92 protein-coding genes, 1 pseudogene and 1 riboswitch (1 of these 94 cut by a window edge) are annotated in these 115,343 nt (G+C 53.5%); of the genes and pseudogenes, 20 read left to right on the top strand and 73 right to left on the bottom strand.

Annotated elements, in window-relative coordinates; genetic code table 11:
- From IRJ17_RS05435 to IRJ17_RS05385, 11 genes are all read right to left on the bottom strand, one after another.
- Window positions 1-670, bottom strand: the 5' portion of a protein-coding gene (locus tag IRJ17_RS05435; RefSeq protein WP_229049773.1) for a LysR family transcriptional regulator. 227 nt of this gene lie to the left of the window's left edge; only the first 670 of its 897 coding nucleotides appear in the window; it begins with the start codon at window positions 668-670; the stop codon falls past the left edge of the window.
- Window positions 671-863: 193 nt separating this feature from the next.
- On the bottom strand, window positions 864-1,430 hold the full coding sequence (locus IRJ17_RS05430) for a glycerol-3-phosphate responsive antiterminator (RefSeq protein ID WP_122962378.1): 567 nt from the start codon (window positions 1,428-1,430) through the stop codon (window positions 864-866).
- A gap of 18 nt (window positions 1,431-1,448) precedes the next feature.
- Window positions 1,449-2,261 (bottom strand): sugar phosphate isomerase/epimerase family protein, encoded by an 813-nt coding sequence (locus tag IRJ17_RS05425; protein WP_122962377.1) that lies wholly within the window; start codon window positions 2,259-2,261, stop codon window positions 1,449-1,451.
- Window positions 2,262-2,279: 18 nt separating this feature from the next.
- Window positions 2,280-3,083 carry a carbohydrate ABC transporter permease gene (locus IRJ17_RS05420; RefSeq protein ID WP_122962376.1) on the bottom strand — a complete coding sequence of 268 codons (804 nt, stop codon included), beginning with the start codon at window positions 3,081-3,083 and terminating at the stop codon, window positions 2,280-2,282.
- 12 nt (window positions 3,084-3,095) lie between these two features.
- Entirely contained in the window at window positions 3,096-3,983 is an 888-nt protein-coding gene (locus tag IRJ17_RS05415) for a carbohydrate ABC transporter permease (protein WP_122962375.1), read from the bottom strand.
- 27 nt (window positions 3,984-4,010) lie between these two features.
- Window positions 4,011-5,351 carry an ABC transporter substrate-binding protein gene (locus IRJ17_RS05410; protein WP_217022046.1) on the bottom strand — a complete coding sequence of 447 codons (1,341 nt, stop codon included), beginning with the start codon at window positions 5,349-5,351 and terminating at the stop codon, window positions 4,011-4,013.
- Window positions 5,339-6,496: an ABC transporter ATP-binding protein gene (locus IRJ17_RS05405; RefSeq protein WP_242773606.1), complete on the bottom strand. Its 1,158-nt coding sequence runs from the start codon at window positions 6,494-6,496 to the stop codon at window positions 5,339-5,341. The genes IRJ17_RS05410 and IRJ17_RS05405 overlap by 13 nt, the downstream gene beginning before the upstream one ends.
- A gap of 95 nt (window positions 6,497-6,591) precedes the next feature.
- Window positions 6,592-7,380 (bottom strand): HAD-IIA family hydrolase, encoded by a 789-nt coding sequence (locus tag IRJ17_RS05400; protein ID WP_173597268.1) that lies wholly within the window; start codon window positions 7,378-7,380, stop codon window positions 6,592-6,594.
- A gap of 235 nt (window positions 7,381-7,615) precedes the next feature.
- Complete coding sequence (locus IRJ17_RS05395) at window positions 7,616-10,708, bottom strand: efflux RND transporter permease subunit (protein WP_242773603.1); 3,093 nt, start codon at window positions 10,706-10,708, stop codon at window positions 7,616-7,618.
- On the bottom strand, window positions 10,705-11,934 hold the full coding sequence (locus IRJ17_RS05390; RefSeq protein WP_233454128.1) for an efflux RND transporter periplasmic adaptor subunit: 1,230 nt from the start codon (window positions 11,932-11,934) through the stop codon (window positions 10,705-10,707). Before IRJ17_RS05390 ends, IRJ17_RS05395 begins: the two co-directional genes overlap by 4 nt.
- A 209-nt stretch (window positions 11,935-12,143) precedes the next feature.
- Window positions 12,144-12,716 (bottom strand): TetR/AcrR family transcriptional regulator, encoded by a 573-nt coding sequence (locus IRJ17_RS05385; protein WP_122962370.1) that lies wholly within the window; start codon window positions 12,714-12,716, stop codon window positions 12,144-12,146.
- Between the two features lie 164 nt (window positions 12,717-12,880).
- Here IRJ17_RS05385 and IRJ17_RS05380 point away from each other — a divergent pair, with 164 nt between their 5' ends.
- The 8 genes from IRJ17_RS05380 to IRJ17_RS05345 all read left to right on the top strand — a co-directional run bounded on the left by IRJ17_RS05380 (window position 12,881) and on the right by IRJ17_RS05345 (window position 21,527).
- Window positions 12,881-13,597, top strand: coding sequence for a FadR/GntR family transcriptional regulator (locus IRJ17_RS05380; protein WP_173598972.1), 717 nt, complete (start codon window positions 12,881-12,883; stop codon window positions 13,595-13,597).
- Between the two features lie 211 nt (window positions 13,598-13,808).
- Window positions 13,809-14,696, top strand: a complete 888-nt coding sequence (gene efeO, locus IRJ17_RS05375; protein WP_122962368.1) for an iron uptake system protein EfeO — start codon at window positions 13,809-13,811, stop codon at window positions 14,694-14,696.
- 3 nt (window positions 14,697-14,699) lie between these two features.
- Entirely contained in the window at window positions 14,700-15,974 is a 1,275-nt protein-coding gene (gene efeB / locus IRJ17_RS05370; protein ID WP_173598971.1) for an iron uptake transporter deferrochelatase/peroxidase subunit, read from the top strand.
- A gap of 18 nt (window positions 15,975-15,992) precedes the next feature.
- Window positions 15,993-17,789 carry an FTR1 family iron permease gene (locus tag IRJ17_RS05365; protein WP_371736951.1) on the top strand — a complete coding sequence of 599 codons (1,797 nt, stop codon included), beginning with the start codon at window positions 15,993-15,995 and terminating at the stop codon, window positions 17,787-17,789.
- A gap of 255 nt (window positions 17,790-18,044) precedes the next feature.
- Window positions 18,045-18,971 (top strand): decaprenyl-phosphate phosphoribosyltransferase, encoded by a 927-nt coding sequence (locus IRJ17_RS05360; RefSeq protein ID WP_122962365.1) that lies wholly within the window; start codon window positions 18,045-18,047, stop codon window positions 18,969-18,971.
- Between the two features lie 27 nt (window positions 18,972-18,998).
- On the top strand, window positions 18,999-19,355 hold the full coding sequence (locus tag IRJ17_RS05355) for an SMR family transporter (RefSeq protein ID WP_122962364.1): 357 nt from the start codon (window positions 18,999-19,001) through the stop codon (window positions 19,353-19,355).
- A 24-nt stretch (window positions 19,356-19,379) separates the two neighbouring features.
- Entirely contained in the window at window positions 19,380-19,817 is a 438-nt protein-coding gene (locus IRJ17_RS05350; RefSeq protein WP_122962363.1) for a divergent PAP2 family protein, read from the top strand.
- Window positions 19,818-19,841: 24 nt separating this feature from the next.
- On the top strand, window positions 19,842-21,527 hold the full coding sequence (locus IRJ17_RS05345) for a hypothetical protein (protein ID WP_242773600.1): 1,686 nt from the start codon (window positions 19,842-19,844) through the stop codon (window positions 21,525-21,527).
- Window positions 21,528-21,637: 110 nt separating this feature from the next.
- Here the strand turns inward: IRJ17_RS05345 and IRJ17_RS05340 are convergent, their stop codons facing one another.
- The 5 genes from IRJ17_RS05340 to IRJ17_RS05320 all read right to left on the bottom strand — a co-directional run bounded on the left by IRJ17_RS05340 (window position 21,638) and on the right by IRJ17_RS05320 (window position 27,919).
- Window positions 21,638-22,183 carry a phosphoribosyltransferase family protein gene (locus IRJ17_RS05340; protein WP_122962361.1) on the bottom strand — a complete coding sequence of 182 codons (546 nt, stop codon included), beginning with the start codon at window positions 22,181-22,183 and terminating at the stop codon, window positions 21,638-21,640.
- Between the two features lie 25 nt (window positions 22,184-22,208).
- Window positions 22,209-23,270 (bottom strand): solute carrier family 23 protein, encoded by a 1,062-nt coding sequence (locus IRJ17_RS05335; RefSeq protein ID WP_122962360.1) that lies wholly within the window; start codon window positions 23,268-23,270, stop codon window positions 22,209-22,211.
- 254 nt (window positions 23,271-23,524) lie between these two features.
- A complete protein-coding gene (locus IRJ17_RS05330; RefSeq protein WP_122962359.1) occupies window positions 23,525-24,949 on the bottom strand; it encodes an aldehyde dehydrogenase family protein in 1,425 nt (474 codons plus the stop codon).
- An 18-nt stretch (window positions 24,950-24,967) separates the two neighbouring features.
- A complete protein-coding gene (gene gabT, locus IRJ17_RS05325) occupies window positions 24,968-26,317 on the bottom strand; it encodes a 4-aminobutyrate--2-oxoglutarate transaminase (RefSeq protein ID WP_122962358.1) in 1,350 nt (449 codons plus the stop codon).
- Between the two features lie 198 nt (window positions 26,318-26,515).
- On the bottom strand, window positions 26,516-27,919 hold the full coding sequence (locus tag IRJ17_RS05320) for a sigma-54 interaction domain-containing protein (RefSeq protein WP_122962357.1): 1,404 nt from the start codon (window positions 27,917-27,919) through the stop codon (window positions 26,516-26,518).
- A 195-nt stretch (window positions 27,920-28,114) separates the two neighbouring features.
- Between IRJ17_RS05320 and IRJ17_RS05315 the strand changes: the two genes are divergently transcribed.
- Window positions 28,115-29,653: a hypothetical protein gene (locus IRJ17_RS05315; protein WP_173597267.1), complete on the top strand. Its 1,539-nt coding sequence runs from the start codon at window positions 28,115-28,117 to the stop codon at window positions 29,651-29,653.
- Here the strand turns inward: IRJ17_RS05315 and IRJ17_RS05310 are convergent.
- On the bottom strand, window positions 29,650-30,264 hold the full coding sequence (locus IRJ17_RS05310; protein WP_122962355.1) for a class I SAM-dependent methyltransferase: 615 nt from the start codon (window positions 30,262-30,264) through the stop codon (window positions 29,650-29,652). The two genes, IRJ17_RS05315 and IRJ17_RS05310, sit on opposite strands and share 4 nt — an antisense overlap.
- Window positions 30,265-30,476: 212 nt before the next feature.
- Between IRJ17_RS05310 and IRJ17_RS05305 the strand changes: the two genes are divergently transcribed.
- Window positions 30,477-30,851, top strand: a complete 375-nt coding sequence (locus tag IRJ17_RS05305; protein ID WP_122962354.1) for a BlaI/MecI/CopY family transcriptional regulator — start codon at window positions 30,477-30,479, stop codon at window positions 30,849-30,851.
- A gap of 4 nt (window positions 30,852-30,855) precedes the next feature.
- Complete coding sequence (locus IRJ17_RS05300; protein WP_217022037.1) at window positions 30,856-32,268, top strand: M56 family metallopeptidase; 1,413 nt, start codon at window positions 30,856-30,858, stop codon at window positions 32,266-32,268.
- A gap of 1,636 nt (window positions 32,269-33,904) precedes the next feature.
- Here the strand turns inward: IRJ17_RS05300 and IRJ17_RS05295 are convergent.
- Together IRJ17_RS05295 and IRJ17_RS05290 are read right to left on the bottom strand one after the other, a co-directional pair.
- The gene (locus IRJ17_RS05295; protein ID WP_122962352.1) at window positions 33,905-34,693 is read right to left on the bottom strand and encodes an arylamine N-acetyltransferase family protein; all 789 of its coding nucleotides are present in this window, start codon (window positions 34,691-34,693) and stop codon (window positions 33,905-33,907) included.
- Between the two features lie 23 nt (window positions 34,694-34,716).
- Window positions 34,717-36,471: a sigma-54 interaction domain-containing protein gene (locus IRJ17_RS05290; protein ID WP_173598962.1), complete on the bottom strand. Its 1,755-nt coding sequence runs from the start codon at window positions 36,469-36,471 to the stop codon at window positions 34,717-34,719.
- A 282-nt stretch (window positions 36,472-36,753) separates the two neighbouring features.
- Between IRJ17_RS05290 and IRJ17_RS05285 the strand changes: the two genes are divergently transcribed.
- The 3 genes from IRJ17_RS05285 (at window position 36,754) to gcvPB (ending at window position 40,600) form a co-directional block, all read left to right on the top strand.
- On the top strand, window positions 36,754-37,536 hold the full coding sequence (locus IRJ17_RS05285; protein ID WP_173597265.1) for an SDR family NAD(P)-dependent oxidoreductase: 783 nt from the start codon (window positions 36,754-36,756) through the stop codon (window positions 37,534-37,536).
- Window positions 37,537-37,601: 65 nt separating this feature from the next.
- Window positions 37,602-38,987 carry an aminomethyl-transferring glycine dehydrogenase subunit GcvPA gene (gene gcvPA / locus IRJ17_RS05280; RefSeq protein WP_242773594.1) on the top strand — a complete coding sequence of 462 codons (1,386 nt, stop codon included), beginning with the start codon at window positions 37,602-37,604 and terminating at the stop codon, window positions 38,985-38,987.
- Window positions 38,988-39,010: 23 nt separating this feature from the next.
- Entirely contained in the window at window positions 39,011-40,600 is a 1,590-nt protein-coding gene (gcvPB, locus tag IRJ17_RS05275) for an aminomethyl-transferring glycine dehydrogenase subunit GcvPB (protein ID WP_242773590.1), read from the top strand.
- A 144-nt stretch (window positions 40,601-40,744) separates the two neighbouring features.
- Here the strand turns inward: gcvPB and IRJ17_RS05270 are convergent, their stop codons facing one another.
- The 20 genes from IRJ17_RS05270 to IRJ17_RS05175 all read right to left on the bottom strand — a co-directional run bounded on the left by IRJ17_RS05270 (window position 40,745) and on the right by IRJ17_RS05175 (window position 69,537).
- Window positions 40,745-41,260, bottom strand: coding sequence for a hypothetical protein (locus IRJ17_RS05270; RefSeq protein WP_173598958.1), 516 nt, complete (start codon window positions 41,258-41,260; stop codon window positions 40,745-40,747).
- A gap of 48 nt (window positions 41,261-41,308) precedes the next feature.
- Window positions 41,309-42,913, bottom strand: a complete 1,605-nt coding sequence (locus IRJ17_RS05265) for a bifunctional metallophosphatase/5'-nucleotidase (protein ID WP_242773587.1) — start codon at window positions 42,911-42,913, stop codon at window positions 41,309-41,311.
- Window positions 42,914-43,245: 332 nt separating this feature from the next.
- Window positions 43,246-44,505 carry a glycoside hydrolase family 18 protein gene (locus IRJ17_RS05260; protein WP_242773584.1) on the bottom strand — a complete coding sequence of 420 codons (1,260 nt, stop codon included), beginning with the start codon at window positions 44,503-44,505 and terminating at the stop codon, window positions 43,246-43,248.
- 157 nt (window positions 44,506-44,662) lie between these two features.
- Entirely contained in the window at window positions 44,663-45,733 is a 1,071-nt protein-coding gene (locus IRJ17_RS05255) for an enoyl-CoA hydratase/isomerase family protein (RefSeq protein WP_122962344.1), read from the bottom strand.
- A gap of 14 nt (window positions 45,734-45,747) precedes the next feature.
- Entirely contained in the window at window positions 45,748-46,536 is a 789-nt protein-coding gene (locus IRJ17_RS05250) for an enoyl-CoA hydratase-related protein (protein WP_173597259.1), read from the bottom strand.
- A gap of 30 nt (window positions 46,537-46,566) precedes the next feature.
- Window positions 46,567-48,258, bottom strand: a complete 1,692-nt coding sequence (locus IRJ17_RS05245; protein WP_173597258.1) for an acyl-CoA dehydrogenase family protein — start codon at window positions 48,256-48,258, stop codon at window positions 46,567-46,569.
- A gap of 129 nt (window positions 48,259-48,387) precedes the next feature.
- A complete protein-coding gene (gene prpB / locus IRJ17_RS05240; protein WP_423751962.1) occupies window positions 48,388-49,272 on the bottom strand; it encodes a methylisocitrate lyase in 885 nt (294 codons plus the stop codon).
- Between the two features lie 37 nt (window positions 49,273-49,309).
- A complete protein-coding gene (locus IRJ17_RS05235) occupies window positions 49,310-50,740 on the bottom strand; it encodes a bifunctional 2-methylcitrate dehydratase/aconitate hydratase (protein ID WP_423751961.1) in 1,431 nt (476 codons plus the stop codon).
- Window positions 50,741-50,779: 39 nt separating this feature from the next.
- A complete protein-coding gene (mmgD, locus tag IRJ17_RS05230; protein ID WP_242773575.1) occupies window positions 50,780-51,889 on the bottom strand; it encodes a citrate synthase in 1,110 nt (369 codons plus the stop codon).
- Window positions 51,879-52,124 (bottom strand): hypothetical protein, encoded by a 246-nt coding sequence (locus tag IRJ17_RS05225; RefSeq protein WP_122962338.1) that lies wholly within the window; start codon window positions 52,122-52,124, stop codon window positions 51,879-51,881. Before IRJ17_RS05225 ends, mmgD begins: the two co-directional genes overlap by 11 nt.
- A 153-nt stretch (window positions 52,125-52,277) precedes the next feature.
- Window positions 52,278-52,476, bottom strand: a riboswitch (cobalamin riboswitch).
- A gap of 124 nt (window positions 52,477-52,600) precedes the next feature.
- Window positions 52,601-55,276 carry a YhgE/Pip domain-containing protein gene (locus tag IRJ17_RS05220; protein WP_242773572.1) on the bottom strand — a complete coding sequence of 892 codons (2,676 nt, stop codon included), beginning with the start codon at window positions 55,274-55,276 and terminating at the stop codon, window positions 52,601-52,603.
- 242 nt (window positions 55,277-55,518) lie between these two features.
- Window positions 55,519-56,433 (bottom strand): FecCD family ABC transporter permease, encoded by a 915-nt coding sequence (locus IRJ17_RS05215; RefSeq protein ID WP_242775220.1) that lies wholly within the window; start codon window positions 56,431-56,433, stop codon window positions 55,519-55,521.
- Window positions 56,434-56,531: 98 nt separating this feature from the next.
- Window positions 56,532-57,536 carry a FecCD family ABC transporter permease gene (locus tag IRJ17_RS05210; RefSeq protein ID WP_242775218.1) on the bottom strand — a complete coding sequence of 335 codons (1,005 nt, stop codon included), beginning with the start codon at window positions 57,534-57,536 and terminating at the stop codon, window positions 56,532-56,534.
- Between the two features lie 157 nt (window positions 57,537-57,693).
- On the bottom strand, window positions 57,694-58,662 hold the full coding sequence (locus IRJ17_RS05205) for an ABC transporter substrate-binding protein (RefSeq protein ID WP_242773569.1): 969 nt from the start codon (window positions 58,660-58,662) through the stop codon (window positions 57,694-57,696).
- Between the two features lie 235 nt (window positions 58,663-58,897).
- Window positions 58,898-59,323 carry a hypothetical protein gene (locus tag IRJ17_RS05200; protein ID WP_122962334.1) on the bottom strand — a complete coding sequence of 142 codons (426 nt, stop codon included), beginning with the start codon at window positions 59,321-59,323 and terminating at the stop codon, window positions 58,898-58,900.
- A 198-nt stretch (window positions 59,324-59,521) separates the two neighbouring features.
- Window positions 59,522-60,676, bottom strand: a complete 1,155-nt coding sequence (locus tag IRJ17_RS05195) for an NHL domain-containing protein (RefSeq protein WP_173597250.1) — start codon at window positions 60,674-60,676, stop codon at window positions 59,522-59,524.
- A gap of 39 nt (window positions 60,677-60,715) precedes the next feature.
- Window positions 60,716-63,775, bottom strand: coding sequence for an Ig-like domain-containing protein (locus tag IRJ17_RS05190; protein WP_242773566.1), 3,060 nt, complete (start codon window positions 63,773-63,775; stop codon window positions 60,716-60,718).
- A gap of 27 nt (window positions 63,776-63,802) precedes the next feature.
- Window positions 63,803-65,581 (bottom strand): CHASE2 domain-containing protein, encoded by a 1,779-nt coding sequence (locus IRJ17_RS05185; RefSeq protein WP_217022020.1) that lies wholly within the window; start codon window positions 65,579-65,581, stop codon window positions 63,803-63,805.
- Between the two features lie 41 nt (window positions 65,582-65,622).
- Entirely contained in the window at window positions 65,623-65,985 is a 363-nt protein-coding gene (locus IRJ17_RS05180) for a DUF3307 domain-containing protein (RefSeq protein ID WP_173598946.1), read from the bottom strand.
- 57 nt (window positions 65,986-66,042) lie between these two features.
- Window positions 66,043-69,537, bottom strand: coding sequence for a cyclic nucleotide-binding domain-containing protein (locus IRJ17_RS05175; RefSeq protein WP_242773564.1), 3,495 nt, complete (start codon window positions 69,535-69,537; stop codon window positions 66,043-66,045).
- A 241-nt stretch (window positions 69,538-69,778) separates the two neighbouring features.
- Between IRJ17_RS05175 and IRJ17_RS05170 the strand changes: the two genes are divergently transcribed.
- Genes IRJ17_RS05170 through IRJ17_RS28110 form a run of 4 tightly spaced genes read left to right on the top strand, consistent with a single transcriptional unit; the run spans window position 69,779 to window position 73,212 of the window.
- Window positions 69,779-70,309: a hypothetical protein gene (locus IRJ17_RS05170; RefSeq protein ID WP_122962403.1), complete on the top strand. Its 531-nt coding sequence runs from the start codon at window positions 69,779-69,781 to the stop codon at window positions 70,307-70,309.
- A gap of 14 nt (window positions 70,310-70,323) precedes the next feature.
- Window positions 70,324-72,483 (top strand): ABC transporter transmembrane domain-containing protein, encoded by a 2,160-nt coding sequence (locus IRJ17_RS05165; protein ID WP_122962328.1) that lies wholly within the window; start codon window positions 70,324-70,326, stop codon window positions 72,481-72,483.
- A 15-nt stretch (window positions 72,484-72,498) separates the two neighbouring features.
- A complete protein-coding gene (locus IRJ17_RS05160; RefSeq protein ID WP_122962327.1) occupies window positions 72,499-73,035 on the top strand; it encodes a GNAT family N-acetyltransferase in 537 nt (178 codons plus the stop codon).
- A 51-nt stretch (window positions 73,036-73,086) separates the two neighbouring features.
- The gene (locus tag IRJ17_RS28110; RefSeq protein ID WP_278189506.1) at window positions 73,087-73,212 is read left to right on the top strand and encodes a hypothetical protein; all 126 of its coding nucleotides are present in this window, start codon (window positions 73,087-73,089) and stop codon (window positions 73,210-73,212) included.
- A gap of 95 nt (window positions 73,213-73,307) precedes the next feature.
- Here the strand turns inward: IRJ17_RS28110 and IRJ17_RS05155 are convergent, their stop codons facing one another.
- The 16 genes from IRJ17_RS05155 to IRJ17_RS05080 all read right to left on the bottom strand — a co-directional run bounded on the left by IRJ17_RS05155 (window position 73,308) and on the right by IRJ17_RS05080 (window position 91,914).
- The gene (locus IRJ17_RS05155) at window positions 73,308-74,126 is read right to left on the bottom strand and encodes a metallophosphoesterase family protein (RefSeq protein WP_217022017.1); all 819 of its coding nucleotides are present in this window, start codon (window positions 74,124-74,126) and stop codon (window positions 73,308-73,310) included.
- Between the two features lie 25 nt (window positions 74,127-74,151).
- Entirely contained in the window at window positions 74,152-74,703 is a 552-nt protein-coding gene (locus tag IRJ17_RS05150; protein ID WP_122962325.1) for a riboflavin biosynthesis intermediates N-glycosidase, read from the bottom strand.
- A 29-nt stretch (window positions 74,704-74,732) separates the two neighbouring features.
- Window positions 74,733-75,476, bottom strand: coding sequence for a YwqG family protein (locus IRJ17_RS05145; RefSeq protein WP_122962324.1), 744 nt, complete (start codon window positions 75,474-75,476; stop codon window positions 74,733-74,735).
- Between the two features lie 144 nt (window positions 75,477-75,620).
- Window positions 75,621-75,959 carry a zinc ribbon domain-containing protein YjdM gene (locus IRJ17_RS05140; protein WP_122962323.1) on the bottom strand — a complete coding sequence of 113 codons (339 nt, stop codon included), beginning with the start codon at window positions 75,957-75,959 and terminating at the stop codon, window positions 75,621-75,623.
- An 87-nt stretch (window positions 75,960-76,046) separates the two neighbouring features.
- Complete coding sequence (gene lpdA, locus IRJ17_RS05135) at window positions 76,047-77,426, bottom strand: dihydrolipoyl dehydrogenase (protein WP_122962322.1); 1,380 nt, start codon at window positions 77,424-77,426, stop codon at window positions 76,047-76,049.
- A gap of 11 nt (window positions 77,427-77,437) precedes the next feature.
- Entirely contained in the window at window positions 77,438-78,724 is a 1,287-nt protein-coding gene (locus tag IRJ17_RS05130; RefSeq protein WP_242773562.1) for a dihydrolipoamide acetyltransferase family protein, read from the bottom strand.
- A gap of 91 nt (window positions 78,725-78,815) precedes the next feature.
- Window positions 78,816-79,853 carry an alpha-ketoacid dehydrogenase subunit beta gene (locus IRJ17_RS05125; RefSeq protein WP_122962320.1) on the bottom strand — a complete coding sequence of 346 codons (1,038 nt, stop codon included), beginning with the start codon at window positions 79,851-79,853 and terminating at the stop codon, window positions 78,816-78,818.
- An 18-nt stretch (window positions 79,854-79,871) separates the two neighbouring features.
- Complete coding sequence (locus tag IRJ17_RS05120; protein WP_122962319.1) at window positions 79,872-80,864, bottom strand: thiamine pyrophosphate-dependent dehydrogenase E1 component subunit alpha; 993 nt, start codon at window positions 80,862-80,864, stop codon at window positions 79,872-79,874.
- Window positions 80,865-81,221: 357 nt separating this feature from the next.
- Window positions 81,222-82,058 (bottom strand): lipoate--protein ligase family protein, encoded by an 837-nt coding sequence (locus IRJ17_RS05115; protein WP_173597240.1) that lies wholly within the window; start codon window positions 82,056-82,058, stop codon window positions 81,222-81,224.
- A 27-nt stretch (window positions 82,059-82,085) separates the two neighbouring features.
- Window positions 82,086-83,954: a sigma-54-dependent Fis family transcriptional regulator gene (locus tag IRJ17_RS05110; RefSeq protein ID WP_242773559.1), complete on the bottom strand. Its 1,869-nt coding sequence runs from the start codon at window positions 83,952-83,954 to the stop codon at window positions 82,086-82,088.
- A 151-nt stretch (window positions 83,955-84,105) separates the two neighbouring features.
- Window positions 84,106-87,339 carry a glycerophosphodiester phosphodiesterase family protein gene (locus IRJ17_RS05105; protein ID WP_242773556.1) on the bottom strand — a complete coding sequence of 1,078 codons (3,234 nt, stop codon included), beginning with the start codon at window positions 87,337-87,339 and terminating at the stop codon, window positions 84,106-84,108.
- 48 nt (window positions 87,340-87,387) lie between these two features.
- A complete protein-coding gene (locus tag IRJ17_RS05100) occupies window positions 87,388-88,188 on the bottom strand; it encodes a sugar phosphate isomerase/epimerase family protein (protein ID WP_173598943.1) in 801 nt (266 codons plus the stop codon).
- A 10-nt stretch (window positions 88,189-88,198) separates the two neighbouring features.
- Complete coding sequence (locus IRJ17_RS05095) at window positions 88,199-89,251, bottom strand: ABC transporter ATP-binding protein (RefSeq protein ID WP_242773553.1); 1,053 nt, start codon at window positions 89,249-89,251, stop codon at window positions 88,199-88,201.
- Window positions 89,252-90,043 carry an ABC transporter permease gene (locus tag IRJ17_RS05090; RefSeq protein WP_122962313.1) on the bottom strand — a complete coding sequence of 264 codons (792 nt, stop codon included), beginning with the start codon at window positions 90,041-90,043 and terminating at the stop codon, window positions 89,252-89,254. It lies immediately after the preceding gene.
- A complete protein-coding gene (locus IRJ17_RS05085; RefSeq protein ID WP_242773550.1) occupies window positions 90,043-90,858 on the bottom strand; it encodes an ABC transporter permease in 816 nt (271 codons plus the stop codon). The genes IRJ17_RS05090 and IRJ17_RS05085 overlap by 1 nt, the downstream gene beginning before the upstream one ends.
- A gap of 12 nt (window positions 90,859-90,870) precedes the next feature.
- On the bottom strand, window positions 90,871-91,914 hold the full coding sequence (locus tag IRJ17_RS05080) for an extracellular solute-binding protein (RefSeq protein WP_173598942.1): 1,044 nt from the start codon (window positions 91,912-91,914) through the stop codon (window positions 90,871-90,873).
- A 292-nt stretch (window positions 91,915-92,206) separates the two neighbouring features.
- Here IRJ17_RS05080 and IRJ17_RS05075 point away from each other — a divergent pair, with 292 nt between their 5' ends.
- Complete coding sequence (locus IRJ17_RS05075; RefSeq protein WP_242773546.1) at window positions 92,207-93,529, top strand: hypothetical protein; 1,323 nt, start codon at window positions 92,207-92,209, stop codon at window positions 93,527-93,529.
- Window positions 93,530-93,608: 79 nt separating this feature from the next.
- Window positions 93,609-94,121 carry a hypothetical protein gene (locus IRJ17_RS05070; RefSeq protein WP_122962309.1) on the top strand — a complete coding sequence of 171 codons (513 nt, stop codon included), beginning with the start codon at window positions 93,609-93,611 and terminating at the stop codon, window positions 94,119-94,121.
- 63 nt (window positions 94,122-94,184) lie between these two features.
- Here the strand turns inward: IRJ17_RS05070 and IRJ17_RS05065 are convergent, their stop codons facing one another.
- The 18 genes and pseudogenes from IRJ17_RS05065 to IRJ17_RS04980 all read right to left on the bottom strand — a co-directional run bounded on the left by IRJ17_RS05065 (window position 94,185) and on the right by IRJ17_RS04980 (window position 115,232).
- A complete protein-coding gene (locus tag IRJ17_RS05065) occupies window positions 94,185-95,882 on the bottom strand; it encodes an amylo-alpha-1,6-glucosidase (RefSeq protein WP_242773543.1) in 1,698 nt (565 codons plus the stop codon).
- On the bottom strand, window positions 95,872-96,543 hold the full coding sequence (locus tag IRJ17_RS05060) for a YesL family protein (protein ID WP_242773541.1): 672 nt from the start codon (window positions 96,541-96,543) through the stop codon (window positions 95,872-95,874). The genes IRJ17_RS05065 and IRJ17_RS05060 overlap by 11 nt, the downstream gene beginning before the upstream one ends.
- Window positions 96,544-96,556: 13 nt before the next feature.
- Window positions 96,557-97,369 carry a carbohydrate ABC transporter permease gene (locus IRJ17_RS05055; protein WP_083955838.1) on the bottom strand — a complete coding sequence of 271 codons (813 nt, stop codon included), beginning with the start codon at window positions 97,367-97,369 and terminating at the stop codon, window positions 96,557-96,559.
- Window positions 97,366-98,286 carry a carbohydrate ABC transporter permease gene (locus IRJ17_RS05050; RefSeq protein WP_173597297.1) on the bottom strand — a complete coding sequence of 307 codons (921 nt, stop codon included), beginning with the start codon at window positions 98,284-98,286 and terminating at the stop codon, window positions 97,366-97,368. Before IRJ17_RS05050 ends, IRJ17_RS05055 begins: the two co-directional genes overlap by 4 nt.
- Window positions 98,287-98,343: 57 nt before the next feature.
- Window positions 98,344-99,645, bottom strand: coding sequence for an ABC transporter substrate-binding protein (locus tag IRJ17_RS05045; protein ID WP_173597235.1), 1,302 nt, complete (start codon window positions 99,643-99,645; stop codon window positions 98,344-98,346).
- Between the two features lie 119 nt (window positions 99,646-99,764).
- Complete coding sequence (locus IRJ17_RS05040; RefSeq protein ID WP_122962304.1) at window positions 99,765-100,955, bottom strand: response regulator; 1,191 nt, start codon at window positions 100,953-100,955, stop codon at window positions 99,765-99,767.
- Window positions 100,927-102,660, bottom strand: a complete 1,734-nt coding sequence (locus tag IRJ17_RS05035) for a cache domain-containing sensor histidine kinase (protein WP_173597233.1) — start codon at window positions 102,658-102,660, stop codon at window positions 100,927-100,929. The genes IRJ17_RS05040 and IRJ17_RS05035 overlap by 29 nt, the downstream gene beginning before the upstream one ends.
- 91 nt (window positions 102,661-102,751) lie before the next feature.
- On the bottom strand, window positions 102,752-105,856 hold the full coding sequence (gene ebgA / locus IRJ17_RS05030; RefSeq protein ID WP_242773529.1) for a beta-galactosidase subunit alpha: 3,105 nt from the start codon (window positions 105,854-105,856) through the stop codon (window positions 102,752-102,754).
- A gap of 14 nt (window positions 105,857-105,870) precedes the next feature.
- Entirely contained in the window at window positions 105,871-106,881 is a 1,011-nt protein-coding gene (locus IRJ17_RS05025; protein ID WP_217022002.1) for an ROK family protein, read from the bottom strand.
- An 18-nt stretch (window positions 106,882-106,899) separates the two neighbouring features.
- Window positions 106,900-107,844 carry a 1-phosphofructokinase family hexose kinase gene (locus tag IRJ17_RS05020; RefSeq protein WP_242773527.1) on the bottom strand — a complete coding sequence of 315 codons (945 nt, stop codon included), beginning with the start codon at window positions 107,842-107,844 and terminating at the stop codon, window positions 106,900-106,902.
- A 2-nt stretch (window positions 107,845-107,846) separates the two neighbouring features.
- Window positions 107,847-108,938, bottom strand: coding sequence for a bifunctional phosphoglucose/phosphomannose isomerase (locus IRJ17_RS05015; RefSeq protein ID WP_242773524.1), 1,092 nt, complete (start codon window positions 108,936-108,938; stop codon window positions 107,847-107,849).
- 43 nt (window positions 108,939-108,981) lie between these two features.
- Window positions 108,982-109,845: a class II fructose-bisphosphate aldolase gene (locus IRJ17_RS05010; RefSeq protein WP_242773521.1), complete on the bottom strand. Its 864-nt coding sequence runs from the start codon at window positions 109,843-109,845 to the stop codon at window positions 108,982-108,984.
- Window positions 109,846-109,873: 28 nt separating this feature from the next.
- Entirely contained in the window at window positions 109,874-110,653 is a 780-nt protein-coding gene (locus IRJ17_RS05005) for a DeoR/GlpR family DNA-binding transcription regulator (RefSeq protein WP_173597228.1), read from the bottom strand.
- Window positions 110,654-110,870: 217 nt separating this feature from the next.
- Window positions 110,871-111,716, bottom strand: a complete 846-nt coding sequence (locus IRJ17_RS05000) for a DUF2785 domain-containing protein (protein ID WP_242775216.1) — start codon at window positions 111,714-111,716, stop codon at window positions 110,871-110,873.
- A 93-nt stretch (window positions 111,717-111,809) separates the two neighbouring features.
- Window positions 111,810-112,433: pseudogene (locus IRJ17_RS04995) on the bottom strand (alpha/beta fold hydrolase); the annotation flags it as partial.
- A gap of 125 nt (window positions 112,434-112,558) precedes the next feature.
- Window positions 112,559-113,482: a helix-turn-helix transcriptional regulator gene (locus IRJ17_RS04990; RefSeq protein WP_242773518.1), complete on the bottom strand. Its 924-nt coding sequence runs from the start codon at window positions 113,480-113,482 to the stop codon at window positions 112,559-112,561.
- Between the two features lie 4 nt (window positions 113,483-113,486).
- The gene (locus IRJ17_RS04985) at window positions 113,487-114,014 is read right to left on the bottom strand and encodes a hypothetical protein (RefSeq protein ID WP_122962295.1); all 528 of its coding nucleotides are present in this window, start codon (window positions 114,012-114,014) and stop codon (window positions 113,487-113,489) included.
- Window positions 114,015-114,182: 168 nt separating this feature from the next.
- Window positions 114,183-115,232, bottom strand: coding sequence for an LLM class flavin-dependent oxidoreductase (locus tag IRJ17_RS04980; protein WP_122962294.1), 1,050 nt, complete (start codon window positions 115,230-115,232; stop codon window positions 114,183-114,185).
- Window positions 115,233-115,343: the final 111 nt, after the last annotated feature.

Below are 115,343 nucleotides of genomic sequence, written 5' to 3'. Positions count from 1 at the left end.
TCATCTGCAAAAAGCGCGTCTTCACCTGGCGACTATTCAAATGATTGATGACATATTGCTGCAAATACTCGCTTTTGGGCAGCAAGATCGATTCATTGTGCAAGTCGCGTGCGTACAGCAGCCTTCTTTTGGCCAGAGGGTGATCCACAGGCAGCACAAGCAACAGCTCTTCCTCGAACAAAACAGAAGTCTCGAAATTTTTGCGTATATAGTCATCTTCGGGGTAGATTGGCATCAAGGCGTAGTGCGTCCTGCCCTCCTGAAAGCAGCGAATGAGATCGCTGTAGCAATACGTATTGATCTCCAGCGGCTTCTGCGGCAAAATCGTATGCAGTTCATTGAGAACATCGGAGAAAAAGTAGCCCGCAATATAATTGCTGACGTAGACAGACAATACCCGCTCCTGCTCGCTCACCCGCTTCAACTCCACCGCAGCCTCTTCGACCAGATGGGAAATCCGCTTGGCATAGCTGAGCAAAATTTCCCCCTGTTGCGTCAACTGCACCTGTTTCCCCGAACGCTGAACAAGCGGCGATTCGAACAGCTCTTCCAACTGCTGAATATGGTGACTGATCGTTGGTTGAGAGCAAAACAGCCGCTTCGCCGACTCGGTAAAAGAACCGCATTCGGCAAGCACGATGAAAGTTTCCATTTTTTCCAGTGTATTCATAGGCAGCACCCCGCGAATGACGCACAGTAACCATAACTGGTCATTTGTTGAAAATGATAATTGTTATCAATTAAAAGTTTACTTGATCTGCTGAAAAGTGTCCATGCTCAAATGTGCATATCGTGCATGACCATGCAAAAGCGGCTGCCGTCCCGTCCGCATAAGACGAAACAACAGCCGCTTTCTTCTACCGTCAGCCTGTCAGATGATTCCACATCTCCGGCCTGCTCAACGAAACCGCGTCCGCACCGCTCGCCAACGCTTCTTCCACCTGCTGCAAATTCCAGATCAGCCCGCCGAGAATAATCGGCTGCGACAAATGATCTTTTATGTACGAGATGATCGACGGCGCGATGCCCGGCATGATTTCGATCGCATCCGGCTGGTTTTCCTGCACGTTTTTGATCGTAGTCGTCAGCGAAGTCGTGTCGATCAGGAAGACGCGCTGGATCGTCAGCATCCCTTCTTTTTTGGCTGCGCGAATCATCGGCCCTTTTGTGGTGACAATTCCGGTCGGCTTGATGTAAGAAGACAGGAACCGAAATGACTCTTTGTCGTTGGACAAGCCGTTCATCAGATCAGTATGCAAAAAAATCGGTTTTTCCGACTGGCTGATGGCTTCTGCTTCCTCCATCAAGCGAGTCAGCTTTCCGTACATGAGCAAAATGGCGCAAGCTGCGGAATCGAGCGCCTCTCCCAAACGGTCTTGTTCAGTCGCAGCGATAATCCGATTCGTTTTCAACATCGTACCCAGATCCATAGTCAGCGCCTCCTGTTCTCATCGTTGCGATCCAATTCGCTCTACGCTCACTCCGGCACTTGGCAACTGCCGCGTCTCGATTACCCAGCTCCCGGCAAACCCGTTTCGGGCAAGCAAAGGCCATATCTCCGCAAAAGGAATCGTTCCTTCGCCCACCGCCAAGTGCTCGTCTGCCTCGCCCCGGTTGTCGCTAATATGCAGCGCAGACAAGTACGGCAGCGCTTGCTCCAACGCTTCGAGCGCATACCCGTGGCGAATCAGATGGGCGTGTCCCACATCATAAGTAAGACCAAGCTGCCTGGAGTCCACTGCCTTGCACACCTCAAGCAAATCGCCAACATCCCAGCCGAACAGCTTTGAATAAGGCGGCACATTTTCCAAAGTCAGCACGGTGCTTCCATGACTCACCTCGGGCAGCAGCAACTGTACCGCCCGGGTGACATTTTCCCCGCCTCTCGCCCGTTCTGTGTGATCGAGCCGATCCGCGATTTCTCCCGCGTGCATCACCACATGCGTACTGTGCAAAAAGCTCGCGATCTCCAGACACCGCTTCATCGTATCAAGCGTTTGCTCCCGGACTGCACCCGCTTCCGCCGCCAGGTTGCAGCCGGAAATCGGCGCGTGAATCGACCAGCTAATGCCATACTCGACGCCTTTTTGTTGCAGCTGTGTCAGTCGCTCTTTCGACCAGCCCAACAGCTCGGCGTGACCGTCCTCGCACATGATTTCGATTGCTGTCCAGCCATCGGCAATCAGCCTGTCGATCGCTTCTGACAGCGGCAGCTCGAACAAGGCATAGCTGGATACGGCAAAACCGCTTTTGTCCCTCATCTCTCGTTCCCCTTTTGCCTACTTCACCCCGGAATGGATGAAGCTGTTGATAAATTGCCGTTGAAACAGCAAGAACGCAAGCACCAGCGGAAAAATGACCATCACCGTAGCCGCGCTGACCTCTGCCCACTGCGCTCCTGTCTCAAACGACTGCGCAAAAATAGCCAGCCCTACCGTGAGCGGCCGATTCTCCACCGAGTTCGTAATAATCAGCGGCCACATGAAATTGTTCCAATGGTAGCTGACTGACACCAGACCGAACGCGATGTATGTCGGCTTCGCCAAAGGAACGTACACCCGCCATAAAATTTGCAGCCAGGAGCAGCCCTCCATGCGGGCAGCTTCCTCCAGCTCGTGGGGGATCGTCTTGAACGTTTGCCGCAAAAGAAACACGCCAAAGGCGGAAGCAAAGTACGGCAGCATGATCCCGATCTTCGTGTCGAGCAAGGACAGGTCGCGAAGCACGTTGTAGTTCGGGAAAATCAAAATGTCGGCAGGCACCATCAGCTGCACGAGAAACAAGACAAACAGCACGTCCCTGCCCCAGAAACGCAGCTTGGCAAAAGCGTACGCAGCCAGCGTAGTCGTAACGATCTGTGCAACCAATACTCCTGTGACAATCAAGAAAGTATTGAAGTAATACTGGGCGAAAGGAGCTGCGTCCCACACCTTCGCGAAGTTTGCCAGCGTAAAGTCTGCGCTGAACGTCCATGATGTCGCCAGTTCCCTGGGCCGAACGGATGTCCAGACCACCCAAAGCAGAGGGAACAGCCAGACTACAGCCAATCCGTACATGCCAGCGCTTGTCAATTTCCGGACCATCTGCCATCCCCCTTAGTTGTAGTGAATTTTTTTATCCAGACCAAAAAACTGCACAGCAGCCACTGCCAGAAGCAGCACGACCATCACAATCGTCAAAGCGGATGCCATTCCTTGATCCCAGAAAGAAAATGCCGTTTCGTAAATGTAGTACAGCAAGAGATTGCTGGCGTTGTCCGGGCCGCCCTTCGTCATGATGACCAAGTGATCCACGAGCTTGAACGAATTGGTAAAAGCGATAATGCTGACAAACATGGTCGTCGGCATGAGCAGCGGGAACGTCACCCGCCGAAAAACCGTCCAGGCCGACGCGCCCTCCATGGCAGCAGATTCGTACAGCTCCTGCGAAATATTTTGCAGGCCAGCCAGGTAAAAGATCATGAAGTAGCCCGCTTCCTTCCAGATGACCATGAAAATCATCGCCCACATCACGTTCGATTGATCCCCGAGCCAGTTCATATCTCCTTTTCCAAACCAGTCCATCACATGGCTAAGCGCTCCGTACTCCGGCGTGTAAATGAACAGCCAGATGTTGGCGACGGCAATCATCGGGACAACCGTCGGGTAAAAGTAGGCGGTACGGATAAAGCCTTTGCCCCGCAACGCTTTGTTGGCAAACAGCGCCATCCCGAGCGCCAACGCCACGCTTGTCGGAACGGTTCCTAACGCGAACCAGAGGTTGTTGGTCAGCACCTTCCAAAACACGTCATCTTCCAGCATTTGTTTGTAATTGTCTATCCCGTTAAAAAACGGCTCTGGGGAACCCAGATCCGCTTGATGAAAACTGAGAATAACCGTTTGCCAAACAGGATAGAAAGTAAACAGCAGCAGGAAGATGAGGGAGGGAAGGAGCAGCAGCCAGGCGTACACGTTCACTTTCCATTTTGCTCGTAGTTCCCCCATCGTCGCTCCTCCATTTGCCTCGTTCGATTATTTGTTGAAAGACGCCAGCACTTTGTCTGCCTCTTCCTGTGCTTTTTTCAGCGCTGCGGCAGCGTCTGCCTTTCCGGTAAGAACAGCTTGCAGGTTGTCGTTCAGCGCTTTTGTCACTTTGCCGTTGTTGTGCGTGGAAAACTCGGCATGGCCGTACTCCAACTGATCGCGCGCTACTGCTGCCGCTGGAAAATCTTTGACGTACTGCTTCATGATCTCTTCTTCGTAAGCAGACTTGCGCGTCGCGACATAGCCCGTATCGATGCTCCACTGTGCCGCGCGCTTAGGCTCGGTCATGAACCGGATGAATTTCCACGCCGCTTCTTGCTTCTTCGCATCCGTGCCTTTGAACATGTAGAAGTTGCCGCCGCCAGTCGGGCTGGCGTAGTTCTTTTTCGCAGGCAAAAACGCTACGCCGAAGTCAAACTTCGCATTGTTTTTCACGTTGGTCAGGTTTCCGGTCGTGTGGAACATCATCGCCGTCTTGCCTTCGAGGAAATCGGATGGCACCGTCGCCCATTCAATCACGCCTTCTGGCATCGCCTTATGCTTTTTCGCCAGGTCGACCCAATATTGCAGCGCCTCAACATTTTCAGGCGTATCGAAAAATACTTTTTTGCCGTCTTCTGTCATCAAGTTTTTGCCGTTTTGCAGGGCCAAAGCCTGGTACATCCAGTACGTAAAGCCGGAAGAAGGAATTTCAATGCCCCAACGCCCGTCTTTTGTCAGCTTGGCGGCATACTCAGCCATCTCATCCCACGTCGTAGGCGGTTTTTCCGGGTCGAGGCCGACTTCCTTGAACGCTGCCTTGTTGTAGTAAAGCACGATCGTGCTGCGCTGGAACGGGATGCTGTACGTTTTGCCGTCTACCTGGGAGTTGGCCAGGAAGCCCGGGAAGAAATCTTTGACGTATTCGTTGCCGCCGTCTTTGGCAATAAACTCGTCCAGCGGCAAAATCGCATTCATGTCCATCATCGTGTGCAGCTCGGTGGAAAGCATGACCGCTACGTCAGGCGGCGTTTTTCCTTGCACGGCAGCCTGGATTTTCGTGGTCGTGTCCTGATAGCTGCCTGTATAGACGGGCTTGACTGTAATGCCCGGATTTTCCTTGTTGAACTCTTCCGCCATCCCGTCGACGATTTTGGTCAGGGGGCCGCCGACAGCTACCGGATAGAAGAAAGACAGCTCTGTATTGCCCGCAGGCTTCGTTTCAGATGTGCCCGGCTGTGCTGGTTGCCCTGGTTGGCTGCTGCCTGTGGTGGAAGTCCCGCTGGAGCATCCTGTAAGTAGAGCCAGACTCATCGCGACTGAAAACAGACTTTTGACTACTGTACGCATCGCAGTATCTCTCCTTTTTCTCTTCCGGCCGTGATGGCCAAATTTTTTCCGGATTGCGAATCAAACAGACTGACATGCTCCAGGGCAAAGCCTACGCGAACAAGATCTCCCCGGCGGCATGGCCACTGCCCGTTCCATTTTGCCTTCCACAGCTTGTCTCCCAGCTTAAATTCCACGATTGTCTCGGAACCGAGAATTTCCACGCCTTGCACACTGACGAGCAACGAGCGGCTCTCATCCGCGACCGCGCCCGGTTCCAGCGGCTGCAAAGCTTCGGGACGCAAGCCGAGGACAACAGGAGTGCCGTCCTTGATGCCTGCCTGTGGGCCAAAACCAAGCGCAAGCGGCAAAAAACGTCTGCTCGGATCATCGCTCAGCTCCACGCCTGATTGCGCGCCATTGCTTCGCCACACCGCCTGCGTCGTATTCATCGGCGGCGCGCCCGTAAATTCAGCGACAAACAAGTTTGCAGGGTGGTTGTAGACGTCAAGCGGTTTGCCCACTTGCTGCACCTCGCCATCGCGCAGCACCATCATGCGATCGCCCATCGTCATCGCTTCTACCTGATCGTGGGTGACGTATATCATCGTAATTCCCAGCTCCTGCTGCAACTGGCGAATCTCTGTCCGCATGTGCCCGCGCAGCTTGGCATCGAGATTGGACAGCGGCTCGTCCATCAGACAGATCGGATGCTGGCTGACGATCGCCCGCCCGAGCGCGACCCTTTGCCGTTGTCCGCCCGACAGCTCTTTTGGCTTTCGGTTCAAAAGCGCTGCAATGCCCAGCATCTCGGCTGCGTGCTCCAACCGCTTGACCTGATCCTGTTTGCTCACTTTTCGCACCTGCAAGCCGAACAAAATGTTATCTTTGACCGTCAAATGCGGATACAAGGCGTAATTTTGAAACACCATGGAAATATTCCGGCCACTCGGCGGAACCTCGTTTACCCGTTTGCCTCCGATCAACAGCTCTCCGGCGCTGATCTCTTCCAGCCCGGCAATCATTCTCAACGTCGTCGACTTGCCGCATCCCGAAGGCCCGACCAGTACGAAAAACTCCCCGGGCGCAATGATCGCGCTCACTTCGTTGACAACCTGTTGCCGCTCGTACATTTTGGAAATGCGTCGCAATTCCACTTCCGCCACGACCATCCCTCCTAAAACCTATGGCGTTTGCCCTTCATCATCCGATGATACCAACCGCGTGATAAGCAAATATTTGGAAACTGTAAAGCTTTGATCTACATTTGCCCGCCGTCCATCGTCGGCAAGACCAGATCGGGCTGAATTTTGGCGTGACCGAGTTCCGCGCTTGTCGTCACTCCGGTCAGCACCAGCGCTGTCTTCATCCCGCTGTTGATCCCGAGCAAAATGTCCGTCTCCAGACGATCGCCGACCATCAAACAGCGCTCAGGCAGGACATCCAGCTGCAAAAAGACTTGGTCAGCGTAAAAGCGGGACGGTTTCCCCGTCATCGCCCACGTGCTCGCACCGCCTGCCGTTTCAATCGCTCGCGCCAGCGCCCCTGTATCGGGGATCGCTCCGCCAGGCACCGGACATACCGAATCGGGATTTGCCACGATCAGCTTGGCCCCGTTTCGCACCGCATCGGCTGCCCGCTGCAACTTTTCGTACGTAAAAGCCCGGTCCATTCCCACCAGCACATGTGTGGCGCTCATCGCATCGGCTGTCTGCGGAATGTGAAACTCGGCCATCTCCTGCTCAAGCGCAGGCTCGCCGACCACCAGCACGCACGCTTGTTCATGGTCTGCCAGCTGCTTGAAATACAGGCCCGCCACGTAAGCTGCCGTCATGATCTCATGGCGTTCTACGGCAAGCCCCAGCTTTTCCAGCCGCTGCCGACAGCCCTCTCGCGTCTGCACCGTCGTGTTGGTCAAAAACATGATCTTCTTCCCTTTTTGCCGCAAAGTGGCGAGGATTTCTTCCACGCCAGGCAACAGTTGATCTCCAATGAAGATCGTCCCGTCCAAATCAAAAAAATACGCGTCATAAAAAGCTGTATCTAGCAAAGCCTCTTGCCGCTCCTTTCCTTGGGAAACACAAAAAGCCCTCATACGGGCAACAGCATGCATGAACAAACCGATCCAATCGGCCTGTATTGCCTAAGCTGTTGCTGTATGAGGGCTTTCTCCACGTCTCGGCCCAACTACAGACGTTATTCTATTGATACTGTAACGAGTATAACAAGCGAGTGTTAAGGAATTGTTGAGCTTCGTTTGCGATTGTGTGAAAATCAGAGACCAGTCACATGTCCAGCTTTTCCATTCTTTTGCGATTGCGTGCTTCTTGCTTCTTCTTTCTCCTCAGTTCCATCGCGGTATAAAACGCCGGGACGACCACGAGCGTGAGTACCGTGGAAAAGAACAGGCCCGAAATGATCGTCACAGCCAACGGCTTGAACAGCACATCGCCGGAAATCGCCAGCGGAAGCAGACCTGCAATCGCTGTCATCGACGTCAGCAAGATCGGCCTGAATCTCGCCTCTCCCGCTTCAATCACCGCCTTTTGCAAGGCCAGCCCCCTGTTGCGAGCCTGCTCGATGAACTCGACCAGCACAATCCCGTTGCGAACGACAATGCCGGACAAAGACACAATCCCCATCATGGACATGAAGCCCAGCGGAGTCCGCGTGACAAACAAACCGATGAGACTGCCGGAAATCGCCAGGTAGACGGTGCTCATGACAAGAACGGGAATCCGCAGCGAGTAGAACTGCATGGCGATCAAAATGACAATCAAAAAGATGACGATCACCGACAGCTTGCCCATATCGAGGAAGACTTCGACTTGCGCTGATGTCTCTCCGTCATACTCCAAAAAATAGCCGTCAGGCAAAGCCATTTTGGCGAGTTCAGGCTTGATTTCCTTCATCACCTCTGTAGCTGTCCGTCCCTTTACCTCGCCTGTAATCGTCACCGTCCGGTCGAGGTTGCGATGCGGGATGTTTTGCACGCTAAAAGACGGTTGAACGCTCACCAGTGAAGCGAGCGGGACTTGCTCGCCTTTTGCATTGGCGACAAACAGCCGCTGGAAAGCATTGACGCCCGCTTCCCCATCCTGCTTCACATATAAAGTAATGTCCGTCAGTTGCTTGCCGTCGTCAAACTCGCTTACTTTGATGCCTTCGCTCACCAGCCGCAGCGTCCGCGACAGTTCTGCCGCCGTGACGCGATTTTGCTCCATCATCGCTTGATTGGTTTCAAAAGCGATGGCGTAGCTGTCCACTCCCAAATCGTCCTGCACCTCGGTTATGCCATTCACCTTGGCGACTTGCTCCTGTATTTGCAAAGACAACTGACGCAGTGTCGTAATGTTCTCGCCGTACACCCGGATGACCACCGGCTTGCCCACAGGCGGGCCTGTTTGCAAATCGCGCGGGACGATCACAGCTTCCGGAAACTTTTGGCGAATCTCAGCCAGCGTCTCGTTTTGCAGCTTTTGCAAAGACGTTGCCTGTTTGTCCAGGCGCACAATCAACTGCCCGACATTTGCGCCGCTGCCCGCCCCCGTAGTGCTGCCAAAAATCTTCGGTGCGCTTCCTCCGGCAAAGGAACTGACCATCCAAACCCCGTCCGTAGCGGAAAAGTCCTGCGACACCTGCTTGACGACCCGATCGGTTTCTGCCAGGCTGCTTCCGTTTGGCAACTTGACATTGACCAGAAAGACGTCGCGATCAGACACCGGAAACAGCTGAATCGGCGTCAACGGGATCAAAAGATAAGCCATTGTACTGATCAAAACGGCAGCAACGCCTGTCGCCAGCGGCCTTTTCAACAAGCGCGGCAAGACCGTTCTGGCGTACCAGTTGGACAGATGAAGCAATTGTTTGCCCAACAGCCCCGCAGGTTTTCTCATGTCCAGCTTCTTGCGTCTGCGCTCTTCACTCCATCTGCGAAAAATCGGAACGATCGTCAGTGACATGACCATGGAAGCCAGCATCGAGACAATGATCACGACCGGAATCGGGCGGACAAAAGCACCCGATCCGCCGCTGAGAAACAGCAACGGACCGAACGAAGCAACCGTTGCCAAGGTAGCCGTCAAAATGGAGACCGCTACTTCCTTCGCCCCCATCACTGCCGCCCGCTGCGGCTGCTCGCCATGCTTGATGAGTCGTCGTTCGATATTGTCGTTCACGACCACCGCATCATCGACGAGAATCCCCAAAACGATAATCAGGCCGACAATCGTAATCTGGTTCAAGGTCACTTCAAAAAACGGCAAAAAAATCATTCCGGTCGCAAGCGAAATCGGGATCGCCAGGGCGACCATTAATGAAGTCGTAAAATTCAAGCCGAGCGTACAAACAAGGAGAACGGCGACGACCGCAATCAACAGCTCGCGCCACAAGTCTGAGAAAATCTCGTCAATCCGCTCATTTTGCGTGTAGAGAGACTCTGCTTGCGCCCCGGCAGGCAAGGTGCTGCGCAGCATGTCTACCTTTGCATCGATTTGCTGTTGCAATCGGGTGATGTTTGCTTTTGACTCGGTCATCAAACTGATCGAGACGGCTGGCTTGTTGTTGTGATAGGCGAGATAGGCAGGGGCTTTGGCTGTAAATTGCACATTGGCCACCTGTCCGAGATAGATCGCGCTCCCGGTTTTTCCGTAGCCGACCACTACCTGCTCCAGTTGCTTGATGTCTTTCCATTCCGTCATTCTCAGCTCGTACGTCCGCTGATCGATTTGATAGCTGCCGAGCGGAGCCGTCTCGTTTGCCGCTTTGATCGCAGCTTGCACTTGTGCCCAGGTCAAATGCATGAATGCAAGCTTTTGCGGGTCGAGTCTAATCTGGATTTCCTGCTCCGGCAGCCCCTCGATCGTCACGCTGGAGATGCCCGGAATTTTGCTCAGTTGCTTTTCCCACATGGTCAGCGGCTCTCGCAACTCATCGAGCCGGGAAGCCGTGTCCACCGTAATCATGAACGTCTGGGCGAACATTCTCCCCATGTCGTCGTTCACGACAGGCTGTCTCGCCTCTGCCGGCAAAAAGGCTTCTGCGTCCTTGACCTTTTTGCGCAGCTCCTCCCACGTTTCTTTTTGGTCTACTCCGTTGTTCACCTCGACCGTAATGATGGAAAGGCCGGGCTGCGATTGCGAGGTGATAGCCTTTAGCCCCTGCATTTCCTTGATTTTGGCTTCGATTTCCTTCGTCACCGTCTGCTCGATTCGCTCTGCCGAAGCGCCTGGCAGCGCCGTCGTGACAGATGCGCGATTAACAGCAATCTCCGGAATTTCCTGATGCGGCAGTTGAAAAAAGCTCAACACCCCGACCAGAACTACCATGATGAAAAACAGCAGCGTAATTTTTTGCTTGCGGATCAAAAAGTCAATCATGGCCGCTCACCCGTCGAGACTTCCAGCGTATCGCCCGCGAACAATTGCTCCGCCCCTTTGGTAACCACCTGCTCGCCAATGGTGAGACCGGATGTGATTTGCAGCTGGTTGTCAACGATCATGCCAAGTGTCACGGGAACTTTTGCCGCTTTGTTATCCCGGACAACAAAAACGTACGGCTGCGTTTCTCCCCTGCTTTGCACCGCTTGTACAGGGACAAAAATGCCCTTTGGTCCTTGATGCTCGTGAACGACCGTAGCGACTTGCCCTGCAAGCCAAGCGTGGTCGGGATTCTCTACCCGCACCTCGACAGGGACAGTCCCGCTCCCTTGACTGGCTGCGGGCGACACGCGCTGCACGATTCCGCTTCGTTTCTGATCGTACAAAGTAACGGTAACCTCGTCTCCCTTTTTCCAGAAGCCGATGTCACGATCCGGAACGGCGAGCTGGATCAGCAGCGCATCTACATTCCCGATCCGGTATACGGGTGTGCTCGTAGATGTCAGTTGGCCGACCGAAGCCAGCTTTTCCAGCACGACACCGGAGATGGGCGCGGTCAAATCTGCTTTTGTCTGCGTCAAAGCGGCCCGCTGCTGGCCGACTACCGCCTGCCGATACACGCCAGCGGTTTGTTGTTTCTGCTCCTGGCGCGGCCCCTCTGCAACCAGGGCATACGTCTCTTTGGCATTTTCCCAATCTTTTTCGGCCAATGCCGCCTTGTTCTGAACGTTTTCCCAATCGTTTGTCGACAAAGCGCCCTGGCGGAACAACACTTCCGACCGCTGCAAATCCGCTTTTGCCTTATCCATGAGCGCCTTGGCCTTGTCCAGATTGTTTTGCGCTTGCAGCACTTCCTCTGCGCGAGCGCCGTTCGTCACTTGCGCCAATTGCGCCTTGGCCTGCTGAACCGATGCCGCCGCGCTTGCAGCCTGTAACGATAAATCGCGTCCATCCAGACTGGCAAGGACACTCCCCGTCTCCACATAGTCGCCTGCTTCTGCCAGCAGCGTGACGATGCGGCCATTTATTTCAAACGACACCTGCGTCTCTTCCACTGGCGTTAAAATGCCGGACCACTTCGCCACCTGCCCAAAAGCCTCTTCCTTCACTTGGGTAACTGCCACTCGTTTGACAGTGGTCTGCTCCACTGCTGCCTTATCAGAGACAGCTGGACTGCATGCAGCAAGCAAAAGAGCACTGGAAAGCACGATCACGCGTTGCTTCATCTGATTCAAAATCGATCCCTTCCTTCGCCCATGAACTTTACTTGTGTAAAGCTCATCATAGAAACCTCCAGATGTATGCCGAATGTTCAGAATCATTCTTTTCGTAGACGCTCTAATCTTATTGCAGTTGTTCACGTCATTGCACTACGTCTGACAGAAGTGTCGAAAAAAGGACAAAAAATAAAGGCCGCGAATGCCCAGGCGCTACCCTACATTTTGACGCCGTATCCATCCAGCATCACCTGAAAAATCAGGTTGTGCCACTCCTCCTCCGCGACCTTGCGACTTTGGGGAATTTGTATCGATTGAAACAGCAAGCCCGCGATCAGCTCGCTAGGAATTTCGCGGCGAATCGTGCCTTCTTCCTTGCAAGCTTCAATGACGTCTGTCAAAAGTTTGTTCAATATATAGTGCTGTTGTCTGAGCGTCGTCATCGCCTTTTCCACATTCGGCGATGCAGCCCCGTTCACGAAAGGAGCAAACAACAAAATCTGGTGAATGTCTGCGTATTTCATGAACGAATCGTACATGTTCCGCAGCTTCGCAAGCGGCCGCGCGATCTCATCCATGTCTTTGTACTCGGCCATAATCGTATCCATGAGATGCACCATTAAAGAAGCAATCAATTCATCCTTGTTGGAAAAATACTCGTAGATCGTGCTGCGGCTCACATTCAACTGGTCGGACACAAGCTTGAAGTGAAAGCCCGCGTACCCTTTTTCCACCAAAATTTTGCCCGATACCTCATATAGTTCATCGATGTGCAGTTTTTGTCTCGCCATCCGTTACGCTCCCCTCGTTCTTCCTGCGATGAACCGTTTGAAGTCACCCTTGTTGATGAACAGTTTACACAAGCTTCTTCATAACCTCAACCCTCCTCTCTTCTCGCATTTTCTCTTGTGTTACAATGAATTTGGAAAAAAACGGATTGTACAGGAGTGTTGAAATGGATCTCTCCAGGCTCGCGAAAAAAAACCATTATGAACACATTACGGAGCAATTGAAAACGCTCATTCTCAGCGGCAAACTGCAAGCCGGGAGCAAGCTCCCCTCCACCAAGGAGCTGTCGGAGCAATTCGGTGTCGGGCGTTCTACCACCCGCGAAGCGCTTAGTGCCCTCAAGGCAATGGGGCTGATCGAGATTCGCCAGGGCGGCCACTGCACAGTGAAAAGCACCTGCTCTCCTGTCCAAAGCTTGCTGCCTGATCTGCAAGGCTTGCGCAACAATCGCCAGACCATTCTTGAATTGATCGAAGCGCGAAAATCGCTGGAGGTCGCCAACGCTGCCATCGCTGCAAGCAAACGGGACGAACATGACCTGCACGCCCTGGAAGAAATTTTGAGCGAGATGGAGCAGCATATCGGAAACGAGGACATAGGCGAGCGCACCGATCTGCTCTTTCACCTGGCGCTCGCCAAAGCGACGCACAACTCCATACTCGTGCATCTGTTTGAATCGATCTCCAAGCAGATGGAGATTGGCATTCGCGAGACGAGAAGAGTCGAGATTTACTCCAACCGCTCTGTCTCCGAACAGTTTTTTCTCGAACACAAAGCGATCTACGAGGCCGTGAAGCGACAAGACCCGGAAGCGTCCCAAGCCAGAATGACTGAACACCTGCTCCACGTAGAACAAATTCTTCTGAAATATTTGGCTAATTGAGAGAACGAAAAAGCAGCTGTCGAGCGATTCGGCGGCTGTTCGTCTTTTTTCTGCTCTCTTTTTTCGCCAGGCGAAATAAACCACTGACCAAGCTGTAAAAAAATATTGCAAAGATACAATGAAAGGTTTACATTACTTTCTGGGATGATAATGATTTTTATTATCAACGAATAAGTACACACTTATATGATAAATAAGGGGATGTTTTCACATGATGAAAAAATGGGGTTATCCGTTGTCCGCAGTTGTACTCGGCTCGTCTCTCATGCTATCTGCTTGCGGAAGCGCTGAGACGCCAAAAGAAGAGAAAAAACCTGAGGCAACTCAACCTGCTGCACCTGCTGCTACTGAAACGCCAGCAGCTACTACCGCTGTTGATCTGAAAGCTCCGATCGACGACTACCGCAAATGGGTCATCGAACAGACAGACCAACTGGTAAAAGCAACCGAAAGCTTTACCGCAGCTGTTAAAGCTGGCGATATGGAGAAAGCGAAAAAAGAATACGCTCCAGCTCGCGCCTACTTCGAGCGCATCGAGCCAATCGCTGAATCTTTGGGTGATTTCGACCCTTGGATCGATGCTCGCGAAGGCGATGTTCCAGATAACGAGTGGCGCGGTTATCACAAACTGGAAAAAGCTCTGTGGGAAACCAAATCGGTTGCTGATTCGGGCGCTGTAGCAGACCAGCTGCTGCAAGACGTCAAACAACTCCGCGTCAAAGTCGAAAGCGTGGAGATCGATGTAAAAATGCTCGTAACAGGCGCTGTAGAACTGCTGAATGAAGTATCTACCAGCAAGGTGACAGGCGAGGAAGAGCGTTACTCCCACACTGACCTGTACGATTTCGCAGCAAACGTAGAAGGCGCAAACGAGATTTTCAAAGTGCTGAAACCTGCTGTTGATGCCAAAGACGCGGCTCTGTCCAAAGAGATCGAAACCCGTTTTGCTGAGCTGGACGCGGCCCTCGCTCCTTACCGCAAAGATGGCGGATATGTGCTGTACACAGAATTGAAGCCAGACGAAGTGAAAAAACTGAGCCAAGCTCTGGATGCATTGGCTGAGCCACTGTCCAAAATGGGCACCATCATTGGAGGCTAACTGATGAACAACAAGCATCCCGAAAACGACCAGACAAAATTTACTCGTCGTGAAGCGCTGAAGCTCGCTGGCGTAGGAGGACTCGGGCTGATTCTGGGCGCGACTGGCATGAAATCGTTCATGCCGTCAACTCCTTCCAGCGAGAAAGCAGCTGCGACCCCTGTTCTTTCCGACGGCATTATCCCTTTTTACGGGAAGCATCAGGCCGGGATCATTACACCTATGCAGGATTTTATCTGCATGGGTGCTTTTGATTTAACGACGACATCATTGGACGACGTCCGCAAGCTGTTCCAAAGCTGGACGGCCGCCGCAGCCCGTTTGGCGGCTGGCAAGACGGTAGATGAGGAGAGCGGCAGCCCGCACCTCCCGCCTGTCGATACAGGAGAGAGCGTCGGGCTCAACCCGATGCGGCTGACGATTACTTTTGGACTGGGCGCTTCCTTTTTCGACGAACGATTCGGTCTGTCTGCCAAGCGGCCCGCCGCCCTGGTCGATCTGCCCCGCTTCAACAGTGACGAAATTCGCAAGGAATGGTCAGATGGAGACATCGTGGTCCAGGTTTGCGCCAACGACCCGCAAGTTGCTTTCCACGGGCTGCGCAACCTGGCTCGAATCGCGCGCGGAAAAGCTGTGCTGCACTGGGTTCAGGAAGGCTTCCAGCGCACGGGAGCAGCCGATCCAAGCGGCTCTACCCCTCGCAATCTGATGGGCTTTAAAGACGGAAGCAACAACCCGAAAGTCGACGACCCGGCCGCTGCCGATGAAATCGTCTGGGCGCAACCGTCGGACAATCCGGCCTGGATGGCTGGCGGCAGCTACATGGTCATGCGCAGAATCCGCATGCGAATCGAAGTATGGGACCGCTCAGCCCTGGACGATCAGGAAAACACGTTTGGCCGACATCGCGATTCTGGCGCACCGCTCGGAAAAGCAAACGAGTTCGACGATCTGGAGCTGAATCGCAAAGACGCCAAGGGCAACCTGGTCATTCCGGCTGATTCTCACGTAGCCTTGGCGCATATGGAAGGCAAAGTCAAAATTCTGCGCCGCGGCTATTCGTATTCCAGCGGACTCGATGTCCGCACCGGGCAGCTTGACGCCGGACTGCTGTTCATCTGCTTCAACCGCGACCCGCGCAAGCAATTCATCCCGATGCAACAAAAACTCGCGTCAGTCGACTTGCTGAACGAATACATCACCCATGTCGGCAGTGGGCTTTATGCATGTCTTCCGGGTGTAAGCGAAGGCGGCTACATCGGAGACACACTGTTCTAACCAACTAGCATGGATGGAGTGAATACTTTGAAACGCTATCTTTTTTCCGTTTTCCTCTGCCTCCTGCTGCTCATCTCCGGGCTGTCGACTGTCATCGCCGCTCCGCTCGCACCTGATCAGCTCAAACAGCTGATCGCGCTCTCCAGCGATGCGCTGATCAGCAGCGGAGACAAGAACTGGGACGAGGTTACCAAAGCCGTAACCAGCCTGAAAGCCGTCTGGGACGCGAACACCGACGATACGTCAGCAGAGGCTCAGGCTTTGTCGGCAGCGGTTGAGCAAGCCCAGCAGGCACTCGGCGAAATACAGTCGAATCCCGAAGCAGCCACGGCTGCCATCTCCAATCTGGCAAAAGCAGCCGACCGCTACGTGACCAGCAAGGAATCAGCTGGTCAGCCGAAGGAAAAAGCGCACAAGCAAATCGCCAACTTGCTGCCTTTTCTGGAGAAAAGTCTGACTGCTATCTCGGAAAACAACTGGCCCCAGGCCAAGCAATCGTACAACAGCTTCGTAACAGGCTGGTACAAGGCGGAGAGTCTGGTTCGCTCAGAAAACGCCTCCGTCTATGGTGATATGGAAGTAAAAATTAGCGGCGCCCGCATCGCCTTGAATACCGAGCCGCCGAATGCACAAAAAAGTACGGAAAAACTGCAAACGTTGAAGCAAGCCGTCGAAGACTACGTAGCAGGAAAATCAGTGGCGCCTGGCTCCAGTGCCGTCGCATCCGGGGAACAGCCAACGATCTCCTCGCTTTTGCAGCTGATCAGTTCGGTAGAAACGGACATCGCCAGCCAAAAGGCCGACGACGCCGCAGGAAAAATGGACACGTTTATTGCCTCGTGGCCTTTGGTAGAAGGCGTGGTCATGACCAAGTCGCCAGCCACCTACAGCAGCATCGAAGCAAAGATGGTTTCCGTGCCGACCTTGATCTTGTCCAACCCGCCGCAATGGGAAAAAGCAGCGGCTCTGCTGGGCGAAATGAAAGTCGAGCTTGAGCCGTTTGCTACCGCCGCCTCCTATACAGCGTGGGACGCAGGACTGATTTTGTTCCGCGAAGGCTTGGAAGCGATCCTGATCATCATGTCGCTGCTTGCGTTCCTGCAAAAGTCAGGGAATGCGGACAAGCGCAAATGGGTCTGGTCAGGGGCGGCGCTTGGTATCGTTGCCTCCGCGCTGCTCGCGATTGTGCTCAGCATCGTCTTTTCCAATCTCACTACAGGAAGCTCGCGGGAAACGATCGAAGGCATTACAGGACTGATTGCTGTCGTGTTCATGGTGACAATCGGCGCCTGGCTGCATAAAAAGTCCAACCTGCAAGCCTGGAACGAGTTTGTGCAGAAATCAATCGGTTCCTCTCTGGCAAAAGGCGCTTTGTGGTCGCTTGCCTTCACGGCCTTCCTCGCAGTTGTTCGCGAAGGCGCGGAAACGATCATTTTTTACATGGGGATGGCAGCATCGATTTCCATGACAGACCTTTTGCTCGGGATCGGTGGCGCGCTGCTTTTGCTCGCCATCATCAGCTTCGCTTTCATCAGGCTCAGCTCGCGGATTCCCGTCCGTCCGTTCTTTTTGGTTGCCAGCCTGCTGCTCTATTACATGGCCTTCAAGTTCATCGGGGTCAGCGTACACGCCCTGCAAGTCACGGGCAGCCTGCCGGCGCACAGCTCGGAGCTGTTGCTCCATTTGCCTGATCTGGGCATCTACGCGAACTGGGAAACGACGATTCCGCAGCTTGTCATTCTCGCCATCATTTTGGTGAACCTGTCGCTGTATTCGTGGAAAAAGCCAGCGAAAGGCGTTCCGCGGACAAATTAAGCACACCAGCATAAAACGCAGCTCACTGGCATGACACCCATGCCGGAAGCTGCGTTTTTCATAGGGACATACAACCTTCAAATGATGCATTCTCTCATTTCCCTCTGCCAAAATCTCACAAATGCTGTAAAAAGGTATAGACAACCCGCCCATTTTACGACAAAATTAAACGTTATCTTGCAACAGATGTAACTTTCGTTTTACATGATTCGTCATTAGTAGGATGGTAAGATTCCTTATGGATTGGAGAGAAATATGGGGGCAACATCAAACTCTGTAAAAGTCGACGTCAAAACGACTTCGCGCGTCCGCCAAAATATGGTCTATCTGTTAATTCGGCAGCTTCGTCCACACCAATGGACCAAAAATTTGCTCGTGTTTGCGGCACTGCTCTTTTCTTTGCACAAAGTCAGCACAGATGTCATCGGCAAATCGCTGTTTGCCTTCCTGCTGTTCTGCTTCGTGTCAGGCTGTGTCTACATCTTGAACGATTTCGTAGACATTAAAAACGACCGGAACCACCCGGAGAAGCAATTCCGTCCGATGGCTTCCGGCGCGCTGCCGCCTGCGCTCGCCTTGTCGTTCGGGGTATTTTTGCTGGCAGGCTCGCTGTTTTCGGCCTTTTATTTTGACCGACTGTTCGGCGTCGTGCTCACGGTGTATTTTGTGCTCAACGTCGCCTATTCGCTCAAGCTGAAGCATGTCGTCATCCTCGACGTGATGATTATCTCGTCCGGATTTGTCTTGCGGGCCATCGGGGGCAGTCTGATGATCAACACGCCGTTTACGCCATGGTTCTTGCTCTGTACCATGCTGCTTGCCCTGTTTCTTGCGATCAGTAAGCGACGCCATGAGCTGCTTTTGCTGCAAGCCCACAAAGGCACGCATCGCAAGGTACTGGACAGCTATTCGTCCGAATTGTTGAATCAACTGAATACGATTGTCACGACAGCCACGATTATCAGCTACAGCTTGTTCACCTTTACCTCCGGGCGAACCGTTCATTTGATGTGGACGATTCCGTTGGTGATCTTCGGCATTTTCCGCTACCTGTACCTGATTACGATTACGGACAAAGGCGGCAGCCCTGAAAAAGTTCTGCTCCAGGACAAGCCGATTCTCATCACGGTACTGCTCTACGTCATCGCCGTAGCCGGCATTATTTACACCTTTGAATTTTAATTGCACAGACAGGTTGTGGATCAAACTATGCCATCCATCGTTCTTATCCTCATCTCGGTCATTCTCAGCGCAAGTGGTCAGATTGCCATGAAAATGGGGGCGTCCTCCCTCTCTGGCAACAATGACGCGCTGGTGTTGAAGTTCCTGCACTATTTTACGAACCTGCCGATCATGGTCGGTTTGGCGCTTTACGGGCTTTCCGCGTTTATCTGGATTGCCGCGCTGGAAAAAGTTCAGCTTTCTTACGCTTATCCGATGGCGGCCCTCGGGTACGTCCTGGTAGCCGGACTTTCTTTTCTGATCTTTCAAGAGCCGTTGTCGCTCACCCGTATCGTAGGGCTGGCAATCATCGTCGTAGGCGTCGTTGTCATCTCCCAGTCATAATCATCACGAAAGAGGAGCGTAGTCATGTTATATGCGCTGGCGCCGTTTATCGGCTGGCTTGTGTCTGGAATAACCAAATTTTTGATTAATTACCTCCGATTTGGGCAAGAAGCAAAAAACATGGTGGGGAACGGCGGGTTTCCCAGCACGCATACAACGGTCATGGTCACCACCGTATTTTTGATCGGCTTGCAGGAGGGCTTCACTCATCCGGCATTCGGGCTCGGGGTCGCCGTAACGTTTATCGTGATCATCGACGCCACCGGACTGCGCAGAGCCGTAGGCAAGCATGCCGCCGCTCTCAATGCGCTGGCAAAAGAACACCCGGACAAGCAGCTTTTGTCCAAGCCGTTGCGCGAGAGCATGGGTCATACCAAATGGGAAATTGCCGGGGGGCTGGTGCTGGGGATCATTCTCGCCACCGTCCTGCACCTTTTGGCTGCAAACCTCCCTGTTCTGTAGATTCAAAAACAGGAGATTACATTCATGAATAACCGTACCGCTACTTACTCGTTTGTAATCGGGGCGACCTTGCTGTTTTTTATCGCCTCGATCGTACTCGTTACGTCGATTTTCTTTTTGCTGGGCATCCCGGTTACTGCGGTCAGCTTCTGGCTGTCTGTTCTGGCCGCTCTTGTTTGCCTGCTGGCCATGACGGCCACGTTTGTTCCTTTGCGCCGCCCGGCCTGGCTGGTCGCCTTGCTCGCAGGGTTGGCCATCGTCATCGGGGGCGGCTGGTACATTAGCGCCAATACGTTCGATCTGTCTTTTGATGGACAAACGTATCACCAGGAAGCCATCATCTTGCTTACGAATGGCTGGAATCCGGTCCACGATGCCCCGATTCTCAAGCCGCCAGGCAAGCCGATCGAAGAAATGGACAACAAGGAAATCTTGTCTGCCTTCCACCTGTGGATCAACCATTACGCCAAAGGGCCCTGGATGCTGGATTCGGTCATGTACAAGGTGACTAACCAGATTGAAGTCGGGAAAATTTTCAACCTGCTGCTCATGGCTGCGTCCTTCTTCCTCAGCTTGGCAGCGCTGCGGACGGCTTTTCCTGCGAAAAAGGGGCTGGCGGTCGTTCTGGCGATTTTGGCTGCCTGCAATCCGGTCGTCGTGTCGCAAGCGACGTCCTTTTACATTGACGGACAGCTTGGCTCGCTCGTGCTGATCATTTGCGCGCTCGGGTATTTGCTGCTCAAACGCTACCACACCTGGACCATGCTCGCTCTCTGCTCTGCCCTGATGTTGCTTGCGCAGATCAAGTTCACAGCGTTGGTGTATGCCGTACTGCTTGGCGGCGCTTTGCTGGTGCTGTTCTTTTTCTGCGATCGCCAAAAACGCTGGAAAACCGTTCTGGCGTGGCTCGCCGCGAGTCTGGTCATTACCGTCGTCGTTGTCGGCTACAATCCATACGTCACCAATACGCTTGCCAAGGGACATCCTTTCTACCCGCTGGCGGGCAAGGGCGCGGTGGATATTATGACTTCGAACAGCCCGCACGACTTTAAAGACATCAACTCGCTGAGCAAGCTTGGCATTTCCTTGTTCGCCCAATCGGAAAATATCGCTACGCCAAAAGAAACGACGCTGAAATGGCCCTTTACCTTCTCTGAGCAGGAACTGAAGGTGTTTTTGGCTCCGGACGTGCGAGTGGCGGGCTTTGGGCCATGGTTTGGCGGCGCGGTGCTGCTTGCCTTCCTGATCGTGCTTGCTTTGCTTTTCGGTCGCGAGCGCAGGAAAGCCTTGCCGCTCCTCGTCGCAAGCATCATCTTGCTCATCACTGTCCTGATCAACCCGGAAAGCTGGTGGGCGCGGTACGTTCCGCAGCTTTGGCTCATCCCGCTTCTCGTCACGCTGGCAGGCTGGGACGCACAAGCTGCGCTCACCCGCTACGGCAGCCGCATCCTGCTCGCTGTCATGCTGGTCAACATGCTGCTCGTTGGCAGCGCCCACATGCTGGGACAAAGGTCCATTAACGCAATGGCCGAGCAACAGCTTCAGGAAATCAAGGCGAGCAACAAGACCATGATCGTCGACTTCCGCCACTTCAACGCCAATCGCATCCGTCTGCAAGAGGCGGGTATCCCGTATATCGAGCAAAAGGTCGCCGAAGGGCAAGAAGTAAAAGGAATCATCAGCTCGCGGGCGATTTACTACTTGCAGTAGTTGCGCGTGACTCATGCGAATGCAGCCTTCAACCTTGCCTTATATCCACAAGCAAAAAACCTTCTCAGCAATCGTTGAGAAGGTTTTTTTATGTTGCGCTGAACTTACTTCTATTCGTGGAAAAACAGCGGAAGCTCTTGCAAAAAGATGATGTCCGAGCGCTTGGCTGCGTCTCCCTCCGCCAAAATAGCCGCTCTCGCTGCGACATGGCCCCCTGCCTTGACTACGAGATCTTCAATCGCTTGCAGCGACTTGCCTGTGCTGATGACATCGTCGATAATCGCGACGCGTTTGCCGGAAATTTCTCTGGCATCCGCGCCATCCAGGCAAAGAATTTGCTTTTTCTGCGTAGTAATCGATTCGACTTCATTGATCAGCGGAGCATCCATATACGGCTTCGTGCTTTTCCGGGCAACGTAATACTTTTTCATCTTCAATACACGGGATACTTCAAAAATCAAAGGAATGCCTTTTGCTTCCGCCGTAATCAATACATCGACTTCCGGGAGCTTCTCGGCAAGCAGTGGTGCCGCTGCCGTCACCAGCTCTGTATCGCCCAGGATGACGAAGCTCGCGATGCTAAGGTTGTCCGCTATCGGCATAATCGGCAGCTCGCGCGTTACGCCTGCCACTTCCAGCGTGTATGTTTTATCCACAAAAAATCCCTCCTGATTTGCGTCCCTACATGCCAAATGCATGGATCAATGCTCGCATCAGCAAGCCTGCCAGCATCCCGAAAAACGGGTCAGAAATCGCCGTCACAACCATCGTTGTTCCGCCAATCAAACCGGACGAAGCTTCTCCCCCTGTCAGAGCGGCAGTCGCATTCCCCGGCACCGTCACGATGGCCCCGAGCACGAACAGGAACCCGGCAATCGATTCACTCGGGATGTAGCGGCCGATTTTCGGCAAAAGACCTGCAAACAGAATCGCCGCCATCAGCACCATCATCAAAACACCGGACGCAACCGGGTTGGGCGCCCCGGCCGTAGCGGAAATGATCGCCTCTACCGGCGCTCCGCCGAACAGTGCCGACACCATATCGGCCACGCTGGAGATTACGCTGAGCGTGTCAATGTTCACATCGGATTTGGCGATTTCACCGTTAATTTGTCCAAAAGCGATGTTCGCCCCGATATTGAGGCAAACCATCGCCATCGCTCCGCGCAAAATGCCAGGGGAAAACGTCAGCTTTTGCAGAACAAGACGGTCGTTCGCAATCGGCTTGATCGAGCTTCCCTGTTTAAGCAGGATGGCGACCAGACTGGAGATGAGCACCGAGATCGTCACGGTGTAGACGAGATCCTTTGTGATGAAATACGTCAGCAACCCGCTCCCCATCGAAGTGACACCAACAGGCATGTTGTTGCGAGCCATTTCCCACGACACCCGCGCCAGCATGATGCCGACACCTGCCATCATGCCATTGGTAATGACCGGGCCAATAAAATCGACGATCTTTTCCAGAAAACCAAACAGACCGATGATGGTCATAATAATTCCGCCAACAAAAATCATGGACAGTCGTTCTCTCATGCTTTTTCCGATCGTTCCCGCCAAGGCAATCGTTTCCGCCTGATAGGATACGACCGCGACAGAGCCTGTCAGAGCGTTGCCCGTTGCGCCTACCAGAAAGGCCAGAGCCGTCGGCACGGAGGCAAAGCCAAGAGACAATGCCAACAGCCCTTGCGGCAAGCCGTTCAATACGACACTGAGGGCCGCTACTATGTCTTTCCATTCCATGTTGTCCTTCTCCTCACTTCGCTGCTGTATACAAATGACCGCTTTTTCACATGAGTTAAGGTAACATAAAAGGCGATCTTTTTCAAACGAAAACTAATTAATGTTCGTTTTTAATCGGTAATTCGTTGCTTTTATAGTTATTTCCCATATTAACATCCGTTATAAATCGAACATTAAACCGATCGCAAGACGTGCTATCACGCAAAAAAAGACGAGCGCATAACGGCTCGTCTTTGCTTCTCGCTCAAAACTTTTTACAGCTTGATGGCAATCAACTTCAACTCTGTCATCTCTTCAACCGCGTATTTGATTCCTTCGCGGCCAAATCCGCTGTCTTTGACACCACCGTACGGCATGTTGTCCACGCGGAAGGTCGGGATGTCATTGATCATCACGCCGCCCACTTCCAGCTCTTCGGCTGCGCGCATCGCTGCATGAATGTCGCTCGTGTAAATGCCCGCCTGCAACCCGAAACGGGAGTCATTCACGGCTTCAATCGCCTCGCCTATTGCTTCAAACGGCGTGACTACGACGATTGGGCCGAATACTTCCTGGCAAGAGACAGAGGAGTGGGCGCTTACGTTCGTCAGGATCGTCGGAGCGAAAAGCCGCTCGTTCACTGCTTTGCCGCCTGTCACGACCTGCGCTCCCGCCTGAACCGCTTCTTGTACCCATGCTCCCATCCGCTCGTGGTCTTTTGCCGAAATGACGGAGGACATGTCTGTCGCCTCCTGCAACGGATCGCCCAGGACGAGCTTCTCTGTCGCAGTCTTGAATTTATCGAGAAACTCCTCGTACTTGCTCTGGTGAATATAGACGCGTTGCAGCGAAATGCACACCTGCCCGCTAAAGGAAAATGCGCCCACCACGCAACGATCAACCAGCGCCTGCGTAATCTCAACCGTCTGGTCAATAATGACGGCAGAGTTCGAACCAAGCTCAAGCGTCACGCGCTTCAGACCTGCTTTGTTTTTCATCGCGATTCCGACCGCAGGACTGCCTGTAAACGTAATCGCGGCAATGCGGCTGTCGCTGACAAGCTTCTCGCCTACGACCGCGCCTTTTCCTGGCAGGATATTCAGCGCCCCTTCCGGCAATCCGGCTTCCGCAAAAATGTCGGCGAGAACCAAGGAGCTGAGCGGGGTCTGGCTCGCAGGCTTCAATACGACCGTATTCCCTGCCGCAATCGCCGGGCCGACTTTGTGCGCCACCAGGTTGAACGGGAAGTTGAACGGTGTAATCGCCCCGACTACGCCAATCGGCTTGCGAACGGTAAAAGCAAGTCGGCCTTCGCCGCCAGGAGCCGCATCAAGCGGAACGGTTTCCCCGTGAATGCGCTTCGCTTCCTCGGCCGCGAATTTGTACGTCTGAATCGTGCGGGCGATCTCTACCCGTCCTGTGCGCAGCGGCTTGGCAGCTTCCTGGGCGAGAATCACTGCCAGCTCCTCCTTGCGCGCTTCCATGATCGCCACCGCTTTTTCCAAAATCAGTGCGCGCTGGCTGGCTGGCAGCTTTGCCATCGTTTTTGCCGCCGCAGCCGCTGCGCGGATCGCCTCATCGACGTCAGCCTCGTCAGCCTGTGCGATCTCCGCCAAAAGCTCACCGGAATAAGGAGAGTAGAGTGGCGCGTACTCGTTTGCTTCTTTCCATTGTCCGTTAATATACAGATGCTTTTTCATGCGTACCTCCCTGGTGAATTAGTGGGTCACGTACTGGCTTTTCAACACATCGGTCATAATGTCGAGCGCTTCTTGCAATTGCTCATCGGTAATCACGAGCGGAGACAGGAAACGCAGCACATTGCTGTGTACCCCTGCGGAAAGCACGATGACACCGGATTCGTAGCAACCTTTGGTCAGCCCGGCTACCAGTTCTTTTGCAGGCTGTTTGGTTTGTGGATCAATAAATTCTACCGCACACATGGCACCCAATCCGCGAATATCTGCAATGACAGGGAACTCTTTTTGCAGGGCTTCAAAATGCGACTTGATCGCCTTGCCGATCTCTCTGGCGCGTCCGGACAAGTCTTCGCGCTCCATTTTCTCAATTACAGCAAGTGCCGCTACGCAACCGAGCGGGCTGCCGCCATACGTGCCGCCAATTTCACCCGGATTCGGCGCATCCATGATTTCTGCGCGGCCTGTGACAGCGGAGATGGGCAAACCGGCTGCAAGCGATTTGGACATGGTAATGATATCAGGCTCGATTCCGAAATGAGTGGAAGCGAACATCGCCCCGGTCCGGCCAAAGCCTGTTTGGATTTCGTCGGAAATGAACAAGATATTGTGCTTTTTGCAAATTTGGAATACGCCTTGCACGAACGATACTGGCGGCACGATGAATCCGCCTTCGCCCTGGATCGGCTCCATGATGACGGCCGCTACTTCTTCCGGCGCGACTTCTGTCAGCAGGAAGTCTTCGAATTGGCGGACGCAAAATTGTGCGTACTCGTCTTCTGTCATGGACTCCGGTTTGTTCAGCGGGTACGGGAACTGAGCCTTGTAGGTAGCTGGCGCGAACGGCCCCATCTGGAATTTGTACGGCTTTACTTTGGACGTGAGCGACATGCCGAGCAAAGTACGTCCGTGGAATCCACGGCTAAAAGATATGATGCCAGGGCGTCCTGTGTATTTGCGCGCGATCTTCACCGCGTTTTCTACGGCTTCTGCGCCGCTGTTTGCAAACATCGTTTTCTTTTCAAAGCTGCCCGGCGTAATTTCAGCCAGTTTTTCTGCCAGCGCCACATACGGTTCGTACATGCCGACGTGGAAGCAAGGATGAATGTATTTGTCCATTTGCGCTTTTACCGCCTCGACCACTTCTTGCGGGCAGTGACCAGCGTTGAGCGTTCCGATCGCTCCTGCCAGATCGATGTACGTGTTGCCGTCGACGTCTGTCACGAGCGCCCCGGATGCCGTCTCTACAAAAACCGGCGTGTTGTTGCCGATGCCTTTTGGCACGAACTGTTTTCTTTTTTCAATCAAAGCGGTCCCCTTCGGACCTGGAACACCAGCAGCTACATTGGCGAATTTGCGTTGTTTGGACATATCGTAATCTCTCCTTGTATGAGAATGATAACAGCTTAGGTGATGCTTTCGACTCCGATATGTAGCAATACCTGTGCCAAACGAGAAAGCCTGCTGTGGTGCGCGTTTTTTGCATAGCAGAAATCTCCGTTAATTCAAAAATGAATCGAAACCTGTAAATAGTTCGATTCATTTTTGAATTAAAAATTCATTTTTGAATTAACGGGGACGGATGTGGTATTTTTGCAGCTTGCGCACGACAGATGGCTGGCTGATTCCCAAAAACTCGGCCATCTCCGCTGTAGTCCGGCAACGCTCTGCCGCATGGCGCAGCCACTTTTCCTCGACTTGCTCCATCGCGTCCCGCAGCGACATTTTGGCGGCCGCAACACTCGGCTCCATTGCCGTCTGCTCCTCCCCTGCCGCCTTGATTTCCGCAGGCAAGTGCTGCGACGTAATTACTTCTTCATCTGCCGTTACCACCAGCCGCTCCAGCACGTTTTCCAGCTCCCGCACATTCCCCGGCCAATCGTAGTGCATCAAAGCGTGAGTAGCTGCGGCGTCCAGCTTTTTGTTCATCCCGTATCGCTCGTTCAGCGAGCGCACGACCAGCTTGAGGAGCGCGGCGATATCTTCCGGGCGATTTCGCAAAGCAGGAACGTGGATTGGCACGACGTTCAGCCGGAAATACAAGTCCTGGCGAAACTTGCCCTCCTTCACCATCTTCTCCAGATCGCGATTGGTAGCAGCGATCAGGCGAAAATCGACATCGCGATACTGCATGCTGCCCACGCGCTGCAACCGTTTCTCCTGGATCACCTTCAACAGCTTGGCCTGCAACGTCAGCGGCAGCTCCCCCAGCTCGTCCAACAACAGCGTGCCTTGGTTCGCCAGCTCGATAATTCCTTGTTTGCCTTGCTTGCCAGCGCCTGTAAAAGCTCCCGCTTCATAGCCGAAAAGCTCCGACTCCAACAGCCCTTCCGGAATCGAGCCGCAGTTGATCTCCACGAATTGCCCGGCGGATCGGCGGCTATGGCGGTGAATCTGGCTGGCAATGACGTTTTTTCCGACCCCGGACTCGCCGAGGATCAACACCGTAGAATCGACCATGGCGACCTTTTTGATGAGACGGTCAATGTCGCGCATCGGCTGGCTGACTGCGACGAAGCCTTCCTGATTTTTTTCGCGCAGCTCCTCAATCTCTGTTTCGAACTGCTTCAATTGCTCGGTCAGGCTCTCGTAGCGCCGTTTCAGCTCCATGATTTCTGTCAGGTCATGCGAATAGCTGATCACCGAATGCATGCTGCCGTCCTCGTTCCAGAGGGGATAGGCTGTGACCATCAGCTTTCTGCCGCCGGGAATTTCCTGCATCATCGTCTGCGGTGTTTTTGTGTCCATCACCTTGCGCGTCACAGACGGGGAAAATACTTTTTCCTTTTCCAGCTCGATCACATTTTTCCCCAGCAGTTGTTCTTTTCCGATTCCGTACATGTCATAGGAGGAATCACCGACCAGTTGAATGTAGCCCTCGGGGTCCGTAATCAGCAGGTGATCGCGGGACGTTTCTACGATTCCTTCCAGAACGCGGCTCATCCACTGCTGTCGGCTCTCATCTTTCTTCATTCGCCCGCCTCCTCTTGCGCCAGCCAAACTGGTGCCGCTTTCGTTCCCTCCATTATAGAAAATGCAGCTTGCCACGACAACGACAGCTGCCCATACAGGCACTTTCGTCGCATAGCCAAAATCTTGGCAATATGTAAAAATACGCTAAGAAGCGCCAAATGGGTTAAGACTCCCAAAACGGAAAGGATGATTCGTTTGATCCCCGCAGTTGGAGATATTTACTGCGTTTTCGTAGAAAAGCTGCAAAAATATACAGCGTGCCAGGTGACTTCGTTCAAGGAGTCCGAGTCCGGCAAATCCTCCAAGCTGATCAGCCTGCTCGAACTGGACTGGCTGAGCGACACGCTCCCTGACGACGCTGAGTTATTGACGATGAAGCCGCTATCCTGCGACTTTTATTTTTGGAACAACAACTTGCAGCACAGCTATGTCGAGGCTGCCGTACCGAAAGACTACATCAAGGCAGGGAATATCCCGCCGCTTCTTCCGGGAGAAACAAACAGCTACGGCACCTGGAATGTCGGCGGCAGCATCTACCGTCAATGGCAGTGGGAGCAAATTCCCGCAGAGAAGCGCCAACTGTTCAAGCAAGCCGCAAAGGATGACGCGCTCATCACCTTGGGAACCAGGAGCCTTCGCCGCTCCACCAATGTCGTTTGGGAAGACATGCTGGCCGAGCTTGATGATGTTTCCGAGCTGGAAAAACTCCCGTGCCTCACCAAAATCCATGCAGCAGAAGCATCAGCTTCCTTGCTGGCTTTTGTCAAAAACAATCCGTTTATAATTGAGCTTCACCTGGGCAAAACGCTGATGTCGTCCATCGACCTCAGCGGCAGCCAGATTCGCAAGTTGTTTATACAAAATGCCCAAGGACTGGAGAAGCTGACGCTCAACAAAGGGCTGACCAATTTGACGATAGGCAGCGACATCTCACCCGACTTGCACATAGAGGCGGACGAGGACGGCTATTGGTTGAGTGCTGGATTTACCTCATCTCCTCCAGACTTTCACGGATTGCCCCGTTTGTCAGGACTTCACCTGCATCAGGTGACGGAGCTGGACTTGCTGCCTATCGTCCAACGCTTTCCGGAATTGCAAGAAATGCGTCTGTGGGGGAAACCGGGAACGATCAGCAACCTCGACAGCATCAGTCAGTTGAGCAAGCTTGCTTCCTTTTCGACGTACGACATATTCGGCTTTTCAGCAGACCAGTTTCCGCCGCCGCAACAATTGCCAAGGCTCTCGACACTGTGGATGACCAGCTTGCCAGCAGATGCCGCCAAAAGCATCAAGACTGCCTACAAACAGGAGAGCAAACGCGGCCTGAATCTGTCCATCACGAAGCCGCGCAATCCGGAGTGGCTCGCAAACAACTTGACCAACCCGTTCCGCGATTGGGACGGCAGGGAGAATATTACGGCGGCACAAGCCAAAAAAGCGGCTGATCAGTACAAAAAGACAGCGACTGCCCTCACCGCCCTGCAAAAACAGGACAGCGAGCTTCCGAAAGCGGCCGACCTCGAAGCTGCCTTGCTTGAGCTGGTTGCAGCGTACACTTTGGCCTTTAACAAAATGGATCGGCGCACAGGCTTTATCGAAACAGTCGAGCGGGAAGAAATTTATGTCGTGCTGCACGACCTGCTGGATTCGACCAAGCAAAGCCTTGCCGCACAAGGACTCGCCATCGACCTCGCGCCTCTGTTCGAGCGTTTTGACCAATTGCGCGACTTTTAGAGCGCGGGCTTTTGTATGCACCACGTACTCATGCAGCGCTGCCCGGCTACATTTACCGTTTTGATCGGCTCCACAAAAATGCCCTGCAAGTCGGCTGTCGCTTGGAGCATCCGCTCTTCGTTTACGAGAAAACGCGTACTGCCATCCGGGAGCAAATACCGCTCATCGCCCAAATGCTGCACGGCATGCTCAATCCCGATCGAGGAAGCCAGACGCATGAAAAGTACGCCGCCTGGCGCAAGCACCCGCCACAGCTCTTGCAGCATCTGCCGGAAATGCTGATCATTTTCCGCAAAATGCAGGACAGCGTTGCTGATGACAAACTGGAACTGCTCGTCGGCAAAGCTCATGTTGTCAACCGCTTCTACGCGCGCACGATCTGCTGCCCAATCGCTCGCCGCCAGCTCCGTTGCGAGCTTGTGCACGCTTTCTACTGCCTTGGCGGACTGATCCACGGCGTAAACCTTATAGCCATTGCGCAAAAAGTAAACGAGGTTGCGCCCTGAGCCGCAGCCTGCGTCGAGAATGCGCATCTGCTTTTGTATCCGCCCTTTTAGCAACTGATCAAACAAATAAATGTCTATATTGCCAAACTGCTCGATTACTTCCATGCCCGATCCCTCCTGCGTTTTTGTATGCTACTTTACGATAAAAGACGGCTGCCATGCTTCGCCTCAACAGATCACAGGGACTGTTGAGGCTTTTTCGTTTGTCGGATTTAAAAGATTTCATATGCAACAGAGAGAGTTGACAACATAAGATTACAAGTGTAATCTATAACTGTCGATCGACTACAATTGTAATCCAAGGAGGACTGTCGTTAATGGATGATCATCCGCGAATTTCCGATGCCGAATGGGAGATTATGAAGGTCCTCTGGGCCAAATCCCCGGCTGCGGCATCTGATGTGATTGCTGCCTTGCGCGACAACAAGACCTGGAAGGAAAAGACCATCAAGACATTGCTCAGCCGCCTTTTGCAAAAGGGCGTCATTTCGTTTGAACAAATCAATCGCGTCTATTATTACTCGCCTGTGCTCGGCGAAGAAGAATGCAAGCGAACCGAGCGGCAGTCTTTTTTGCAGCGCGTCTACGGGGGAGCGCTAAAGCCGATGCTCGTCCACTTTTTGCAGGAAGAGAAACTCTCAGCCAAGGAAATAGAAGAGTTGAAAAATATTTTGGCGGAGAAGGAGAAATAGCTCTGTGGAATGGCTAGTCTCGCTCCTGCACGCGACATTTTCCTGGATTTCGCTCAACTCCCTGCAAGCAAGCTTTCTGGTGCTGGTGATTTTGCTGTTCAAGCTGATTTTGGGCGGATATTTGCCTGCCCGCTTTCACTATGGCGTCTGGTTTCTGCTGATCATCAAGCTGGCCGTCCCTTTGTCTCTCGCAAGTCCGCTCAGTCTCTTTAATTGGCTGCCAGCTGCCTTTTCCACACCCGTGCCATATCCGTCCTCCCGAGCTGGAACCGCTGCTTTGCAAGTCGATGTTCCTCTTCAGCCGCCGCATTTTGTCGCGCATCCAGATACATATACATACATGCCGGAAGAGGCACGTTTCTTTTGGTTCGACCCGCTCTCTTTTTTGTGGCTGCTCGGGGTCATTGTTTTTGCTGTTGCGACAGCCTGGTCCGCCCGCAGCTTTTCGGCACGCAAATTGGACATTCAGCCAGTGCAAGACGTTGCGATTTTACAACTGTATGCGAGTTGCAAAAAGCAGCTAGGTATCGCCGCTTCTATTCCGTTGTCGATCAGCAGCGCCGTGACAAGTCCTGCCTTGCTGGGGATTTGGCGGCCGCGGATTCTTTTGCCCGCGCTGTTTTTGGAAAAGCTCGATGCAGACGAATTGCGCCATATTTTCTTGCACGAGCTTTGTCACTACAAACGGCATGACATCGCTGTGAACGGCCTGGCACACGCGCTGCTGATTCTAAACTGGTTCAATCCGCTGATGTGGTACGCCGTTTTCCGCATGAGGCAAGATCAGGAGGTTGCTTGCGACGCCATGACCCTTGCTTGTTTGCGCGAATCGGAAGTGACAGCGTACGGCTACACCATGGTCAAAGCGCTGGAATTGTATGCGAACCCACAACAAAGCGCCCTGACCGCCGGATTTGCCAGTTCAAAAAAATACATCAAAAGGAGAATCCACATGATCCGTCGATTTCAAAGGACCACGTATGCATGGGCCGCTTTCAGCATAAGCGCCATTATCGCTTTGGGCGCATTCACTTTGACAGGCGCCCAGGAAACATGGGGCAAAGAGCCGCTGTTCCACCTGCCTGTCGCGGGTGAGGTTGTAAGTGGCGGCGAGCAGTACGCCATTTCCATCATGAATAAAGAGGGCACCCCTGTCAAAGCGTCTGCCGCCGGAACCGTAATCAAAGCCGCTTATGATGCAAAATCTGGGAATCACGTTGTCGTTGCGCATGAAGACGGCTACCAAACCGTTTACGCGCATCTGGAAAAACTGGAGGTCGAGCAAGGCGCGCTCGTCGCCCAAGACCAGCTTATCGGGTTGCTGGGAAGCACGGGCCGCAGCACGGGGCCGCATCTTCTTTTCCAGATGACCAAAGATGGAGCGCCTGTTGATCCGTTGAAATATTTGCCGCAATAAGCTGCTCACTGATAGAATATACGATGGAAGGCTCCGCCACTGTGTTGTGTGCGAAGCCTTTTTTCTTTTTTGGGCGGCGTTTTGCAGTTTGCTTCTTCGGTACTTTAGGCGTGACGTGGAAAGAGGCTGGCGGTGGTCGGCGCGAGTTTTAATAAAACGCCAAATGCGAATACATAACAGAAAAGCTGGTCTGGGTAACACTTTGCAGTTTGCGTCATCGGTACTTTAGGCGTGGCGTGGAAAGAGACGAATCGCTGTAGCTTCTTGGGATACCCCCTGGGGGCTGGACTGCACGGCTCCGGGGAAAAAGCGAAACCGCGTCAAAAGTAGAGGACTCAAAGAAGCAGACGCACGTTGACGCTTAAAACCGTGTTTCGCTTTTTCCTCGGAACCTCGGTCGGTATCCTAAAGAGCTTTCGCGGATTTCGTCTCTTTCCTCGTCAGGGGCTGGTTGTGGTCGGCGCGGGTTTCAAGGAAAAATGCCAATGCCAAAAAGCTTGCTCGGGCTGACGCTTTGTAGTTTGCTTCATCGGTACTTTAGACGTGGCGAGGAAAGAGACGAATCGCTGTAGCTTCTTGGGATACCCCCTGTGGGTCTAGACTGCACGGCTCCGGGGAAAAAGCGAAACCGCGTCAAAAGTAGAGGACTCAAAGAAGCAGACGCACGTTGACGCTTAAAACCGTGTTTCGCTTTTTCCTCGGAACCTCGGTCGGTATCCTAAAGAGCTTTCGCGGATTTCGTCTCTTTCCTCGTCAGGGGCTGGTTGTGGTCGGCGCGGGTTTCAAGGAAAAATGCCAATGCCAAAAAGCTTGCTCGGGCTGACGCTTTGTAGTTTGCTTCATCGGTACTTTAGGCGTGGCGTGGAAAGAGACGAATCGCTGTAGCTTCTTGGGATACCCTCTGTGGGTCTAGACTGCACGGCTCCGGGGAAAAAGCGAAACCGCGTCAAAAGCAGCGGACTCAGGGAAGCGGACGCACGTTGACGCTTAAAATCGTGTTTCGCTTTTTCCTCGGAACCTCGGTCGGTATCCCAAAGAGCTTTCGCGGATTTCGTCTCTTTCCTCGTCCGGGGCTGGTTGTGGTCGGCGCGGGTTTCAAAGAAAAATACCAATGCCAAAAAGCTTGTTTGAGCTGACGCTTTGTAGTCTGCGTCATCGGTACTTTAGCGGTGGTGATCGGGGTTTCAAAAAAGCCCAGAAACAGGAGTAAGAGTCTTCTTGAAGACGGTCGCTTCATGCAACCCGTTCATGAAAAAACTTGTTCAATTTCTGCTCTGGATTTTCCCCCCTGATCAACCATCCAAAAGCGATGTCCGACTAAAGTTAAACGTTGGCCGAGGAAACAGGAGAAACAAGCGAAAGGGCTTTGGGACTCCTACCGAGACGGAGGTGAAAAAGGAAAACACGCCTTTAAGCGGCAACGTGCGTCCGCTTCTTCGATCTCGCTGCTTTTGACGCGGTTTTCCTTTTTCGCAGGAGACGGCCAGTCCACGCTTCCCCGCGAGAGGCCCAAGTCCCTACAGCGGTTTCTCCTGTTTCCTCCCTCCACTACAGCTCCGCTCAACACCCGCACTAAAAATTTCCACCCCAGATCAATCTTTCAAAAAACCACGATCCGCCCAAAGCCTAACAGTCATCAATCCCAATCCCGCCAGCCAAAATACCGCCTGGCCAACGCTTTAAATCTAGCTTCGTCAATGCTCTCCTTCGTCACACGCCCATCGACCCACTCGGTAAACGTGGCATTCGTCAAAGTGATGTTTCCCGTAGGCGTCAACTGCGTCAGCAATGGGCTTTTGTTGAAAGGAGACTCGGCGTGATCAGCGATAATCGTCTGAATCTCATCGCATTCGAATAGCCCGGCAATCGGCCTTTCGGGGTCGAAAGCATACCCGATTCTCCACTCCGTATCCTTGTGCTTCAACTTCATCTCCAGCACATGGCTCCCATACTCGCTGTCCGTTCTGCCTACACGAAACTCTCCATTAGCAGAAGTCACCGTCTCGCCGCTCAGCGGAACAGGCTTCAGCGGCAAGTTCCCGCCAAACCCCGTATCCACTAAATACTGCCGCCCTTGATGACGGAGCACAATCGTCAGATGCGTGCGGCCAATCGTTAAAAAGGCTCGTTCCGCAGGCTTATACACGACCCCTCTGGTCAAAACGGCATCAAAGCCGTTTTCCAGCAAAAAGAAATACAAAAGCGAGTTAAGCTCGTAGCACAGCCCGCCTTCCCGCTCCACCAATATTTTGCTCATCACATTTTCTTTGGTGATCGCTTTCGTTTGTTGCTCGATGACGCGCATATTTTCAAAAGGGATAGCCAGCGCTGCTTTTTCCAGAACCAAGTCCAGCTTTTCAAAAGGAATCGTCTCAGTTTCTGGAATGCCAATTCGTTGCCGAAACAAAGTATCGAACTCACCCATTTTGTCGCCCTCCTATATGCCAGCTATATGCCCAGCAGTTTCAGCTTGCGGTACAGCGTGCGGATTCCGATTCCCAGCTCTTCCGCTACTTTCTGCTTTCCTTTCAGATCGGTTCCGTGCTTTTGCAAAGCAGCGCGGATCGCGTCCGCTTGCACATCAGCGACGCGCGCCTTGATCGCAGTCGTCGCAGCAGAGTAGCCAGTGACCAACCGACTGCGCAGCCGGGGCGGCAAGCTGCCTGGCGTGATGACGGAATCGCTCTCCATGTTCATCGCATATTCGATCGCGTTTTCCAGCTCTCTGACATTTCCCGGCCAGTCATACGCCTTGAGCACAGCCAACGTATCGGGGGAAAAGCCGAAAAAGCTGCGCCCCGTTTTCGTCACGCATTTTTGCAAAAAGGCATTCGCCAGCGGCTCGATATCCTCCCGCCTTTCAGCAAGCGGCGGAACGTGGAGCGGAATGACGTTCAGCCGATAGTAAAGATCGGCGCGAAATGCCTTGTTCGCCACCAGCTCCTCCAAATTCTGATTCGTGGCCGCGATGACGCGAACGTTGATCGGAAATGCTCTCGTTCCACCGACACGCTCCACCACCATTTCCTGCAATACGCGCAGCAGCTTCGCTTGCAAAGACAGCGGCATATCGCCAATCTCGTCGAGAAACAGCGTCCCGCCATCTGCCAACTCGAATCGTCCCGGCTTGCCGCCTTTTTTGGCCCCTGTAAAAGCTCCGTCCTCATAGCCAAACAGTTCGCTTTCAAACAAGCTCTCGGGAATGCTCGCACAGTTGATCGCTACAAACGGATAAAACGCCCTGTTGCCGGAATCATGGATCGCTTTTGCTAGATGCCCTTTTCCCGTTCCTGTTTCACCCGTGATCAGCACCGTAGAGCTGCTGTCCTTGATCTTCCTTGCGATGTCCTTGACCTCGCGAATCGCCTCGCTGCTGCCAACCAGATGATCCAAGCCCTCATCTCTCAGAGACAGTGAACGTCGCTGCCCCGCTTGCGGCAGCGCAGTCGCAGGAGACTCCCGCGGGACACGCAAAACCCCGCCGATCAGTTGATTGTCGACAACGATTGGCGTCGCCTCCGCCGAAGCATCGAGCTTGTCGACAAGACAGTTGGCGACTGGCAAATAGTGCGCCGCCATGCCTGACAAGGACGGTAGAAACATCCGCGAGATGTCGGCGGGAAGCAGCTCGTTTTGAGCCAAAAGCGTACGGGCGCTGGTGTTAGTATGGATGATATTGCCGCTGCGGTCAAAAGTCAGGTACGCGTCGTTCAGCGTATCAAGCGCCCCTTCCAGCAAAAGCTTTTCTTCATCGGCAGAGCTGGTTTGGGTAGCCGAATGAGTCTGGACGATCGTCGTAATCAACTCGCTTATTTCCAGCAAAATTTGCTGGTATTTCTCTGTATGCTTGGACAGGCGATGCTGCCCTTCTTTTGTAAAAGACGTGAGGGAAACAATCCCAATCGCCTGATCCGCAATCTTGATCGACGAGAGCAGCTCGACCTTTGCCGGACAACTGTCAAGAAAACGGCAGCCCTCGCACATTTCCATAAAACCCGGTTTGTCTACGAGAAACTGGCCTTTTGACAAGATGAACTGCAGCGAAGGAATATGCACATGGTTGCCCTTCTGTTTCAGATAGCGCTCTGTGCTGACCACCAGCAAACCACGTTCGTTGATGACGGCTGCATCGACGTTTAAAATGTCCGAAATGCCAGTGATCACTTTTTCGATAGCCGGCTTGTAGCGTTCCAGCGAAAGCATGCGCATCCCCCTTTGTTTCCTCTTCCTTTTAGTTTATTAAAAATTCAGATACCTTACAATCAAATTGCCTTTTGCCGTGTCAAAAATGGCAAATCGTTTGTCAATCGTGGCAAACAATACGTGTCTGCGCTTCTGGCGAAGAACGGCATAATCGCCATTTCTGGCATCAGACTGGCAGCGGAACTCGGAAAATCGTTGCCAAAAAAATATTGGCACAGAGCTTGCAACATGTAAGATCACAAAAGCAAAAGAAATGAAACAGCCAGGGAGGATCGATCAACCTTGCCAAACGTTAACGATATTTTTCAACTGGATGGAAAAATTGCCTTGGTCACAGGCGGCGCTTCCGGCATCGGCCTTGCCACTGCAAAGCGTCTCGCTCAATTCGGCGTCAAGGTCATGCTGCTCGACATCAATCAGGAGCTTGGAGAAAAAGCCGCAGGCGAGATTAACGAGTCTGGCGGGTTCGCCCAGTTTTTTATGTGCAACGTCGTTTCCCAAGCTGATTGTCAGCGAGTGGCCGAGTCGGTGGAGCAAGCTTTTGGCCGCATCGATATTTTGTTCAACAACGCTGGCGTCATCCGGCGCAAAACGGTCGTCGAGCTGGCGGAAGACGAGTGGGATCTCGTCATCGATGTATCGCTCAAAGGGGCGTACAACCTGTCCAAGTTCGTCATTCCAATCATGGCGAAAAACGGCGGCGGCAGCATTATCAACACAGGCTCCGGCTGGGGCATCAAAGGCGGCGACAAGGCAGCAGCCTACTGCGCAGCCAAAGCAGGCATCGTCAACCTGACAAGGGCGATGGCAATCGATCACGGCCCGGAGAACATTCGCGTCAACTGCGTTTCGCCTGGCGATACGGACACGCCACTGCTGCGGGAAGAAGCTCGCCAGCTGAATAAGGAAGAAGGGGCTTTCCTCGTCTCCTCCGCGCAGGGCCGACCTTTGGAGCGTCTTGGCACGCCAAAAGATATCGCCAACGCCGTCCTGTTTTTTGCCAGTGACCTCTCGACTTGGGTGACAGGCTCCGTGCTGGTCGTAGATGGCGGCGGGCTGGCCTAGAAGCGGCTTTCCGTTCTTACATTCTTACATGACAGAAAAGTATGAAAAAATGGAGGGACACATACATGAGCGCCAAACCTTTTGCACATCCGTACATCCCGAACTCAGCGCCCGCTGTCAAAGAGCAGATGCTGAAGGAAATCGGGCTAGGCAGCATTGAGGAGATTTTTGCTGACATTCCGCAGGAGCTGCGCCTGAAAGAAAAAATGAACATTCCCCCTGCTTTGACCGAATACGAGCTGGAGCGACACGTCAACCAGCTCATGAACAAAAACATTACGACGAAAGAATACATCAGCTTTCTCGGGGCTGGCTGCTGGCCTCACTTCATTCCGGCTGTGTGCGACGAAATCAACTCGCGCGCCGAGTTTCTGACCGCTTATGCAGGTGAGCCATACGAGGACAAAGGACGCTTTCAAGCCCTGTTTGAATACCAGAGCCTGGTTGCCGAGCTGGTCGACATGGATGTCGTCAACGTCCCGACCTTTGACTGGGCGCAGGCTGCTTCTACTGCGCTGCGCATGGCGGCGCGCATTACGAAGCGCACCGAGCTGTTGCTCCCGAAAAACATCCATCCCGACAAGCTGCTGATCATCCGAAACTACACCTCCCCTGATCTGACGCTTACACTGGTGGACTTCACGGAAGATACCGGAGCTATCGATCTGGCAGACTTGCAGGCGAAGCTTGGCCCTAACACTGCCGCTGTCTATTTTGAAAATCCGTCCTTCCTCGGCTCGCTGGAAACGAACGGGCAATTGATTGCAGACCTCGCCCACGCTGCCGGGGCATTGTGTGTCGTCGGTGTCGATCCAAGCTCGCTCGGTGTCATGGAAGCGCCCGCCAACTACGGAGCGGATATCGTGTGCGGCGATTTGCAACCACTCGGTGTCCACATGCATTACGGCGGCGGTCAATCCGGGTTTATCGCGACGCACGACGATCCAACCTTCGTCATGGAATACCCTTCCCGCCTGTTTGGCATCGCGCCGACAGAAGTCGAAGGCGAGTATGGCTTCGGCGATGTGGCGTACGACCGCACCTCTTTTGCCAAACGGGAAAAAGGCAAAGAGTCTGTCGGTACGCAAACCGCCCTGTGGGGAATTACCGCAGGCGTGTATTTGGCGACCATGGGGCCGGACGGCATGGAAGAGCTTGGACAGGGCATCATGCAACGCTCCCAGTACGCCGCGAAGCAGCTCGCCTCCTTGCCTGGCGTCGAGCTGAAGTTTTCTGGTCCGTTTTTCAAAGAATTTGTCATCGACTTTTCGCAAACAGGCAAAACGGTCAAGGAGATCAACGCGGCTCTGCTCTCTCGCGGCATTTTCGGCGGCGTCGACCTGACCGCGCACGATCCGCAGCTTGAGCAATGCGCCCTTTTCTGCGTGACAGAAGTCCATTCCAAGGAAGAGATCGACGCGCTCGTTACTGCGCTTGCAAGCATCGTGTAAACAGGAAAAGGAGGAGATCAACGATGAAAACATCCGAAGGAACGATCGGGAAAATGAAGCGGATTCCCCGCGATCACAAAGTCAGACGCTTCCACCAGGCCAAGTGGGATGAGCCTGTCATTTTTGAACTGAGCCAGCCCGGCGAGCGAGGAGTCGAGGTTCCCCGCGTCGAGCAGGAGATTGTCGCATCTGTCGGAGACGGTGTGTCTCAGCTTCCAGACAGTCTGCGCCGCAAAAAGCGCCCCAATCTCCCGCAAATCAGCCAGTTCCGTGTGATTCGCCACTATTCCCGCCTGTCGCAGGAGGTGCTCGGCGCGGACTTTAACGTCGAGATCGGCCAAGGCACATGCACGATGAAATACTCGCCGAAAATCAACGAGCGCTTCGCCCGCTCGCCCAAAATGGCGGAGCTGCACCCGCTGCAAGACGAGTCCACCGTTCAGGGCATGCTGGAAATCACCTACAAGCTCGACCTGTTTTTGCGCGAAGTATCCGGCATGGACAAATTCTCCTTCCAGCCGGGCAGCGGCACGCAGGCACTACTTACGCAAGCCTCTATCGTCCGCAAATACCACGAATCCCGCGGCGAAGGCGAGCTGCGCAACGAGTTTTTGACAACGCACTTTTCGCACCCTTCGCAAGCCGCAACCGCCGCAGTCAAAGGCTTGAAAATCATTTACGTGCCTGCCGACGAAAACGGCTACCCTGATCTGGAGGCGCTGAAAGGGCTTGTGTCGGAACGGACGGCTGCTTTTGCCGTAGCCAATCCGGAAGACACTGGCATCTACAACTCCCGCATCAAGGAATTTACCGACGTGGTTCACGCCGCAGGAGGGCTTTGCTGCTACGACCAGGCAAACGCCAACGGTTTGCTCGGCATTACCCGCGCCTTGGAAGCTGGCTTCGACATGTGCTTCTTCAACCTGCACAAAACCTTTTCCATCCCCCATGCCTGCGGCGGCCCTGCGACTGGAGCCATCGGCGTGACGGAAAAGCTGGAGGAGTTCCTGCCGGGTCCGCTCGTCGACTTCGACGGAGAGCGTTATTACTACAAGCGAGAATTGAAAAACAGCATCGGCAAAGTCCGCAGCTTCTACGGCGTGCCGCCGGCTGTCCTGCGCGCCTACGCCTGGATTCGGGCGCTCGGAGCGGAAGGGCTGGAAGAAGCAGCGAAAATCGCCTGCCTCAACAACAATTACTTGTACCACAAAATTTTGCAGATTCGCGGCGCCAGTGCCCCGTATATCAAGGGCCGCCGCCTGGAACAGGTTCGCTACAGCTGGCAGAAGCTCACCGAAGACACGGGCGTCACGACTTACGATGTCCAGCGGCGCATGGCTGACTTCGCCCACCATTACTGGACCAGCCATCACCCTTATATCGTGCCGGAGCCGTTCACGCTGGAACCGACCGAGTCGTATTCCAAAGCCGAGCTGGACGAATACATCGCAGCCTTGACCCACATCTCCCAGGAAGCATACGAAAATCCGGAAATCGTCCAAACCGCCCCCCACAACAGCACAGGCCACCGCGTCATCGAATCGGTGCTGGACGATCCCGAACAGTGGGCCATTACATGGAGAGCCTATTTGAAAAAAACGGATAAGGAATAGGGCGTTCTGCGCCCTGATTTCTTCATGGTGTTCCAGCAGGACTCTTAGCTCGTATTGTTTTGTTAGACAAAACAACCAGTGTGATTCCACGAAAGGAATCACACTGGTTGTTTCTTACCCAAGGTTTTTTCTGTATGTATCCTTTTATCTTTTTTCATACTCACATATAACGGATAGTTGCTTTGTATGAAACGATTCAGCAATTCCGTATTGAATAAGGCAAGAAAAATACTCTCTACATAATGCAAACAACTTATCTATCCATTCTTTCTCTGGCAATTCAGCCTGTACAATCGTATTTCCGTCTTTTACAGCTGTTAACAACAGTTTGTTTTCACCCGTTTGTCTCAGACCGATTGTAATTACGCCAAGACCGTAAATGTCTTCGCTAATTGTTTTTTTGGCACTCAAGTAGTAATCCTCAACCACGGCAATCAATTGCGTTAGCAGCCTGACATCACAAAAACGGAAATCAGATACTGACTTACCTTGATACGTGATCAAAAGTGCCTCTAAAAAATTGCTATCGCTTGGATCTATGGCTCTCTGAATTCCACTTTTGTTCTGAATAGAGAAAAAGGAAGTGTTTGCTTCTCTTTCGATAAAGCGAAAATCGATGTCATCTGAAGGTACAGCAATATGTAACCTCATATCAACCATACGAATGGGAACTCCTTATCTCGTTACGTTTTTTCCTTATACTCCGCTTTACCCGCCGCTCCCCTGCCCGCCAATCGCAACCACGCTCCAGTTCGCATTGACAGTCGCCTTGACCACTTTTCGCTCCAGCAAGTACGTCGCCAGCAGTTCCGCGATCTCGATCGCCAACTCGCGAACGACTGGCTTGTGCTGGAACATCGTGTAGTTGCCGCCCCCACCCGCACGGTAATGATTCATGACGACCTCGTACTCGGCAGCCATCTCAAGCGGCTTGTGCTCTTGCGTCAAAAATTCGATTCGCTGTCCCAGCGGCTTTGCGACATTGATCCGGTATTCGATGCCTTCCCACATGTCATAGTTGTAGTGCTGCGGCTTTGGTACGAGAAAGCGCGGGCTGACGACGATTTCTCCCGTCTCGTTCAGATCAAAGTAGCCTGCCGTCTGCTCCAATGCATCCTTGATATCCTGTCCGGTCACACGCAATACTTTTAGCGTATTCGGATAAATATAGTTGCTGACGATATCGCGCATGGTCACGTTTTCCGCAAATCCGGCTGCGGCATTGTCAAACAGCGCCGTACTCGAAATCGCCGCCCCTGACATCTCGATCTGCACCCGATTGATAAACTCGATGAACGGATGCTCCTGCAATCTCGCCGCCAGCGGATCAGTTATGCGCATATTGCCTTCAATTCGACCGATTGGCTGATCCAGCCATTGCTGCGTCTCTGCCTCGTAATCCGCTGCCAGCTCCAGCAGGGACGTATCTGGCTGCACGCCCTCTGCCGACAGCAGACTGACCTGTTTTTGCGTAATCTCCCATCGCGACTCCTTTGCCCGCAAATTCAGGACGACTTTTCCCGCCATCCGTCCTTCGTGCCCCGGCTGCACGATCGCGACACCGTGAACAGTGGAAGCGAGCATCCGATGCTGATGTCCCGTCAGCAAAACATCGATGCCCTCGACAGATGCGCACAGCTCGTATCCTTGATTCTCCGTAGTGAGCGGTTCGGTCGGTTCCCCTGTCTCGGCATCCCGTTCCAACCCGCCGTGATAGGCGACCACAACAACGTCGACCGCTTCTTCTTCGCGCAAAAAGCGCACCCAGTAGCGGGCCGTTTCGACCGGATCGCGAAACTGAATGCCAGCAATATGCGCCGGATTTTCCCAATGCGGGATATAAGAAGTAGTCAGTCCGATTATGCCTACTGCAAGTCCGTTTGCGAAGCGCTTGACTGTGTACGCTCGGCCAAAAAAGGGCTTTCCGTCCGCATCGGTCAAATTCGCGCACAGCCAGGGGAAGCGGCTTTCGCTCATCGCCTTTTGCAAAAACGGCAACCCGTAATTAAACTCATGGTTTCCCGGTATAGCGGCATCATAGCCCAATTCGTTCAGGCAGAGAATCATCGGGTTCGGCTGCTCGTGGCTGATGCGGGCATGGTGATAGGCAAGCGGCGTACCTTGGATCAGGTCGCCACAGTCGATGACAAGCAACTGATCCGCCCGCTGTTTCTCTTCCCTGATTCGGGTTGCCAGTTTGGCCAATCCCAGCTCTTTTGGCTCATGATTGGCATAAGAATGCGGGAAAATGCTCCCGTGCAAATCACTCGTTTGCAAAATCGTCAAGGTGCATTCCTGATCAGGTGCAAGCATGTTGGTTCACTCCGTTCTCTCTCGCGCTTCTTCCCCTATCATAGCGGATTCGCCTGCTGAAAAACCGCTTTTCACAAGAGCTTTACGGTAATTTGACAATCGTCCCAACCATGTTTGATCTGATCAAATTTGTTCATCCATGCCCTGCTCTTCAACCTTTTTGTCGCTCCGGTCAGGCGGGCGGCGAAAGCTTCTTTGCAGTCGCTGCTCAATGATTCGCGGCTGCTCCGTCTTCAACAAGTGGACGATGTAAAACAAGGTGCCTATAATAACGCAAAATCCAGAAAACAGCCGCCCTGTTCACAGACGACTGTTGTCTCATACTCGCTTGGCTAGATCACTTTTTTCACCGTGAAAAAGAACGGAATCAACACTTTCGATTGCGGGAACTCGAAGCCGAGCTGCCACGCGCCTACACCGCGCAGACGGTACTCGTAAACCAGCCTGTATTTTTCAGCGCGGCCGCGCACGTTTTCGAACCAGACAATGTGCTTCCTCCCATTTTCATCCCAGTACGTAAAATGCGGCTGCTGGTACTCGGCAGAAAACTGGATCGGCACCGAGTAGCGCATCGATAGCTGGACAGCATCGGCTACTCTCACAGGCTGCGCGCTCACGACGTTGTCTCCCTGCATCATCCAGTTGTAGCCGTAACGCGCGACTCCCAAAATGATTTTTTTCCGGCTCATCTGGGAAATGGCGTACTCGATCGTGCGGCGCACTTCCCCAATCGGGGCGACTGGGCCAGGCTCGCTTCCTGCTTCATGGTAGTCATACGTCATGAGAAAAACGAAGTCCACTGCCGCGCCGATCCCTTTGTAGTCGTAGCCTTTCAGCCACTCGACTTCATCGTTTGTCTTCGCAGGCAGCGCGACCGAAAGAAAGTAACCGTGCGGCTTCAACCTCTGCCGCAAAGCGCGCAGGAAGTTCGTATACAAATCGCGTTCCTGCGGGCGAACCAGCTCGAAGTCAATGTTTACGCCCGCGTAATTTTTCGTCCGCACCAGTGTGTAAATGTTGTCGATCAGACGTTGGGTCTGCTCGCGACTGTTCAGGATTTGCCGAACCAGCTCTGCATTGAAGCCCGTTGCCGTCAGATTGGTAATGACGGCCAGCGGCGCAACACGATGCCGTCTGCTGGCACGAATGACAGCCGCATCGTCCAGCTGGCTAAGAGCACCCCCAGGTAAAAGATGGTGCTCGAAAATGCCGTAATACGTGTTGTTCGCGGCTGAATTGACGATGATTTTCTCGTCATTTTCCGGTGTCGTCAGCAGCAAATAACTGAAGTTTTCCACCGGATATTTGGCTCTGGTTGGCAGTCTGAGCCTTTTGCCGGGAGTAAGCGCGTACGAAGTCAGCCCGTTCGCTTCCTGCAACGCCTTTGGAGTCACAAAACTCATCTGGGCGATGGCATACAGCGAATCGCCTGGCTGGACGATGTATGTTTTGGTCGGGATAACCAAATCCTGCCCGGGCACGAGCGTCGTTACTGTCAAACCGTTGGTCGATTGCAAGACCGCCATCGGAACCTCGAATTTCGCGGCGACAGAATAGAGAGAATCACCCGGTTTTACTGTGTAGATGAACATGTAGACGCTCCTTTTTGCCATTTCATACGATGTACATTTATATGAGGCAGGCGATCAAAAGGAGCTTGCACCCATTGCGATCCGACGTAGCGGGATAAGCAGCACGCAAAAAAGTGCCCAGCCGGGAGCTTCCTTCCCAGCCAGACACTTTTCTCGATCAAGATGACGCCACACTGTCACTCGCCTGAAAAAACCGTTCCACCAGCTCTGGCGAAACATCTGCCAACGTGCGGTACGCATAACGCGGAGAGCGATCCTTGTCGATGAGCACCGAGCGCACCCCTTCAAAAAAATCGGGATGCCGCATGAAGTTTTGCGCAAGCACGAGGTCAGTCGCAAAGCATTCTTCTCTCGTCTTGCCTTTTCCGTCAATCAGCTGCTTCAAGGTGACTTTCAGCGAGCTTGGTGATTTTGACAGCAAAGCCTCGATTGTTTCTCTCGCAAACTCGCTCTCTTCTGCTGCCAGGGACGCAACGATTTCCTCCAGCGTGGCAAAAGCAAAATGACGATCAATCTGCTCGCGCACTCCGGCAAGCCTCCCTGCCCCTGCCGGATTTTCTGCATAGGTAGCCACAAGCCTGTTCAACTCAGCCTCCGTTCCGTCTCCCGCCGCTGACCAATCCTTTCGCTCCAGCGCAAGCAGAAACGATTCCAGCCGCTCACTCGCCATATACGCGTCTGCTGCCTGGCTGTACAATACATCGGGAGCCTGAATGATCGCGGCAGTCAAGGCGAGATACTTGCCGATTTGTCCTGGCGCTTGATTCAAAAAATAGGCGGCGCCTACATCGGGGAAAAAGCCGATATTCATTTCCGGCATGGACCACTTCGTGCGTTCCGTCACAATGCGGTGGCTGGCACCGTAAGTCAACCCTACGCCTCCACCCATCACCACCCCGTCGAGGACGGCGACCACTGGCTTGGCGAACTCGTAAATCAACTGGTCCACCTGATATTCGTCCGCAAAAAAACGGACAGCTTTTTCCATGGCTTCTGCACTTGTATTCGCTTCGTACAGCGCTTTGATATCCCCGCCAGCGCAAAGCCCCTTCGACCCTTCGCCTTTTACAACCACCAGCCGAACCTGCTCATCACTCGCCCACTCTTGCAAACGTTGTCCAATCGCTGCAATCATCTCGTGCGTAAGCGAATTGATTGCCTTGGGACGATTCAGCGTGATCGTCGCTAGACCGTGTTCGCCAACGGAAAACAGAACGTCTTGTGTCATCAAATCTCCTCCTGTCAGGAATGAGTAAACTGCGGCTGCCGCTTCTCGATAAAAGCCTGGATGCCTTCTTTGGCATCTGCGGTCGCGAACAGCTCGGCGAATTTCTCCCGCTCTTTCTCCAATCCTTCCGCCAAGCTTCCTTGACCGCTATGCGTAATGCACGCAAGCGCTCGCGTCACACTTGTCATGCTCTTCCCTTCGATGAGCGACTGGGCGACGATCGTCGCTGTAGGCAGCAGCTCTTCCAAAGGCACAACAGCCTGCACCAGATTGATGTTGGCCGCTTCCTCCGCCGTCAGCTGTTTGCTGCTCAAAATGAGCTGCGTCGCGAGCGCCGTGCCGACCGCTTTGCTGAGCCGCTGTGTTCCGCCAAAAGCCGGAATCAAGCCCAGCTTCAACTCAGGCAAGCCTACAATCGCATTTTGTGCAGCGATCCGGTAGTGGCAGCCAAGCGCCAATTCCAGCCCGCCGCCCAGTGCAGGGCCATTGATTGCGGCAATGACAGGCTTTTGCATGTTTTCGACTTCATTGCACAGAGCTTGCCCGGCCGCGGCCAGAGCAAGCGCTTTTTCCGGATCGCCGAATGCCGAAACAAATTCCTTGATATCCGCCCCTGCTACAAAAAAGCGGCCCGCTCCCATCAAGATGATGGCCTTCGTCTCTTCATCCTGGTCCAGCTCCCGAAAAAGGGCGCGCAGCTCATGAATGCACGCCGACGATAGCGTATTTGCTGGCGCGTGATTGATCTCCACCGTTGTGACTCCGGCGTCCTTTTTGACCTTGGCAAATGCGTACATATTCATCTTTCCTCCCTTCGTTCTGCACACTTCCCGCTACACAAAATAACGCGCGCGATTCGTGATCTCTTTGGCAATCGCCCGTTTTTTTACAAACAGATTTTCGTAGAGGGGAACCGGAAGATTGCGAATTTGCTGGAGGATTTCCGCCCGCTTCTGCGCATCCGTCTCCGCGCCGGATACAAGCGATATCGCCGCTTCCTCTACCCGCCGATACCCTTCCTCGCACAATACATCTGCGACGGCTTGCTTGATCGCTTCTTTACCCGGACCGTTCGTACGGATGGCCTTTTGCGTACGGAGCAGTGCCGATTCCATGACGTACAAGTCCTTCACGATGTCAGCCAAGAGGCGCAAATACTCTTGCTCCTGGTCAACCTGTAGCGCGGAATGCCCAATCGTGTACAAAGACTGCTGACACAAACGTCTGGCAAACGCGACAAACCGCTCGTTTCGCCCGGCTTCACCGCCAGCGATCACCGGAGAGAGTGGAAGTGATTCGGGGCTGCCTGCATATTTTTTCATTAAAATTTTGCCAATCGTCAATCGGTTGATTTCGTTGGTTCCCTCAAAAATTCGGCTGATTCTGGCATCGCGATACAGACGTTCTACCTCGTATTCCTGCATGTAGCCATACCCGCCATGTATTTGCACAGCCTCGTCCACGGCTTGATCCTGCACTTCGGAGCCGTACACTTTATTGATCGCGCACTCCATGGCAAAATCGGCAAGCTTTTTGAGCATGTCTTCGCTGTCGCTTACGGCTTGCAAAGCGTCATCCAGCGCCCCGGCTGTCCGGTAGGCTGCGCTTTCGGCTCCGTAGATGGACACCGCCATATTGGCGATTTTCTCCTGGATCATCGTGAAGTCGACGAGCGATTTTTGAAATTGCTTGCGGACTTTTCCGTACGTGACCGCCAGTTGTAGCGCTTGTTTGGCCGAGCCGATGTTGGAAAACGCCAGCTTTAGCCGCGCCATGTTCAAAATGTTCAGCGCGACCCGATGGCCTTGCCCCGGTTTGCCGAGGACATTTGCCTGCGGAACATGCACATCCTCCAACAGCAACGTAGCCGTGGACGAGCCTTTGATCCCCATTTTTTTCTCTTCCGGCCCGACAGACACTCCCGGATACGTCCGTTCCACGATAAACGCCGTCATGCCTTCGCTCGTATTGGCAAAAACAACGTACACATTCGCCAACTGCGCGTTTGTAATCCACTGTTTTTCCCCGTTCAAAATCCAGCCAGTTCCATCCTCGTTCAACACCGCGCTCGTTCTCGCTTGCAGCGCGTCAGATCCGGCATTGGACTCTGTCAATGCGTACGCGCCGATCCATTCTCCCGCAGCGAGCTTGGGCAAGTAGCTTTGCTTCTGCTCCTCCGTGCCAAAATAGACGTACGGCAAAGTTCCCACACCTGCATGAATGTTGAAGGACACGCTGAACGACCCGGCAAACCCCATCTTTTCCGCGACCAGTCCCGCGACTTTTTTGTTCAGGGAAAGCCCGCCGTATTGCTCGGGCACCTCGATCCCGAGCAGGCCAAGCTCGCCCGCCTTGCCAAACAACTTACTCCCTGCGGCATAATCGTGTTGCTCGATCGCCGTCATTTTCGGGGCCACATCTTGTTTGACAAACAACTCGGTCGTTTTGGCGATAAGCTGATCTTCCTCGGTAAAATCTTCGGGCGTAAACCCATCCTGATACCAGCGCAGCTCGGCTGTTTCCATCCTGCCCCCTCCTTTCACCTGCAAACAAACGAGAAAAACGGCGATGATCCGATTCACAGCAAGCAGTCATTTTGCTCAAGAATGCGTATCATCGCCTCTTATGGTGTGCCGTCAACGATGTGCCTGGCGCTATTGTTCGTCTGTGAGAACCGTCTTGGCTATCCGGTTGTCCAGCTCCTCATATCGGTAGTACGAGATCGCCTCGTACAGCTCGCTGCGGGTCTGCATGTCGGACAGCGCTGCTTTTTGCGTCCCGTGCGTCTTGATCATTGAGAAAATGCGTTCATACGCTTTCGCGGCTGCCCGAAGTGACGTCACGGGATAGATGACCATTTGGTAGCCCATCTCGGCAAACTGCTGCGCCGAATAGTACGGCGTTTTTCCAAATTCGGTCATGTTGGCGAGCAAAGGCACCTTGATTTTTTCCGCGAACAAACGGAACTCCGCCTCCGATTCCAGCGCTTCGGGAAAAACGGCATCCGCTCCCGCTTCCACATACGCGACGGCTCGCGCAATCGCTGCCTCCAGTCCCTCCACAGAACGCGCATCTGTCCGTGCCACAATCAGTAAAGTAGGGGCAACTTCTTTCATGACGCTGATTTTTTGCACCATTTCTTCGGTTGTGACCAACTGCTTCCCGTTCAAGTGACCGCACTTTTTCGGAAGCTGCTGATCCTCGATCTGCACCGCCGCGACGTGAGCTTCGACCATTTCCCGCGCGGTGCGGGCCGCGTTCAGCACGCCGCCAAATCCCGTATCGATATCGACCAGCACAGGCAAGTTGGTGGCTCGTACGAGGTCTTTCGCGCGTTCAGCCGTTTCGGATGAAGTGACGATGCCCAAATCCGGCAAGCCCCTGCTCGCGGTATAGGCAGCCCCTGACAAGTACAGAGCCGAAAAGCCCGCCTGTTTGGCGACGATGGCAGCCATTGCGTCGTGCGCTCCGGGTATTTGCAAAATGTCAGGCGCCGACATGAGCGAGCGCAGCTGCTCGGCCAGCTCTTTTTGCGTCATAGGTTGATCCACGATCCACGCCAAGCCAAACGCCTCCTTATCCGATCAAAAACAGATTCATAAACTCGTTCACGCGCATCTGCCCCAATTGCTCGTGGTCAAAGCAGACTTGCTCGATTTTGCGCTGCTGCCCGGCAGGGAAATGGGTACGCAATGTATCCGAAAACTTTTCCTTGATCTTCGGAATCGCTTCCTGACGGCGGAAACGGTGTCCGAGCGGATATTCGCACTCGACGTTCTCCGTCTTCGTTCCATCCTTGAAGTGAATCTGTACCGCATTTGCGATTGAGCGCTTGTTCGGATCGAGGTAATCGTACGTGTACTGCTTGTTCTCGATCACCTTCATTTTCGCGCGCAGACTGTCTATTCTCGGGTCGCTGGCGGTTTCGTCTTCGTAATGCTCCGCTGTAATCGTTCCTTTCAGCAGAGCAATGGCGGTAATGTATTGCAGGCAGTGGTCACGGTCAGCCGGATTGTGCAACGGGCCGACCTTGTCGATAATCCGGATAGCCGATTCATGAGTCGTAATCGTGATGGAATCGATCTCTTCCAGTCGGTCGATGACTTGCGGGTGCAGCGTTACGGCGCACTCTGCTGCGGTTTGGGCGTGGAACTCTGCCGGATACGATACTTTGAACAGCACGTGCTCCATCACGTAGGAGTCGAGCGGTCGAGCGAGCTTCAGTTCTTTTTTGTTGAACAAAACGTCCTGGAATCCCCAGCCTGGCGCAGACAGTGCGGACGGGTAACCCATTTCTCCTTTTAGCGCCATCAATGCCAGATGCACGCCCCGGCTGGTCGCGTCTCCCGCAGCCCATGACTTGCGCGATCCCGTATTCGGTGCGTGACGATAAGTGCGCAGGCTGGAATTGTCGATCCATGCGTTGGACAAGGCGTTAATGATCTCTTCCCGGCCCCCGCCCAGCAGCTTCGTCACGACCGCCGTCGTAGCGATTTTGACGAACAGCACGTGATCAAGCCCCACGCGGTTCAAGCTGTTTTCCAGCGCGAGCACTCCCTGGATCTCGTGCGCCTTCACCATCATTTCCAAAACATCGCGCACGACGAGCGGTTCTTTTCCTTCTGCCAGGCGCACGCGGCTCACATAGTCGGCTACAGCCAAAATGCCTCCCAGGTTGTCGGACGGATGTCCCCACTCGGCTGCCAGCCACGTATCGTTGTAGTCGAGCCAGCGAATCATGCATCCGATGTTGAACGCTCCGCGCACAGGATCAAGCACATACGCTGTGCCGGGAACACGGCTGCCGTTCGGAACGACTGTGCCCGGGACGATAGGCCCCAAAAGCTTCGTGCACTCGGGATAGGACAAGGCCAAAATGCCGCATCCGAGCGTGTCCAACAGTACGTAGCGCGCGGTCTGGAACGCCTCCTCGCTCGTAATCTCCTTCGTCAGCACATAGTCTGCGATCTCCTCCAGCAACTGGTCTGTTTTCGTGCGATCATTCATTTTCAACAAGCGACTCATTCCTTTCTGCTTGGATTGGATTTAGGCGTGGCGTTGGCCGATGTAGTTGACCCGTGGACGGAAAAGGCGGTTGTGGCTATGCTGCTCGATGACGTGTGCGCACAGCCCCACTGTTCTTGCGCTGAAAAAGATCGGTGTGTACAGCGGAATCGGAATCCCCAGCATCCAGTAAACCGGAGCGGCGTAGTAGTCCAGATTCGGGTAAATGCCCTTCTCGCGCTCCATGATTTTTTCGCCTGCCTCGCACATCTGGTACAGCAAGTCGTCGCCTTTTGCATCACACAATTGCTTCAGGGCGTCCTTCATCATCAGTGCGCGCGGGTCGATCTTTTTCATGTACACGCGGTGCCCGAAGCCCATGATCCGCGCCTTGTTGGCCAGCTTGGACTCCAGCAAAGCTTCAAACTCCTTGACCGAGCCTGCCTCAAGCAGCATGTGCATCACCGCTTCGTTCGCGCCGCCGTGCAAGTTCCCTTTCAAGGAAGCGACCGCCCCGGTCAACGCCCCGTACAAATCCGACATCGTCGAGGCAATGACGCGTGCCGTAAACGTCGAATTAGGCATCTCATGCTCGCTGTACAAAACAAGCGAACGGTCGAAGATGGCTTCTTCAAAGTCGGACGGGATTTTGCCCGTGATCATGTACAGGAAATTCGCACTGTACGACAGCTCCGGCAGCGGCGCGATCAGCGCTTCCTTTTGAATCACGCGGTAGCTGTTGGCGACGATGTTCGGCACTTTGCCCAGCAGCTTGTAAGCCCGCTCCTTGTTGGCTTGCGCCGTGCAGTTGTCCAGTTGGCTGTCGTATCCGGCAAGCGCAGAAAGCCCGGTGCGCAAGCCGTCCATCGGATGCATTTTTTCCGGCAGCAGCTTGAGCATGTCGAATACTTGGTTCGGTATGTCGTACTCGGCTTTCAGCTTTTCTTCCACTTCGCGCTTTTGCTGTTCGTTCGGCAACGATTCTTCCAGCAAAAGATGGACGATATCCAAGTAACGATGCGCTTTGGACAGCTCGATCAAATCGTATCCTTTGATGACGATTTCCCCTTGCTTCGTATCCAAAAAGGAAATGCTCGTTTCCGCAGCGACTACACCTTCCAGACCTGGAAAAAACTTTTCTTCAGCTCCCATTCTCTTCATCCTCCGCCCCGATTAAGTTGACCTTTAGACGTTGATAAGCCTTGTCGAGATTGTGCAAAAGCTTTTCTTGATCTGCCTGATTTTCTGCTCGCCTGATGACCTCTGCTTTTAATTTCGCGTAATGCGCTTTGATCGCGCTCGGGTTCTCTATCGTCAAGTTGTTCATAATGCACGCCTGAAAATCGTTGGTGAAATACTCCACCGTTCCAAACAAAAAATCACTCATCCGTCACGTACCCTCCTGAAAATCCGCACAAAAAAACAACTTCCGCAGAAGTTGTTAAGAGGCGAATGAATACCGAAACAAGCATGCTGATTGTGAAAATCAAAAACACGCCTATCCATCTCGCACTTAACACCCCCTATCCTCGTAGGTATTGATGTTGCGCTCAAACAGGCAGGTCTCCTGGCTTATGATCATCGCTTTTCGAACCTTCCCATTTTCGGCTGGCGAAAACAGTGGTATCTTCGAATCGCTCCCAATTACAGTTGCGGGACAGCGTCGGATTCGAACCGAACTTCCCTTTTAAGCAGATAAAAATGTTGAATTTATCTGCACCTGTTTGTACACGTATGAAGTTTGCTCTCAATATATCAGTTATTTTGAAAATTAACAATTCTTTTCTTTGCTAAATATTGGATATTGCAGCCATAGAAAAAGCCAGCCCATCTACTGACAGGCTGGCATCATGGCCGAGCGGATTACCCGATGATCTTCGTTTTCTTCGCGTTTTCCATCGATTTTTGAATCAGCCCGCTCAGCGGTCGTTTCAAAGCCAACGCAATGAACAGACTGATGCCGATGAAGCCGCACAGCATGAGAATATCCCGAATCGCCGTCTCCCAGAGGATGCCCCCGACCCCTTCACGCAACAAACTGATCGCGTAGGTGAACGGCATAAACGGATTGAGTGCCTGGAAAAAAGGCGCCGTCATACTGATCGGGAACGTGCCCCCGGAGCTGGAAAACTGGAAGACCATGAAAATGATCGCGATACCCTTGCCGACATTGCCGAATACCGACAACAGCGTATACGTGATCGTCACGAACACCATACTGACGAGCATCGCGAAAAGGACAAACGGAACTTTGTCCGCCACATACGCTTCCAAAATGTAAAAGTCACCGAGCGTAATACACAGTGCCTGGAACAGCCCGATTGTCACGAATGTGCCCAGACGGCCAAGGTACAGCTGGTACGGCTTGTAGCGTCCGTCCGGGTTCTCCGGGTCTGGTTTGAGCAAAGAAATCAGCAAGGTCGCTCCTACCCATAGCGACAATACTCCGTAAAAAGGCGACATCGCCGAACCGTAGTTCGGAATCGGATATTTGCGGTTTTCCTTGATCTGCACCGGACTTGCCAAAAACTCGCTCTCTCGCTTGATATCCCCGCGCAGCAGCTTGGCGAGATCGGCAAAGTGATTGTTCGCCTCGACCTCTCTCAGCTTGTCCGCCGCTTGCGCAATCGCACTCTCCAGCTTGGGCAGATCATCGCGCACCAGCTCGGCTACCCGGTGGACGCCGTTCTCCACCTCAGGCAGCTTGTTGCGGACAAAGTCAGCCAGCTTGGTCAGCTCCGCCTCGGCTTGCGGCAAATCGTTTTGGATGAAGCCAGCCGCCTGGTCGAGCTTTTGCTTGATTTCTGGCAAATGCTGCTTGAGGAACGGCGCTGCCGTGTGGATCGCTTTGGCAAACGCTTCGGACTTGCTTTGCAACGTTTGCGCCAGTTCATTGACCCGCGCCTGAATCTGCGGCAGCTCCTGCTCGATTCGTTTCAGCTCGGCCAGCCCCAGCTCCAGTCCGGCTTTTGTCTCTTTCAAAATCGCCTCGATATCCGGCAGCCTGTCTTTTGCTTTTTGCAGCAGTTCGGCGGAATCGCCCACGACTGTTTTCAGCTTTTCAATGCCCTCGGCGATTTTCGGAACGATTTCGCTATCGTAGCGCGCCAGGATGTCTCCCAGCTCCGCACTCGTGTTTTTCGCCAACTGATTCAGACTCTCGATCAAGTCTCTTGCGGGCTTTTTCCCGTCTGCCAACGCTTTCGCTATCGTATCGAGAATCTCGATTTGCCGATGCATTTTCTCTTCCAGCTTATGGAGCCGCTCGGAAAAAGGCGTCAGCGGCTGCCCCGGAATGTAGCGGTTCAGCTTGTCGACCAGCGCAGAGGTGTGCTCTGCGATACGCGCAGCTTTGCCTAGCTTGTCAGACACAGCCTGCACTTCGGCAGCTGTAGGCAATCGTTCGGGATTGATTTGCAGCAGCCTGTCTGTCAGTTGCACAAGCGCATCGGACGCCTGCTGAGCCAAAATGAGATTTTGCTTGATGAGCGGAGCGATTGTTTCAAAAGCGCCGTCATGCGCCGTGAAAAATTGATTGAGCCGATCGGCAAAATCGACTCCCTTGTCAGCCAATTCTCCGATGCGCGGCAAGGCATTTTGTGCCGCCGAAACAATCTCAATTGCCTGACTGGCCTTTTGCGTGGCCGTAGTCACCGCATTGGTCACTTTGCCGAAGTTTTGGTCCAGCTCGACGATGCGCCCGACCGCCTGATCGATCATCGGCAGCTTTTCTTCCATCGCGATGACGGCGGAAGCAGCGTCGTTGATGCGCGGCCAGTTTTGCTGAATCTTCAAAAGAGCATCGGCCGCCTGGTTAATCTCGGGGATGCGCTTCTCCACTTCCGGGATGATTTGCGCTTTTTCATGAATGTCCGGCAGCTTTTTTTCGATCTCCAACACTTTCTGACCTGCCGCATGAATCTCCGGGAGCTTGCTTTCCAGTTCGAAAATGCCGCTCTCGATCTTGCGAATGGTCGGCAGCTGCTCCTCCAGCTTCACGCCAATCTCCGTCAGCTTGGTCAAAAGCGCTTCGCTGACCGCTTCCGTGAAGCTCTCGTTGATCTGCTTGGCAATCGCCGATACACCTGAAGAGGTGATTTTCGGAGCCACGGCATTCACTTTTTCGTTGACGGTATAAATGACTTCGGGCCTGTCCAGCCGACCATTGACGATTCCGGTAATCTTTGCGGAAAAGTCGGCGGGAATCAGGATGCTGGCGTAATAATCGCCGCGATCCACGCCGCGTTCGGCTTCTTCCTTCGTCACGAACGTCCAGCCTAGCTTTTCATTGTGCTGCAAGCTTTTTAGCAGCTCTTCCCCGATATTGATCTCTTTGTCCATCACTGTCGCGCCCTTGTCTTCGCTCGTCACCGCAACCTTTACCCCTTGGGTATTGGCGTACGGGTCCCAGACTGACTTGATGTTCACCCAGTCGTACAGGCAAGGAAGCAGGATGATCGCGATGATCAGGAAAATCCCCGTCGGTACTTTGAAAATATTGATCCAGTCCGTCTTGTAAATCTGCCATATAGAGCGCATGTGTGTACCACCTGATTAATTAGGAATGAAGGGCGTCAAACACTTACATGACAGTCTACCATAAAAGGAAATTAGCGGGAAGGAAGCTGCCAATAGTAGCATTGGCCCCTGTCCGTCATTTTATGATTTTGCGGGCTGTGCCTTTTGGCGATCAGGCAGCGGCGCATAGAGCGAAAAAACCGCCTGTTTTGCTAGTTTCGCAAGACAGACGGCTCCTCTTGGGTTATTTTTGCCTGCATGTGCTATGTTCGCTTCTTTTCCACCCGCACCAGGTACAAAAAGTAGGGCACACCGATCAGCGCTGTCAAAATTCCCGCGGGAATCTCGACTGGCGGATTCACTCCCCGCCCGATCGCGTCTGCGATGAGCAAAATCAGCGCCCCGATGATCGCCGCTCCCGGCAACAACATCCGGTGCTGGTTGCCAAACAGCTTGCGCGCTATTTGCGGAGCGAGCAGCCCGATAAAACCGATGGAGCCAATCGCAGCGACGCAAGCGCCTGCCAATGCGACTGCGAGCAGCAACAATCCGTAGCGGGACTGGCTGACCCTAAGGCCAAGCCCCGTAGAGCTGTGCTCGTCCAGGCTGATAATATCCAGTTGCCGATGCAAGGCGAAAGCGGCAGGAATCAGGACACAAAGCCAGGGCAGCAAGCCGTATATTTCATCCCAGCCTTTTCCCCACAAGCTTCCCGCCAGCCATACGAGCGAATCGTTGGCTTGCATCGGGTATTTCACCAGAACAAATTCCGTCAATGCCTGGCAGACCGCCCCTACCCCCAGACCGACGAGCGCAAATGTACTCGGCTGCACCCCGCTCTTTCTGGCAAACGCGATCAGGGCAAGCGCAACGGCCAACGCCCCCAGAAAGGCGAACAGCGGAAGCACGAGCGGAGATGCATGGGGGAAAAATAAAATAATCGCTACGGCGAACAAGCCCGCTCCTTTTGTTACTCCGATCACATCCGGGGAAGCAAGCGGGTTGCGAATCATCCCTTGCAAAATCACTCCGGAAATCGCGAAGCCCGCTCCCGCCAAAATCGCCAGAATCGCCCTTGGCAAGCGGTAGTTTTCTACAATGAAGGACAGCGAGGACGACTCTCCGGTCCAAATCGCCACGATCAGGCCGGGAGCAACGTAAACAGAACCGACACTCATGCCGAGAAACGCCGCCACAATCGTCACCGCTGCCAGGGCAAACAGAGCGATGGCTTTACGCGAACTCCGTTTGCTGCTCGCTGCTGTTGTATCCACCTTCACACCAGCTCCCTCCCTTTTTTTCGCGCCAAGTAAAGAAAAAAGGGCGTGCCGAGCAAAGCGGTCACAATCCCGACCGGCGACTCAAACGGGAACGAAATCAAGCGGGCGACAACATCCGAGTACGTCACCAAAACAGCCCCGCCCCAGGCAGAGGCAAAAATGACCGCGCGATAATCCGTGCCGACCAGCTTTCTGGCAATGTGCGGGATCATCAGCCCGATAAACCCGACAGCCCCCGCGACAGCTACTGACGCTCCGCCCAGTATTACAATAGCTGCACAAGCCAATAGCCGCACGACCCCTATTTTTTGCCCCAAGCCCATCGCTACTTCCTCGCCGAGCCGAAAGACCGACAATGACCCGGCCAAGCCCGCTGCAAGCGCCAGCCCAAGCACAGACCAGGGCAAAATCATTCGGACATCCGCCCAAGTCGCTCCGCTGATCGAGCCGGACAGCCAAAACATGACGTCGGAAATGTGCTCATTGTAAATGATCAATCCTTTTGTAATGGAGGTCAGCAGCAGATGTACCGCCATCCCGACCAGCGCAATCTTCAAGTTGGTCATTCCTCTGGAAGAGGCAAACCCCAGTACAGTAAAGCCCCCGAGGATCGCTCCGGCAAAAGCGAAGTAAATCAAGTTTGCCGAACCGATGCTAGGCAAAAAAAGGATCGCCAGGACGACGACAAGCGACGCTCCGGCATTGACGCCAAAAACTTGCGGCGAAGCGAGCGGATTGCGGGTAATGGCTTGCATCAACGCTCCGGCTACGGCGAGATTCGCTCCGATCAACGCTCCCAGAACGGCTCGCGGCAGGCGAATCGTTTGAAAAATGAGCAGCTCCTTGGACGGTTCCGCCAAGCTCCACTGCTTGAGGACGGTCTGAAGCGGAATCGCGGCTACACCCGTAAACAGGCTGAGCCATAATCCGATAGCGAGCAGCACTGTCAGGCAAATACACGTCTGAACGAGGGAACGTTTATTCGTTCGTCTCATGGTCATCAAGCTAGTAAGCACCTCCTGCGCACGCGATCCATGGAAGGCTTGGCAGCGCCATTGCGAAGCTCTGGCAGCCTCATGCGTTCTCATCAGAACCAAACAGAAAAAGACCAGATCGCAATCCGGCCCCTTTCCTTTCCATGTGTCGTGCGCGCTTCCTTTACTTCTTCTTGCTGTACAAAATCTCGCTGGCCTCTGTGACGATTTTTTCCGCCGATTTCAAGCCGCGGTAACGCGTCCACAGATCGCGGTTCACTTGGTACACTTCTTTGTTTTTCACGGCGGTGATGTTGTTCCACAGCGGGTTTTGCTTCCATTCCGAGAGCAGCGTATCGTCAGCTTCCACGAGGAAAATGACGTCCGGGTCCCACTGCACCATTTGCTCCAAGCTGATTTTCACGGTCGGTTCTGCTGCATCTTGGATGGTGTTTTTGATCCCGACCATTTCCAGCAATTCACCGTCAAACGATTTCGCTCCGTGTGCCGAAAGCGAGTCTGCGCGGAACACGCCGAGCATCACGGTGCGGGAATCTCCGGCAGGAATGTTCTTTTTCAGCTCGTCGATGACAGCCTTATGCTTGACCAGGCGCTGCTCGGCTTCTTTTTGCTTGTTCAGCGCTTCCCCGATTGCAGTGAATGAGCTCAAGTTTTCCTGGTAAGTCGAATTGCGGCTTTTCAGGATGATTGTCGGAGCGATTTTTTGCAGCTCCTTGTAAATGTCCTTGTGGCGGTTCAAATCGCCGATGATCAAGTCAGGCTTCAACGTACTGATGACTTCAAGATTCGGCTGCTGGCGCGTGCCGACAGACGTGTATTCGATCTTTTGTCCGAGCAGTCCCTCTACATCGGTTTCTTTTTCGTGAGCAATGCCCACAGGGGTTACACCCAACTCCCACAACGCATCGACAAAAGAAAACTCCAGTGCCACGACACGTTTCGGCTCTCCGGTGATCTCGGTTTCTCCAAGCTCATGCTTGATTGTCCGTTTTTGTGCAGCTTGTGCGCTGTCCTGGCTGGCAGCCTGATTTTTTGTCTCGCTGCTGCCGCATCCGGTCAGGACGACCGCGCATGCCAGGGCAAGACTCCAAGCGAGATGCCCCCACTGTCTGAATCTGCTTTTTTTGCTCATTTCTTTGTTTACCCCCTCTTGATGATAATGAGAATTATTATTGATGAAGGACGGGTTTATTGTAACAACCGCTATTTTCAAAATAAATATTGTACTGATTAACGCTTTTAAGTTCATTGCGATAATTAACGTCATTTTGTTTACGGCAAAGCTGCGCCCACAGACCAGGGCATGCTTGTCTGCAAACAGCAAAAAGCTTGTCTTTTTCAAGACAAGCTTTCACGGCACTTCTTTGTTAAAATTCGTTCAGCTTCCATTTGGTCGCGTAGTAGTTGATCTGCTCTTGCAACCAGGCCGCCGCTTCATTTTCCTCCAGGTACATGGCTCCCGGGCAGCCGTATATGCTGCTGGTCATTTTCGCTGCTGACTCGGCGTACTTTTGCCATTCCGCTTCGTTCGAGGCAATCGTCGCCAGACCGACGCAATACGTGCTCATTTTCGGCTTGTTTGCTTTTAGCCACTTTGCCATGGTGTTCCTGAACTCGCGGTCTGCCTCCTGATTGCGTTCCTCGCCCGCTTCCGCAGGCTTGACCATCATCAGTCCAAAAGGCTTTTGCGCTGCCAAAATGCCATCCAGCTCTTGCGTGAATTGGTGAACGTCTACGGTCGTAGCAGCGACAGCTTTGTAAATCGGCTGCCCGTCCATTTGTTTGATTTCCATTTTCCTCTCCCTTTCTCAGCTCATTTTGTTTTTCGGTCATTTGTACAGGTGAGTGACGATAGCAGGGGGTTACTTTTGATAGTAATAATCAAGCTTGCCCTCCTCTACCTGTGCAGGGAGTTCTTTCGCCTGTAGACGTAGATTTTTTGAAAAAGAAAAACGACCTCCATGAATCAGAGGTCGTTGCAAGCGTTACGTCTATTTGCTCTGCGGCGGAAGGCTCACCTGAAAAATGGTCTGGGCGGAGGAATCTGTTACCCAGATGCTCCCTTGCCCTGTTGCTGCAACATCGACTGGCTGATCAAACGAGGAAGCCAGCGTAGTGACCTTGCCATTATGCAAGTAGCGAATCGCATGGTTGCGGCTATCGGCGATTACCAGTCCACCCTCGGCCGTTACTGAGATGCCTTTTGGGAACTGGAATTGGGCGGAACTTGCTGCGCCATCTCCCTGACCTCCCTCTGCGTACAGGCTGTCTTGCGGATAAGTCAGCGTGGCAGCTCCCGCTACGGTAGCTACCGTCCCGTTTTTCAGATCGATATAGCGAATCCGTTGGTTGCCCGTGTCGCTCACGTACAGATTGCCTTGTCCATCGATGGCGATTCCGGTTGGCTCATTGAACTTGGCTTCTTTCAGCTTTCCGTCGCGAAAATCACCCGCTCGTTCCACATATCCCGGGGCAAGTTGCACAATCCGCTCTGACAGACTGTTCAAGGTCGTCACTTTGCCATCCGCGGTAATTTTGCGAATCGCATGGTTTAACGTATCTGCCACGTAAATCGTTCCGTCAGCAGCGACAGCGAGATCGCCAGGGGAGTAGAAACGCGCTGCTTTTCCTGTCCCATCCTGGTGTCCTTGCACGCCATCCCCGGCAAGCGTCGCGACCGTCCCCTGCGTGGTGATTTTGCGGATGACATGGTTGCCGGTATCTGCGATGTACAGGTTTCCTTGTGCATCTGCTGCCATGCCTTGAGGCTGTTGAAACATCGATTGATTCAGTGGGCCATCGAGCCACATTCCTTCCGGCAAGCCTTTTGCATCGCGGGATACCGTCAGCCCGGCGTAATCGGATACGAGTCCGGCAGCCAGCTTGCGAATGCTGTGGTTTGCGGAGTCCGCGATATAGGCGGCGCCGTCGGGCAAGACGACAATCCCCGACGGTTCGCGAAACGATGCGGACAGGGCGGCACCGTTTTCATCGCCCGTTTGTCCTGAGCCAGCTACGATCTTTTTGTCTGCCACGGGGGCAGGTTCTGTTGTCGCCGCAAATGCCGGGACAGCACCTGCCCATACAGCCAGAGCAAACACGCCCAACACAGCTGCCTTCGATATGCTTCGCTTTTTACGTATCAATGCGAAAGTCCCTCCTTGTCCGCTGTTCGATGATCTCTGCTAGAAAAGCTGGCTGAACAGCGGCCTGTTTTGAATGAGCTGAACGAGCGGGCTTGGACCTGGCTCGACAGGTGGCGGCGGCGGTGGAATCGGACCTGGGCCCGGCTCTTCCACGGTGACATCTGCATATCCCCTGCCTACCACCTGATCGAACTCATCAAATGCCCTTACTTTTACTTCATAGCTCCCTGCTGACACATTGGCGAAGGTGTATTCCTGACTATTGCTAACTTCCTCGCACGTATCTTCCAGGCAAACCGAATACTTAACCGTGTCGCTCACCTCATTCCAGGTGACTCTGACCGATGATCCGGTGGCTGTTGCTCCTACGTTCATATATTCCGGTTCGGCTACTACTCTGAAAAAGTCTCTTCCTTTGGCAATAACCTGGTTGCGCGCATTGTAAGCGGTCACGTCCACCGTATACTTTTGGCGATACGAGAAGTCCTTGAACTCATACTCCAGCTGACCTGGACCTGCGGGCTGCAAAAGCGTCTCGCACGCATTGTCCGTCAGGCAAATTTCATATCTTTCTGCATCTTGCACCTGATCCCATCTGATATAAACCCATCCGTCCTGGCCGATATCGATATCGATGGTGCCAACTTCCGGCTCAGGTTGTGGTCTGGGCTGCTCGGGCACGTAGCCGAGCAAAAACGAATTGCTCTGCGCCGCATAGCTGCCAGACTCATCGTAAAACTTCACGACATAGCGATTTTGCAGCATCGTCGAAGTATCGCTTGCCAGCGTCAACAGAACGGTGTGATCTGAAATTTGCGTTCCACTTGCGACTGCCAACGTTTGCGAGCCGTTCACTGCCGGGATGTCAAAACGGTAGAATCGGCCATTTTGCAAAGTAACGCCAGCTTCCGAGCCGCTTTGAATCGGTTCAGAAAAAGTAAGCTCGACATGCTGACTGTCTTTTACGCTCGCTGACACCGTGGTATAGGCATATCTCGCCACCTCGCTGTCCCGCATGTTGTCAGCGGTGGCATAAGCCTCTACCGCTCCTGTGGTCAGATGAATGGTCGAACCCGGCTCGTAGCGCTCATAGCGACCGCCATTTTTATAGTAGATGGTTGCACCCGGCGTATCTGTCTGTAGTGTAATATCAGGATTTCCGTCCACCAATCCCGCCTCTGGCGAAGCAAGCACTGGCGCTGCCTGTGGAGCATGGAACACGCCGTACGTGGAGAAATGCTCCACACTGGCAATGACCCGGCCATCAACTACGCTGGTTCCGTGCACGTATTCCCAACGGTCATCTGAGCGCTTGTAAAAGACGCCGACGTCCGCCCCGCTCTCTCGTGCCTTCAACGGATAAGACAATGTGACAGGCTGCTTCACTTCAATCCCTTCAAAGGCAAAGCTGAGGACTAGACCAGCCTGTTCCAACGCACTTCCCTGCTTCACTTCTCGAATCGTTACCGTTGCCTGTTCCGGCAGTGGATTGGCTCCCATATCCAGCTCGAAGCCTTTGTCGAACAACATGGTTCCACTGTGCAGCTTGACTGGTTTCCCAAACGGCGCATAGATGTGGAGAAGGAGACGGACGTCGTTTTTGTAATCGCTCACTTTCCCGATAAAAGAGAAGCTTCCCGTCTTGTCGGTATGGATTGTCGTTTGCTCCCACGTCACAGAAACTTTGTTTTTTGTGCCATCTTCCATTTGAGCCAGGACCGTACCGGGCAAATGATAGCTGACTCCTGCGCGAATCGTTTCTTCCAGATCAGCGATGCGCACGATTTTTCCCGGGTCCTTGTCCTTGCCGCCAGAACCGCCGGAACCTCCTGAGCCTCCCGAACCTCCCGAACCGGAGCCACTTGAGCCAGAACCGCCTCCGCCTCCGGAAGTTCCTGTACCTGATCCTGTCGGAACCGTCGGTATGCTATTTTTCAGCTTGTCCAGTTCCTGCTGACGCGCTGCTTCCCTCAGCTTTTCAAGGCGCTCCTGCTCTTCCTGGATTTTCTGCAAAATGTTTTCTCTAGCAGCATTGCGCTGCTTTTGTTCTTCCAGCGCTTTTCGTTGCCGTTCCCGCTCCAATTCCAGCAGCTTGTTTCGTGCTTCTTGCTGCTGCAGTTCGCTCCACTCGACCGGAGGAACGTTCCCGCTCAGTTCAATTTTCCGCTGCAAATCCTTGTTGACTTGATTGACCAGATCGCGGATATCGCTCTCTGACACCTTGTTGTTTGCCAGAGCTTCTTTGACCAAGTTATTCAGCCAGACGTTCATGTTATTTGCGTATTCTTCCAAATCCCTTTGTTCATTCAACGGAAGGCCCGGAAGCTCTCCTGTTGCTGCTTTGTCAGTCAAATGCCGCTTCATTTGCTCGATCCACTCATCGTTTTCCTGATCCATCATCGCCTTGTTGCGAATCATCGCTTCCAGCAGCGCAGGCGACATCGTATTGAGCAGATCCTCCGGTCGAATAAAAGCGACCTGGGAAGCTGGCGGCTGTTGCTTGCCTCCATCGAACATGGACAGCTGCATCAACGGGTACACCATGACCTGCTTGCTGTCCGTACGATTTTCTGCCTGGACTTTCCCTGCTGCCACAAAAACACTGCTTTTCCCTGTCAGCGGGTCGACACTCACCTGCAACTGTGTCCCTCTCACTCCCATGATCGCAGTCGGCGTCTGGATGGAAAACTCATCGGATTGCTTCGTCAGCGATTTTACTTTGATGTACGCTGAACCAGATGTCACCTGGACGCTCGTTTGCTTGCCATTTGCCGCCTCTTGCAGCTTCGCCAACGAGATGATCGTATTTTCGTTGACAGTAATCTCATCATCGCGATCCACAATGGAGAGCACTACACTTGATTTGGGGCCTGTCGATATTTGATCCCCTTTGTTCAGGCTCATGCTTTTGAACGCTTTGTACTCTTTCGTGCCGCCTGCCTTTTTCACCATCACAGTCCCTGTCACTTGCTCGACCTTGGCTACCCGGGCCGTCTCTGCCTCTGTCCCTGTAGCCATTCCCAGCAGGAGGAAACAGAGCATGCCAAGGACCGTCAACACTTTTGCCAGCCCGACAGGTTGTTTGATCGGCTGATCCATCACTTGTCACTCACCTCTCACGTTTTGTTAGCGGGGCGCAGCAAGGAAGTCTACGACCTCGTACAGCCGTATAGCCTCGCTTTTGCCCTTCATCTGTTTTTCACCCACATCGCGATAGTGGAAAAAATCTTTCGTTCGCCTGTACGTCTCCTCCGACACGAGAATCTGGTTGGCGGAAGCATTGGACTCGATGCGCGCGGCTGTGTTCACCGCATCTCCAATGGCTGTGTAGTCCACCCGCAAGTAAGAGCCGATGTTTCCGACTACCACATTACCCGTGTTGATGCCGATGCCGACGCTGACCTCGACGCCGTATTTTTGCAAAATATGTGCCTGCACACTTTTCATCCCATTCTGAATCTCGTGAGCAGTTTTCACAGCGCAATACTCATGATCGGCGACATCCAAAGGGGCATTGAACAACACCATTGCCGCATCCCCGATGAACTTGTCGATCGTGCCCTTGTTCGCCAGCACCTGATTGGTAATCATGTCAAACATCATATTGAGAAAATCGACGATCTCCTCCGGCTTCAGCTTTTCAGACAACGGGGTAAATCCGCGTATATCCAAAAACAAAATCGTCAGTTCCTTGTTGACGCCGCCAAGGGGCAGCTCCGCGTCGCTTTTGGCGATCTCTTTCACCAGCTCTGGCGACAGATAACGCCCGAATTGCTTGGTAATAAACTGCTTTTGCTTCATTTCGAAAAAAGTTTTCACCGCGAGATTCACCACGTACACAAGCCACAGCGCCACGAGCGGGTAAATCACGTCGAAGTGGTGCAAAGTCGAGGAATAGAGCAGCCACTGACCGCCTAGCAGCGCCACCGTACCGAGAAAATGCAGCGCGATGCTCGTTACTGTTTTCGTCCGCCACGTTACCCAGACCGAGCAGACCATGATGACGAGCATCAGCAACAGCACGTACCACTGATCGGTTATCGTGATTTTTTCGTGACGCAGCAGTTGATCGATAATGTTGGCGTGCGCGTATACGAGGTACATATGGTTGTCGACAGGAGTAGGATGGGCGTCCGTTCCTGCTGCCGCAAAGCCGATCAGGACGATCCGATCCTGAAAAGTTTCCGGCGGCACCTCACCGTTTACTACCATGTAAAACGGGATGCTCATGAAATCTTTTGTCGTGCTGTTGTACTTGATCGGGATTTCCGCCTGGGGATTGTCGGTTAAAAAGTTTTGGACGTTGGCCCCGGCCATCTCCGCCATTTTGTACGCCATCGACGGGATCGGCCCTTCCGGCGTATCCAGCATCAGCCACGTGCGCCGAATAGCTCCGTCCTCGTCAAGCAACGCGTTGATATGCGCGGTTTGGGAAGCGGCGGCAATCTCGGGTATCGGCTTGTACAGAGCCTGCCCCTTCACCAGCTCGTCCTTTTTCACCTTGGTTTCTTTGCGGAAAAAGTTCTCCATCTCGGCATAGGAAGGAATAATGACATTGTTATGCTTGGCAAGCTCGGCAGCAAAAGCCTGGTCGACAGCAGGATCTTCGCTCTTCGTCGTGAACGTGATGTCAAAGCCGATCGCCTTGGCGCCTGCGATCTGCTCCAGCAGCGGTATGTAAATATCGCGCGGCCAGGGAAACGTGCCGATCAAATCAAGCGACTCCTGATCGATCTCGATCACGATAATATCTTCGTTCGGCTGGTGGGTCATCGTCGTCTGCTGATTGTAGTCGTACAAGGCCCGGCCCAGCACCTGCAATGACCCGGTAAACAGCAAAGCCAGACAAAGCAGGAACGTCAGGACGTTGCCCGCAAGCAAGTAATTCCGGATTTTTTTATTCATCGCTCTTTCGTCTCCTTACTCCATCGTCGCTGCACTCAGACTCAGACAGAAATGCTTACCGCTGCTGCGAGAATGATCAGGTGGAAAATTTGGTCGACCATAATCATCAGCCATTTGCTCTTCTCGTCTGTCACACCCATTACGCGACGATACCAAAAACCGACGAACCCTCTGCGGTCCAAAATGACGTGGGACACAAAAATCAGGCCAATCGCCCACCAGGAAAGTCCTCCCGGCAAAAACAAAAACGCTACAATGCCCACGACCAGCGTATACACAAAGCAATGAGCCAAAAGCGGTCTCCACTGCTGCGCCTTGTACTTGGCCATCCACTCTGTTTGCAGCAAATAGTCGCCGATCAAATGGGCGAGAAACAATACGTCAAACTGGCTAAATGCACTCACTTTCCCTTCGTCTCCTTTATCAGCAACCGGGGGCGGCTTCCTGTGCCATGCTCATGTTCAGCGTACATCTGCCCCTTCGCTTGCCGCTTCTGCGGTCATCCGGCGAAGTCTTGCCGCCAGTGCCGCGATGATCGTTGTAATGACCGTCTCGTCTTCCAGGCAAAAATCGTAAAACAGCTCATCACTGATTTTCACCAGTCTCGCATCCTCCAGCGCTGTTACGGTTGCCGAGCGCGGGGAACGCTCCAACAAAGCCATCTCGCCGAAAACATCTCCCTGGTGCAGCTCGGCAATCGCTCGTCCTTCGCGCTCCACACGAACGCTGCCCGCGATAATGCCGTACATGGCATCCCCCGTCTCACCGTAATGCACGATCGTTTCACCTGCGCGATACCTCACTTCTGCGGTTCCTTCGGCCAAAGCTGCCAATTGGCTATGGGACAAGGAGGCAAACATATCTACCTTGAACAAAACCATGAGCTTTTCTGTCAATGATGGGGTAGCTCTCTCCGCTTCATCCGGAATCGTCCGGCTGGCTTGATCGGGTAATTCGGGAACATCCCTGCTCTGCAAATTCCGCCCCCCGCCCGTCTCATTCATCGCCCTGATGCGCCTGCTCAGCACACTCGCTACGCGCAGGGCAAACTCCATGTTGCCGTGCAGCAAATCCGCAAATTCTTCCTCGTCAATCATGCCAATGGTGACCGGAGAAGTGGCGATTACACTAGCAGAGCGTTCCTCCCTGTCAAACAGGGACATCTCGCCAAAAAGTTCGCCTTCCTGCAAATGCTGCAGGACGCGGTGATCTTTGACGACATCGACCTCGCCCCGAAGCAGCAAGTACATCGCCTGCCCCATTTCTCCCTGGCGAATGATCGCCGTGCCGTTTTCCACATCGCGATGAGACATGCGCGCAGCCAGCTTTGCCAATATGCCGCCTGGCAAATCGGAGAATGAGCCTGTTCGTTTGAGGAAGCCCACGATGGTCAGCCGTTTGTGCTCCTCCTCGGTCAAGTCTCTTTCGCTCTGCCAGACGAAGGATCGATCCGCATGGGACAAATAAGTCAGGCAAGTCTGCAACCAGGCATCTCCTTTTGCAAAAAGAGACTGCCATACATGCGCATCTGCCTTTTTGGCCATCGACTGCTTGTCGTACTTCGCGAGAACAACAGGCAATATTAGCGCACGCAGTTGATTGGACAGCCATTGATCCAAAGCTTCCAGTGCATTTGCCTTTTGCCGCTCGTCGCCGCTCTCCAGATTGAACCGGATCATTTCCATCGATCTTCTCTCGTAAAGCAGCGCCAGCAAGGCAAACATATTTTTCATGCTCACTTCTATTTCGTATTGCAAAGCATCCATAACCAATGCCGTGTCTGGATGCGGACTCAGCTCCTGCAAGGCGCGCAGTCCATTGTGGACATGCCGCACTTCCAATTCAAGCAACCCCGCAAGCCGCTGACTGTCCTGCGGCTCCCCCGTCTTCAGCTTGACCAGCACATCTGCGATCTCGCTTCGAATGCTCGTCGGTGCCTTTTCATACGCTTGCAGTAAAAATGGATACGTCTTTGCATCAGCCTGCTGTCCTACGATTCGGGCAGTGAAATGGGAGATTGTCTCGTCGGCTTCCGGTCGATCCCATTCGGCTTGAAGATGCATAAGCAACGTCTCCACCGGAAACCCGGACAAAGCGGCGAGCGCCTCTTTTTTCAATCCAGAGTTCGCAAGCTGCTTGAAAAGATCCGGGAGCAAGCGCTCATCGGCCAGTTTTCCCGCCGTTGCCAGTGCAAGGCGCCGCACAGACGGGCTGACATCGTGCAGCAAGCTCTGGAGCGAAGCGTACAGCTGTTCATCCGGGCCAAAATACTTGAGCAGTCCATAAATGGCGGAAAACTGAATCTCTATGTCAGGGTCGTGCAAACAATCCAGCAACACTCTTTTTTCACTTTGATCGGCATATGCCGCAAATGTTTGAATAGCTTGCGCGCGTAGCTTACGATTCTCCGCGTAGAGCAAAGGGAACACATACGGTTTCCAGGAAGGTACTCTCTCTTGCTCGATATACTGCAGAACTTCGATTTGCAGCACGGGCGGAGCTTCCCGCAAAAGCGCTTCCAGATGCCGTGTCAGCGAAATACCCGGAAGCCGCGCCAACAGTCGGAATGCATGCAGCCGCTCGATTTCAGACGCCTCTTTGCTGCGATCCTCCATCACCTTGATGAGATACGGCGCCTGTAGTACGGACAAGTCAAGCTCCGCCGCTTCCTGTCTGGTGCGCAAAGTAGCGAGCAGCATGTGCACGTATTCTTTTTTCACGGGAAAAATGGCGATGACAGCGACAGCAAGCATGGGCACCGTGATGAAGCTGAAACTGGTCAAGCTGATGCGGTCTGCCAAAACGATGAGCAAGATGGCTGCCACACCGCTCATCCCGTAGTCGATCACGCCGTTGACCAGTCCTTTTGCCCTGCCCCGCAAATGAGCCGGAATCGGAAAGTACATCAGCTCGCTGACCGATTGGTGAATCGTCTCGGCAAAAGCCCTGTAGCTGCCTTTCATGACAACGGCGACGGCGAGAACAGGCGCAAACCAGAAGGCAACTGAGCTTGTCAGCATGCAAAGCGGCATGACAAGAAAAGACGGGACAATTCCATAACGGGTAAGCAGACGAGTCGAGATAAAAATCTGAAAGATGAAAGAGATGATGCCAGCTACACTGTAAAATTGGCCGAGAAACCGGGCCAGCTCTTCTTCTGTCAAGCTTTGCGCCAGCGTCATTTTAAACTGGTAATCGCTAAGGGTAATGGCGACGGATATCGTCCCGATGATGACAGCAATGTATTTGAGAATGGGGATTTGTTTGAACAAATTTCCTTGAGGGTGGTCTGGTGCTTGATCATTTCCAGGAGGGCTATCAGGAGGAGTGAGCTTTTCATGCGTATCATATGCCGCAGAAAGTCGTCTGACAAACCACAAACCGGACAAGACAAGGGCTGCGAAGACGTAAACCAGTTGTTCGGTGCCGATCAGGGGAGCCATGGTACTGGTCACGAAGCCACCGACAATCGCACCGCCGACACCACCGGCTGCCACGGTGCCGATGTGGAGCTTTGCTTGCCTCGCATCAAGTACGGATGCCATAAACGTAAAAAATGCCATCGTAACCAACACACTGTTCGCTTCATACCCCACGAACATCACCGGATAAATCCACGCGGCTCCTGTTTTCAACGCCAGTCCCGTCAAAACACTGAACAGACCGACATACAAAATCGATTGATTCAGCAAGCGATGCGCCGGCATTCGTTCGGAAAGCTTCTGGAAAAGGATACCCGCGATCACAACCGCTATCGTAATATACAAATACATGTAGCTAAGCTGCCTCGTGTCGTAGTGACTCAAAAACAGCGTGTCTGCCGTAGTTGTCCCGATGACAGTCGCCATCATGATGAGCGTGTAAAAAAGCGTCAGCAGCAAAACTTGCCGGAAAAGCGGCCCTTCGATCTTCGTTTGTCCATGCGTGAACAAACGACTCACAACGTCTTTGATCAATGCAGTAACCTCACTTCATGGGATGCGACATGTTGGATGGGAAAACAGGCGGGATAGCTGGATGGGAAAATCGTGGTAATCGAATATTCTGCGCCTTTCCTCCTAATTCCTTTTTATCTGCGTCAAAATTTGCAAAAAGAACGACAGATGGTCAGCGCTTCTGTGATCAGACCAATTTACCATGCGTACAAAATACGGTATTCTTAACCAATGACATAACCAAGGAGGCGCATTGGAGCAAATGAACTACTCCTTTTCCGTCTGTTCTTCTGAATTGGATTACGATGCCTATTTGGCATTTTTGTTGGAAAATTACGCGCATATTCGCCTGCCTTACCCTTTCCCCGTTACGCTGAGCTTCCTTGCCAGCCCTCTGCTCATGGGGGAAGCTGCTTTTCTCATTTGCAACGAGGACAATCAGGTGATCGGGGCATTTTCGTACATTCGCGGAACAGGTGAACGCCAGTACGAAGATCGGCATATTGTCCAAATCCAAGTTGCCTGCATCGCAGAAGAGCACCGCTGCACTCGTTTGTTTCTGTACGCCTTACAGTATTTCACGCAGTATCTTGCCCATGGCGAGGAACAGGTACAGGAGTTCCGATTTTTTGCCCCTTCCGACGACTCTTTGCGCAGGCTGTTCAGCAAAATATCCTCGCTCACTGCCAGCCTGGAAACGGACTCTGGTCCGCTCGATGAGTATCGGGCTTCTTTTTCCGAGTGGCAAAGCTATGCTTCCCAATTCCGTCAAACGGCGCTTTTCAACTCATAGAAGGAGACGTTACCATGCTGGCTGTTCTCAAAAACTTACTGGGCTACATACGTCCCCACAAGTTGTTGGCCACTTTGTTTTTCCTCACGCTCGCTCTTGACCTCGCTTTCATATCTTTTGCTCCCCTCAGTTTCAAAATCATTATCGACAAAGCGATTGAGCCAAAAGATATGAGCTTTTTCAGCTTGATCATGCTCGTGCTCGGCATCACGGGTGTCATCTGCCTTGCCGCAGGAGTAGTCAGTGACTACGCCCTCGCCAAACTGAATGCCCGTGTGCAAAATGATTTGCGAAAAAAGCTGTTCGCTCACATGCAGCATCTGCCGATCGGCTTCTATCAAAAGTCCCGCTCCGGTGATTTGGTTTCGCATTTTTCCGTGGATCTCCCCGCCATCGAAGGAGCTATAGGCGTCCTGTTCACGACAGGGTTGCAGTCTCTCGCGGTTGTCATCATCAGCACGATTGTCCTGTTTTATCTCGAATGGACGCTTGCCTTGTGCATTTTGGCAGGAGCAATCGTGATTTTTCTCGGACCGTATTTGCTTGGCAAGCGCGCCCAAGCGATCAACTCCGCTTACAAAGAGCTTCTGGCCGCACTGACCAGCGACGTGCAGGAAAACATGGAGGCGCAAAAAGTCATCAAAGGCTTCAACCTACAACAAGCCATGATCGCCAAGTTCAACACGAGGCTCCAGTCGCTATTGCTCAGCAGCTACCGCAAAAATATGATGAACGCGCAATTGGAACGGCTCCCGATGGTCAGTCTGTTGCTGATCAACTTCACGATTATTGGCTTCGGCTCCTATCTCGCCCTCAAAGGCCATATTACAATCGGTTCGCTCGTCGCTTTCTTCACCATGTATACATCGATGGGCAACGCTGTGTTTAACCTGACTTTTACACTCCCGATCATTACGGATGCGCAAGTCAGCATGGAGCGCATCCAAAAAGTGTTTTCGGAGCAGCGCGAAGCTTTCGACAACCCGCACGCTCCGCCGCTCCCAAGTCTTGTGCCGGACGTGACTGTAGATGGTGTTACGTTTGGCTACCAGTCCGACCATCCGGTGATCCGCGATGTGACCCTGCACATCCCCGCAGGGACGAAAGCTGCCTTTGTCGGTGCCAGCGGTTCAGGGAAAAGCACGATGCTCCAGCTTTTGCTCGGCTTTTACGAGCCTGATTCCGGAGCGATCCGGCTAAACGGCCAAAACTTGCAATCGTTAAACCGCGGCTCATACCGTGAACAGCTCGGCATTGTTTTGCAGGATCATTTTTTGTTTCACGGGTCGCTGCTTGAAAATATTCGGCTCGGCAAACCGGATGCAACGCAGCAGGAAATCGTCGAAGCCGCCAAACAGGCGGAAATTCATGATTTCATCATGACGCTGCCCGATCAGTACGACACGATGGTGTTGGACGAAGGCAGCAATTTTTCAGGCGGTCAACGGCAACGCTTGGCGATTGCCCGCGCGATTTTGCGCAATCCGCGACTGCTTTTGCTCGATGAAGCGACTTCTGCCCTCGATCCGATAGCGGAAGCGGCGATTAACCGGACATTTGAACGGCTGGCCCGCGATCGGACAGTCATTACCGTCACACACCGCCTCGCTTCCATCACGGGAGTCGATCAAATTTTTGTGTTTGAACAAGGCAGGCTCGTCGACGCTGGCAGCCACATGCAGCTTCTGGCAAAAGACGGGTACTACAAAGAGCTGTGGGACAAGCAAAGCGGCTTGTCCATCTCGGATAGCGGCCAGGAAGCAACCATCGATCCGGCGCGCTTGTCCATGCTCCCGTTTTTCCGCGGTGTCGGTTCCGACGTACTGGCTGATATTTCCCATCTGTTCAATACAGAGACGTTCGCAGCCGGACAGCCGATCATCACGGAAGGCGAGACAGGTGAAAAGTTCTACCTGATCGCCCGGGGGCGTGTCGAAGTCAGCAAACAGTCTGGCGAGGCCAAGTCAGGCCGCATCCGGCTTGCCGTTCTGGAAGATGGCGACCATTTTGGCGAAATCGCTCTCCTGGAGGATGTTCCCCGGACAGCAACCGTGACGGCCCTTGCGCCTTGCGTATGTTTGACGCTGCAACGCAAAGTATTGCTCTACATCCTGACCAAACATCCTGAGATTGATGCCCATGTCAGACAAATCATACTGGAACGAAAAAAATAGCAGGAGGGGAACGGGATGCTCGTCCAATTTAGAAGCTGTAACAGCGATCTTGACTACGCCAGGTTTACGCTCTTTTTTCTGCAAAACCGTCATGCATTCAGCCCGTCCTTTTCGCTCGCCGACTCTCTCATTCATCTCCTTGGTTTTCTTTCCGACTCGCAAGTCATTTTGATCGAGGAGGGGTCGACCAAAGTGATTGGCTGGGGGCATTATCAATTCATGAATGCGGAGCGGGAAGCAGCTCCAGACGGGGAGACTGCTTTCATCCACTCTGTCTTCGTCTCCCTGGACTATCGAAGCAGCAGAGTGTTTTTGCGGGGGTTTCGCTATCTCGCAGAGCAGATTCAAGCCGTCAATCATCAAGCGCGATATGTTGAGTTTTGTGCGCGTTGTGAAGATGACTACCTGAATCGGCTTTATTCCAAATTCGCGCAGGTTGTCGGTGAGCAAGAGGGGCATTTTGGTCAGGAAAACATCTACAGAGTGGAGCTATCCCGACTTGTCGCCTATTTGGGCATGACCAAACAGCCAATTGACGGTAAAGAAACTTAAATGCTATCCTATAGAAGATATTCCCATACCATAGGAAAGGAGGACTACGTGATGGTTATGGTCCCAACTTTTAAAAGTAAAGGTGGCAAAAAGCCTTTCTCTGCCTCTGTTCAAAACTTCTCTACTCTTCTGATGAAAAATGAGCAGTTGCGCGTTGCTGCTTCTTCCGCGAAGTAACGCCAAAAAGCTGAACAAGCTATGTTTGTCGTAGCTGTTCTGACTTTCCTAAACCGTTCCAATTGAAAAAAGTGGTTGGCAACGGGAAACCTTGCTCAATCACTTTTTTCGTTTGCCCTCGTAAACACAAACAATTTCCCATCCGCATTCAATACTTGCGTCCCTTGTGTCCACTCGACCAAATGCTCCGCCCAATGCACATGCCCGCAGCAAACCAGCGTAGGAGCGTGCTGTTGCAGCTTCGTTCTGATTTCCGCCACTCCCGGAAGCCCCAGAGCAGGCTCGTCTGGCCCCTGGTGCAACAGCAACACATCCGGCTCCTTTCGCAGCAGCGCCGCAAGCGATTGCAAAAATGACGGCAAATCCCGGCGATTCGCTTTGTCCGAACGGCCAATAATTCCTCCCAAACCCGCGATGCGAAGCTGATTCGCCAGTACGATTTCCGGTTCAGAAATGAGCGTGACCCGCTCCATATTGCGCAGCTTCCCGATAGAATCAGCTTCAAACAAATCGTGATTGCCCGCCACACCGACTACATGCCCGAACTCTTGGCGAAAAGCAGTCCACACGGAGAGTGGATCGCCGCTGCTTCCCCTTTTTAGCGGATCGGCGTACAAATCGCCGCACAGCAATACTAGCGTGCGCTCCGAACGTACCGACGGCTTCTCGACTTGCAGCAACAGCGAAACAAAGGCTGGCAGCACTTCTCCCAGCAACACTTGCTCATGCTCGTCAGATTCCGTCACCCCCTGCAAATCAGATGTCACGATAACGGCATCGCACCAATCTGGCATCTCAGCCATTTCCCCCAAATAAATCGGCAGCCAGCTTTGGATGACTCCTTTGTCGCCCGCTCCCGCTGTCAGGTAGGGGAATTGCTCGATCGGTTCCTGCGCCATTTTTGTAATTCGCATGCCCCTGCTCCTTCCCGAAGGCTGATCACGACCGCAGCTGTTCTCTTGCTTCCATCAGCGCAAAACCGAGCAAATTTTCACCGCGCCAATGCTCAGGACGCTCTGCATGTGGATGATCCGCCCCCAGACCAATTCCCCAAATTCGATCGTACGGACTTGCTTCAACCAGAACCCGGTCTTGCGTATTCAACAAAAACTGTTTCAAATCGGGATGTTGCGCGAATTTGAGCAGGTTCGCCTGGCGGACGATCTCGCTTTTGTGCGCATCCCAAATTTTTTCATCAAAGGAGCGAACCTTTCGTCCCAATGTTTTCGCTTGCTTCGGATGCTGTGCGCGGAGAATTTCCTCACGTACTGCATGATCGCCAAACAGCTCCGCCTTTTTTGCCATCATGTAGTGCTCTGCCGTCAAGTAGCGGACGCCATCCTCCTCGAAAGCAGCCGGATACCACTGGCTGAAGCACGCTTTATCGACAACGCCCTGCTGCTTTGGTGTGTGGCCCCAGAACAGCAAGTATTTAAATCTTGTTTTTTTCGCTTCCTGAATCAAAGTCTGAACATCCGCTATACGCACCATTGCGTGCTCACCCCTTTTGGTCAAAATAATTACAAGCAATCCCACGTATAAAAAACTTGGGAAAAATCCAAGCGAAGCAAATCTTGCTTGCGAATGAAAAAGTTCGCTACCCCGCTGTCGCCCCAAGAGACGTAGTAACTCTTGTGATCGCCTTCCATATCCAGCTGAAAGAGCAGCTCCATTTCTTCTTCTCTGACATCGTCCTGCGAAAAGTAAGGGTAGCCTCCGATCCGCGACCCGCTTGCATCTGTCAAATCCCAGTATTTCGAATAGGCCACTTCATCCTGATCGGTAGGGAGCTGGTACTGATCTGCCCTGTGATTTTTGTAAGGAATCAGCTGTTTTTCCAGCTTGCCCGTCAGCTTGTACGGGCCGCCCAAAACGGGACTGTACAAGTCGGGGTCTTCGGGCTGATATGGATCGATCTGCTCCGAGTCGATCACGTCAGGAAAATGCCAGACGTGAAAAGCCTGGTCGAGCAAGCCGAAAGTATCGTCCTGTTTTACAAAAAAGCTGGTAAGTCCACTCGTCGGATACCCTTCCAGCGGTGGCATCTGTGCCCAATTGATTTGCGCGATGAACAAATAATCTCTTCCCTCTTCGTCCTGCGGGATCGCGAGCTGCGGAGGCAGCCACGGCGTTCCTCCCACTTTGCTGTCGGTTATCGTCGCAGGCTCTTTGGAGAGCGTTAACTTGACAGATGGCTTCGCTGTTTGCTCGATATATTGCATAAATTCTGGCGTCCATTGCTTGTTGGCATCAAGAAATTGCATCGACACTCACCTCATCACTTCTGATGAAATCGCTGAAATCATCCTATTATTGGAAATGCATACGTGTATTTTAGCGAATCATAGTGCCTCCCGCAAACAAGAATGAAAAAACCAGCTCCCCCACGGAAGCTGGCCTGGCAATCTCTATACTTTTTTCACAAACTCGGATTTCAGCTTCATCGCGCCGAAGCCGTCGATTTTGCAGTCAATATCGTGGTCGCCGTCAACGAGGCGAATGTTTTTTACTTTCGTCCCGATTTTCACTACCAGGGAAGTGCCTTTTACCTTCAAATCTTTGATGACTGTTACGGTATCGCCGTCTTGCAAGACGTTTCCGTTTGCATCCTTGATGACTTTTTCTCCGCTATCCTCGGCATCCCCTTGCAGTGACCACTCGTGGCTGCACTCCGGGCAGATGAGCATGCTTCCGTCTTCGTACGTGTACTCGGAATTACATTTTGGGCAATTTGGCAATTTACTCATGCATTTCATACCTCCATCCAATTACGGCTCATTTTAACATAGGATGAGCTTTCCTGCATGGTGGAGGCATAATTGCTCCCTGACCCATTAGCCATGAATGGCGTGCCCGAGCGCACCGCGTACGGCTTCTGTCAAAATCTCTGATAGTGTCGGATGCGGCGCGATAAAGTTTTCCATCGCGTCGGCGGTCATTTCGGCATGCATCATGAGCGCGGCCTGGCCGATCAGTTCCGTTGCCCGCGCCCCAACCAGCGTAATTCCTACGATCTCGTGATACGTCGGCTCCACCAGCACTTTTACTTTTCCCGCTGTCTCTTGCAAAATCATCGCTTTGCCGTTCGCTGAAAAAGGAAACTCGCCCACGAGCAGCCCAGCGTATTTCTCCCTGGCCTGACGCTCGGTCAATCCGACGGAAGCGACCTCTGGCGACGTATAGATGCAGCGCGGCACCGCGCGCAGGTTAAGCATGGCTTCTTCCCCGCATGCGTTGCGGGCAGCGACTTCGCCTTCATGAAAGGCCACGTGGGCAAGCTGGATGCCACCGCAAGCGTCACCCGCCGCGAAAATATGCGGCTGGCTTGTCTGCATTTGCTCGTTTACCTCTATCCCACGCGCTGTAGCTTTGACTCCTGCCCGCTCAAGCAGCAATCCGTCCAAACGCGGCTTCCTTCCGATCGCAACCAGCACAGCATCGGCCTTTATTTCCGCCGTTCCTTCGGGTGTGCGGATGCGCGCCGTCCGCGTCGTGCGATCGAGCGCCTCGACACTGCTGGAAAGATGAATCTGCACTCCTTGCTGTTTCAGGCTTCGTTCCAGAAACGCCGCAATGTCCGGGTCTTCTCCCGGCAACAGCTGCTCAGCCATCTCCGCTATGACCACCTGGCTCCCCAGCCTGCTGTATACGGAAGCGAACTCGCAGCCGATCACTCCCCCGCCTACGATTACGAGCACAGGCGGAGGTGTCTCCAGCGACAGGAAATGGCTGCTGTGCATAATCCATTCGCCATCGAATGGGGCAAAAGGCAGGGCGATCGGCTCCGCCCCTGTCGTTACGATGAACTTCTCTGCTTCGATTTTGCTCGTGCCGTTGGCTGTCTCCACCAGGAGCGCACGCTCATTTTCAAAGGCTGCGCTGCCACGTATCACTTGTACCTGATTGCGCTTCATCAAATAGTGCACGCCGCCGGTCAGCTTTTGCACGATGCTTTGTTTGTAGGCGTTGATTTTTGCCCAATTGACCTGCACGTGGTCAGCAGCTTTTTCGATGCCAAAGCGCTCGGCATGAAGCACGTGCTGATACGTGTCCGCACACTCCAGCAGCGCTTTTGTCGGCATGCAGCCTTCGTTCAGGCAAGTGCCGCCGAGTTCCTTTTTCTCGATTAACACAACCTGTTTCCCGGAACGCGCCGCTGTGATGGCAGCTACGTAACCCGCAGGGCCTCCGCCGATGATCGCGATATCGTACATGCTCTTCCCTCCTAGATCAGCAGACTGTGCGGCGCTTCCAGATAAGACCGGACTGTCGCCAGGAACGCCGCTGCCGGAGCGCCGTCGAGTACGCGATGATCAAAAGTCAGCGAGAGTGGCAAAAGGCTTCGCCGCTGCAGCTCGTCACCGACGAACACGGGGGTGTCTTTTGCCGCGCCAATGCCCAATATTCCGGTTTCCGGCGGGTTCAACACAGGGGTAAACGTGTCTACGCCGTAGCTGCCGAGATTGGTAATCGTAAAAGTCGAGCCTTTCATTTCTTCCGGTGCGAGCTGATTTTGCTTGGCACGCGCACTCACTGATTTCAGCTGGCGCGACAGCTCCACGAGCGTCATTTTTCCGGCGTGGCGGACGACCGGGACGACCAGACCTTTGTCGAGGGCTACCGCCACACCCAAATGAATGTCGTCATACAGCTCGATCCGGTCGTCCAGAAGCGCGCTGTTCATTTGCTTGTGCTTGGCAAGCGCCAAGACTACTGCTCGGGCAATCCAGTCCGTGACAGACGGCTTGAGCTGATAGCGGCTCTCGATTTCCGGCGAGAGCTTCTCTTTTAGCTGCAAAAGCTCTGTAATATCCGCCTGCATCGTGATGGTCAGCTGGGCGCTCTGCTGGAGGCTCTGATACATTCGCTCGGCAATCACCTTGCGCATGCCAGCGACAGGGATGCGTTCCGGCTGGCTTTCCGCTGCGCGGTCGGTTGTTTCTACTGCGATAGCTACGGGAGCTGCCTGTGCCGGTGCTGCGGTTTCCTGCGCAGCCTTGATCGCGCGCTCTACATCTTCCTTGGTGATTCTTCCTTGCGGCCCTGTCCCGGCAATCGTGGTGAAGTCAAATCCTGCTTCCTCGGCGATTTTGCGAGCTACGGGAGAAATTTTCACGCCATCGCGCGGGCGTTCCAGAACAGCTGTCGCGGCTATGGATGCACCTGCACTCGTACCTGTCGCAGCGCTCTGGCCGTCAGCGGTCGCCAGCGTTGCAGCCGATTCGGCTTTGGCGTGCGCCTCGGCAACGACCGCAGGAGTGGCTGCCAATTCGCCAGGCTGCCCGATCACCCCCAGCACGGTGCCATAAGGAACGACGCCACCCGCGGGAACTTCAATTTTCAGCAGCACGCCATCTGCTGCAGCCTCTACTTCCATTTCAATTTTTTCCGAGCTGATATCGACGATGCCCTCTCCTTTTTTGACCGCCTCGCCCTCCCGTTTTTTCCAGGCGATCACCGTTCCTTCCACCATCGCCATTCCCAGCTTGGGCATGATGATATTTTCTGCCATCCCGCTCTCTCCTCTCCTATTTTGTCTGTCCCTTTTCAGCGCGAAAAGCACCCGGCATTAGCTGCTGCCGACGCCGAGTGCTCCCAGTCGATCAGGAAACGACCGTGATCGATTCGTCTCCGATCATTTCCGACACGACCTGAATGACCTTTTGCGGCGATGGGAGATACAAATCTTCCAGCACCGGAGAAAACGGAACAGGTGTATGCGGCGCAGTAATCCGCTTGATTGGTGCATCCAGCGTATCAAAGCCTTTGTCGGCGACTAACGCGGCGATATCGGTTGCGATGCTGCACCGCGGATTCGCTTCGTCGATCACAATCAGGCGATTCGTTTTGGCGACAGAGGCGAGAATCGTATCCTCATCGAGCGGTGACAGCGTGCGCGGATCGACCACCTCGACCTCGATTCCTTTTTTCGCCAATTGCTCGGCTGCCGCAAGCGCCGTCTGAACTTGCTTGCCAATGGCGACAATCGTCAGGTCGCTGCCCACACGCTTGATATCCGCAACACCGAGCGGAATGGTGTAATATTCTTCCGGAACTTCTCCTGTCGTGTTGTACAACGTCTTGTCCTCGAAGAAAATGACGGGATCGTTGTCCTCGATGGCGGCAAGCAGCAAGCCTTTTGCCTCATAAGGTGTGGACGGCACAACCACCTTGATGCCGGGGATGTGCGTGAACATGGCGTAAAGGCTCTGCGAGTGCTGTGCTGCCGCACGGAAGCCTGCTCCGTGCATCGTGCGGATCGTGATCGGCACCTGTGCCTTGCCGCCAAACATGTAGCGGAATTTCGCCCCCTGGTTCATCACCATGTCGAGACAGCTGCCGATAAAATCGTTGAACATCAGCTCGGCAATCGGCCTCATGCCTGTTGCCGCCGCTGCCATCGCAGCGCCGATGTAGCCAGCTTCGGTAATCGGCGTATCCAGAACGCGCTCGCGGCCAAATTCCTGCACAAGCCCTTTGGTCACGCCAAGTACGCCGCCCCACGCCTCATCGTCCTGCAAATGGTCGACTTGCGCCCCGCCAGCCACATCCTCGCCCAGCAAAATCACGTTTTCATCGGCTCTCATCGCCAGTTTCATCGCTTCATTAACCGCTGCGGAAAAGCTGATTTTTCTCGTCATGTCCTCCATCCCCCTCTCTTAGTACGACACGTAGACGTCAGTCAGCAGTTCGCTTGCACTCGGATACGGACTTTCCTCGGCGAAGCGGATCGCTTCCTGGATCGCACTGTCTACGGCTTGCTCGATTTCTGTCAGCTCTGTGTCAGACATGGTTTGCGATGTCGTCAAATGATTGCGGAAAGAAGTGATCGCATCCTTTTCATTGAGATGCTCCTGTTTGTCGAGCTCTTTTTTGTACTTCTGCGCATCCCCTTCAAAATGGCCGTAGTTGCGGTAGGTCACACATTCGATCAAAGTCGGCCCCTCGCCCCGCCGCGCACGGGCAACCGCTTCTTCGGCCGCCTGGTAAACAGCCAGCACATCTTTTCCGTCCACGCGCACTCCCGGCATATTGTAACCGCTTGCACGATCAGCGATATGTGTGCAGCTGGAGGCGTATGTAAACGGCGTCGCCTCTCCGTAGCCATTGTTTTCCGCTACAAATACGACAGGCAGCTTCCAGATTGCCGCCAAATTCAAGCCTTCGTGGAAGGTGCCCTGGTTGTTGGCTCCGTCTCCGAAGAAACAAACGCTGACCGCATTGGTCTTTTTCAGCTTGGCGGTCAAGGCAGAGCCGCATGCCAGCGGGAAACCGCCTCCGACGATCCCGTTCGCGCCCAGCATGCCTTTGTCCAGGTCAGCGATGTGCATGGAGCCTCCCTTTCCTTTGCACAAGCCAGTCGCTTTTCCGTATATCTCTGCCATCATTCCATTCAAGTCGCATTCTTTGGCAATGCAGTGGCCGTGGCCGCGATGTGTGCTGGTGATGCTGTCCTGCTGGTTCAGATGGACGCCAAGCCCCACCGCAATCGCTTCCTCCCCTGCATACAAGTGGACAAACCCCGGCAGCTTGCCTTGTCCGAACAATACGTGAACAGCGTCCTCGAACTTGCGAATCTCCAGCATTTTGCGGTACATCCATTTCGCCTGTTCACGGGACAGCACCTGTTCTTCCGCCTGGATTACTTTCATCAGATACGCCTCCTCCATCGTGACTTGTTTGGAACGACCCGGTCGATCGCTCTTGCCTTTTCCTATGTGCAATCTCTGTGCCAGCCAGCAACTGCGCGGTTTTGCGGCTTTTTCTGCTTGGACTGTCGGCACCAGGTAGTACAAAGTGAGACATCGTCCCGTTTTGTCTCATTTTTTCTCACAGCAGCTTGTGGAGCGAAGGCTCACTTGAGATCGGTTTCCCGACTGTACAGATACGATCCAGCCGTCATGACCGTGTGATTGCACGCGAAAAGGTACATCCGCGTTCATGAGCTTTCATACGTTTTTCATGAAAAAGCCGAACCGATTTTCACGCACAAAAAAAGCCGGTTCTTTTTAAGAACCGACCAGTTGACGATGCCTGCCTTTTAACAAATCGAGCGCCTGCTTCGCCTCGTGCGCAAGCGAGTCTGGACAAGCATCCAGCACCGCAACAGATGACTCCGCGTGTGCGTGCAGCAGTTCCTGCAAGCGCAGGACAAACCCTTCCACTCCCCCGGACACTCCCAGCTCGGACAAGCTTGCCATCCGCCCCGGCTGTACTTGCGGAAACTGCTCGACGGGAGCGCCCATAGCTGCCTTTTCGTAAAAAGACTGGATGATCGCTTCGTACGTGCGCCCGCAGCCTTCGACATTGATGAACGCCTGGACCGCAACCGCCCGAGTCAAACGCCGCTGGGCGATCCCGCAAAATTTATATCCTTCAATGGCGAGATCGTAAGTGCCCGGACAATAAGCCCCTTCTACTTCACCGCTGCTCATTTTCGCTCCGTCGTCGCCCAACGTCGCCCGGATCAACTCCACCATCCGCAGAAAAAACGGCTCAGGATTCAAATCAGAAGCGGCAACAGGCATCACCAGCGACAAGTTGATCACTCCCGGCGCCAGCGGAACGGCAGCCCCGCCTGATGGACGGACAGCGGTCTGATACCCCGCTGCCTCCAACTGTCGCACAGCTTCAGCCGCATGCGGTAGCTTGGCATCACGCGCGCCCAAAACAATCGCTTTTTCATGCCGCCACAAGTGAATGACAGGAGCAGTCGTCGGCTCCTGTGAACATAGCCGGGCATACGCCTCGTCTACGCTAAAAGGGATCAACACCTCCCCGCGATACGGCCGGGAGACCGTAGCAAGCAGTTGAACAGGCGTTTGCTCCCACCAATAAAATGGCATGCGTGATCCCCCTCTCGTGCTCTTTCGTCAGAGCCGATACTTTTTCAGCTTGCGGTAAAAAGTGCTGCGCGGAATACCTAGCAGCTCAGCCGCTACCGAAGCGCTGCCGCCGCTTTTTTCCAGAGCTTGCACGATCGTCTGCCGCTCCAGTTGTTCGCGGTAACAGAGCGAGTCGGCTTCGTAAAAAGACGGCTGCTGAATCGACTGTCTGGCCTGCGGACGCAGCTCATAATCAGCTCCTGCCTGCATCACATCGCAAAGTAACCGCTTCCAATCCTCTCGGGGAAGGACTCGCAGACGTTCAACAACGTTGTACAGCTCGCGTATATTGCCCGGCCAGTCATACGCCATCAACTCATCCAGCAACGCTTTTGGCAAATCAAGCTGATAGCCGTTTTTGTGACAGTAGTGGCGAATCAGCAGCGGAATATCTTCTTTTCGCGCCCGCAGCGGCGGCAGTGATACAGGGAGGACGTGCAGCCGATAGTACAAGTCCTCGCGAAAGCTGCCCTCACTCACCTGTTGCCGCAAATTGCGATGCGTAGCGGCGATGACGCGAATATTCAGTGCATGCTCTTCCGTACTGCCGATCGGCGTGACTTTTCGCTCTTGCAGGACGCGCAGCAAAGCGACCTGCATGGCAGCGGGAATCTCCCCGATCTCATCCAAAAACAGCGTGCCGCCGTTCGCTTGCGCCAGCTTTCCTGTATGTCCGCGGCGACGCGCTCCGGTAAACGCCCCCTCCACATACCCGAACAGCTCGCTTTCCATCAGCTCGCGAGGTATAGCGCCACAGTTGACTGCCACAAACGGCCCTTCCCGGCGCGGACTGTTGTCGTGTATCGCTTGTGCGACCAACTCTTTTCCCGTGCCGCTTTCGCCATAGATCACCACGTTCCCGTCCGTCGGCGCGATCCGCTCCAGCTCCCGCAGGACGTTGCAAAAGGCTGCGCTCGTTCCCGGCTCGCCTTGGAAGCGGAATGAGGAGGAACGGTTCACAAACATCCGCGCAAGTCCCGCATCGCTTGTCGCCAGCTCGATCACCCAGCCAATCAAGCCCGGATGACGTTCGGAAAACAACGGCGCTTGCCGCGCTTCGAAAAAGCCGTACTCCGCAACCTCATGTCTTCTCAGATTGGTCCAGTTGGCGATTCGCTTGCGTATATCTGCGCTCGCATACACTACCCGGCCTTCCTGGTTGCAAAAAATGATGGGCCGCTGTCCTTCGCCTAGCAATATCATGGCGCGTTGCAGCAATTCCAGTTCGTCCTGCTGCCGCTGCTTCATCCAAGCCTGCTCGATGGAGTAAGCAAGCGTCATGACAGTCGCCATCGTCTGCGGGTGACTGCGCTCGACAGGACTTGATACGTCAATGATTCCGAGCAGCGAGCCGCTGTCGTCCCGGATGGGGGCCGCAAAGCAGCTCCAGCGATGCGAGGCAACCGAATAGTGCTCGGTTCCGTTGACCATGATCGCTTCTTTTGCCAAAAGCGCCGTGCCGATTGCGTTCGTGCCCACCTCATCCTCTGTCCAGCGTACCCCTTCGACAAAATTGATCGCATTGGCATCGTGAAGCGCCCGCTTTTCGCCACGCATGCTCAAGACGTAGCCCTCGGGGTCAATCACGAGCGCGATCATCCCCACGTCGTGGATAAAAGGCGACAGTCGGTCAATTTGCGGCAAGGCAAGCTCCAGCAGCAGGCGACTATTCTCCTGTTGTCTTTTCAGCGCATCCCCGGCGAGTACAACCTGCCCTGTGCCTGCATACGGGTTTACCCGGCTGCTTTTGCAGCGATGCCACGATTCTGTAATCCGTTTGTTGATTCGTGCTGAGTCAATTACACCTTCTTGAACAAAACGTTTCCACATCCGCAACGAAACGCTTTCCTCGAGCATGCATCAACCACCCTCCGCTCTACGAATCAAGCCTTTTCATCAAGAGTATCCCGAATGTTCAGAAGTTTCAAGGTCTGTCCTCTGATTTCGCACAAACGTCATAGTAGCAAAAGGAGAGGGAAGCAGCTCCCCCTCCTGTTTCGTGAAACAATTAATTGACCTTCACTTCGATCACGGTCGTGACCATTTTCCACGTCTTGCCGCCAGATGGCACTTCCACACTCAGTTGAACCTTGGCTGTGCCAGCCTTTTTGGCGATCAGGCTCTTGCCGTCTGCTGCCACTTCCACTGCGGCGTCATGGTTGTCAATCAGGCGAATGCGGGCTGGCGCCAACTGGTCTTCCGCCACGCGATAGTCGATGATCGCTTCGAGCGGCTTCACTTCACCTGCGGTCAATTCCAGCGAGCTTTGCGGCGCATCGACGCGAATTGGCGCTGTCAGCAAACGTTGTGCGTAGTCGGTAACAACCCCGCTCACACCTGTACGCAACGCTTCCTCAATCTGCGCATTTTCGTTTACGGTGTACACGCCGAGCGGCAATCCGCGATGCTTGGCGTAGCGCGCCAGCTCCGGTGTCAAAATCGCCTGGTCGAGGAAGTATTGGGCATTGAGCTGGATCGCATCTGTGACGAGCTTCTCCGCGTATTGATCCTTCTTCGTTTCCGGCTTGGAGCCGCTCAGCACATAGCCCAGCCCGACTTCCGGATTCAACGCGGCAAAACGGTTCAATACTTCCGAGCTGAAGCTGCAAAGAATGACGTCTTCCACCATGTCATGCGCTTCAATGGCTTCGATGATTTCTTTTTCGTAGCCGATGCTTTTTGCTTCCAGATCGAGTACGGCTTTGCCTTTTGCCGCTTCCAGCAGCTCGTCGAGTGTAGGGATGCGGGCATCTGTAATCTCAGGCTGGTACCAGTCCGGGTTTTCCGGGTCTTGCTTGTTGGCAACCAGTGCGCGAAGCTCTGCCAGCGTGTAGTCTTTTACTTTTCCCGTGCCGTTTGTCGTGCGCTCCAGATCAAAGTCGTGAATCAGGACAAGCTTGCCGTCCTTCGTCTTATGAATGTCCGTCTCCACGATATCTGCTCCCAGGTCAATCGCTTCCTGGAACGAGTACATCGTGTTTTCCGGCTTTTTGGACGGAATGCCGCGGTGCGCGTAGACGATTGGCGGCTGTGTCAACGTCTCGGTCGGATAGGCTGCCAGAGCAGACAACACCGTTTCTGGCTGTGCAGAGATGATTCCGCGCACACCCATGCTGACCAGATCGTGATGCTGCACGGTTCCGGCTTTTTCGATTGCCCATACCGTAATTCCCCGCAGACGGAAATAGCGAGCCACTTCCGCATTCACACGGTCGTAAGGCAAAATCAGCACGTTCGATTTGCTGGCGCGCACGGTTTTTACCAACTGCTTTTGCTTGGCCAAATCAAGCTCGTCCACACCGTCCAGGATCGCGCCGCGGTATTCATCGTTTTTCTCCCGCATTGCACGGACAATCTCCGGGTTGCTCGATACGATGTGCACATCCGTCAAGGAACGCTCTGTCAACAGTTGGTCAACAGCTGGCACCAGCTCCTTCGATTCGATGGACAAAATCGGAATCGCTTTGTTCGCCAATTGATCGAGGGCATCGGCCAAAAGCGGTCTGTCTCCCGCCGACACAATCAGTTGTCCGTCAATATTTTTGCCCACCATCAAAAATACGGAGGAAACACCGGACGAAGCCAATGCCGAGACATCGCCGGATTGATAGCAGCCAATTACTGTCACTGGCGATACAACACCAGTCTCTGGCTCCTTCACGATCAGGACGTTGTCTTTCAAATCGGATTTCGGAATTTTGTCTACGAGAGCATCCGGGCCGAACAGAAGACCTCCCGGAGTCGGATTAGGCTGGTCGACAAAATCTTTGGAAGCGTCGTTCGTATCTTCACCTGTCAAGCGTTCCATCGTGTGACCGCCTGCCACTCCCGGGTGTGCCGTTACTTGCGGGAATTTGGCATCGCCGTATACCATGGCGTCAATGACGCGCGCCTCTGGATCAGCCAAAATCACATGATCGCCGCTGTTAGCCAAATACAGGCTGCCAGTAGCCCACTTCGTCGGCAGCATTTGCGGTACATCGTCCATCGACTCGAAAATTTCAAAGTCCGGCTTCGTCTGGTGACGCTCTACGATGCCATCCGCGTAACGGGCGACAACGATTGGCTGGTACGGTTGAATGATTGTCCCCGGCGGGAACGCGTGCATTCCCTCGCTGCCGCCTTTTGTTTCTTCATCTCCAATCAAATAGCCGCTAATGTCGATAGCTTTATCCGATATGTTCGTAATCTCGACAAATTCGCCCGTGCTTTCATCAAACAGCGGATCATTCATAACCTCTGTGATGATCAAAGAGTCGCTCGGACCAAAGTCCGGTTCTTCCGGCTCCTTGTCGCTCCACGTTCCCGGACTTGGGAACAGCGAGTAAAAGTCGACCGAAGCATCTCCCATTTGCTTGATTCGCTGCAAAGATTCGCCCAAGTTGTTCAACGGCTTGGCCGCCTTGACTTTTTTGCCGTTAAAAGTCGTGTCTTTGATGTACGGAACATAGTCGAGAACGTTGTACTTGTCGTCCATCAGCAGCACGTCATCGCCGCCGTTTGCCATGACAATCGTCCCTGTTGCCCAATCGGTCGGCAGCAAATTCGGCACATCCGGGTCGTCTTGCGGGTTGTACTGCTCGACAGGCGGAAGCTCAAAATCGGGAGTATAGCGGTATTTGGCCTTGTTGATCAGCGACGATTGGGCAATCGTGATGGATTGTCCGGGAGCAAGCTTCGTGCCTTGCGGAAAAGCGAACATTCCCTCGCCGCCGCCTCTTGTTTCCTCATCGCCGATCATGTAGCCGCTAATATCGACGGTTTTCGTTCCAAGATTGGAAATCTCCAAAAACTCGGTTCCATCGTCGGAGCCGTCTGCATCGTACAAAATTTCCGTAATTTTGATCGGCGAGTTTTGCATGATCTGCAAAGCTTCCACGCTCGGTACAGCAGGAATTTCCTCTGGAGCTGGCGCATCAGTCGGCACCTCGGCAGGAGCTTCTCCTGGTGTCGTCTCGGCATCACCTGCGGGCACTTCCCCTGGCGCTTCCGGAGTTGCTGGGCCGTTCTCGCCGGCGGTAGCGTCTTCGGCTGCTCCGGTTTCTGGCGCGTCTGTCCCAGTCTCTTCTGCCTTCGTGTCGCCTGCTGTGCTACTTCCTGCTTCTGCCTCAGTGACCGCTGTCGCATTCTCGGCATGCACCGGGACATTGCTGAGCAGGACGGTCAACGCTAGTACAGATGCTGCCGTTGCCCTCTTTTGCGTTCCTGTTTTGCCTGTTTGCTTCGTCTGCTTTCTTTTCATGCTCCCTCTCCACTCCTTTTGATCATGGTAGTAGTGCGGTTTGTTTGCTTACACGAGCTGCAATCGCTCCAGCAGCATGCTTTTTCCTTGCTGAAGCTTGACCAGCTCTGTGCCCGGCGCATATTCCAAAATCAGCTGGCAATCCGGCGCGGTCTGCGCAAGTGTGGCAAAAACAGGCTCCCAGCTGATGCCGCCTTCTCCAATCGGCAAATGATCGTCTCCTGTTGCGTAGTTGTCATGCAAATGCACGGCAAGCAGTCGGTGCGAAATACTGCGAATGAGTGCCGGAATGTCCCAATCGTTCAAATAAGCGTGTCCGGTGTCGAGCAAGTACCCTGCGACGCTGTCCATTCCATCCAGAAAAGCCGCAAACTCCGCTTCGCTGAAAATCGACGCGCCTTTGTAACCTACATTTTCCACAGCCAGCTTCACGCCGAGCGGCGCGGCTATTTTGCACAGGCGATGAATCGCGTCAGCCGCTCGCATCTGGGCAATTTCCTTGTCAAAGACGGGCGAGAAGCAAAAGCCGGGGTGAATCACGACATGCTCTGCCCCGATGTTATGCGCGAACTGGATCGCTTTCGCGTACTCGGAAAAAGACGCTTCGCGAATCGCTTTGTTCTCGCTGGTCAAGCTGGTGTCCCACGCTGGCGGGTGCACCGTGTACCCTGCGTTGTACTGGGGCAACACTTTGCTCATGCGGGCGATCTGATCGTCCATGGCATCCCATTGCAGCCCGTCCATCAAAAGCTCGATTTTGTCTGCGCCGTGTTCCAGAAGCAGCTCGATATTCGCCTCAATCGGCTGCGTCAAAAGCGCCAAGTCGGAGTAGCAAATTTCTTTTTTCATCCCCGTCACCTCATGCGTAAATGATTTTGTCTTCGCGTATTTCCAGTTGCACCTGATCTCCTTCGTGGATCAGCGTGTCGTTTCCGACGTCGATAACGAGCTTTTGCCCGCCGGACTCGGCAATGACGCGGTAATGATCGCCGAGAAAAATCACGTCCTGCACGCGTGCAGAAAAGCCTGCTTCTTGCGTGAGATATACGTCCTCCGGGCGAAGGAACACGTCGATGTCCGCGACTGCCCGGCTCTCCCCTTTGTACGGAAGCTGGTAAAATCCCAAATCAAGGACGTTGCCACGCTCCGCTGTCTTGACCTTTGCGCGCAAGCGGTTCACTTGCCCGACAAACTGGGCCACAAATGAAGATTTCGGCTTGAGGTAGATCTCTTTCGGCGTACCGCTCTGCTCGATGACCCCTTTGTTCATCACGACAATCCGGTCGGCAATCGCCATCGCTTCTGTCTGGTCATGCGTCACGTATACCGTCGTAATGTGCAGCTTGCGAAACAACTGGGCCAGCTCCAACCGCAGGTGCTCCTTCAATTTGGCATCCAGTGCCGTCAACGGCTCGTCCATCAGCAAAATCATCGGGTCAGTCGCCAGCACGCGGGCAATCGCCACACGCTGCTGCTGCCCGCCAGACAACTGAATAGGCAGTCGCTTGCGCAGCTCCGTCAAGTTCATCAAGGCGAGCAGTTCCTCCAGCTTGGCCTTCTGCTCCTGCTTGCCGATTTTGCGCAGCTTCATGCCGAACATGATGTTTTCTTCCACCGTCATCGTAGGAAACAAGGCGTACTGTTGAAAAACAAAGCCGATCCCCCTCTTTTCCGGCGGAAGCTGGGTAACGTCGCGATCCCCGATCAAAACACGTCCGGCTGTCGGCTGCTCCAGCCCGGCAATCATCCGCAGCAGCGTGCTTTTCCCGCAGCCAGATGGCCCGAGCAGCACCAGCACCTCGCCTGCCGCTACCTGCAAATCGATCGGCTGCAAGGCCGTCGTTCCATCCTGAAAAGTTTTTGATACGCCACGAATGGCAATTTCCATCGATTGCACCGTGCTCTCCTCCATCTACACCCCTCCGTTTCGCGAAAAGGCCGAACTCTGGTTCAGGCGATGCAGCAAGTACATCAGCGGAATCGCCATCGCCAAAAACAGTGTCGTGTACGCACTGCCCAATTCAATCCGCAGCGTCGAGTACGCTTCGTACAGCCCGATCGGCAATGTCACCGTCAGCGGCGTGTACAGGAAAAAGTTCATGTTGAACTCGCCGAGCGACAGCATGAATACCATGACGGCACCGGAGAGAATCGCCCCGCGAATGCTCGGAAAAATCACATGGAAAAAGCGGTACATCGGCCCGGCTCCCAGCGTAGCTGCGCATTCGTCGAGCGTGCGAAAATCTTTTGTCCGCAGCGTGCCGAGCACAGTCCGAAACATCAGCGGAAACGTAATGATTACATGCCCGACCAGCATCAAGGCACCGGATGCGCGCATCGCGGGATACGTCTGAATCAGCGCCAGGGCAATCGCAATGCCTGGTACGGCGATCGGCAAAGACAGCAGTTCCTCCAGCACAAACACCCAGCGGCTTTTCCAACGGTAAAACCAGTAGCCGGCCATCGTGCCCAGCACCGTATTGACCAGCACCGTGCAAAAAGCGAGCACCAGCGTAAAGCCAATCGTATGCCCAAATTTCTCGAATACTTTTGCATACCAGGACAAGGTCACGCCCGCCGAATACATGTCAGCGCCCCAGTACACCGCAAACGATCCGGCAACGGTAAACAACAAGGGAGAGAGGATGAGCGCACTGATCAGAAAAACCAGCACGTAGACCAACGCTTTTCCTGCTGTTTGCATCAAGAACGCCCCTCCTTCTCGACCAGCACGCGATACCCGAGGTTAATCCCCACGCAGACAAGCCCGATGACGACCGCGATCGCACTGGCTACTTCAATGTTGAAATTGAGCGTGAACTCGTTGTACATCAGGATCGGCAAAATATCGAAGTCGTTCGCCAGCGTGAAAGCTGTGCCGAATGCACTCATCGACGTGGAAAAGGCAAGTGCTCCCGCCGAGAGAAAGATCGGATAAAGCGTCGGCAGCACCACATAGCGGAGCGCCTGCCATGGCGTGGCCCCGATAGTTCGGGCAGCCTCCTCCAGCGTCTGGTCAAAATCTTTGATCGCCCCGTACAGCGTCATCACAATGCGCGGAATCTCGAAATACAGGTAGGCCAAAAAAATTCCGGCAATCGTGTAGGCAAACACCAGCTTTTTTTCCCCGGTCAAAAGCTCGGACAACATCGGCAAAATGCCCGTCGAACCAAACAAAATAATGATCATGAAGCCAACGACAACGCCCGGAAAAGAGATCGGAAAAGTCAGCAGCGTAAAGTACAGCGTCTTCCCCGGAAACGAATGCCGGGCCAAAAAGAAAGCGAGCACAGCAGACAAAACCAGCGCAACCAAGGTCACGGACAGAGACAGCCACAAGCTGTTCCACAGCGAGTGCAAATACTGCGGGTTGGTGATGATCTGAGCGTAATTGCCCGCCGTAAGCTCGCCGCCGCGCTGAAAGCTGGCTACGACCAGCACGATGAGCGGATACAGGAAAAAGAACGCAAACAGCAGAAAAATCGGTAAGACAAAGACGGCAACGCCCATTCTTTTCATAGACAAACTCCTCTAGTTGGCAAGAACTTCACTCTTCCAACGCTCGATAAAAGCGTTTTGAACCTGATTCATTTTCGCAAAGTCAACGTCGCGGACGCGCTCATAATCAGCCGCTGGCAAGAACTTGCTTTCGACCTCGCCTGGAATCTGCACGTTGCGGATCGGGCGGACAAAGCCTTTGGCGAACATTTGCTGACCTTCGTCGGAGAGCAGGAAGTCGAGATATTGTTGTCCGGCCTCTTTATGCGGCGCATTTTTGATAATCGACATGGCGTACGGCAGCTTCAGCGAGCCTTCTTTTGGAATGACCACATCGATTGGGCCGTTTTCTTCGTACTTCATCTTGTAGCCGTTGAAATCGGCGTCGATAATGATCGGAATTTCGCCTTTCATCACTTTGGCATTGGCTGTTCCTTTTGGATGGATGACTCCGTTTGCCTCCAGCTTTTTCAAGTAATCGATGCCCGGATTCCAGTTGTCCAAATCGCCGCCCATGGCGAGGTTGGCCGCTACGGTCACGCTGTAGCCTACGGCAGCCGAGGACGGGTCGAGGAATCCGACTTTGCCCTTGTATTCCGGCTTCAAAAGGTCTGCCCACGATTGTGGCGCAGGGGTGCTGCCCAGTGCCTGCTTGTTGACGATGAACGAGATCGCGCCGTAGTGCACTGTCATCCACTTGCCGTCAGCGTCTTTCAACGCTGCGGGAATCTCGTCAAAATGCGGCGGCTTGTAGCCTTCCACCAAATCTTTCTCGACCGCCTGAGAGCCGAAGACGATTCCGTAGTAGACCGCATCGGCGATCGGGCTGTCTTTTTCCGCAATCATCGCTGTCACGGATTGGCCGCTGTTTTTATTGTCATTCGGTACTTCGATCCCGGTCTTATCCTTGAACGCCTGGCGAATCGTGCCAAAGCTCGCCCATTCATCAGAGTTGTTGTACACAATCGCCATTTTTCCGGCGCCCCCAGCTGCTCCAGTTGCGCTTCCCGCCGCAGAGCAACCGACCATACCCACCATTGCCACTGCCAAGGTCAAGCCAAGCCAACCACGTTTCATCCTCTGATTCCTCCTGTCGTTTTGAGCGGAACACAAAAAGGGAGACACAAAAAAAACACATAGTCCTTCCGCATGCCACCTGGCGCACGTACGAAGAAACTATGGGTTTTCACATGTCTCCACCCAATGGTTCCGAAGCTATTTGCTTGTTGCTTTTACTATAAGCCTTGAATGTTAAGAGAGTGTGTTACAATTTTTAATGAATGTTAAAGATTGGTAAAATATTGACAATAAAATGTATAATAAATATACTCAAAGTGATTTAATTACATTTTTTTACTTTGAAGGTAATATGAGTAAACAAAATCTCTTACTAGTTGCTGGCGCACTTCTTTTATCAACTTTAGCTTATCCAGATACCGGAGTAGCAAAAGAGTCTTCTTCATCTATGCTCATCAGTAAAAGTAGTAACGAGCGATTTGTAAAAGAAATCGGAAAATATATTCCCAAGAATAGGAAATCAATACTTAGTACAAACGATCTTGAAAAAATAGCAAATGGCACCGCTCAAGCTCTAATGGAGAGTATGGTTATTTCCGCAGTCGATACAGAATCCCCTTGGGCTGAACAAATAAAGAAAGGCATATTTAAAGTAAAGAAAATTATTCCTGTGCATGACTTGGAAGATCGCTTATCAGAGGTTCTTGTTATTTTCACAGAAGGGTTCGTTATTGTGGACTCCGATAGCGGCGAGCTGCTTCAATTCTCCTTTGAAAAGATTGATTCTTCATATTTCGATAATAACAAAACTTTATATTCTAACCAGTTTCAGCATTTTTCAGTTAATCACGATGGCGTTGTAATTGAAGGTAAGGATAAAGGAAAGTCAATAGATGAATTGAAGAGGGAAAACAATAGCGAGCCAAACAAAAAGAGAATTATAAACACTACTCAGATGCAGAATAAATGGGAGAATACCACTGAAGATACGCTAGATTCACTATTTTCAACTTTTCTTTCAGGTGCTAACGAAGGATACGACGGCGACTATATTACAGATCCAGGCGTATGGTTAAAAAAATACTTAGAAAATGATGGATATACAAATGTCAAAGTATCCGAAGAGTATAGCCAATCTTACTATGTTCCTGACATAAATCAGGATGATAGTCCATGGGATAACTACGATAATGATTGCGCATTAATTAGCACATTAGAAATTATGAACTATCACTCTAACTTATCCTCTTCCAATAAAAAGAAAGCATACGACGCAATGATTAAATCAAAATACTTTGTTAAACCGGACAACGGGGTCTATCCTTGGGATAATGCTAACTTATACAAAATTGCAGCTAACGCAGTAGGGGATTCATCTCAATCCACAAGTGATGATGAAGAAATAGTCACCCCAGATTACGACGATATTAAAAACTATTTAGATAGTGATGGGCCAGGGTATTATAGCATGGACTCGAAACCTTACTATGATCATACAGTCACTGTTAAGGGAGCCAAAGAATACGAGGCAACTTTTCGAGATAGCAATGATACACGCCACGTATGGACTTACGAGTTTCTTAGGATAAATGATCACTGGGGAGCGACTTCTAAAGACGCTTATATCCGCCCCATTTATTTGTCTACCTACTATGTTTCGATAAAACACAACTAAATAGTATTTCAGATAGTGAAGTGCGGTTTGTTATGACTTTGTATTTCAAAATGCAATACACGCTCACCATGGAGGATCTATGCCAATTCCCCTGTCCCACATTTTTTACTCCCTGTTCTTTCTTGTCATCTTCCTAATCTACTTTTCTTTGGTACTTCGCCGCGCAGGATGGCGCCAAAGGAAGTGGCAGATCGTATTTGCTCTTTCCTTGCTCATCCTTATTCAATTGTTTTTTTGGGACAGAGAATTTCAACATGCTCTAAAAAGTTATCTGGCCCCTAGCCATTCCTTCCAGTGTGAGGAACTCAAACTGCCACTTCCTGAACGTACAGTTTTTGAAGGTATAACAGACAGCTGCTCACCATTTTATCGGACGTACTCCAATGAGAATGAGTTTAATGCTTTTTACAATGAAGTATTGCCAATATTGAAAAACGAAGGAAAGATTAGCAGCTTTCATGCTTTGGTCAATGAATCAAGTTTTTTAGTTTATGAAGGAGGAAAAATTCTAAAGATACAATATAAGTACTTGAGTAACGATTATTACCGCTTGAAAATTACCTATCCTTATAAAGAAAACCCTACTCCTTAGCAAGGAAGGTGAAAAAGACGATGGCTACGCTCTTTTCCAGCAGCCATCGTCCTTTTTTGTCACTCACACATACTCATGCGCCAGCAGCAAAAACACGCTGGACGTCCACGTAAACGCCCTGTCTCTCAGTCCCGCACCGGACAGGGGATCGAAGTTCTCCGCCATCCCGCTTGCCGCCGCCATCCGGCAAAAGCGTCGGGCAATTTCCTGGGAAAGCTTTTGTTCGCCCGCACGGCGCAAGCCATCGACCAACAGCATGGTCACCGGCGCCCAAATCGGGCCGAGCCAGTAGCCATCGCTGCGGTAAAACGGGCTTGCCGGGCTCTCCGTAGCCAGTCCGTGGTCCGTTAAAAAGCGCTGCTGCACGTCTGCGATCATCTGCTCACGCATCGCTTCGGGCAGCTTTTCGCCAAGCACAAGCGGCATGTAGCAGATCAAGCTGTCACCTCGGGTGGGCTGGTCGCTCCCCGAACGTGTCGCAAAAAACTTCTTTCCATCCCAATGCTGCGCCAGCAATCGCTGCAAAGTCGCTTCCGACTTCTCTTCCCAGGCTTGCGCCTCGTCATCCCGACCCAACCGCTTCGCCACTCCCGCCAACACATCCATTTGCAACACGAGATACGCGGGCAAATCCGGGCTTTCAATCGGTGTTCCGTCGAGAAAAACCGTGCTGTTGTCCCAGCCGCAATCATAGCCGTGATTGTATTGAGGAATGCCGTCCTGATCATCATCGCGGTAGCGGAACCACCAGTCCGTCCAACGGCATAGCGGCTCGTACATCGCTGTCAGCATCTCATCGGTAACATCGTCGTTGCGCGCCAGCATCCAGCCCAGCGTCCAGCCGTGAATCGGCGGCTTGCAGCAGTTCCAGAGCGCATACCTGTCGTTGATAAAATCGGGGAACACGCCGCTCTCGTCCTGCCTGTCGATAAACACCATCAACTGATCCCAGGCGAGCGGCAAATTCCAGCGGGTCAAGGCCATCGCATTGAAACAATGATCCCAGCTCCAGATGTTGGTCATCCAGTTTTTCGACATGTACATCGCCGGACGCGGCAAATACCCTTCTGGCCTTACGACACATGACCACGTTATATACGCTGCCAGCTCGCGCGCTTCTGCCAGCCCGTCTTCACGAGCAGCTTCCGAGAGTGGAAGCGTCTGTCCCAGCCATTCGCGATACTCTTGCTCCACCCGAGCGCGACCGGAAGCAAAATCAGGATAGCTGCGCTCCCGCCACACCGTCTGAAATTCCTCGATTACGCCCTCCAGCTCACCCGTCTGACCGTCAGGCAAAAACGACAGCTTGACCTGATTGTCTCGCGTCGCCTTCCACGCGTCTTCTACCGCCACTTTTCCAGCAAGCGGTGTCAGTCGAAAGTGCAGCTCGGTCGTAAAATGGTTGACTACGAGGCAGTCGGCTGGTGCTGGCATGACGTAATCCGCTGCCTCCGATTCCACCACCAGCCGCAAGCCGACACCCCGTCCGCGAACCTGAACAAGCTGCGGCTCGCCCATGCACAATTCCAGCTCGCCTTGCTCTGCCCGCAGCACGAGCACAGTTGGCGTAGCGACTGCTTCAAAAGGAACGGCCACCCCGCCGTCTACCAGCTCCAGGCGAAATACAGCTCCGTCACGATTGTCTCCGCCACGCACGTTGCGCAAGTACAGTCCCTCGGCTCGCCTGTCACTGCCAAGCCGGGAAACGACGAGAAAAGACCCGTATCGGCTAAAAGGAACGATTCCCAAATCAAACTGCATATGTTTCACCCCGTAGTTGCTGTGTAGTTGCTTTGCGCTCGCACTTTTCCAGCAAGCGAACCGTCCGCACTGCCATCCACCAGACAAGCGCACTTGCCCCCAGCAAGATCGGCAGCGCAGGCAAGACAAGCATGACGCCCACGCACAAAAACACGCCGCCAACCGTCACCATAGCGTGCAGGGGAAAAGCCGCCACCGACCAGAACGACTGCCTGATTCCTGCCCAAAAGCCGCGATCCAAGCGCACAAGCAAGGCAAAAGCGTGACAGCAAATCGCGGTATGCAGAAGACTGATTCCGGCCAACAAAGCTGCGCAGACAAGGCTCCATTTTGTGCCCAGACCAAGGAAAAAAATCAGGTCGCCCCACAACACGACTCCCGAGAGCAAAAGGGCATATCCCAATAGCTGGCTTCGCCAAAAGTAACGGCGGTACGCATACCAGAAAGCGGCTGCAAGCCCTCTGTCATCCCTGTTTCCGCCTGGGCCTTGCCCGCCAAGCACCTCATGCATAGCTGCGGTCGCCGGAAAAACGCCAAGCACGACGCCTCCCAAAAGCGTGCCGCCGATCCAGAGCAGGTGGGCTACTTCCAGCCGCAACAGCCACTCTCCGCATTGATGAACCGACCAGAATGCTCCTTCCCATTTCTCCCGATGTTTCACCTGCCACGCCTCCTTACTTGATGCCGACCCCTGCCGCGTTGTCGACGATATACCGCTGGGCGAGGAAAAAGAGCACGAGCGGCGGCAGCGAGATCAGGATCGTGACCGCCATCAGCCCGGTCGCTTCCACGTCGTACATGCCTTTGAACTGCGCAAGCCCGAGCGTCAAAGTGTACTGGCTCTGGTCATTCAAAAAGATCAACGGCCCCAAATAATCATTCCAAGTGTTCATAATGTTGAAGACGCTAATCAAAATCAGCGCAGGCATCATCAGCGGAACCACGATGCGCGCGTAAATCTGGAACGGGCCTGCCCCATCGATGCGTGCCGCTTCATCCAGCTCGCGAGGAATTGTCAAAATAAACTGACGCATCAAGAAAATATAGAACGGCGCCCCGAAAAAGGAGGGCACAATTAATGGCTTCAAGGTATTAATCCAGTTCAAGTAATTAAATTCCATATACAGCGGAATCATCGTCACTTCCCACGGAATCATCATCGTCGCCAGCACGACCATGAACAGGAAGTCCCTGCCTTTAAACGTAAATCTGGCAAACCCGTATGCCACCAGCGATGAGGAAATCAGCTGGCCGATCGTCGTCAAGAGCGTCACGCTCAACGAATTTTGCAAAAACAGATTGAACGGCTGCGACATCCACGCATTGGCGAAGTTCTCCCAGTGCAAGACGTCAGGAATCCATTTGGGCGGATACGTGTAAATCTCCTGATCCGACTTCAACGCAGTAGAGACCATCCAGTAAAACGGAGCCAGAAACAGAAAGGAGAAAAAGATCAAGCTCGTATACGATATCGCTTTGCGAATCAAGCTTCCTCCCCTCCCTTGCGATTGTCACCTTCGTAGTACACCCAGCCTCCGGATGTTTTGAAGACGATGAAAGTCAGCACCAAAATGATCAAAAACATAAACCACGAGTTCGCCGACGCATATCCCATCTTGAAGTATTTGAAGGCGTTGTCGTACGCGTACATGGCGTAAAAGTAAGTCGATTGCAACGGCCCGCCCCCGGTGAGCAAAAGCGCCAGGCTGAGCTGCTGAAACGCGCTGATGATCGTCATGATCAGGTTGAACAAAAGCGTCGGGCTGATCATCGGCAGTGTGATGCGAAAAAACTTGTGCACCGTACCCGCGCCGTCAATGGATGCAGCTTCATACAAGCTTTCGGGAATCCCTTTCAGCCCTGCGAGAAAAATCAGCACCATCGAGCCTTGCCCCCACAGACTGGCGATGACCATGGCGACGAGCGCCCACGAAGTGTCATTCAACCAATCCGGCCCGGTAATTCCGATCAGGCTGAGCAAGTAGTTGAAAATGCCGTACTCGCCGTCATACACCCAGGCCCAGATCATCGCCAGCGCCACGCCGGAAATCACGCTCGGCAAGTAGAACACCGTCCGGAAAAAGCCGCTTGCCCGCACTTTTTGGTTAAGCATGATCGCCAAAAACAGGGCGATGATCAGATTGAGCGGCACAAACAGCAGGGCGAACTTGATCGTTACCCAAAGCGATTGCCAAAACAGCGGGTCATCGGTAAACATGTTGACGTAGTTGTCCAGCCCGACAAAGGTAACCTCCCCCACTACAGGCCAGTCAAAAAAGCTCATTACGAGCGAAAACAGCATCGGTCCCAGCGTAAAAGCGAGAAAGCCGATGATCCATGGGAGGATAAAAAGATAGGGGGTGAGAAGCGCCCCCCAGTTCATTTTTTTGGGTTGTACGGTCATGGCAGGCTGCTCACGCGTCACGATTGTCTCTGTTTTCACGTCCCTGACATCCTTCCCTTATTTTTGCATGTACTTCTGGGAGTCCTTGACCGCCTTGTTCAGCAGCTCTTCGGCATTTTGGCCCAGCATGATCGCATTGACCGCCGCCGAGAGGTTGCGATTGATCTCGTTCCAATGCGGGTGCAAAAGGAACGCTGGCGTATCGTTCGACTTCTCCAGCATCTTGTAAAACGGAGCGTACAGGGCGTCCTGATCGAGCTTTTTCTCCTGAACCACGCTGATCCGTACAGGCAGATCGGACGTGCGCATTTTGATCGCTTCACTGGAAACGAAGTATTTCACGAACTCCCAAGCCAGCTCTTTATGCTTGGAGTCTTTGGCGATCGACACCGAGGAAGTGGCGATGACACCTTTGCCCTGTTTGCCAGGGAACTGCGGCATTACGACCGTGCCGAAATCGACGTTTGCCTTTTTGTAAGACTCCAGCGACCATACGCCGTTGTCATACATCGCCAGCTTGCCAGCTTTGAACAAGTCGTTTCCGCTTTGCTGATTTTTGCCTCCGACGAGCACCGCGCTCTTTTCCTTCGTCAGATCGCTGAAAACTTGCAAAGCTTGCGCGGTTTCTTTGCTATTCATGAATCCATCGATCGATTTTCCATCCGGGCTGATAAAGCTGCTGCCATTGCTCCAGACCACTTCCTGCAGGTCGTACGTATCCGGCTCAGAGCGAACGGCAAATCCGTACTGCTTCTTCTCACGGACCGTCAGCTGTTTGGCTGCTGCTTTAAAGTCGTCGTACGTCCAGCCGTCTGTCGGCAGTGGCACATTCGCCTCGTTGAACAGCTTTTTGTTGTAAAACATGACGCGCGTCGAGAACCCGGCAGGCAATCCGTACAAGTTCCCGTTGTAGCGGTTGTAATTCAGGAGTCCTTGATAAAAGTCGTCGATGGCGACTGTCGAATCTTTTTTTGCAAATTCATCCAGCGGCTCAAGCGACGCATGGTAAGTCGGGAAATCCCACATGTACATGACATCCGGCGGGTTTTTCGCACCGAATGCCGCGACCAGCTTCTGGTCAAAACCATCGGCATACGCTTCGACCTGCACTTTCACGCCGGGATTTTTTTGTTCGAATTTCTTCGCGATATCTTGCTGAATTTTCAGCATTTCATCCGTGTCCCATGTCGCAAAGCGCAATGTAACCGTTTCCTTTTTTTCAGACGATGTCGGCGTTGTGCTGCCAGTGTTACTGCCCGTGTTTTGTGTCTCTGCTGGCTGGCTTTGCGAACAACCCGTCACTACAGCGAGAAGTAGTGCCATCCCGGCTGTCATCCATTTTGACGCCATCTTTTTCATCTGTGCCCCCCCTTGAGTTACAGCCTGATTTTTCTCCATTCTAATGAAAGAAAAAATATGGGGAAACCGCCATCTGTTCGTAATTAGTACGCGAATTTGTTTCCTTTTTCCGGGCCGAATCAAGTTTGCGCGGTGGAGTGGACGATTGTTCGGCCAGACTCCTCTTTTTGTTTGAAACGGTAATGACTGGGACTCATGCCTGTGTATTTTTTGAACCATTTGCTAAAGTATTTGGCGTCAGGCAGACCGACGCGTTCCGCCACTTCCTGGATCGACATCGTTGTCTCGCCAAGCATGCCTTGCGCGATTCTCACGCGACGCTTGTCGAGAAACTCCCCGAAGCTCTCGCCCACGCCTTTTTTAAACAACACGCTAAAGTGGCTGCGGCTCAGCCCGACCTGTGAAGCGACCTCGCTTACCGTCAGCGGCGTGTCCAGCCGATCGAGCGCATAGTGAACGGCCTGGCGAATCGGCTCCTGCCACGCATCCTGCATCACGCCGAATTTTTTCGCCCATTCCGTCTTCTTGTACAGCGTGCGCACCGTCAGCAGCCACTGCTCGCGCCCGCTAAAAGGACCCGCCGTTTCCCAGCTTGTCACGGTTCCAGCCAGCTTCCATTCCACCAGCAGCGATTCCACCTGCCTGCACGAATCAGCGGGGCAAAACAGGAAGCGGTGATCTCCACACGGAATCCACTCCCAGGTCGTATCCAGCTCCCGTGACAACATCACCCGCTCCTGCTCTTCCCGATACTCGCCCATGCCTGCCAGCAGCCATACACGCGTGGCATCGTTCATCCAGCCCCACTGCGCTTCCAGCATGGCAGCCAGGCTTTGCTCAAAGCCGCGATTCAAGCCCGTCAGCCATGTTCCAAATTCGAGCCTCCACTCCTTTTGCCGTTCGCGAGGTTGAGGCGGTTGCTTTTTCTCCCCTGTCAGCTCAGCTCTCATCCTTTGCAGCAGGGAATCCCACTCATCATCCTGAAACTCGGTTTTGAGCAAATAGCCAGACACACCGAGAGAGATTCCCTGCTGGGCGAAAGTAAAGTCGCGGTGGCAGCTCAGCAAGAGCACTTTCGTCTGCGGCGCCTGTTCCTTGACCCGCCTGCACAGCTCCAGACCATCCATTTCCGGCATGACGATATCGGTAATCACAAGCTCAGGTTGAATCTGCATAAAAGCTTCCCAGCCCTTGCGCCCATTCGGGGCATCCGCGACTACCTCCATACCGTAACGGCTCCACGGCACCATCGCCTTCAGACCTTTTCGCACCAGCACCTCATCATCCACAATCATTACCTTGATGCTCATCAGGCACTTCCTCCCTTTTCGGCCATGTGATCTGAATCGTGGTTCCTGCTCCTCTGACTGACGAGATGTTCAACCCGTATTCCTTGCCAAAATGAAGCTTGAATTTCTGATCCACATTGAACACGCCAAGACCCCGCTTGCTGGAGCGTTTCAGTTCCGGGTCCAAGAGCTGGGCAAGCCGCTGCGGCTCGATTCCCGCGCCATCGTCGCGCAACAGCAGCGTCACGATGCCTGCTTCTTCCTGAACCGCAATCCGGATGATCCCTTCTCCGTCTTCAAAAGCGTGGAAAAAAATATTTTCCAAGAGCGGTTGGAGCGTCATGCGCGGAATCAAATAACGGCTGCACGCCTCCACGCCGTCCTGCTCAAACGAAAAGACAGGCCCGTAGCGAAACTGTTGAATCTCCAAAAAATGCCCGGCTGTCTTCAGTTCCTTTTCCAGCGGCACCAGCTCCTGCGAGATGTCGAGGTTGCCTTCCAGCACTTTGATCAGGTGGTAGAGCATGCTGCCGATTTCATTCGCTCCGGAGAGCCTTGCCTTCCACTGGATGGAGTTGAGCGTATTAAACAACAGATGTGGGTTAATCTGGTAGTGAACGGCGCGCAGCTCCGCCTCTTTTTTCAATTGCTCGGTTTTGCTCACCTCAGCGACCAGCGTCTGGATTTTCCTGACCATCTGATTGAAGCTCACGCCGAGCCTGCCCAGCTCGTCTTCCGTATCGACTGTCGCTCGCGTTTGCAGCTCGCCCGTGCCGACCAGCCGCATCGTTTCTTCCAGCCTGCGAATTTTTCCGGTGATTCGTCGGGAAAACAAATAGGCGAGCATGACTGCCAGCGCTGCCGACAAGACGAGGGCAGCCACGAAAAAAGAGCCAATCACATCGGCAGAACGATTCATCTGCTCGTAAGGCAAGCGCACCTGCATCATCCAGTTGTTCGATTCCAGCGGCTTGTTCCAGACGATGTCGTCTTTTTGTTCGGTAAAACGGCCCGCTGTCTGGTAAATCAGGCGGCCGTTTTCATCGGTGATCGTTACGTACGCCTTCATGTCGTCTTCCAGCTTTTGAAACAGCTGAAACAGCTTCCCGGCTTTCATTTCAATCAAAATCCGGCTGTCCTTGAGCACGCCGTAACCGCTGAGAACAGGCACGACCAGTCCCAGCACCTTTTCGCTATGGCGAAATTCGGTTTGTTCAAACCCGACGTAATGCCGAGGGGTGTAAAAACCGATCCAGCTCTCTCCTGTGAGCTTCGCGGGCAACGCCTTCCACCATTGTTCGCGCTGCAAGTCTTGTCCGTTGATCACATTTTTCCCGAAAAAATACCCCGAGGGCGTCACGATGAAGATGCCTTTCGTATCCTGCGTGCTGTACGCCCCCAAGAAACGTTCAAAGTTTTTTTGCTCCAGAAAGCCCGCGTATGTTTTCGGCTGCTCCTCGCGCATGACGATCAGCGTGGGGTCGGACAAGTACGTGTTGATGTCGTAGGCGATGTAGCGCATTTGACTCAGGTAGTTGTCGATCTGGATTTGCAGCTGTGTCGCAATGTACTCCCCGGATGTGCCAAACTGCTCCCGCACGACCATCGACGACTTCCAGTAAGCCATGCTGCCGAGAATAAACAGCGGGATGATGGCGGCGATGAGCATACAAGCGAGCAGCTTGGCGTGGATACTTCTGCGCGGAACGAGCAACCATGATTTCATGTGACAGAACCACCACCATTATTCGATTAGTTGCACTATTCAATCTTTAATTAAATTGTACAACGTTTTTCAGGTGGCTAATAGGTGTGCTTTAGTCACTTATTTGCTGTTTGCTCAACTGGATTTCCGAAATGGCGTCTTTGAAAAAGGGAGCGAGGCGTAGCTGGAAGCGGAATGCTTCTGGACGCAACGCATGTTGTTCCGATTGCTTGGGACCGCAGCTGTTGCTTCCCAGACCGTTTTGCCGATAATCCAGATGCAGCGTCACATAGTCCCTTTTCACCAAGTCGGTCACATGTTTGGCCTGCTCCAGATCGTCTGTATCGTAGCGAAGGGCGCTGAAATCCATCGTCGGCTGGCCGCTCGCGAACAAACCTATCCCGCGCTGATCAGTGATCGACATCCATCTCGTGTCCGTGCGGTTTCCGTTTTCCTGCGGGAACACATACGGCGTGTACAGCTCATCGACACTGGCGTGGTATACGCCGACGCGATTCGCTTCCTTGCTGTCGCTGTACGACTCCCCTGGGCCGAGGCCGTACCAGGATACGCGCTCCAAATCTTTGGCAATCAACAGCTTCAAGCCGATTCGCGGCAACATGGCTGGCGGCGTGCCGTGCGGTGTTCCCTGCACCTCAACATGCACTTCGCCGTTTCCGAATACCGTGTACGTGTATCGGCAGGCAAATGCCCAAGCGTAGACAGGCGGGCCAATCCGCACATCGCAAACAATGACGGCGCGATCATCGCGTTCCTGCTGCAAAGCGACCGAGTCGACCCGTATCTGCAAACGGTCCAGAAACGCCTTGCGCCAGTCTTCTACCACGTACATGTCATTGTCGATCGGCGCCCGCCAAAAAGTCAGCCGCGGCCCCGCAACAAGCAATTCCTTGCCTGCAAACACCCAGCTTTTGGGCACGCCGTCTGCTTTGTCAAAAACAAACCGGAAGTCGCCGCCTGCAAGTGTGATTTCTCGCTTCGTTTCTGCCGCTTCCAGATGTCCAGGCGAGATTTTCCGGGAAAGCGCTGCTGCTGGCTGCGGCGCAGGCACTGGCAAAGCGAATTGTGCCCAGGCAAGCTCATGCCCGGCGTGCGCCCATGCCTCATCTTGGGCAAGCACAAATGATACGGTAAGCCAATAATCGGTTTGTTCTGCTGCAAACTCCGGCACTTTATACGGGATCACGACGTCTGCACGGCTCCCTGCTTTTACGTCAGGCAGACTCATCGTTCCACTTTGCAAAACTTGTCCATCTGCGGTGATGCTCCAGACCATCCGCACGTGATCGAGCGTGCAAAAATCGTAGCGATTGTGCAGAGTGACGACGCCTTCTTTCAAGTCGACTGCGGCTGCCGTAATCGGCTCGATCACTTTTTTATATTCGAGCAAACCAGGCGACGGGGTGCGGTCAGGACGGATCAAACCGTCGATGACAAAGTTGCCGTTCGTCGGGTAGTCGCCAAAATCTCCCCCGTAGGCAAAATACTCCCGCCCATCTTCCGTCCATTGACACAGACCGTGGTCAATCCACTCCCAGACAAAGCCGCCTTGCAGGCGTTGATACTTGTCAAAGACGTTGGCGTAATCGCGCAAGCCGCCAGGACCGTTGCCCATCGCGTGAGCGTACTCGCACATGATATGCGGCTTTTGCAATTGCTCGTTTTCTCCATGCTGCATCATTTTTTCGACGGAAGAGTACATCGTGCTGAACACATCGCATACTTCCGCTTCCCGATCTTCCTCGTAATGAATCAGTCTGGTCGGATCGGCTTGTCGGCACCACGCCGCCATCGCGCGGAAATTGCAGCCGAAGCCGGATTCGTTGCCGAGCGACCACATGATGATCGACGGATGGTTTTTGTCCCGCTCGACCATGCGTTCCATCCGCTCGACATAGGCGTTCTCCCACTCGGGATCGTCGCTGAGCTGACTGATGTTCCCGGTCAACTGGAAGCCATGCGTCTCCAAATCCGTTTCATCCATGACGTACAGACCGTATTGATCGCACAAGTCGTAAAAGCGCGGATCGTTCGGGTAATGCGCGGTGCGAACGGCATTGATGTTGTGGCGCTTCATCATCAGCACGTCCTCGCGCATCGTTTCAAAAGGAACGGCGCGCCCGAGATCGGGGTGGTGATCGTGCCGATTGACGCCGTTCAGACGAATGGGCACGCCATTGACGAAAAAGTTGTTCCCTTTTACCTCAATCGAACGGAAGCCGACGCGAATCGGAATGACCTCCACCGTTCCGCTCGCCTCCTGCCCAAGCTCCAGCAGCAAGTGGTACAAATTCGGCTCCTCCGCCGACCATTTTTTCGGCCCTGACACGGGCAACCGCAGATCGAGGAGCGTTTCCTGGCCTGCTTCAACCGTACCGCCAATCCGCTGCACTTCCGCCGCCACAGGCTGCCGGAACTGATCGAGCAATTTGGCTGTCACGCTTACCCCGCCAAGTCGCTCCGCCCCGCTGTTTTCCACATGTACGCGCACACGCAGGATGCCATCCTGATACTTGTCGTCCAGCTCGGTTACGACCGCCACATCCCTGACGTGCAGCTTGGGCCGGGCAATCAGCGACACGTCGCGGAAAATGCCGCTCAAATACCACATGTCCTGGTCTTCGAGATACGTTCCATCCGACCATTGATACACCTGAACCGCGAGACGATTTTTCCCGGTACGCAGCAATTCCGTCACATCGAACTCGGACGGCAGGCGGCTTCCCTGGCTGTAGCCAACCTCTGCGCCGTTCAGCCAAACGTGAAAAGCGCTGTCCACCCCTTCAAACCGCAAAATGACCTGATGCTGTTCCCATTCTGGCGAAACGGTAAACTCGCGCAAGTAGCAGCCTGTCGGATTATCGGAAGGCACATGCGGCGGATCGACGGGAAACGGGTAGTACAAGTCAGTGTAATGCGGCTTCCCATGGCCTTGTAGCTGCCAATGACCCGGAACCTGGATTCGCCCCCACTCCGCAGCGTCATAGTCGTCGGCAAAAAAGTCATCCGGGGCACCCAGCGGCGATGTCGCATAGGCGAATTGCCACTGCCCATTCAACAGCTGAAACCACGGGGTCGCGCCCCTGTCGTAAGTCAATGCTTGCGTCGCCTCCGGGTACGATAAAAAGTAAGCCCGAGCCGGCAAGCGGTTCCTTTGCAGCAGCTGATGGTTTGCCCAGTCATTCAGTTGTTTCATCTGCGTCCACTCCTTTATCCTCGTAACGATTCGCAAGTGCCTTGTTCCCGCTGCATCGCTTGCAGCGCCAGCGCTCCCGCACCCAACATTCCTGCATCTGCCCCAAGCTGCGCCAAAACAACCTTGGCTTGCTGTCCCACGACATCCATGGCATAGCGCGCTACGCTTTTTTGCACAGGCGCAAGCAGCAGTTCCCCGGCACGGCAAACGCCTCCGCCTACCACCACAAGCTGCGGGTTGAACACATTGATCAGGACAGACAGCGCCCAGCCGATGACGTCGCACGCTTTTTCCCATACCTCGATCGCCAGCCGATCCTCCTGCGCAACCGCTTTTGCCACGTGTTCCGCTGTCAGGCGCTCCAGCTCACCGCCGCACAAGGCATGCATGACCGACGACGGTTCCGCGTTTGGCGCTCCTTCCGCCAGCGCCCGAGCAAGTCGCTCGCGGGCCAGCCTCGCGATTCCCGTAGCAGAAGCGACCGTCTCGACGCAGCCGATCTTGCCGCAATTGCAGGCAGCGGTCAGCCCGGGAACATGGACATGCCCAATCTCTCCCGCAAACCCGCTGCTGCCAGTAACGAGCCGTCCTTCGTTCACGATCCCCGCTCCCACGCCTGTGCCGAGTGGTACAAAGACGAGGTGAGACGCGTTCCGTCCCGCTCCGAATACGGCTTCCCCAAGCGTAGCCGTGCGCAAGTCGTTGTCAAAAAACAGCGGCAAGTCGACCAGCCTGGCGAGCGGCGTACGAATGTCCGCCTGATGGAGCTGAAAATTGGGCGAATGTACCGATATGCCGCGCTCGGCGTCGAACGGACCGGGAAAGCCGATGCCTACCGCTTCGACGCTCCCTTTTGCTTGCTTCCGCAATTCATCAATGAGCCCAGCCATTCGTTCAATCAGGATGGGCAAATTGTTGTACACCCGCGTCTCCTTTTCTCCCCGAACCAAAATCCGCCCTGCCTCGTCCATAACCGCGCCTTTCATGGTGGTGCCGCCGACATCCAGCCCGATTACATGACGCATGACACTCCCTCCTCTCCTTTACCCAACCTGCTCCACATGCATCGGCCTGTTCATCATGCTCTGAACGGCCTCGGCCGTCACCACGCCTGCCCCAAACGAGCTTGTATTCGCAGCAGCGCAAGCCATGCCCAACCGGATTGCGTCCGGCCATGCCAGCTCGCGCATGCGCCCGGTCAGCACTCCGGCAAGCAACGAATCGCCGCACCCTACCGTGTTGTTCACTTCCGCCTCGGTCAACGGGACAGCCGAGATGCGCCATGTCTGGTCTTGATCGCCGAACCAGGCTCCTTCCTGTCCCAGCGAGAGCAGCACCCGCTTGGCGCCACGACTGCACAGCTCGCGAACGGCTCGGTACCGGGCATCGTCACTGTCCAGCGAGTAGCCGAGAATCGCCTCCGCTTCGGGCTGATTCGGCTTGATCAACTCAGGCTTTGCCCCGATCCCTTCTGCCAGCGCCGCACCGCTCGTATCGAGAACACATTTGGCTCCCGAGGAAGCCAGCCCTTTTATGAGTACGGCGTACGTGTTCACCGGAAGTCCGCGCGGCAAGCTCCCGGAAAAAACCACATACGTCGCTTGCTGTGCCAAGCGCGTCAACCTCGCTTGCAGCAAAGCCAGCTCATCCGCTCCAACCGCTGGCCCCGGTTCCAATACTTCCGTCACCGTTTTTGCCTGCTCGTCGAGAAAAGTCAGGCACAGCCTCGACTCTCCCTGCACCTCGACGAACGAGGTGGCTATCCCTTCGCGGTTGCATCCTTCGGCGATGAACCTCCCGTTATGCCCCGCCACAAACCCGCTCGTCACTACCTTTTGGCCCAGCGTATTCGCGACCCGCGCTACATTGATGCCTTTTCCCCCCGGCAAACTCCATACTTCCTGAGTGCGATGCAGTTCCCCCGCGCGAAAATGAGCGAGGCGGTACGTTTTGTCGATCGCCGCATTCAGCGTCACTGTGACGAGCATGGCTATTTCACCTGCACGGTCACGAGCGGCTGCCCCATTTTTTGTTTAAACAAATTGATGACCTCCACAGGGGTAGGGTCAACACCTCTAATCAAGGCAGCATACAAGGAGACAAAGTCAGCCAAATAAACGATGGAAAACAACCGGGCCAAACGTGACTCGCCGCGCGAATGCACAACCCGCACCGCCCCTGCGCGCTCTCGCAAAATATCCGCGCTAATCTCTACCCGCTTCACCGTCTTTTCGCTGTCCTCGCAATCTCGAATCAGTGTAAAATGAAAGCCTTTCAAAAGAGCCGCAGGAGAATCCCAGCCGACCGCCTCGTCGTGATGCAAGCTCGGAATGGCGTTCCAAAAAGCCATCAGCTTGCTGTTTTCCCCCAACTGATTTTTCCAGCGCCAGGCCGGAGCATCAAAATAAGGCAGCGTTCCGTACACAACAGGCACCAGCCCATCCAGCTCCACCGCGATTTGCTTCGCTTCGTTTTGCTCGATCGGCGAATCTGGCCCGTATTCCTGCTTCCAGGCCCGAAACAGGGCAATCGTCTCCTCTACCTCGGCGCGCTTGTCGGAAACAAGCTGCAACTTCGTCAGGATGGCGAGGATCGGCAAAAAGATATAGCCGAGCACGATCCGCGGCATCATTCCGCCCGGCACAAGCAAGTATGCATGCCCATTTTCCCGCGCCATGTCGAGCACCGTTCCGCCTGCGGTGATGACAGCTACTTGCGCGCCTTTGGCAATCGCGGCCTCATATCCGCTAACCACTTCCTCGGTGTTGCCGGAGTGGCTGACGACGATCACAAGCGTGCGCTCGTTGACAAAAGCCGGGATCGTGTAGCCTTGATTCAGTTGCAGCGGGACTTGCAGCTCGTCAAACAAATACGATTTGATCAGGTTGACGCTCGCAGCCGAGCCGCCGCCCGTGCCCAATACCAAAATATTTTCAACCGGAGCAGAAATGTTTGATACATCGAAATCATCAGATAATTTCAGACCTGCCTGGAACTGCTCCTCATACGCTTCTGTGTCCTGCAACGCCCGAATCGTATCCAGCTCTTGCAAAACCTTCACATCATCCAGATTGATACGCATGCCAATCGTCCCTTTCCTCGCTATCGCTTGTTTTGGCTTATCCTTACCTGACCAACGCTTTTCCCGTGCAACCGCACATCTCCATCTTGGCGAGCGCCACTTCCTTCACGGCTTGCTTGGCCCGCTTCATGTAGGTGCGCGGATCGTTTTCTGCTGGGTGCTCCTCGAACGTTGCTTTAATCGCATTGGAAAAGGCGATGCGCAGCTCTGTCGCCACATTCATTTTCGCCATCCCCAGCGCGACAGCCCGTTTGACTTGCGCTTCAGGAATCCCGGAGCCGCCATGCAACACTAGCGGTGCCGGGACGCGCCGGGCAATTTCCTCCAGTCGGACAAAATCAATGCGCGGCTCCCCTTTGTAGATTCCGTGAGCCGTCCCAATCGCTGGTGCGAGCGTATCGACTTTTGTCAGCTCCATAAAACGCTCGCATTCGAGCGGGTCAGCCAGAGAAGCGTCTGCGTCATCCACGACCAGATCGTCCTCGACCCCGCCGACTTTGCCAAGCTCCGCTTCCACATTGACTCCAAAAGCCCGCGCCAATGTCACCACCCGCTGCGTCCGCTCCACGTTTTCCGCAAAAAGGTGCATGGAGGCATCAATCATGACCGATGTATACCCGGCCTTGATGCACCGGGCGATCAGCTCCTCCTCCTGACAGTGGTCGAGATGCAGGGCAATCGGCACCCGAGCGCGCTCAGCCGCCACCCGGGCCATCGCAGCCACATACTCCGGTCCCAGATGCCGCACCGTCCCAACCGTCGTCTGCAAAATCAGCGGCGCGTTCGCTTCCTCTGCCGCCTCCACTACCGCTTGCAGCATTTCCAGCGTGTGAACGTTGAACGCCCCGACGCAATACCCTTCCGCCCGCGCTTCCCCAAGCATTTGTGTCGATGATACTAACGCCATAACGATTCCCCCATTCCCTTGCTCAGCTTCATCTCGATACCCCTTGCGGACTGGCCAGCTCCAGGTTGATGCCAAGCTCTACGTACCTTTCCACAAAAGGGCGTGCGGCTGCATCCGTAATGATCCGGTCCACGTCAGACACTCCGGCAAATTTGGCTAAATGCGTTTCGCCAAACTTGCTGTAGTCGACCAGCACGTACACTTTTCTCGCCCGCTCCATCATTACTTGGTTGATCTGCGCTTCGGCCAGGTTCAATGTGGTCAGTCCATGCTCCGGATGGATGCCATCGGCTCCGATGAAGCATTTGAAGACAGACAGATTGCGCAAGTTTTCTGCGGCAACAGAGCCAACGAGCGCAAACGACTTGTGCCGCATCTCCCCGCCGATCAAAATGACGTGATGTTTTCCCTGGCTGTTCAGCTCCATCGCGATATTGACCGCGTTGGTGACTACCGTCAGATCGTTCATCCCGCGCAGCAGCTTGGCCAGCTCCATCGTCGTCGTTCCGGCGCCGATCATGATCGTGTCGCCAGGCTGGATGTGGGATAGCGCCTGGTGGGCAATCGCCAGCTTCTCTTCGCTGCGCTCCGCGAGCTTTTCGGTAAAACTGCGTTCCACAGGGAGAAAGTCAGTGATCGTCGCCCCTCCGTGTATGCGCGTCAACAGCCCGTCGTTTTCCAGCTTGATCAAATCTTTGCGAATCGTCACTTCCGATACATCGAGAGCCTGACTGAGTTCGCTGACTGTCACGCTTTGCTCCGCTCTCAATTGCTCGAGTATTTTGCTGTGCCGTTCAGCTGCCAGCATGATGCTTCACTTCCTTACTACAGCGATTATTTTGTCTTTCGTTTTATTTTGTATACTTTCGTTTTATTTCATTTAGATCATATCACCCGAGAAAAAAGAATGTCAAACCGTATTCAGAAAATTTCACACAATCATTTTGCGCAGAAGCAAACATGCCAAAAGGACACCTCCGCATGGAATCGAAAGTGTCCTTGTGTTTTTGTCTTCCCCAAGCCCTTCACTCCGCAAATCGGTTCAGCTTCGCTTCTGCGCCCACTATTGCGCTTGCGACACGCTGATCGCAGCTCTGCGGCCCTGTTTTTCTGAAAAAGAGCGCACGCAAAAATTGCTTGCTGTTCACCTGGGCGATGCGTTGGCTGCGGCTCCGCGGCCAGTTGCCACACTCAGCCAGACTGTTTATCCAATCGGCAATCCGCTCAATCGGCAGCAACTCTTTTCCAAGCATCGTATGGACAATCGTCGCCATCCGCTCGTCCTCTTCCTCGCAAAAAATATGCGCGCCGTTGTGCAGCATCCCGGCAATGGCGTCCAACACCTCCAGCTGCAACGCCTCATCGCTCTCCGGGCACTGAATCAGCTCGTCCAACGCATCCGCTCCGTGAGCCGCGCTGTGCGCCCAGCCGCCCTCGGGAACATAGCCGCGCAAATCTTGCTCCTCCCTGTAATACCGCAGCAGCGCCCGTTTGACATGCTCGAAATCGGTCTGATCGAGAAAAGGCTGCTTCCGATGCTGTCCCAAAATCAAAGCGATCGGCAGGACAGAAAAAGTTCGCGTAAACACGCTGTCATCCCCGGCGCTGCCAATTTGATAAAACAAATGCTGCTCATCCGTCAACACGAGCAGCAAACGGCGCAGCTCGCCCTCTGTGAACTTGTTTTCGCGATGAATCCAGGCGTAAAACGTCGGATAGATCGATTCATCCCGCAACTGTGGATCGGGGTCGCCGATGTATTGCAGCATCAGCTCCACGAAGTCCCCCGGCTTTTCACCTGCATCAAGCTGATACTGATTCGCTGCGATTCTCTCTATATCCCGGACAAATTGCTGCTTGATTTCGCTCATTTTTCGCACCTCATTCACGATTATCGTAATTTCTTCCGCCACAAGATCAGGGTCGTCATGATGAATTTCGTGTCCGCTATCCTTGGCTACCTTGATCCGGCTCGCCGTCGACAGTCTTTGAAAATCGGCTTGCAACTGCTGTTCAATCTGCAAGACTTCCTCGTGGGGCCAATCATTTTGTGCGTAATCTGGCCGACCCCGCATCAAGATCGCTAAAGGCATACGGCTCACGCCTGTATGCGCCGAGACTTGCCTGTAGCTTTGCGGTTTATCAATCTGCTCCCGGTTCAACAGCGGATTTTCCAAATACGCCCGATTTTCCGCGATCAACGCGGCGGGCAGCACTTTTTCATAAGCAAGCTCTTTATACTCGACGGCTGCATCGACCAGTACCATGCCTGCTGCCAGTTTCGGGAAGCGGCTGGCAAACAGCCTGGCGACCAATCCGCCAAACGAGTGGCCGACCAAAATATAGGGCGGCTTTACGGGGGTCTGCGCTATCAGCTCGCAAAGCTCCTCCACCAAGTCAGCACAAGTCCGGGGAACTTTGGCGGCCGCCTCGCTTTTGCCGATGCCCGCCCTGTCACAGGAAAAGGTCGATGCCATCTGCGCGATCCGGGCTTGCACCTTATCCCACGTCTCGCAGCTATCTCCCAAACCCGCTATGAAAATAACCGCAGGAGCGTCTTGTCGCAACGAGTAGCGACAGTAAAGCATGCGCCCCTGACGCCGCAGCCATGTTGTTGTGCAGGAAAGCGAGTTTGTCATGCCTGATCACATCCGTTTCACCAGCCATTGTCTTCACACCCCCACTATAAAACAAAATGACTGACACCAGTCTGTCAGCCATTGTAGGAAAGCATCAGTTCCCGAACGTATTCTTTTAATTCTTCCCGCAGCGATTGAGGCTCGACAATCTCGCAGTCCTTGCCAAAGCCCAGAATGAACTTCAGCAGCCCTTCCTCATACGGGAACGACTTCACTACGATGTACTGACTGTCCGTTCCTTTAGTAATACTCTCTTTGGAAAAATACTCGGTGAGCTGTTCACCAATCCGGCTGGAAAACCGCAATGTCACCGTAACCCCGCGTTCCTGATAGCTCGCTTCGATCGTTTTTGCGATCTCTTCTCGGGAAGCCGCTCTTTTTGCAAAAACTTCCCCGATGGTCAGGTTCCTCATCCGCACGAGCTTGAACCTTCTGTACTGATTGCGAACCCGGCAAAAGGCAACGAGAAACCAGTGCCCGGACGTAAACGCGATCTGCACAGGCTCTGCCACTCGGCACGCAGCATCCATGTTTCTGTTGATGTATTCGAAGTGAAGCAGCCTGTTTTCTGTGATCGCCCGATTCATGAGCAGCAGGTACTCTCTCAGCTCCTCTTCCATGCTGAAATGGGACATGTCCACGCTCCACTTGTCTGCGGCGCCACTGTCCCTTTTCCATGTATGCCCGAGCTTGAGCAGCACATCGTTAAACGCCTCATTTTTGCCGAACAGAAAATCAAGATCGTTCACTACTGCCAGAAACAGATTGGCTTCTTCTTTGTTCAGAAACAGATTGTCTACCTGATAATGTTCCATCAAGTAGTACCCTCCGCCCCGTCCTCCAAGCGAAGCAATGGGAATGCCTGCTTCCCCTATTTTTTCGATATCCCGATAAATCGTTCGCAAGGAAACCTCAAAATGGTCGGCAAGCTCTTTTCCGGTGACCATCCCTTTTTGCGATAAAATGAGCAGCATGGATAACAATCGGTTTACTCGCACTCGCTTACTTCTCCAAAATAAAATCAGACATGACAACCTTCTCCCATTGTATCCCTTTCGGATTCACATTGGTATAAAGCGTGACCGAATCGGCGTTTTCGATGACGGCTTTCAGTTGAAAATTCATTTCTTTTTGCTGCAAATATTCATCGTGAAGCTGCTGATAGTGGGGATCGCCCTTTTCTTTTGCCTCCTTGATGTAGGCGACGGTGTCCGGGTCTTTGTCAAAATTTTTGTACATCACTTTGTAGCCAAAAGTAGCTTCCACCTTTCCTGCCACATTCGACTCCTGATAATCAGACAACTCGAAACCGAGCAATTCGTAATGCGCGGAGAAAGCCTTTTTCGATTCTTCCTTCATATAGTTGAAGATTTGATTATACTCGGGAGAATTTTGTGCTTCCTCCACTTGGGACGTGCCTTTGCCTTCCGATATGGTTACTGGACTCTGATTGGCGGCTTGTTCCGGGCTGCAACCTGGCAAGCCCGCCACGACGACCAACGCAAAGCAGACGATGAGCGCTTTTTTCACTGGAAACTCACCCTTATGGACAGATTGGAATTTGCTTACAAGTTATACGATTCATCTGCCATTTATGTCTCTCCCTTTTTCGCTCGAAAAAACATTTGGACGAAAAAAAAAGAACAAGACAGCCTGTTGCCTGATGCAACGACTGCCTTGCGCTCTTCCCGAATGTACTCACTGAGTCGCTTCCCACTTCGCAACCTCTTCGCGTACGCGCGGTGCGACTTCGCTGCCCAGGAGCCGAATTGCCTGCATAACCTGGTCGTGCGGCATCGTGCCCACAGGTACGTGCAGCATGAAGCGGGTAACCCCGACCTGTTTGCGCAGGTGAATGATTTTCGCTGCCACCGTCTCCGGGTCGCCGACATACAGCGCGCCTTCAAAGCTTCTCGCCGCGTCAAAGCTCGATCGGTCGTAATGCCCCCAGCCGCGCTCCCGTCCGAGTACGTTCATCACTTGCTGGGTTGGCGGGAAAAATTTGTCCGCTGCCGCTTCCGTGTTCCAATCGACAAACCCGTGTGAATGGGAAGCCACGCTCAGCTTTCGCGGGTCGTGGCCTGCCTGGATCGCTGCTCGCTTGTACAACTCGACTAACGGCGCAAACTGCACCGGACGCCCTCCGATAATCGCGAGAACGAGCGGAAGTCCCAACAGTCCTGCCCGGATCACCGACTGCGTATTCCCGCCACTGCCAATCCAGACGGGCAACGGGTCCTGCACTGGCCGCGGATAAATGCCGAGATTTTGAATGGCCGGACGATGCTTGCCTCGCCAGGTCACCTTTTCCGACGAGCGGATTTTCAGCAGCAGCTCCAGCTTTTCTTCGAACAATTCGTCGTAATCGTTCAGGTCATAACCGAACAACGGAAAAGACTCGATAAAAGAACCTCGACCCGCCATGATCTCTGCACGCCCGTTGGAAATCGCGTCGAGTGTAGCAAAATCCTGAAAAACCCGCACCGGATCAGCAGACGACAGCACGGTAACTGCGCTGGTCAACCGTATCCGTTTGGTCTGTGGCGCAGCAGCCGCAAGCACCATCGCAGGTGAAGACGCCGCAAAATCTTCGCGATGATGCTCGCCCACGCCGAATACATCCAGTCCTACCTGATCGGCCAAAATAATTTCCTCGACGACTTCCCGCAATCGTTGCGCATGGCTGATGACCTCACCTGTCTGTGCATCAGGAGTCGTCTCTACAAACGTGCTAATGCCAATCTCCACCACAAAGCCCTCCCTCTTCTTCTCGCTCCGAATAATATCTTTATTTTAAGAATCTCTATCTTAAATTTCAAGTCTGCAACTGCATTCCCTCCATCAGCCTTCCACTTTTCC

The sequence above is a fragment of the Brevibacillus parabrevis genome (genome assembly GCF_022701015.1).
Classification (GTDB): domain Bacteria; phylum Bacillota; class Bacilli; order Brevibacillales; family Brevibacillaceae; genus Brevibacillus; species Brevibacillus parabrevis.
This window is presented reverse-complemented; position numbering and strand designations above follow the sequence as displayed.

Coding starts and splice junctions, on each gene's coding strand:
- IRJ17_RS05410 (WP_217022046.1), bottom strand. CDS start 5,351: ATGCGTACAGTAGTCAAAAGTCTGTTTTCAGTCGCGATGAGTCTGGCT.
- IRJ17_RS05250 (WP_173597259.1), bottom strand. CDS start 46,536: ATGAATATGTACGCATTTGCCAAGGTCAAAAAGGACGCCGGAGTCACA.
- IRJ17_RS05090 (WP_122962313.1), bottom strand. CDS start 90,043: ATGCAAACAGCAGGAAAAGCGTTGGTCTACGTGCTGGTTTTTCTGATC.
- IRJ17_RS05210 (WP_242775218.1), bottom strand. CDS start 57,536: ATGACCATGAGACGAACGAATAAACGTTCCCTCGTTCAGACGTGTATT.
- IRJ17_RS05255 (WP_122962344.1), bottom strand. CDS start 45,733: ATGACACAAGACGTTCTGTTTTCCGTTGGCGAACACGGTCTAGCGACG.
- IRJ17_RS05390 (WP_233454128.1), bottom strand. CDS start 11,934: ATGAAGCAACGCGTGATCGTGCTTTCCAGTGCTCTTTTGCTTGCTGCA.
- IRJ17_RS05225 (WP_122962338.1), bottom strand. CDS start 52,124: ATGAGTGATTTTTTGTTTGGAACGGTGGAGTATTTCACCAACGATTTT.
- IRJ17_RS05245 (WP_173597258.1), bottom strand. CDS start 48,258: ATGGAAACAGCCGAGCTGCGCTGGTATCAGGATGGGTTTACGCCCGAA.
- lpdA (WP_122962322.1), bottom strand. CDS start 77,426: ATGTACGATATCGCGATCATCGGCGGAGGCCCTGCGGGTTACGTAGCT.
- efeO (WP_122962368.1), top strand. CDS start 13,809: ATGATGAAAAAATGGGGTTATCCGTTGTCCGCAGTTGTACTCGGCTCG.
- IRJ17_RS05095 (WP_242773553.1), bottom strand. CDS start 89,251: ATGGAGGAGAGCACGGTGCAATCGATGGAAATTGCCATTCGTGGCGTA.
- IRJ17_RS28110 (WP_278189506.1), top strand. CDS start 73,087: ATGGTTATGGTCCCAACTTTTAAAAGTAAAGGTGGCAAAAAGCCTTTC.
- IRJ17_RS05350 (WP_122962363.1), top strand. CDS start 19,380: ATGTTATATGCGCTGGCGCCGTTTATCGGCTGGCTTGTGTCTGGAATA.
- IRJ17_RS05190 (WP_242773566.1), bottom strand. CDS start 63,775: ATGGATCAGCCGATCAAACAACCTGTCGGGCTGGCAAAAGTGTTGACG.
- IRJ17_RS05270 (WP_173598958.1), bottom strand. CDS start 41,260: ATGGTTGATATGAGGTTACATATTGCTGTACCTTCAGATGACATCGAT.
- IRJ17_RS05205 (WP_242773569.1), bottom strand. CDS start 58,662: ATGAGCAAAAAAAGCAGATTCAGACAGTGGGGGCATCTCGCTTGGAGT.
- IRJ17_RS05115 (WP_173597240.1), bottom strand. CDS start 82,058: ATGCCATTTTATTGGTGGGAGCAAACGCCTGTTCAACTGCTTGCTACG.
- IRJ17_RS05050 (WP_173597297.1), bottom strand. CDS start 98,286: ATGACCGTACAACCCAAAAAAATGAACTGGGGGGCGCTTCTCACCCCC.
- IRJ17_RS05080 (WP_173598942.1), bottom strand. CDS start 91,914: ATGAAACGTGGTTGGCTTGGCTTGACCTTGGCAGTGGCAATGGTGGGT.
- IRJ17_RS05420 (WP_122962376.1), bottom strand. CDS start 3,083: ATGGTCCGGAAATTGACAAGCGCTGGCATGTACGGATTGGCTGTAGTC.
- IRJ17_RS05430 (WP_122962378.1), bottom strand. CDS start 1,430: ATGGATCTGGGTACGATGTTGAAAACGAATCGGATTATCGCTGCGACT.
- IRJ17_RS05130 (WP_242773562.1), bottom strand. CDS start 78,724: ATGGCAGAAAATATCATCATGCCCAAGCTGGGAATGGCGATGGTGGAA.
- IRJ17_RS05125 (WP_122962320.1), bottom strand. CDS start 79,853: ATGACGAGAAAAATCAGCTTTTCCGCAGCGGTTAATGAAGCGATGAAA.
- IRJ17_RS05415 (WP_122962375.1), bottom strand. CDS start 3,983: ATGGGGGAACTACGAGCAAAATGGAAAGTGAACGTGTACGCCTGGCTG.
- IRJ17_RS05170 (WP_122962403.1), top strand. CDS start 69,779: ATGAACTACTCCTTTTCCGTCTGTTCTTCTGAATTGGATTACGATGCC.
- ebgA (WP_242773529.1), bottom strand. CDS start 105,856: ATGAAACAACTGAATGACTGGGCAAACCATCAGCTGCTGCAAAGGAAC.
- IRJ17_RS05040 (WP_122962304.1), bottom strand. CDS start 100,955: ATGAGCATCAAGGTAATGATTGTGGATGATGAGGTGCTGGTGCGAAAA.
- IRJ17_RS05305 (WP_122962354.1), top strand. CDS start 30,477: ATGGATGATCATCCGCGAATTTCCGATGCCGAATGGGAGATTATGAAG.
- IRJ17_RS05395 (WP_242773603.1), bottom strand. CDS start 10,708: ATGATTGACTTTTTGATCCGCAAGCAAAAAATTACGCTGCTGTTTTTC.
- IRJ17_RS05020 (WP_242773527.1), bottom strand. CDS start 107,844: ATGCTCGTCACAGTGACGCTGAATGCGGCGATCGACAAAACGTACCGC.
- IRJ17_RS05220 (WP_242773572.1), bottom strand. CDS start 55,276: ATGCGCTCTATATGGCAGATTTACAAGACGGACTGGATCAATATTTTC.
- IRJ17_RS05085 (WP_242773550.1), bottom strand. CDS start 90,858: ATGAAAAGAATGGGCGTTGCCGTCTTTGTCTTACCGATTTTTCTGCTG.
- IRJ17_RS05045 (WP_173597235.1), bottom strand. CDS start 99,645: ATGAAAAAGATGGCGTCAAAATGGATGACAGCCGGGATGGCACTACTT.
- IRJ17_RS05185 (WP_217022020.1), bottom strand. CDS start 65,581: ATGAATAAAAAAATCCGGAATTACTTGCTTGCGGGCAACGTCCTGACG.
- prpB (WP_423751962.1), bottom strand. CDS start 49,272: ATGACGCAAAAAGAGCTGGCCGAGCAGCTGCGCTCGCTCATGTCGGCG.
- IRJ17_RS05035 (WP_173597233.1), bottom strand. CDS start 102,660: ATGAAATCATGGTTGCTCGTTCCGCGCAGAAGTATCCACGCCAAGCTG.
- IRJ17_RS05120 (WP_122962319.1), bottom strand. CDS start 80,864: ATGAAAGTAATCCAGGCGGAAGAACAGGTGCTGTCCCGTGAACAGGCG.
- IRJ17_RS05140 (WP_122962323.1), bottom strand. CDS start 75,959: ATGAGTAAATTGCCAAATTGCCCAAAATGTAATTCCGAGTACACGTAC.
- IRJ17_RS05005 (WP_173597228.1), bottom strand. CDS start 110,653: ATGCTGGCAGCTGAACGGCACAGCAAAATACTCGAGCAATTGAGAGCG.
- gcvPB (WP_242773590.1), top strand. CDS start 39,011: ATGAAAACATCCGAAGGAACGATCGGGAAAATGAAGCGGATTCCCCGC.
- IRJ17_RS05160 (WP_122962327.1), top strand. CDS start 72,499: ATGCTCGTCCAATTTAGAAGCTGTAACAGCGATCTTGACTACGCCAGG.
- IRJ17_RS05385 (WP_122962370.1), bottom strand. CDS start 12,716: ATGGCGAGACAAAAACTGCACATCGATGAACTATATGAGGTATCGGGC.
- IRJ17_RS05265 (WP_242773587.1), bottom strand. CDS start 42,913: ATGCTTGCACCTGATCAGGAATGCACCTTGACGATTTTGCAAACGAGT.
- IRJ17_RS05105 (WP_242773556.1), bottom strand. CDS start 87,339: ATGAAAAGAAAGCAGACGAAGCAAACAGGCAAAACAGGAACGCAAAAG.
- IRJ17_RS05145 (WP_122962324.1), bottom strand. CDS start 75,476: ATGCAATTTCTTGATGCCAACAAGCAATGGACGCCAGAATTTATGCAA.
- IRJ17_RS05345 (WP_242773600.1), top strand. CDS start 19,842: ATGAATAACCGTACCGCTACTTACTCGTTTGTAATCGGGGCGACCTTG.
- gabT (WP_122962358.1), bottom strand. CDS start 26,317: ATGTCCAAACAACGCAAATTCGCCAATGTAGCTGCTGGTGTTCCAGGT.
- IRJ17_RS05000 (WP_242775216.1), bottom strand. CDS start 111,716: ATGAGCGAAATCAAGCAGCAATTTGTCCGGGATATAGAGAGAATCGCA.
- IRJ17_RS05320 (WP_122962357.1), bottom strand. CDS start 27,919: ATGAAGAAAGATGAGAGCCGACAGCAGTGGATGAGCCGCGTTCTGGAA.
- IRJ17_RS05290 (WP_173598962.1), bottom strand. CDS start 36,471: ATGCTTTCGCTGGAACGCTACAAGCCGGCTATCGAAAAAGTGATCACT.
- IRJ17_RS05100 (WP_173598943.1), bottom strand. CDS start 88,188: ATGAAAAAAGAAATTTGCTACTCCGACTTGGCGCTTTTGACGCAGCCG.
- IRJ17_RS05235 (WP_423751961.1), bottom strand. CDS start 50,740: ATGAATGATCGCACGAAAACAGACCAGTTGCTGGAGGAGATCGCAGAC.
- IRJ17_RS05075 (WP_242773546.1), top strand. CDS start 92,207: ATGAGTAAACAAAATCTCTTACTAGTTGCTGGCGCACTTCTTTTATCA.
- IRJ17_RS05380 (WP_173598972.1), top strand. CDS start 12,881: ATGGATCTCTCCAGGCTCGCGAAAAAAAACCATTATGAACACATTACG.
- gcvPA (WP_242773594.1), top strand. CDS start 37,602: ATGAGCGCCAAACCTTTTGCACATCCGTACATCCCGAACTCAGCGCCC.
- IRJ17_RS05110 (WP_242773559.1), bottom strand. CDS start 83,954: ATGCTCGAGGAAAGCGTTTCGTTGCGGATGTGGAAACGTTTTGTTCAA.
- IRJ17_RS05260 (WP_242773584.1), bottom strand. CDS start 44,505: ATGTTCATCTACACAGTAAAACCGGGTGATTCTCTCTATTCTGTCGCC.
- IRJ17_RS05025 (WP_217022002.1), bottom strand. CDS start 106,881: ATGCGTCATGTAATCGGGCTGGATGTCGGCGGCACCACCATGAAAGGC.
- IRJ17_RS05425 (WP_122962377.1), bottom strand. CDS start 2,261: ATGAGGGACAAAAGCGGTTTTGCCGTATCCAGCTATGCCTTGTTCGAG.
- IRJ17_RS05355 (WP_122962364.1), top strand. CDS start 18,999: ATGCCATCCATCGTTCTTATCCTCATCTCGGTCATTCTCAGCGCAAGT.
- IRJ17_RS05360 (WP_122962365.1), top strand. CDS start 18,045: ATGGGGGCAACATCAAACTCTGTAAAAGTCGACGTCAAAACGACTTCG.
- efeB (WP_173598971.1), top strand. CDS start 14,700: ATGAACAACAAGCATCCCGAAAACGACCAGACAAAATTTACTCGTCGT.
- IRJ17_RS05310 (WP_122962355.1), bottom strand. CDS start 30,264: ATGGAAGTAATCGAGCAGTTTGGCAATATAGACATTTATTTGTTTGAT.
- IRJ17_RS05295 (WP_122962352.1), bottom strand. CDS start 34,693: ATGGGTGAGTTCGATACTTTGTTTCGGCAACGAATTGGCATTCCAGAA.
- mmgD (WP_242773575.1), bottom strand. CDS start 51,889: ATGGGAGCTGAAGAAAAGTTTTTTCCAGGTCTGGAAGGTGTAGTCGCT.
- IRJ17_RS05015 (WP_242773524.1), bottom strand. CDS start 108,938: ATGCGTATCAATCTGGATGATGTGAAGGTTTTGCAAGAGCTGGATACG.
- IRJ17_RS05200 (WP_122962334.1), bottom strand. CDS start 59,323: ATGGAAATCAAACAAATGGACGGGCAGCCGATTTACAAAGCTGTCGCT.
- IRJ17_RS05335 (WP_122962360.1), bottom strand. CDS start 23,270: ATGGAATGGAAAGACATAGTAGCGGCCCTCAGTGTCGTATTGAACGGC.
- IRJ17_RS05150 (WP_122962325.1), bottom strand. CDS start 74,703: ATGGTGCGTATAGCGGATGTTCAGACTTTGATTCAGGAAGCGAAAAAA.
- IRJ17_RS05070 (WP_122962309.1), top strand. CDS start 93,609: ATGCCAATTCCCCTGTCCCACATTTTTTACTCCCTGTTCTTTCTTGTC.
- IRJ17_RS05010 (WP_242773521.1), bottom strand. CDS start 109,845: ATGGCGTTAGTATCATCGACACAAATGCTTGGGGAAGCGCGGGCGGAA.
- IRJ17_RS05155 (WP_217022017.1), bottom strand. CDS start 74,126: ATGCGAATTACAAAAATGGCGCAGGAACCGATCGAGCAATTCCCCTAC.
- IRJ17_RS05330 (WP_122962359.1), bottom strand. CDS start 24,949: ATGAAAAAGCATCTGTATATTAACGGACAATGGAAAGAAGCAAACGAG.
- IRJ17_RS05215 (WP_242775220.1), bottom strand. CDS start 56,433: ATGAGTGTCGGTTCTGTTTACGTTGCTCCCGGCCTGATCGTGGCGATT.
- IRJ17_RS05065 (WP_242773543.1), bottom strand. CDS start 95,882: ATGCAGTTTGATTTGGGAATCGTTCCTTTTAGCCGATACGGGTCTTTT.
- IRJ17_RS05165 (WP_122962328.1), top strand. CDS start 70,324: ATGCTGGCTGTTCTCAAAAACTTACTGGGCTACATACGTCCCCACAAG.